The organism is Nocardioides sp. SRI_004 (assembly GCF_057586415.1).
In genome coordinates this window covers 111,507-225,312 of the sequence record NZ_JBYCZV010000006.1, presented here as the reverse complement: position 1 = coordinate 225,312, position 113,806 = coordinate 111,507, and the positions used below count along the sequence as shown (strand labels likewise).

The 113,806-nt window shown below is 71.7% G+C and carries 100 protein-coding genes (2 of these 100 only partly in view); 43 read left to right on the top strand and 57 right to left on the bottom strand.

Translation table 11 applies throughout. The features are described 5' to 3' along the window. Positions 1-70, bottom strand: the start of a protein-coding gene (locus tag AC2YHB_RS10575; RefSeq protein ID WP_487353841.1) for a hypothetical protein. The gene continues 404 nt to the left of window position 1, outside the view; 70 of the gene's 474 nt are visible here — the first part of the coding sequence; the start codon lies at positions 68-70; its stop codon lies off the left edge, out of view. A gap of 178 nt (positions 71-248) precedes the next feature. Between AC2YHB_RS10575 and AC2YHB_RS10570 the strand changes: the two genes are divergently transcribed. Then, entirely contained in the window at positions 249-512 is a 264-nt protein-coding gene (locus AC2YHB_RS10570) for a putative antibiotic biosynthesis monooxygenase (RefSeq protein WP_036544787.1), read from the top strand. Here the strand turns inward: AC2YHB_RS10570 and AC2YHB_RS10565 are convergent, their stop codons facing one another. Next, positions 513-977: an Lrp/AsnC family transcriptional regulator gene (locus tag AC2YHB_RS10565; protein WP_036544785.1), complete on the bottom strand. Its 465-nt coding sequence runs from the start codon at positions 975-977 to the stop codon at positions 513-515. Positions 978-1,123: 146 nt separating this feature from the next. On the opposite strand from AC2YHB_RS10565, the gene AC2YHB_RS10560 reads away from it, so the two are divergent. The 4 genes from AC2YHB_RS10560 to AC2YHB_RS10545 are packed head-to-tail and all read left to right on the top strand — an operon-like array spanning position 1,124 to position 5,103. Beyond that, positions 1,124-2,293 (top strand): polyamine ABC transporter substrate-binding protein, encoded by a 1,170-nt coding sequence (locus tag AC2YHB_RS10560; RefSeq protein WP_036544783.1) that lies wholly within the window; start codon positions 1,124-1,126, stop codon positions 2,291-2,293. Then, a complete protein-coding gene (locus AC2YHB_RS10555; protein WP_051932180.1) occupies positions 2,277-3,443 on the top strand; it encodes an ABC transporter ATP-binding protein in 1,167 nt (388 codons plus the stop codon). Before AC2YHB_RS10560 ends, AC2YHB_RS10555 begins: the two co-directional genes overlap by 17 nt. Beyond that, entirely contained in the window at positions 3,443-4,291 is an 849-nt protein-coding gene (locus AC2YHB_RS10550) for an ABC transporter permease (RefSeq protein WP_051932179.1), read from the top strand. The genes AC2YHB_RS10555 and AC2YHB_RS10550 overlap by 1 nt, the downstream gene beginning before the upstream one ends. Next, positions 4,288-5,103 carry an ABC transporter permease gene (locus AC2YHB_RS10545; protein WP_308645426.1) on the top strand — a complete coding sequence of 272 codons (816 nt, stop codon included), beginning with the start codon at positions 4,288-4,290 and terminating at the stop codon, positions 5,101-5,103. Before AC2YHB_RS10550 ends, AC2YHB_RS10545 begins: the two co-directional genes overlap by 4 nt. Before the next feature lie 271 nt (positions 5,104-5,374). On the opposite strand, the gene AC2YHB_RS10540 is transcribed toward AC2YHB_RS10545, so the two are convergent. Next, positions 5,375-6,778: an aspartate aminotransferase family protein gene (locus AC2YHB_RS10540; RefSeq protein WP_179647282.1), complete on the bottom strand. Its 1,404-nt coding sequence runs from the start codon at positions 6,776-6,778 to the stop codon at positions 5,375-5,377. A 114-nt stretch (positions 6,779-6,892) separates the two neighbouring features. Here AC2YHB_RS10540 and AC2YHB_RS10535 point away from each other — a divergent pair, with 114 nt between their 5' ends. The 3 genes from AC2YHB_RS10535 to AC2YHB_RS10525 are packed head-to-tail and all read left to right on the top strand — an operon-like array spanning position 6,893 to position 10,975. Continuing rightward, positions 6,893-8,344, top strand: a complete 1,452-nt coding sequence (locus AC2YHB_RS10535) for a gamma-aminobutyraldehyde dehydrogenase (RefSeq protein WP_179647283.1) — start codon at positions 6,893-6,895, stop codon at positions 8,342-8,344. Between the two features lie 40 nt (positions 8,345-8,384). Then, entirely contained in the window at positions 8,385-9,596 is a 1,212-nt protein-coding gene (locus AC2YHB_RS10530) for a saccharopine dehydrogenase family protein (protein WP_179647284.1), read from the top strand. After that, complete coding sequence (locus AC2YHB_RS10525) at positions 9,593-10,975, top strand: NAD(P)/FAD-dependent oxidoreductase (protein ID WP_308645427.1); 1,383 nt, start codon at positions 9,593-9,595, stop codon at positions 10,973-10,975. The genes AC2YHB_RS10530 and AC2YHB_RS10525 overlap by 4 nt, the downstream gene beginning before the upstream one ends. A gap of 86 nt (positions 10,976-11,061) precedes the next feature. Here AC2YHB_RS10525 and AC2YHB_RS10520 read toward each other — a convergent pair whose 3' ends face one another. Together AC2YHB_RS10520 and AC2YHB_RS10515 are read right to left on the bottom strand one after the other, a co-directional pair. Further along, positions 11,062-12,444, bottom strand: a complete 1,383-nt coding sequence (locus tag AC2YHB_RS10520; protein WP_179647286.1) for an aspartate aminotransferase family protein — start codon at positions 12,442-12,444, stop codon at positions 11,062-11,064. Between the two features lie 10 nt (positions 12,445-12,454). Then, positions 12,455-13,945, bottom strand: a complete 1,491-nt coding sequence (locus AC2YHB_RS10515) for a CoA-acylating methylmalonate-semialdehyde dehydrogenase (protein WP_179647287.1) — start codon at positions 13,943-13,945, stop codon at positions 12,455-12,457. A 60-nt stretch (positions 13,946-14,005) separates the two neighbouring features. Between AC2YHB_RS10515 and AC2YHB_RS10510 the strand changes: the two genes are divergently transcribed. After that, on the top strand, positions 14,006-15,364 hold the full coding sequence (locus AC2YHB_RS10510) for an aminotransferase-like domain-containing protein (protein WP_179647288.1): 1,359 nt from the start codon (positions 14,006-14,008) through the stop codon (positions 15,362-15,364). A 36-nt stretch (positions 15,365-15,400) separates the two neighbouring features. Here AC2YHB_RS10510 and AC2YHB_RS10505 read toward each other — a convergent pair whose 3' ends face one another. Both AC2YHB_RS10505 and AC2YHB_RS10500 read right to left on the bottom strand, forming a co-directional pair. Then, on the bottom strand, positions 15,401-16,156 hold the full coding sequence (locus AC2YHB_RS10505; RefSeq protein ID WP_207006041.1) for a ZIP family metal transporter: 756 nt from the start codon (positions 16,154-16,156) through the stop codon (positions 15,401-15,403). A gap of 148 nt (positions 16,157-16,304) precedes the next feature. Continuing rightward, positions 16,305-17,378: an NADH:flavin oxidoreductase gene (locus AC2YHB_RS10500; RefSeq protein WP_308645428.1), complete on the bottom strand. Its 1,074-nt coding sequence runs from the start codon at positions 17,376-17,378 to the stop codon at positions 16,305-16,307. Positions 17,379-17,760: 382 nt separating this feature from the next. On the opposite strand from AC2YHB_RS10500, the gene AC2YHB_RS10495 reads away from it, so the two are divergent. After that, positions 17,761-18,429, top strand: coding sequence for a lysophospholipid acyltransferase family protein (locus AC2YHB_RS10495; RefSeq protein WP_308645429.1), 669 nt, complete (start codon positions 17,761-17,763; stop codon positions 18,427-18,429). 4 nt (positions 18,430-18,433) lie between these two features. Here AC2YHB_RS10495 and AC2YHB_RS10490 read toward each other — a convergent pair whose 3' ends face one another. Next, the gene (locus tag AC2YHB_RS10490) at positions 18,434-18,799 is read right to left on the bottom strand and encodes a YciI family protein (protein WP_036544761.1); all 366 of its coding nucleotides are present in this window, start codon (positions 18,797-18,799) and stop codon (positions 18,434-18,436) included. 163 nt (positions 18,800-18,962) lie between these two features. Here AC2YHB_RS10490 and AC2YHB_RS10485 point away from each other — a divergent pair, with 163 nt between their 5' ends. Both AC2YHB_RS10485 and AC2YHB_RS10480 read left to right on the top strand, forming a co-directional pair. Continuing rightward, a complete protein-coding gene (locus AC2YHB_RS10485; protein ID WP_207006044.1) occupies positions 18,963-19,310 on the top strand; it encodes a hypothetical protein in 348 nt (115 codons plus the stop codon). 86 nt (positions 19,311-19,396) lie between these two features. Beyond that, positions 19,397-19,999 (top strand): hypothetical protein, encoded by a 603-nt coding sequence (locus AC2YHB_RS10480; RefSeq protein ID WP_179647291.1) that lies wholly within the window; start codon positions 19,397-19,399, stop codon positions 19,997-19,999. A gap of 21 nt (positions 20,000-20,020) precedes the next feature. Here the strand turns inward: AC2YHB_RS10480 and AC2YHB_RS10475 are convergent, their stop codons facing one another. Further along, positions 20,021-20,443 (bottom strand): SRPBCC family protein, encoded by a 423-nt coding sequence (locus AC2YHB_RS10475; protein WP_179647292.1) that lies wholly within the window; start codon positions 20,441-20,443, stop codon positions 20,021-20,023. 72 nt (positions 20,444-20,515) lie between these two features. Here AC2YHB_RS10475 and AC2YHB_RS10470 point away from each other — a divergent pair, with 72 nt between their 5' ends. Next, positions 20,516-21,304: an MBL fold metallo-hydrolase gene (locus AC2YHB_RS10470; RefSeq protein ID WP_179647293.1), complete on the top strand. Its 789-nt coding sequence runs from the start codon at positions 20,516-20,518 to the stop codon at positions 21,302-21,304. A 27-nt stretch (positions 21,305-21,331) separates the two neighbouring features. Here the strand turns inward: AC2YHB_RS10470 and treZ are convergent, their stop codons facing one another. The 9 genes from treZ to AC2YHB_RS10425 form a co-directional block, all read right to left on the bottom strand. Then, positions 21,332-23,059 carry a malto-oligosyltrehalose trehalohydrolase gene (gene treZ, locus AC2YHB_RS10465; protein WP_179647294.1) on the bottom strand — a complete coding sequence of 576 codons (1,728 nt, stop codon included), beginning with the start codon at positions 23,057-23,059 and terminating at the stop codon, positions 21,332-21,334. Beyond that, on the bottom strand, positions 23,056-25,404 hold the full coding sequence (gene treY, locus AC2YHB_RS10460) for a malto-oligosyltrehalose synthase (RefSeq protein ID WP_487353840.1): 2,349 nt from the start codon (positions 25,402-25,404) through the stop codon (positions 23,056-23,058). The genes treZ and treY overlap by 4 nt, the downstream gene beginning before the upstream one ends. Beyond that, on the bottom strand, positions 25,401-27,593 hold the full coding sequence (gene glgX / locus AC2YHB_RS10455; protein ID WP_179647296.1) for a glycogen debranching protein GlgX: 2,193 nt from the start codon (positions 27,591-27,593) through the stop codon (positions 25,401-25,403). Before glgX ends, treY begins: the two co-directional genes overlap by 4 nt. An 88-nt stretch (positions 27,594-27,681) precedes the next feature. After that, the gene (locus AC2YHB_RS10450) at positions 27,682-28,005 is read right to left on the bottom strand and encodes a hypothetical protein (protein ID WP_036544748.1); all 324 of its coding nucleotides are present in this window, start codon (positions 28,003-28,005) and stop codon (positions 27,682-27,684) included. Between the two features lie 8 nt (positions 28,006-28,013). After that, positions 28,014-29,234, bottom strand: coding sequence for a fatty acid desaturase family protein (locus AC2YHB_RS10445; RefSeq protein ID WP_179647297.1), 1,221 nt, complete (start codon positions 29,232-29,234; stop codon positions 28,014-28,016). A gap of 46 nt (positions 29,235-29,280) precedes the next feature. Further along, a complete protein-coding gene (locus tag AC2YHB_RS10440; protein WP_242530248.1) occupies positions 29,281-30,393 on the bottom strand; it encodes a ferredoxin reductase in 1,113 nt (370 codons plus the stop codon). Positions 30,394-30,406: 13 nt separating this feature from the next. Next, a complete protein-coding gene (locus tag AC2YHB_RS10435) occupies positions 30,407-31,027 on the bottom strand; it encodes a type 1 glutamine amidotransferase domain-containing protein (RefSeq protein WP_179647298.1) in 621 nt (206 codons plus the stop codon). A gap of 78 nt (positions 31,028-31,105) precedes the next feature. Further along, positions 31,106-32,884 (bottom strand): DUF429 domain-containing protein, encoded by a 1,779-nt coding sequence (locus tag AC2YHB_RS10430; protein ID WP_306457077.1) that lies wholly within the window; start codon positions 32,882-32,884, stop codon positions 31,106-31,108. A 1-nt stretch (position 32,885) separates the two neighbouring features. Next, entirely contained in the window at positions 32,886-33,227 is a 342-nt protein-coding gene (locus AC2YHB_RS10425; protein ID WP_179647299.1) for a DUF1801 domain-containing protein, read from the bottom strand. Positions 33,228-33,316: 89 nt separating this feature from the next. Between AC2YHB_RS10425 and AC2YHB_RS10420 the strand changes: the two genes are divergently transcribed. The 4 genes from AC2YHB_RS10420 to AC2YHB_RS10405 all read left to right on the top strand — a co-directional run bounded on the left by AC2YHB_RS10420 (position 33,317) and on the right by AC2YHB_RS10405 (position 39,056). Next, entirely contained in the window at positions 33,317-34,261 is a 945-nt protein-coding gene (locus AC2YHB_RS10420; RefSeq protein WP_487353839.1) for a TIGR03557 family F420-dependent LLM class oxidoreductase, read from the top strand. A 115-nt stretch (positions 34,262-34,376) separates the two neighbouring features. Beyond that, complete coding sequence (locus AC2YHB_RS10415) at positions 34,377-35,771, top strand: purine-cytosine permease family protein (protein ID WP_036544739.1); 1,395 nt, start codon at positions 34,377-34,379, stop codon at positions 35,769-35,771. A 205-nt stretch (positions 35,772-35,976) separates the two neighbouring features. After that, positions 35,977-37,392, top strand: a complete 1,416-nt coding sequence (locus tag AC2YHB_RS10410; protein WP_179647301.1) for a purine-cytosine permease family protein — start codon at positions 35,977-35,979, stop codon at positions 37,390-37,392. Beyond that, positions 37,389-39,056: an amidohydrolase gene (locus tag AC2YHB_RS10405; protein ID WP_179647302.1), complete on the top strand. Its 1,668-nt coding sequence runs from the start codon at positions 37,389-37,391 to the stop codon at positions 39,054-39,056. Before AC2YHB_RS10410 ends, AC2YHB_RS10405 begins: the two co-directional genes overlap by 4 nt. Positions 39,057-39,069: 13 nt before the next feature. On the opposite strand, the gene AC2YHB_RS10400 is transcribed toward AC2YHB_RS10405, so the two are convergent. The 5 genes from AC2YHB_RS10400 to AC2YHB_RS10380 all read right to left on the bottom strand — a co-directional run bounded on the left by AC2YHB_RS10400 (position 39,070) and on the right by AC2YHB_RS10380 (position 43,908). Further along, entirely contained in the window at positions 39,070-39,984 is a 915-nt protein-coding gene (locus AC2YHB_RS10400) for a LysR family transcriptional regulator (protein WP_036544732.1), read from the bottom strand. 183 nt (positions 39,985-40,167) lie between these two features. Continuing rightward, a complete protein-coding gene (locus AC2YHB_RS10395; RefSeq protein WP_179647303.1) occupies positions 40,168-41,619 on the bottom strand; it encodes an aspartate ammonia-lyase in 1,452 nt (483 codons plus the stop codon). Continuing rightward, positions 41,616-42,791: a M20 family metallopeptidase gene (locus tag AC2YHB_RS10390; protein WP_308645430.1), complete on the bottom strand. Its 1,176-nt coding sequence runs from the start codon at positions 42,789-42,791 to the stop codon at positions 41,616-41,618. The genes AC2YHB_RS10395 and AC2YHB_RS10390 overlap by 4 nt, the downstream gene beginning before the upstream one ends. Positions 42,792-42,796: 5 nt before the next feature. After that, positions 42,797-43,465, bottom strand: a complete 669-nt coding sequence (locus tag AC2YHB_RS10385) for a DUF1028 domain-containing protein (RefSeq protein ID WP_036544730.1) — start codon at positions 43,463-43,465, stop codon at positions 42,797-42,799. Then, positions 43,462-43,908, bottom strand: a complete 447-nt coding sequence (locus AC2YHB_RS10380) for a RidA family protein (RefSeq protein ID WP_179647304.1) — start codon at positions 43,906-43,908, stop codon at positions 43,462-43,464. The genes AC2YHB_RS10385 and AC2YHB_RS10380 overlap by 4 nt, the downstream gene beginning before the upstream one ends. Before the next feature lie 167 nt (positions 43,909-44,075). On the opposite strand from AC2YHB_RS10380, the gene AC2YHB_RS10375 reads away from it, so the two are divergent. Continuing rightward, on the top strand, positions 44,076-45,323 hold the full coding sequence (locus AC2YHB_RS10375; protein ID WP_036544728.1) for a flavin-containing monooxygenase: 1,248 nt from the start codon (positions 44,076-44,078) through the stop codon (positions 45,321-45,323). A gap of 300 nt (positions 45,324-45,623) precedes the next feature. Here the strand turns inward: AC2YHB_RS10375 and AC2YHB_RS10370 are convergent, their stop codons facing one another. The 3 genes from AC2YHB_RS10370 to AC2YHB_RS10360 are packed head-to-tail and all read right to left on the bottom strand — an operon-like array spanning position 45,624 to position 50,748. After that, positions 45,624-47,678 (bottom strand): oxidoreductase, encoded by a 2,055-nt coding sequence (locus AC2YHB_RS10370; protein ID WP_179647305.1) that lies wholly within the window; start codon positions 47,676-47,678, stop codon positions 45,624-45,626. Next, a complete protein-coding gene (locus tag AC2YHB_RS10365) occupies positions 47,675-49,249 on the bottom strand; it encodes an APC family permease (protein ID WP_179647306.1) in 1,575 nt (524 codons plus the stop codon). The genes AC2YHB_RS10370 and AC2YHB_RS10365 overlap by 4 nt, the downstream gene beginning before the upstream one ends. 14 nt (positions 49,250-49,263) lie before the next feature. Next, positions 49,264-50,748, bottom strand: a complete 1,485-nt coding sequence (locus AC2YHB_RS10360) for an aldehyde dehydrogenase family protein (RefSeq protein WP_308645431.1) — start codon at positions 50,746-50,748, stop codon at positions 49,264-49,266. Positions 50,749-50,847: 99 nt separating this feature from the next. Between AC2YHB_RS10360 and AC2YHB_RS10355 the strand changes: the two genes are divergently transcribed. Further along, entirely contained in the window at positions 50,848-51,492 is a 645-nt protein-coding gene (locus tag AC2YHB_RS10355) for a TetR/AcrR family transcriptional regulator (protein ID WP_051932174.1), read from the top strand. A gap of 37 nt (positions 51,493-51,529) precedes the next feature. Here the strand turns inward: AC2YHB_RS10355 and AC2YHB_RS10350 are convergent, their stop codons facing one another. From AC2YHB_RS10350 to AC2YHB_RS10325, 6 genes are all read right to left on the bottom strand, one after another. Continuing rightward, a complete protein-coding gene (locus AC2YHB_RS10350; RefSeq protein ID WP_179647308.1) occupies positions 51,530-52,744 on the bottom strand; it encodes a cytochrome P450 in 1,215 nt (404 codons plus the stop codon). A gap of 9 nt (positions 52,745-52,753) precedes the next feature. After that, complete coding sequence (locus tag AC2YHB_RS10345) at positions 52,754-54,007, bottom strand: NAD(P)/FAD-dependent oxidoreductase (RefSeq protein WP_179647309.1); 1,254 nt, start codon at positions 54,005-54,007, stop codon at positions 52,754-52,756. A 3-nt stretch (positions 54,008-54,010) separates the two neighbouring features. Continuing rightward, complete coding sequence (locus AC2YHB_RS10340) at positions 54,011-54,223, bottom strand: hypervirulence associated TUDOR domain-containing protein (RefSeq protein WP_179647310.1); 213 nt, start codon at positions 54,221-54,223, stop codon at positions 54,011-54,013. Positions 54,224-54,332: 109 nt separating this feature from the next. Beyond that, on the bottom strand, positions 54,333-57,833 hold the full coding sequence (locus AC2YHB_RS10335) for an ATP-binding protein (protein WP_308645432.1): 3,501 nt from the start codon (positions 57,831-57,833) through the stop codon (positions 54,333-54,335). After that, positions 57,830-58,558: a DUF4194 domain-containing protein gene (locus AC2YHB_RS10330; protein ID WP_179647311.1), complete on the bottom strand. Its 729-nt coding sequence runs from the start codon at positions 58,556-58,558 to the stop codon at positions 57,830-57,832. The genes AC2YHB_RS10335 and AC2YHB_RS10330 overlap by 4 nt, the downstream gene beginning before the upstream one ends. Then, on the bottom strand, positions 58,555-60,045 hold the full coding sequence (locus AC2YHB_RS10325; protein ID WP_036544712.1) for a DUF3375 domain-containing protein: 1,491 nt from the start codon (positions 60,043-60,045) through the stop codon (positions 58,555-58,557). The genes AC2YHB_RS10330 and AC2YHB_RS10325 overlap by 4 nt, the downstream gene beginning before the upstream one ends. Positions 60,046-60,417: 372 nt before the next feature. Between AC2YHB_RS10325 and AC2YHB_RS10320 the strand changes: the two genes are divergently transcribed. The 4 genes from AC2YHB_RS10320 (at position 60,418) to AC2YHB_RS10305 (ending at position 64,990) form a co-directional block, all read left to right on the top strand. Beyond that, the gene (locus AC2YHB_RS10320) at positions 60,418-60,891 is read left to right on the top strand and encodes a VOC family protein (RefSeq protein WP_179647312.1); all 474 of its coding nucleotides are present in this window, start codon (positions 60,418-60,420) and stop codon (positions 60,889-60,891) included. 8 nt (positions 60,892-60,899) lie between these two features. Then, on the top strand, positions 60,900-61,460 hold the full coding sequence (locus tag AC2YHB_RS10315) for an SMI1/KNR4 family protein (RefSeq protein WP_179647313.1): 561 nt from the start codon (positions 60,900-60,902) through the stop codon (positions 61,458-61,460). A gap of 292 nt (positions 61,461-61,752) precedes the next feature. Next, positions 61,753-62,988 carry a Fic family protein gene (locus AC2YHB_RS10310; RefSeq protein ID WP_179647314.1) on the top strand — a complete coding sequence of 412 codons (1,236 nt, stop codon included), beginning with the start codon at positions 61,753-61,755 and terminating at the stop codon, positions 62,986-62,988. A gap of 151 nt (positions 62,989-63,139) precedes the next feature. Next, complete coding sequence (locus AC2YHB_RS10305) at positions 63,140-64,990, top strand: hypothetical protein (protein WP_487353838.1); 1,851 nt, start codon at positions 63,140-63,142, stop codon at positions 64,988-64,990. Between the two features lie 218 nt (positions 64,991-65,208). Here AC2YHB_RS10305 and AC2YHB_RS10300 read toward each other — a convergent pair whose 3' ends face one another. From AC2YHB_RS10300 to AC2YHB_RS10290, 3 genes are all read right to left on the bottom strand, one after another. Then, positions 65,209-66,549, bottom strand: a complete 1,341-nt coding sequence (locus AC2YHB_RS10300; protein WP_179647316.1) for an AlbA family DNA-binding domain-containing protein — start codon at positions 66,547-66,549, stop codon at positions 65,209-65,211. Between the two features lie 179 nt (positions 66,550-66,728). Then, positions 66,729-67,832, bottom strand: coding sequence for a PDDEXK family nuclease (locus AC2YHB_RS10295; protein WP_179647317.1), 1,104 nt, complete (start codon positions 67,830-67,832; stop codon positions 66,729-66,731). A 463-nt stretch (positions 67,833-68,295) separates the two neighbouring features. Then, on the bottom strand, positions 68,296-69,069 hold the full coding sequence (locus AC2YHB_RS10290) for a DUF7669 domain-containing protein (RefSeq protein ID WP_179647318.1): 774 nt from the start codon (positions 69,067-69,069) through the stop codon (positions 68,296-68,298). A gap of 128 nt (positions 69,070-69,197) precedes the next feature. Here AC2YHB_RS10290 and AC2YHB_RS10285 point away from each other — a divergent pair, with 128 nt between their 5' ends. Further along, on the top strand, positions 69,198-70,097 hold the full coding sequence (locus AC2YHB_RS10285) for a nuclease-related domain-containing protein (protein ID WP_179647319.1): 900 nt from the start codon (positions 69,198-69,200) through the stop codon (positions 70,095-70,097). Between the two features lie 21 nt (positions 70,098-70,118). Here AC2YHB_RS10285 and AC2YHB_RS10280 read toward each other — a convergent pair whose 3' ends face one another. Beyond that, entirely contained in the window at positions 70,119-71,063 is a 945-nt protein-coding gene (locus AC2YHB_RS10280) for an ADP-ribosylglycohydrolase family protein (RefSeq protein WP_487353837.1), read from the bottom strand. 79 nt (positions 71,064-71,142) lie between these two features. On the opposite strand from AC2YHB_RS10280, the gene AC2YHB_RS10275 reads away from it, so the two are divergent. Both AC2YHB_RS10275 and AC2YHB_RS10270 read left to right on the top strand, forming a co-directional pair. After that, positions 71,143-72,561, top strand: coding sequence for an HNH endonuclease signature motif containing protein (locus AC2YHB_RS10275; protein WP_179647321.1), 1,419 nt, complete (start codon positions 71,143-71,145; stop codon positions 72,559-72,561). A 56-nt stretch (positions 72,562-72,617) separates the two neighbouring features. Beyond that, positions 72,618-73,187, top strand: coding sequence for a hypothetical protein (locus tag AC2YHB_RS10270; RefSeq protein WP_179647322.1), 570 nt, complete (start codon positions 72,618-72,620; stop codon positions 73,185-73,187). Between the two features lie 106 nt (positions 73,188-73,293). On the opposite strand, the gene AC2YHB_RS10265 is transcribed toward AC2YHB_RS10270, so the two are convergent. The 4 genes from AC2YHB_RS10265 to AC2YHB_RS10250 all read right to left on the bottom strand — a co-directional run bounded on the left by AC2YHB_RS10265 (position 73,294) and on the right by AC2YHB_RS10250 (position 76,612). Next, the gene (locus AC2YHB_RS10265) at positions 73,294-74,034 is read right to left on the bottom strand and encodes an AIM24 family protein (RefSeq protein ID WP_036544689.1); all 741 of its coding nucleotides are present in this window, start codon (positions 74,032-74,034) and stop codon (positions 73,294-73,296) included. An 11-nt stretch (positions 74,035-74,045) separates the two neighbouring features. Next, complete coding sequence (locus AC2YHB_RS10260; protein ID WP_036544686.1) at positions 74,046-74,690, bottom strand: AIM24 family protein; 645 nt, start codon at positions 74,688-74,690, stop codon at positions 74,046-74,048. Between the two features lie 5 nt (positions 74,691-74,695). Beyond that, positions 74,696-75,313, bottom strand: coding sequence for an AIM24 family protein (locus tag AC2YHB_RS10255; RefSeq protein ID WP_179647323.1), 618 nt, complete (start codon positions 75,311-75,313; stop codon positions 74,696-74,698). Positions 75,314-75,430: 117 nt separating this feature from the next. Further along, positions 75,431-76,612 (bottom strand): esterase-like activity of phytase family protein, encoded by a 1,182-nt coding sequence (locus AC2YHB_RS10250; RefSeq protein WP_179647324.1) that lies wholly within the window; start codon positions 76,610-76,612, stop codon positions 75,431-75,433. A gap of 164 nt (positions 76,613-76,776) precedes the next feature. Between AC2YHB_RS10250 and AC2YHB_RS10245 the strand changes: the two genes are divergently transcribed. After that, the gene (locus tag AC2YHB_RS10245) at positions 76,777-77,712 is read left to right on the top strand and encodes a glutathione S-transferase family protein (RefSeq protein WP_487353889.1); all 936 of its coding nucleotides are present in this window, start codon (positions 76,777-76,779) and stop codon (positions 77,710-77,712) included. Positions 77,713-77,796: 84 nt separating this feature from the next. After that, on the top strand, positions 77,797-79,149 hold the full coding sequence (gene hemA, locus AC2YHB_RS10240) for a glutamyl-tRNA reductase (protein WP_179647325.1): 1,353 nt from the start codon (positions 77,797-77,799) through the stop codon (positions 79,147-79,149). On the opposite strand, the gene AC2YHB_RS10235 is transcribed toward hemA, so the two are convergent. Continuing rightward, positions 79,050-80,852: an acyl-CoA dehydrogenase gene (locus tag AC2YHB_RS10235; protein WP_179647326.1), complete on the bottom strand. Its 1,803-nt coding sequence runs from the start codon at positions 80,850-80,852 to the stop codon at positions 79,050-79,052. The two genes, hemA and AC2YHB_RS10235, sit on opposite strands and share 100 nt — an antisense overlap. Continuing rightward, positions 80,849-81,265: a hypothetical protein gene (locus tag AC2YHB_RS10230; protein WP_179647327.1), complete on the bottom strand. Its 417-nt coding sequence runs from the start codon at positions 81,263-81,265 to the stop codon at positions 80,849-80,851. The genes AC2YHB_RS10235 and AC2YHB_RS10230 overlap by 4 nt, the downstream gene beginning before the upstream one ends. A 105-nt stretch (positions 81,266-81,370) precedes the next feature. On the opposite strand from AC2YHB_RS10230, the gene AC2YHB_RS10225 reads away from it, so the two are divergent. Next, entirely contained in the window at positions 81,371-83,476 is a 2,106-nt protein-coding gene (locus AC2YHB_RS10225; RefSeq protein ID WP_179647328.1) for a fibronectin type III domain-containing protein, read from the top strand. A 16-nt stretch (positions 83,477-83,492) separates the two neighbouring features. Here the strand turns inward: AC2YHB_RS10225 and AC2YHB_RS10220 are convergent, their stop codons facing one another. The 4 genes from AC2YHB_RS10220 to AC2YHB_RS10205 form a co-directional block, all read right to left on the bottom strand. Continuing rightward, positions 83,493-84,215 (bottom strand): lysophospholipid acyltransferase family protein, encoded by a 723-nt coding sequence (locus AC2YHB_RS10220; protein WP_179647329.1) that lies wholly within the window; start codon positions 84,213-84,215, stop codon positions 83,493-83,495. Between the two features lie 7 nt (positions 84,216-84,222). Then, the gene (locus AC2YHB_RS10215; protein WP_179647330.1) at positions 84,223-85,104 is read right to left on the bottom strand and encodes a hypothetical protein; all 882 of its coding nucleotides are present in this window, start codon (positions 85,102-85,104) and stop codon (positions 84,223-84,225) included. Positions 85,105-85,241: 137 nt separating this feature from the next. Further along, entirely contained in the window at positions 85,242-85,589 is a 348-nt protein-coding gene (locus AC2YHB_RS10210) for a UBP-type zinc finger domain-containing protein (protein WP_179647331.1), read from the bottom strand. A 189-nt stretch (positions 85,590-85,778) separates the two neighbouring features. Then, complete coding sequence (locus tag AC2YHB_RS10205; RefSeq protein ID WP_218864569.1) at positions 85,779-86,519, bottom strand: endo alpha-1,4 polygalactosaminidase; 741 nt, start codon at positions 86,517-86,519, stop codon at positions 85,779-85,781. Positions 86,520-86,554: 35 nt separating this feature from the next. Between AC2YHB_RS10205 and AC2YHB_RS10200 the strand changes: the two genes are divergently transcribed. Both AC2YHB_RS10200 and AC2YHB_RS10195 read left to right on the top strand, forming a co-directional pair. Continuing rightward, the gene (locus AC2YHB_RS10200) at positions 86,555-87,469 is read left to right on the top strand and encodes a metallophosphoesterase (protein WP_487353836.1); all 915 of its coding nucleotides are present in this window, start codon (positions 86,555-86,557) and stop codon (positions 87,467-87,469) included. Between the two features lie 10 nt (positions 87,470-87,479). Then, positions 87,480-88,484 carry a 5'-3' exonuclease gene (locus tag AC2YHB_RS10195; protein WP_218864570.1) on the top strand — a complete coding sequence of 335 codons (1,005 nt, stop codon included), beginning with the start codon at positions 87,480-87,482 and terminating at the stop codon, positions 88,482-88,484. Here the strand turns inward: AC2YHB_RS10195 and AC2YHB_RS10190 are convergent. The 3 genes from AC2YHB_RS10190 to AC2YHB_RS10180 all read right to left on the bottom strand — a co-directional run bounded on the left by AC2YHB_RS10190 (position 88,450) and on the right by AC2YHB_RS10180 (position 92,035). After that, positions 88,450-88,884 carry a hypothetical protein gene (locus AC2YHB_RS10190; protein ID WP_179647334.1) on the bottom strand — a complete coding sequence of 145 codons (435 nt, stop codon included), beginning with the start codon at positions 88,882-88,884 and terminating at the stop codon, positions 88,450-88,452. The genes AC2YHB_RS10195 and AC2YHB_RS10190 overlap by 35 nt on opposite strands. 65 nt (positions 88,885-88,949) lie before the next feature. Further along, complete coding sequence (locus AC2YHB_RS10185) at positions 88,950-91,601, bottom strand: bifunctional acetate--CoA ligase family protein/GNAT family N-acetyltransferase (protein ID WP_179647335.1); 2,652 nt, start codon at positions 91,599-91,601, stop codon at positions 88,950-88,952. Then, the gene (locus tag AC2YHB_RS10180; protein ID WP_179647336.1) at positions 91,598-92,035 is read right to left on the bottom strand and encodes a pyridoxamine 5'-phosphate oxidase family protein; all 438 of its coding nucleotides are present in this window, start codon (positions 92,033-92,035) and stop codon (positions 91,598-91,600) included. The genes AC2YHB_RS10185 and AC2YHB_RS10180 overlap by 4 nt, the downstream gene beginning before the upstream one ends. Before the next feature lie 321 nt (positions 92,036-92,356). On the opposite strand from AC2YHB_RS10180, the gene AC2YHB_RS10175 reads away from it, so the two are divergent. The 3 genes from AC2YHB_RS10175 to AC2YHB_RS10165 are packed head-to-tail and all read left to right on the top strand — an operon-like array spanning position 92,357 to position 95,204. After that, on the top strand, positions 92,357-92,593 hold the full coding sequence (locus AC2YHB_RS10175) for a hypothetical protein (protein WP_179647337.1): 237 nt from the start codon (positions 92,357-92,359) through the stop codon (positions 92,591-92,593). Positions 92,594-92,628: 35 nt separating this feature from the next. Beyond that, on the top strand, positions 92,629-93,645 hold the full coding sequence (adhP, locus tag AC2YHB_RS10170; RefSeq protein ID WP_179647338.1) for an alcohol dehydrogenase AdhP: 1,017 nt from the start codon (positions 92,629-92,631) through the stop codon (positions 93,643-93,645). Between the two features lie 41 nt (positions 93,646-93,686). Beyond that, complete coding sequence (locus AC2YHB_RS10165; RefSeq protein ID WP_487353835.1) at positions 93,687-95,204, top strand: acyl-CoA carboxylase subunit beta; 1,518 nt, start codon at positions 93,687-93,689, stop codon at positions 95,202-95,204. A gap of 10 nt (positions 95,205-95,214) precedes the next feature. Here the strand turns inward: AC2YHB_RS10165 and AC2YHB_RS10160 are convergent, their stop codons facing one another. The 6 genes from AC2YHB_RS10160 to AC2YHB_RS10135 form a co-directional block, all read right to left on the bottom strand. Further along, on the bottom strand, positions 95,215-96,288 hold the full coding sequence (locus tag AC2YHB_RS10160; RefSeq protein ID WP_218864571.1) for a YeiH family protein: 1,074 nt from the start codon (positions 96,286-96,288) through the stop codon (positions 95,215-95,217). A gap of 43 nt (positions 96,289-96,331) precedes the next feature. Beyond that, positions 96,332-96,943 carry an RBBP9/YdeN family alpha/beta hydrolase gene (locus AC2YHB_RS10155; RefSeq protein WP_179647340.1) on the bottom strand — a complete coding sequence of 204 codons (612 nt, stop codon included), beginning with the start codon at positions 96,941-96,943 and terminating at the stop codon, positions 96,332-96,334. Then, a complete protein-coding gene (locus AC2YHB_RS10150; protein WP_179647341.1) occupies positions 96,940-98,232 on the bottom strand; it encodes an MFS transporter in 1,293 nt (430 codons plus the stop codon). The genes AC2YHB_RS10155 and AC2YHB_RS10150 overlap by 4 nt, the downstream gene beginning before the upstream one ends. An 11-nt stretch (positions 98,233-98,243) precedes the next feature. Then, positions 98,244-99,296: a beta-keto acid cleavage family enzyme gene (locus AC2YHB_RS10145; protein WP_179647342.1), complete on the bottom strand. Its 1,053-nt coding sequence runs from the start codon at positions 99,294-99,296 to the stop codon at positions 98,244-98,246. Positions 99,297-99,358: 62 nt separating this feature from the next. Beyond that, on the bottom strand, positions 99,359-100,261 hold the full coding sequence (locus tag AC2YHB_RS10140) for a TauD/TfdA dioxygenase family protein (RefSeq protein ID WP_179647343.1): 903 nt from the start codon (positions 100,259-100,261) through the stop codon (positions 99,359-99,361). A gap of 36 nt (positions 100,262-100,297) precedes the next feature. Next, complete coding sequence (locus tag AC2YHB_RS10135; protein ID WP_179647344.1) at positions 100,298-101,281, bottom strand: quinone oxidoreductase family protein; 984 nt, start codon at positions 101,279-101,281, stop codon at positions 100,298-100,300. A 121-nt stretch (positions 101,282-101,402) separates the two neighbouring features. Between AC2YHB_RS10135 and AC2YHB_RS10130 the strand changes: the two genes are divergently transcribed. Both AC2YHB_RS10130 and AC2YHB_RS10125 read left to right on the top strand, forming a co-directional pair. Beyond that, positions 101,403-102,392, top strand: a complete 990-nt coding sequence (locus AC2YHB_RS10130) for an AraC family transcriptional regulator (protein ID WP_179647345.1) — start codon at positions 101,403-101,405, stop codon at positions 102,390-102,392. 72 nt (positions 102,393-102,464) lie between these two features. Then, entirely contained in the window at positions 102,465-102,908 is a 444-nt protein-coding gene (locus AC2YHB_RS10125; protein WP_179647346.1) for a DUF1003 domain-containing protein, read from the top strand. Here the strand turns inward: AC2YHB_RS10125 and AC2YHB_RS10120 are convergent. Continuing rightward, a complete protein-coding gene (locus AC2YHB_RS10120; RefSeq protein WP_179647347.1) occupies positions 102,879-104,462 on the bottom strand; it encodes a GAF domain-containing sensor histidine kinase in 1,584 nt (527 codons plus the stop codon). The two genes, AC2YHB_RS10125 and AC2YHB_RS10120, sit on opposite strands and share 30 nt — an antisense overlap. Before the next feature lie 157 nt (positions 104,463-104,619). On the opposite strand from AC2YHB_RS10120, the gene AC2YHB_RS10115 reads away from it, so the two are divergent. Next, entirely contained in the window at positions 104,620-105,087 is a 468-nt protein-coding gene (locus AC2YHB_RS10115) for a pyridoxamine 5'-phosphate oxidase family protein (RefSeq protein WP_179647348.1), read from the top strand. On the opposite strand, the gene AC2YHB_RS10110 is transcribed toward AC2YHB_RS10115, so the two are convergent. Then, positions 105,054-105,719: a response regulator gene (locus AC2YHB_RS10110; protein WP_179647349.1), complete on the bottom strand. Its 666-nt coding sequence runs from the start codon at positions 105,717-105,719 to the stop codon at positions 105,054-105,056. The two genes, AC2YHB_RS10115 and AC2YHB_RS10110, sit on opposite strands and share 34 nt — an antisense overlap. Before the next feature lie 125 nt (positions 105,720-105,844). On the opposite strand from AC2YHB_RS10110, the gene AC2YHB_RS10105 reads away from it, so the two are divergent. The 6 genes from AC2YHB_RS10105 to AC2YHB_RS10080 form a co-directional block, all read left to right on the top strand. Next, positions 105,845-106,837, top strand: a complete 993-nt coding sequence (locus AC2YHB_RS10105) for an Acg family FMN-binding oxidoreductase (protein ID WP_179647350.1) — start codon at positions 105,845-105,847, stop codon at positions 106,835-106,837. A 129-nt stretch (positions 106,838-106,966) separates the two neighbouring features. Further along, positions 106,967-108,400: a cytochrome ubiquinol oxidase subunit I gene (locus AC2YHB_RS10100; protein WP_179647351.1), complete on the top strand. Its 1,434-nt coding sequence runs from the start codon at positions 106,967-106,969 to the stop codon at positions 108,398-108,400. A 22-nt stretch (positions 108,401-108,422) separates the two neighbouring features. After that, a complete protein-coding gene (gene cydB / locus AC2YHB_RS10095) occupies positions 108,423-109,445 on the top strand; it encodes a cytochrome d ubiquinol oxidase subunit II (RefSeq protein ID WP_179647352.1) in 1,023 nt (340 codons plus the stop codon). Further along, positions 109,442-112,795, top strand: a complete 3,354-nt coding sequence (cydD, locus tag AC2YHB_RS10090) for a thiol reductant ABC exporter subunit CydD (protein ID WP_179647353.1) — start codon at positions 109,442-109,444, stop codon at positions 112,793-112,795. Before cydB ends, cydD begins: the two co-directional genes overlap by 4 nt. Then, on the top strand, positions 112,792-113,712 hold the full coding sequence (locus tag AC2YHB_RS10085; protein WP_036544651.1) for a universal stress protein: 921 nt from the start codon (positions 112,792-112,794) through the stop codon (positions 113,710-113,712). The genes cydD and AC2YHB_RS10085 overlap by 4 nt, the downstream gene beginning before the upstream one ends. A 10-nt stretch (positions 113,713-113,722) precedes the next feature. Continuing rightward, a protein-coding gene (locus AC2YHB_RS10080; RefSeq protein WP_179647354.1) for a universal stress protein crosses the window boundary here: on the top strand, positions 113,723-113,806 show its 5' portion. 762 nt of this gene lie beyond the right edge of the window; 84 of the gene's 846 nt are visible here — the first part of the coding sequence; the start codon lies at positions 113,723-113,725; its stop codon lies off the right edge, out of view.

The window sequence follows — 113,806 nt, the reverse complement described above, 5'->3', positions numbered from 1 at the left end:
CGACCACGAATGCGATGACGCCGACAGCGATGCCGCGCGCCAACCAGATCCTGCTCAAGCGCATGCCCATGTGATCACCAGCCCCAAGTCCGATGCAGCGATCGTAGGGGGTGGACACGCTCGGCGCACAGGCCGGGAATGCTCGAGGCGGCCGGACGGGGCCGGGAATCAGCGACGGCTCCCCGCGCTTGTACCCGGAGCCTCCGCCCGGCGATCCCGTGGCGGACCCCCAGCCCGAGGAGACCTCGATGTCGACCACCCCCACCGCTGCCGCCACGACGCAACCCGTCGCCGCCCCCAGCCGCCACCAGCTCGCCCTGATGATCTGGCTCGCCGTGTTCCCGACGCTCACCGTGCTGAACCTGACCGTCGGCTCCCTGCTGAAGGACGCCAACACGGTGCTGCGCACCCTGGTGATGGCGAGCATCGCCGTCCCGATCGTGGTCTACCTGCTGCTCCCCCGGCTGCACCGGGTCCGCGCGCGCCTGCTCAGCCGCGGCGCTGTCCGCTAGTCAGCGCACGCCCCACGAGTAGGTCTGCTTGCGCAGCCGCAGGTAGACCAGCGCCTCGGTCGACAGCACCCCGGGGATGCGCCGGATCCCGCTGGAGATGATCTGCAGCAGGTGCTCGTCGCTCTCGCACACCACCTCGGCCAGCAGGTCGAAGGTGCCGGCCGTGATCACGACGTAGTCCACCTCGTCGAGCTCGGCGAGGGCATCGGCGATCGGCTCGAGCTCACCGGTGGCCTTGATGCCGATCATGGCCTGGCGGGCGAAGCCCAGCTCGAGCGGGTCGGTGACGGCCACGACCTGCATGACGCCGCTGTCGGTGAGCCGCTGCACGCGCTGCCGCACGGCGGCCTCCGACAGGCCGACCGCCTTCCCGATCGCCGCGTAGGACCGTCGTCCGTCCTCCTGGAGCTCGGCGATGATCGCCTTGGAGACGTCGTCCAGCGGGGCGGGCTTGGGCTTGGTCACCCCCGAATCCTCACAGGTCCGGACGACTCCGCGCAACGTGCATGTTCGGATTCCGTTGCAATCACATCAACTGACCACGGAATCCCTTGTCATGTGACCTGTGCCATGTCACGATGCGCAGACCAGTCCACAGGGGAGGTGGGAGCTTGGCCGGCTCGTCCGGAATCAGTCGCAGGGCAGCCCTGCGCGGTGGGGCCGGCGTCGCGCTCGGCGCCGCGAGCCTCGGCGTACTGCCGTTGTTCGGCACGCCCGACCGCAAGCAGGACCCCGCGACGTGTACGACGCGCGACCTGTCGGAGTCCGACCGGCGCCTCGTCGTGTCCAACTGGCCGGGCTACATGGACGAGGACGACGAGGGCTACGTCTCGACGCTGACCGAGTTCCAGAAGCGCACCGGCATCGAGGTGGCCTACACCGCCGACGTCAACGACAACCTCGAGTTCTTCGCGAAGGTCGTCAACCAGCTCGGCTCGTGCCAGACCTCGAAGCGCGACCTGTTCATGCTGACCGACTGGATGGCGGCGCGGATGATCCAGGTCGGCTGGATCCAGCCGCTGGACGCGGCCAAGGTGCCCAACCTGCACGCCAACCTGATCGACTCCCTCGCCGACGTCGGTTGGGACCCGGAGCGGAAGTACTCGGCACCCTGGCAGAGCGGTCTCACCGGGATCGCCTACAACAAGGCGAAGGTCAAGGAGGTGCGCTCCTTCGAGGAGCTGCTCTCCCGCAAGGACCTCAAGGGCCGGGTCACCCTGCTGACCGAGATGCGCGACACGATGGGCCTCGCGCTGCTCGCCCAGGGCGACGACCCGGCCGAGTTCACCGACGACCAGTGGGACAACGCGGTCGACCGGATCAAGAAGGCCCGCAGCGACGGACAGATCCGCGCCTTCACCGGCAACGAGTACATCCAGGACCTCGCCGCCGGGAACGTCCTCGCCTGCGAGGCGTGGTCCGGTGACGTAGCCGCGGCCGAGGACGAGAACCTCGTCTTCGTCGCGCCCGAGGAGGGCCAGATGATCTGGTCCGACAACATGCTCGTGCCCAACCTCGCGACGCACCAGACCAGTGCCGAGGAGTGGATCAACTACTACTACGAGCCCGAGGTGGCCGCGAAGCTCGCCGCCTACGTCTGGTACATCTGCCCGGTCAAGGGCGCCCAGGAGGCGATGGAGAAGGTCGACCCGAGCCTCGTCGACAACCCGCTGATCTTCCCGACTGCCGAGTCGCTGGCCACGACGCACACGTTCATGGCCCTCGAGGAGTTCCAGGTCCGCGCCTACGAGAAGGATTTCGCTGATGTCACTGGCGGCTGACCGCACCGACGCCCCTGCCCACCGCTCGTCCGGCGAGCCCCGCAACCTCCGGCTGAGCGCGCTGACGAAGGAGTTCGCGACCTTCACCGCCGTACGCTCGCTCGACCTGGAGGTGCCGGCCGGCACCTTCTTCGCCCTGCTCGGCCCGTCCGGGTGCGGCAAGACGACGACCCTGCGCATGGTCGCCGGCCTGGAGTCGCCGACCTCGGGCACGATCCACCTCGGCACCGACGAGATCACCTGGGAGAAGCCGTACCGGCGCCCGGTCAACACCGTCTTCCAGAACTACGCGCTCTTCCCGCACCTCGACATCCACGAGAACGTCGCCTTCGGCCTGCGCCGGCGCGGCGCCAAGGACGTGGACCGCCAGGTGCAGGAGATGCTCGAGCTCGTCGAGCTCGAGGCGCAGGCGCGCAAGAAGCCGCCGCAGATGTCGGGCGGCCAGCAGCAGCGCGTCGCCCTCGCCCGGGCGCTCATCAACCGGCCCGAGGTGCTGCTGCTCGACGAGCCGCTCGGCGCGCTCGACCTCAAGCTGCGCCGCGCGATGCAGATCGAGATCAAGCGGATCCAGACCGAGGTCGGCCTCACCTTCGTGCACGTCACGCACGACCAGGAGGAGGCGATGACCATGGCCGACACGATCGCGGTCATGAACGGCGGCGTGATCGAGCAGATGGGCTCGCCGACCGAGCTCTACGAGAACCCGCGGACCACCTTCGTCGCCAACTTCCTCGGCCAGTCCAACCTGGTGGCGGGCACGGTCAGCAGCGCGGACGGCGACGTCGTACGCGTCGACATGCACGGCACCCAGGTCTCCATCCCCGCCGAGCGCGCCCACGTGCGCAGCGGCAACGGGTGGATCGGGATCCGTCCGGAGAAGGTGCTCGTCGCCCCGGAGGGCGAGCCGATCGACGCCCCCGGCAACCACCTGCCCGGCGGCGTGATCACCGACGTCAGCTTCGTCGGCGTCAGCACGCAGTACCTCGTGATGATGCCGTGGGGCCAGGAGCTGATGGCCTTCGAGCAGAACACCGGCCGCCGCGGGATCCTCGACCAGGGCACCCGCGTGGACGTGTCGTGGCGTCCCGAGTTCGCCTTCCTGCTGCCCGCCGACCAGGACGTCAACGCCGGCGCCCTGGAGGAGGACTGATGCGCAGGGGCCGCTTCACCGGCTACTGGTTGATGCTGCCAGCGGCCCTCTGGCTCGGTGTCTTCTTCGTCATCCCGTTCTACTCGCTGCTCGCGACCAGCCTCTACGACCCCCAGGGCTCGGTCCTGACCGGGTACGACGTCACCTACCACGTCGCGAACTTCTGGGACGCGCTGCGTGAGCACTGGGACGAGCTGTGGCGCTCGCTCTGGTACGCCGGCGTCGCCACCGTGATCTGCGCGGTGATCGGCTACGTGCTGGCCTACGCGATCGCGTTCAAGGCGGGCCGGTGGCGCAACTTCCTGCTGGTGCTGGTGATCGCGCCCTTCTTCACCAGCTTCCTCGTGCGCACCCTGTCGTGGAAGCTGATCCTCGCCGACGACGGCTTCATCGTCGACGCCCTGCAGACGGTGCACCTGATGGGCGACGACGACCGGCTGCTGGCGACGCCCATCGCCGTGATCGCCGGCCTGGTCTACAACTTCCTCCCGTTCATGGTGCTGCCGCTCTACGCCAGCCTCGAGAAGATCGACGTACGGCTCATCGAGGCCGCGAGCGACCTCTACGCCTCCCCGTCGCGGGGATTCCTCAAGGTCACGCTCCCCCTGTCGATGCCCGGCGTGGTGGCCGGCACGCTGCTGACCTTCATCCCGGCGGCCGGCGACTACATCAACGCCCAGCTGCTCGGCAGCACCAACCAGCGGATGGTCGGCAACGTCATCCAGGACCTGTTCACCGACACCGGCGACTACGCCGCCGCGGGCGCCCTCTCGGTCACCCTGATGGCGATCATCGTGGCGCTCGTCGTCATCTACATCCGCAAGGCGGGGACGGAGGAGCTCCTGTGACCGGACTGCAACGCGTCGGACGGTGGATCGGCGAGCACCTCGTCCTCGCGGCGGGCCTGCTCGTGCTCGTCTACATGTTCGTGCCGATCGCCGTCGTGATGCTGATGAGCTTCAACGACAACAGCGCGTCGCGCAACGTCTACGCCTTCAAGGGCTTCACGTTCGACAACTGGGCGAACGTCTGCCAGCCCGACGGCATGTGCGAGGCGGTGCTGCGCAGCGTCGGGATCGGCCTGGCGGCCACGCTGGTCGCCACCATCCTCGGCACCCTTGCCGCGTTCGCCCTCGTGCGCCACGACTTCCGCGGCCGCTCGGCGATGAACACGATCATCTTCCTGCCGATGGCCTCGCCCGAGATCGTGATGGGCTCCTCGCTCCTCGCGCTCTTCGTGTCGGCCGGCTTCGGGGGCAAGCTCGGCCTGGTCACGATCTTCATCGCGCACGTGATGTTCTGCCTGTCGTTCGTCATCGTGACGGTCAAGGCCCGGCTCGCCGGCCTCGACGGCAACCTCGAGGAGGCCGCGATGGACCTCTACGCCAGCGAGGCCACCACCTTCTGGCGGATCACCTTCCCGCTGGTCTTCCCCGGCATCGCCGCCGCGGCCCTGCTGAGCTTCTCGCTGTCCTTCGACGACTTCATCATCACCAACCTCAACGCCGGCCAGACCGTCACCTTCCCGATGTACGTCTGGGGCGTGAGCCAGCGCGGTGTGCCGATGCAGGTCAACGTCATCGGCACGATCATGTTCCTGATCTCGCTGACCATCGTCATCGGCAACATGCTGGCCGCCAGGAGGAAGCAGCCCGCCTGACCGCCTCCGGTGGTCGAGGAGGGCGCCCCGGCGCCCGTCTCGAGGCCGCTGGCCTCGGTGCAGCGGCTGTGCTCGTCACGGTTCCAGCACCGCGGCCAGAGGTCTCGAGACGGTTGCTGCGCAACCTCCTCGACCAGCGGGGACGGCCAGAGGTCTCGAGACGGTTGCTGCGCAACCTCCTCGGCCAGCGGCGAACGAAACGGGCCCCTGTCGCGCTCACCCCACTCGGTGGCACGACAGGGGCCCGTCCGGTCCCCGGCTGTGGTGTCCCTCAGAGGAGGGAGGCGGCCTCCGTGAGCACGGAGCGCAGCTTCTGCTCCATCTCGTCGAAGTGCGACTGCTCGCAGATCAGCGGCGGCGAGAGCTGGATGACCGGGTCGCCGCGGTCGTCGGCGCGGCAGTAGAGGCCGGCGTCGTACAGGGCCTTGGAGAGGAAGCCGCGCAGCAGGCGCTCCGACTCGTCCTCGTCGAAGGTCTCCTTGGTGGCCTTGTCCTTGACCAGCTCGATGCCGTAGAAGAAGCCGTCGCCGCGGACGTCGCCGACGATCGGCAGGTCGAGCAGCTTCTCCAGGGTGCCGCGGAAGGCGCCCTCGCGTTCGCGCACGCCCTCGTTGATCTTCTCGTTCTCGAAGATCTCGAAGTTCTTCAGCGCGACCGCCGTGGAGACCGGGTGGCCGCCGAAGGTGTAGCCGTGCAGGAAGGTCTCGGTGCCGTGGGCGAAGGGCTCGTAGATCCGGTCGCTGGCGATCATCGCGCCGAGCGGGGCGTAGCCGGACGTGATGCCCTTGGCGGAGGTGATGATGTCGGGCTGGTAGCCGTAGCGCTCCGCGCCGAACATGTGGCCGAGCCGGCCGTAGGCGCAGATCACCTCGTCGGAGACCAGCAGGACGTCGTACTCGTCGCAGATCTCGCGGACCCGGTCGAAGTAGCCCGGCGGCGGCGGGAAGCAGCCGCCCGCGTTCTGCACCGGCTCGAGGAAGACGGCGGCGACGGTGTCGGGGCCCTCGTTCTCGATCGCGACGGCGATCTGGTCGGCGGCCCAGCGGCCGAAGGCCTTGGGGTCGGAGCCGTCGAGGAAGCCGCCCGTCATCTCCGACGCGCGGTAGGCGTTGGTGTTGGGCACCCGGAAGGTCGAGGGCACCAGCGGCTCGAAAGGGGCCTTGAGACCGGGCAGGCCGGTGATCGAGAGCGCGCCGTGGGTGGTGCCGTGGTAGGCGATGGCCCGGCTGATGACCTTGTGCTTCAGCGGCTTGCCGGTGAGCTTGAAGTAGTTCTTGGCGAGCTTCCAGGCGGACTCGACCGCCTCACCGCCGCCCGAGGTGAAGAAGACGCGGTTGAGGTCGCCCGGCGCGTAGCCGGCGATCTTCTCCGCGAGCTCGATGGCGGTCGGGTGCGCGTAGGACCACAGCGGGAAGAACGCGAGCTCGGAGGCCTGCTTGGCAGCGGCCTCGGCGAGGTCGGTCCGGCCGTGGCCGAGCTGGCTGACGAAGAGCCCGCCGAGCGCGTCGAGGTACTTGCGACCCTGTGCGTCCCAGACGTAGGCCCCCTCCCCCCGCACGATCACCGGGACATCGGCGGTGTCGTAGGACGACATGCGGGTGAAGTGCATCCACAGGTGGTCCCGGGCGGACTGTTGCAGGGCGCTGTGCGCGGTCTCGTCGTACACGCTCGCCATCCTCCCCCTGACGGGCGAGTTCGGCAAGCGATTTCGTTGCAACAGCGCAAAATGACCACGGATTTCGTCGCCAATGCCTTTCGTGCCACGGGGATCCTGACTAGGCTCCGCCGCATGACCACCCTCCGCAACGTGATCGACGGCGCCTCCGTCGACGCCGCCTCGGGCGCCACGTACGACGTCGTCAACCCCGCCACCGGCCAGGCCTACGCCACCGCGCCCGCCAGCGGCGCCGAGGACGTCGACCGGGCGATGCGCGCCGCGGAGCGGGCCTTCGACGGCGGCTGGGCCGACACGACGCCGAAGGAGCGCCAGGAGGCGCTGCTGCGGATGGCGCAGGCGCTGGAGGACCGCGCCGAGGAGTTCGTGCAGGCGGAGTGCGAGAACACCGGCAAGCCGATCGGCATCACCCGCGACGAGGAGCTGCCGCCGAGCGTGGACGAGCTCCGCTTCTTCGCCGGCGCCGCGCGGGTGCTCGAGGGACGCAGCGCCGGGGAGTACCTCAAGGACCACACGTCGTGGATCCGCCGGGAGCCGATCGGCGTCGTCGCCCAGGTGACGCCGTGGAACTACCCGCTGATGATGGCGATCTGGAAGATCGCGCCGGCGCTGGCCGCAGGCAACACGATCGTGCTCAAGCCGAGCGACACCACCCCCGCGAGCACCGTGCTCCTGGGCGAGCTCGCCAACGAGTTCCTGCCGCCGGGCGTGCTCAACGTCGTCTGCGGCGACCGGACGACCGGGCGCGCGCTCGTCGAGCACCCGACGCCGCAGATGGTGGCGATCACCGGGTCGGTCCGGGCCGGGATGGAGGTCGCCGGCTCCGCGGCCGCCGACCTCAAGCGGGTCCACCTCGAGCTGGGCGGCAAGGCACCCGTCGTGGTCTTCGACGACGCCGACGTCGCCGCGGCGGCGGAGGCGATCGCCGTCGCCGGCTACTTCAACGCCGGCCAGGACTGCACCGCCGCCACCCGGGTCCTCGCCGCCGAGGGCGTGTACGACGACCTGGTGGCCGCCCTCGCCGAGCAGGCCCGCAGCACCCGCACCGGCATGCCCGACGACCCCGACGTCCTCTTCGGCGCGCTCAACAACCCCGACCAGCTGGCGCGCGTCGCCGGCATGGTCGACCGGCTGCCCGACCACGCGAGCATCGACGCCGGCGGCACCCGTCCCACGATCGCCGGCGGCGGGGGCGGCTACTTCTTCGACCCGACCGTCGTCTCCGGGCTGCGCCAGGACGACGAGGCGATCCAGCAGGAGATCTTCGGCCCGGTCATCACGGTGCAGAGGTTCGGCGACGAGGCCGAGGCGCTGCGCTTCGCCAACGGCGTGCAGTACGGCCTCTCCTCCAGCGTCTGGACGAAGGACCACGGCCGGGCGATGCGGATGTCGCGCAAGCTCGACTTCGGCGTGGTCTGGATCAACACGCACATCCCGTTCGTGTCGGAGATGCCGCACGGCGGCTTCAAGCACTCCGGCTACGGCAAGGACCTGTCGATGTACGGACTCGAGGACTACACGCGCATCAAGCACGTCATGTCCTTCACCGGGGAGGGCGTCTCGTGACGGTCGCAGCGCGACCTCCTCGACGACCGGAGGAAGGCCGATGAGGATCCTGCTGGTCGGCGCGGGCGGTGTCGGCGGCGCCTTCGCCGCGATCGCGGCCCGCCGCGACTTCTTCGAGCAGGTCGTGGTCGCCGACCACGACCTCGCGAAGGCCGAGAGGGCCGCGGCCGGCGACGAGCGGTTCGTCGCCGCGCGGGTCGACGCCTCCTCGGCGGAGGCCGTGACCGCGCTCTGCCGCGAGCACGGGATCACCCACGTGATGAACGCGGTGGATCCCGTGTTCGACATGCCGGTCTTCGAGGGCGCGTTCGCCGCGGGCGCCGACTACCTGGACATGGCGATGTCGCTCTCGCGGCCGCACCCCGAGGCGCCGTACGAGAGAACGGGCGTGAAGCTCGGCGACGAGCAGTTCGCCGCGGCCGCCGAGTGGGAGGAGGCCGGGCGGCTCGCCCTCGTCGGGATCGGCGTCGAGCCCGGGCTCTCCGACGTCTTCGCCCGCTACGCGGCCGACCACCTGTTCAGCGAGATCGACGAGCTGGCCACCCGCGACGGCGCCAACCTGGTCGTGACCGACGACGACGGCAACGAGGTCTTCGCGCCGTCGTTCTCGATGTGGACCACGATCGAGGAGTGCCTCAACCCGCCCGTGGTGTGGGAGAGGGACCGTGGCTGGTTCACCACTCCCCCGTTCAGCGAGCCGGAGGTCTTCGACTTCCCCGAGGGCATCGGCCCGGTCGAGTGCGTCAACGTCGAGCACGAGGAGGTGCTCCTCATGCCGCGCTGGGTCGACTGCCGGCGGGTCACCTTCAAGTACGGCCTCGGCGAGGAGTTCATCACCATCCTCAAGGTGCTCCACACCCTCGGGCTCGACCGCACGGAGAAGGTCACGGTCAAGGGCGTCGAGGTGTCGCCGCGCGACGTCGTCGCGGCCGTGCTGCCCGACCCGGCGACGGTCGGCCCGCGGATGACCGGCAAGACCTGCGCCGGGCTGTGGGTGACGGGGACCGGCAAGGACGGCAACCCCCGGTCGACGTACCTCTACCACGTGGTCGACAACGAGTGGTCGATGCGCGAGTACGGCCACCAGTGCGTGGTCTGGCAGACCGCGGTCAACCCCGTCGTCGCGCTCGAGCTGCTCGCCACCGGGGTGTGGCAGGGTGCGGGCGTGCTCGGTCCGGAGGCGTTCGACGCGGTGCCCTTCCTCGACCTGCTGACGGCGTACGGCGCCCCGTGGGGTCAGCGCGAGCAGTGAGCCCGTCCGACGCCCATGCCCGCGCCGACGCCGCCGCACCCCGCGTGCTGTGGCTCGACACCCCCGACCGTCCGGCACCACGTCCGGCCGTGACGACGGCGACCGACGTCGACCTGCTCGTCGTCGGCGGCGGCTTCACCGGCCTCTGGACCGCCCTCTGCGCGCTCGAGCGGGAGCCCGGGCGCTCCGTCCTGGTCGTCGAGCGGGACCGGATCGCCGAGCAGGCCACCGGTCGCAACGGCGGCTTCTGCGAGGCCAGCCTCACCCACGGCGAGGACAACGGGCGCGAGCGCTGGCCCGACGAGTACGACGAGCTGGAGCGCCTCGGGCTCGAGAACCTCGACGCCATCGAGGCGGCCGTGCAGCACTACGGCATCGACTGCGACCTCCGCCGCACGGGGCAGCTCTCCGTGGCCACCCGGCCGCACGAGGTGGAGGGGCTCGCCCCCGACGAGGACGGCTTCCTCGACGCCGGCGCCGTCCGCGCGCTGGTCGACTCCCCCACCTATCTCGCCGGCCGGCTCGACGCCGAGGGCTGCGCGATGGTCGACCCGGCGCGCCTGGCGTGGGGACTGGCCGCCGCGGTCGAGTCGCTCGGCGGGGTGGTCGCCGAGGGGACGTCGGTCTCCCGGCTCCGCGGCCGCGGACCCGGCGGTGCGGTCGAGGCGACGACCGCCTCCGGCGCGACGATCCGCGCCCGCCACGTCGCGATGGCGACCAACGCCTTCCCGGGCCTGCTGCGCCGGGTCTCGACGCGCGTCGTACCGGTCTACGACCACGTGCTCGCCACCGAGCCGCTCAGCGCCGACCAGCTGGCTGCCGTCGGCTGGGACAGCCGCTGCGGGGTCGCCGACTCCGGCAACCTCTTCCACTACTACCGGCTGACCGCGGACGACCGCATCCTCTGGGGCGGGTACGACGCCGTCTACCACTTCGGCAAGGGCATCGCGCCGGGACACGAGCAGCGCCCCGCGACCCACCGGGTCCTGGCGGAGCACTTCTACGAGACCTTCCCGCAGCTGGCCGGTGTCGGGTTCAGCCACCGCTGGGGAGGCGTCATCGACACCTGCACCCGCTTCTGTGCCTTCTTCGGCACCGCCAGGCGCGGCCGGGTCGCCTATGCCGCCGGCTTCACCGGCCTCGGCGTCGGCGCGTCCCGGTTCGCGGCCGAGGTGATGCTCGACCTGCTCGCGGGCGAGGAGACCCCGCGGACCCGGCTCGCGATGGTGCGCGAGAAGCCGTTGCCCTTCCCGCCCGAGCCGCTGGCGTGGACCGGCATCCAGCTGACCCGGTGGGCGTCCGCCCGAGCGGACGCCACCGGGCGCCGGAACCTGTGGCTGCGCACCCTGGACCGGCTGGGCCTGGGCTTCGACTCCTGACATCCTCCGGTGGTTGAGGTGCGAGGCGCCCCCGGGGTTTCGAGGCTCCTCGCTGGCGCTCGTCGCACCTCAACCACCGGGACGGTTCAGGCGCCGGTGTAGTGCTTGTCGGCCTCGTCGAGCGCCTTGTCCAGCACCGCGATGCCGGCCAGCACGTCCTCGTCGCTGGTCGTGCACGGCGGGACGACGTGCGTGCGGTTGAAGTGCACGAACGGCCACACCCCGCCGGCCTTGCACGCCGCCGCGAACGCCGCCATCGGGGCCGCGTCGGCGCCGGAGGCGTTGAAGGGCACGAGCGGCTCGCGCGTCGTACGGTCGCGGACCAGCTCGAGGGCCCAGAAGACACCGAGGCCGCGGACCTCGCCGACGCTCGGGTGCTTGTCCGCGAGGGCGCGCAGGGCCGGGCCGATCACGTCGTCGCCGAGGCGACGGGCGTTCTCGACGACCTTCTCCTCGCGCATCACGTTGATCGACGCGACGGCCGAGGCGCAGGCCAGCGGGTGGCCGGAGTAGGTCAGCCCGCCGGGGAACGGACGGTCGGCGAAGGTCGCCGCGATCCGCTCCGAGATGACCACGCCGCCGAGCGGGACGTAGCCGGAGTTGACGCCCTTGGCGAACGTGATCAGGTCGGGTACGACGCCCCACCGGTCGACCGCGAACCACTCGCCGCAGCGGGCGAAGCCGGCCATCACCTCGTCGGCGATCATCACGATGCCGAACTCGTCGCACAGCGCCCGGACCCCGGCGAGGTAGCCCTCCGGCGGCACCAGGATGCCGTTCGTGCCGACCACCGTCTCGAGGATGATCGCCGCGATCGTCTGCGGGCCCTCGACAGCGACCAGGTCGCGCAGGTGCGCCAGGGCGCGCTCGCACTCCTCGGCCTCGGTGGTGGCGTGGAACGCCGAGCGGTAGGGGTAGGGACCCCAGTAGCGGACGATCCCGGAGATGCCGGGCTCGGAGGCCCAGCGCCGCGGGTCGCCGGTCAGCGCGATCGCGCCGGCCGTGGCGCCGTGGTAGCTCCGGTAGGCCGAGAGCACCTTGTGCCGGCCGGTGTGCACGCGCGCCATCCGGATGGCGTTCTCGTTGGCCTCGGCGCCGCCGTTGGTGAAGAACACCTTGTCCAGGTCGCCGGGAGCGACCTCCGCGATCAGCCGGGCGGCCTCGGCCCGCACGTCGTTGCCGAAGCCGGGGGCGAGGGTGGCCAGCCGGCCGGCCTGCTCCTGGATCGCGGCCACCACGGCCGGGTGCTGGTGGCCGATGTTGACGTTGACCAGCTGCGAGGAGAAGTCGAGGAAGCGGTTGCCGTCGCCGTCCCAGAAGAAGCTGCCCTCCGCCCGCGTGACCGACAGGGGCGCGATCTGCGCCTGGGCCGACCAGGAGTGGAAGACGTGGGCCTTGTCGAGGCGCCGGATCGTCTCGGCGTCGTACGACGGCAGGAGACTCGCGCTGCCGGAGGTGGAGTCACTCATCGCGGGCTCCTCAGCGGGTGCGCGGGAAGCCGAGGTCGACGCTCGAGGTGGCCGGGTCGGGCCAGCGCGAGGTGACGACCTTGCCGCGGGTGTAGAAGTTGATGCCCTCGGGCCCGTACATGTGGGTGTCGCCGAAGAGGGAGTCCTTCCAGCCGCCGAAGGAGTAGTAGGCGACCGGCACCGGGATCGGCACGTTGATGCCGACCATGCCGACCTCGACGTCGAACTGGAACTGCCGGGCCGCGCCGCCGTCACGGGTGAAGATCGCGGTGCCGTTGGCGAACTGGTTGGAGTTGATCAGCTCGAGGCCCTCCTCGTAGGTCTCCACCCGGACCACGCCGAGCACCGGGCCGAAGATCTCGTCGCGGTAGCAGGTCATGTCGGGCGTGACGTGGTCGAGCAGGGTCGTGCCGAGGAAGAAGCCGTCGGTGGGGACGTCGGCCGCGCGACCGTCGACGACCACGCTCGCCCCCTGGGCCTCGCCGGAGTCGACGTACGACGCCACCTTGTCGCGGTGCTCGCGGGTGATGAGCGGGCCCATGTCGGTGCCCGGCTCCGCGCCGTCGCCGACGACGAGCTTGGGCAGGCGCACGGCGATCGCCTCGACCAGCGGGTCGGCGATGTCGCCGACCGCGACCGCGACGGACAGCGCCATGCAGCGCTCGCCGGCGGCACCGTAGGCGGCCGAGACGATGGCGTCGGCGGCGACGTCGAGGTCGGCGTCGGGCAGCACGAGGGCGTGGTTCTTCGCGCCGCCGAGGGCCTGGACGCGCTTGCCGTGGGCCGTGCCGGTCTCGTAGATGTACTGCGCGATCGGGGTCGAGCCGACGAAGCTGACGGCCGCGATGTCGGGGTGGGTCAGCAGCGCGTCGACCGCCTCCTTGTCGCCGTGGACGACGGTGAAGACGCCGTCCGGCAGGCCGGCCTCCTTCCACAGCTGCGCCAGGAAGAGAGCGGCCGAGGGGTCCTTCTCGCTCGGCTTGAGGACGAACGCGTTGCCGCAGGCGATGGCGTTGGCGCACATCCAGAGCGGGACCATCGCCGGGAAGTTGAAGGGCGTGATGCCGGCGACGACGCCGAGCGGCTGGCGGATGTTGTAGACGTCGACGCCGGTCGCGGCCTGCTCGGAGAAGCCGCCCTTGAGCAGCTGCGGGACACCGGCGGCGAACTCGACGTTCTCCAGGCCGCGGGCGATCTCGCCGAGGGCGTCGGCGTGCACCTTGCCGTGCTCGGCGGTGATGATCCGGGCCAGCTCGTCGGAGCGGTCGTGGAGCAGCTGGCGGAAGGCGAAGACGACGCCGGAGCGCTGCGAGAGCGACGAGCTGCGCCACTGCTTCGCGGCCTCGACCGCGGTCGCGACCGCTGCGGAGACCTCGGCGGTCGAGGCGAGGTCGACCTGCCCCGAGACGGCGCCGGTGGCCGGGTTGAAGACGTCAGCGGTGCGACCCGAGGTGCCCGCGACGACGCGGCCCTCGATCCAGTGCGAGATGCGGGTGCTCATGCACCACAGATTATGTTCCATCTCTAGCCACAGCAAAGAGCGTATTGCTATGTTGCAAAGGTGCCGACGCCGTCGAAGGAGCTCATCTCCGGGATCGAGACCCGGCTCGCCGAGCCCACCTCCAAGGGCCTCGCCGCCGCTGTCGGCCGGGCGATCCGCGACGGCGTGCTGGCCCCGGGCGACCGCCTGCCGCCGATCCGCGAGCTCGCGCACGAGCTGGCCCTCTCCCCCACGACCGTCAGCGCCGCCTGGGCCCTGCTGACCCGCGCCGGGACCCTGCGGACCGCCGGACGTCGCGGCACGGTCGTCGCCGACACCTCCGCCCCGCGCACCGGCCGCTACCAGCAGGCGCTGGAGAAGCCGGCCGCCTTCCCGCTCGACCTGTCCACCGGCGTGCCCGACGAGGAGCTGCTGCCCGCCCTCGGTGGCGCCCTGCAGGCACTCACCACCGCCGGCACACCGCACTCCTACCTCGACGACCCCGTCCTGCCCGAGCTGCGCGAGGTCCTGCTCGCCTCCTGGCCCTACGAGCCGGAGGCGCTGACGGTCGTCGACGGAGCGATGGACGGGCTGGAGCTCGTGCTCCGCAGCCGGCTGCAGTACGGCGACCGCGTGGTCGTCGAGCACCCCGGCTTCCCTCCCCTGCTGGACCTGCTCGAGGCCCTGGGCGCCGTGGTCGTCGGGGTGCCGCTCGACAGCGAGGGCATCGAGCCGGGACCACTCGAGGACGCCCTGGCAGAGCCGATCGCCGCCGTGGTCCTGCAGCCGCGCGCGCAGAACCCCACGGGGGCCTCGACGAGCCCGGCCCGGGCCTCGGTGCTGGCGGACCTGCTCCGCGACCACGACGTGCTCGTCGTCGAGGACGACTCCGCGAGCGCCCTCGGCGGCCCCGCCCCGGTCACCCTCGCCACCCACCTCCCCGACCAGACCGTCCACCTGCGCAGCTACTCCAAGTCGCACGGCCCCGACCTGCGCCTCGCCGCCCTCAGCGGCCCGGCACCGGTCGTCGACGGCGTGCGCCACCTGCGCCAGCTCGGCCAGGGCTGGAGCAGCCGCCTGCTCCAGCGGATCCTGCTCCACCTGCTCACCGACCCCGGCTCGCGCGCGGAGGTCGAGGCCGCCCGCGTCGAGTACGCCGCCCGTCGTACCGCCTTCGTCGACGCGCTCGCCGCCGAGGGTGTCGAGGTGGGTGGCGTCGAGGGGCTCAACGTGTGGGTCCCCGTCCACGACCAGGAGGCCGCGCTCGTCCGGCTCGCCAGCCAGGGCATCGGCGTGGCCGCGGGCTCGCCCTTCCAGCTGCTCCCCGACGACCCGCACGTCCGGGTCACGTGCGGGTTGGTGCGGGAGGACCTGCCTGCCGTTGCGGCCGCTGTCGCTGCGGCGGCGCGGACGGGAGGGTGGGGCAACCGGGCGCGGTGAGCGTCAGGGACAGCCGGGACACGCCGACGGCCGAGGTCAGCCGCGCTCGAGCGCGAAGGCCAGGGCGAAGCCGACGGCGGCGATGAGGCCCACGTAGAGATGGGTGCGCTCGAAGGCCTCCGGGATCATGGTGTCCGCGATCATCGTCAGGATCGCTCCCGCCGCGAGTGCGGTGATCACGGCGACTCCTTCGGGCGAGGCGTCCCGGAGCAGCAGGCACCCGAGCATGCCGGCGATACCGCTGGCCAGGGCAATGCCTCCCCAGGTCGTGAAGACGAAGCGAGCGCTCCGGCCCGCTCGCTTCATGCCAGCCGCGCTGGAAAGGCCCTCCGGGAGGTTGGAGATGAAGATCGCAGCCAGGACGGGCACTCCGACCCCGCCGCCGCCCAGCAGGGAGAGCCCCAGGACCACCGACTCCGGGACGCCGTCCAGCAGTGCTCCCACGGCGATGGCGCTGCCGCTGCCCGGGTGGTCGTCCTCGGTGGCTTGCTGGTCCTCGGAGCGCTTGCGGTGCCGTGCCCCGCGTCTCGCGAGCACGAGGTTTGCCCCAACGTAGGCCGTCGCACCGACCAGGAACCCCAGCAACGTGGGCCCCAGGCCCCCGGTGGCCTCGGCCTCGTCGACCAGGTCGAACGCCAACGCCGAGATGAGGACCCCCGCCCCGAAGGCCATGATCGAAGCGACCACGGACCGCGGCACGGGGACGAACCACGCGATCGCCGCCCCGACCACCAGTGCGCTTCCGGCGAGCAGCCCCCATAGACCTGCGTCCAGCCAGACCGGCGTGTTCACGATTACTCCGTCCTCCGGGGCGTGGGCTCGCGATACCCCGGCCCTCCCCGGGCATCCTGTCGCGTCGAGGAGAGGCCCCGTCTCGGTGGTCCACGCAGTCGACCACGCTGCCTTGCGACAGGACGCAGCAACCGAGGAACGGCGCCGTTCAGGCGATGAGGTCGTCCCACCCGGCGGCGAGGTAGTCGATGAAGAGCGGGCCGACGTGCTCGGCGCGGAGGTCCGCCGCCGGCACCGGACGCTCGCGGGCCCGGAAGCCGGGGTCGGCCAACGACCGGGCGGCGAAGTCGTGGTGCAGGATCGCGCCGATCCCGACGGTGACGAAGTCGGCGCCCTGTTCCAGGCACCAGCGCGCCTCCTCCGCGGACGTCACTCCCCCGGCGACGCCGAGGAGGGCGCCGTGGCGAGGGAGGTCCGTGAAGTGCTCGACGAGCCGCCCGTCGACCGTCGTGTCGCGCGGGCACATCGTCACGTCCCACAGCGACATGTCGAGGAAGTCCAACAGCTCCGTCGCCAGCAGCGACCGGGCGGTCTCGCGCGCCTCGGCGACCGTGACGCCGTATCCCTCGGGCGTGAGGCGGAGGCCGACCTGGAAGTCGGGCCCGGTGGCGGCACGGATCCCGGTCAGCACCTCGTGCAGCACCCGCATCCGGTCCTCGAGGCTCCCGCCGTAGCCGTCGGTCCGGTGGTTCGAGCGGCCGTCGAGGAACTGCGCCAACAGGTAGCCGTGGGCGCCGTGCACCTGGACCCCGTCGAAGCCCGCGCGCTCGGCCCGGACCGCGGCGTCGACGAACGCGGCGATGACCCGGTCGACGCCCTCCGGCGTCAGTGCGACGGCATCCTTGCGGGGCTCGTCCCACGGGGCGACATTCGGTACGCCGTTGAGGGCCGCGTCGGCGCGCATCCCGGCGTGGTGCAGCTGCACCGCCGAGCGGGTTCCGGTGGCGCGCAGGCTCTGGGCCAGCCGGGTCAGTCCCGGAAGGTGCTCGTCGCTCGCGATGCCGAGCTGTCCGCGCCACGCCCGGCCCTCGGGGGCGACGTACGCCGCGCACGTCACGGTCAGCCCGAAGCCGCCGCGACCGCGCGCCACCAGCCAGTCGTGCTCGTCGTCGGACAAGGTGCCGTCGTCGTTGCTCTGGGTGTTGGTCAGCGGGGCGAGCGCGAGCCGGTTGCGCCAGAGCGGTCCGTGCGCAGGTCGGAGCGTGTCGGTGAGGGCGGCCACCCTCGCATTCTGGCAGGGGCCTGCTCGCCTCCCGCCGGCGCGCCGTACGACGGTGTCGAGTCGCGACCTGCTGAAGGACCTGCCCATCGCCATGAATGACCACGAACCCAGCACCCGGCCGTTGCCACTTCTGGGCCACCGGACGGGCACTTCATGCACATGTCAGGCGTTGCAACGCCTGACATGTGCATGAATCCCCGGTCGACCGGGGATTCATGCAGCGACCGACCACCGCACCCACCCCACCCAGCCGCCGCCAGCCCCGCTGCGCCCACACCGACACCGGCCGCTACCAGCCCATCGCCTGATGCAGGGCACGCACGCAATCCCACGGTCGTCGTCCCGTCACGCCGCCGCCATCGTCACGCCCTAGGGTGGACCCGTGCTGTACGAGGTCCTCCACTCCGTGGTTCCTCCGCTCGCGCGCGCCATCTGGCGCCCCACCATCGAGGGCGTCGACAACGTGCCGCTGACGGGGCCGGTCCTGTTCGCGAGCAACCACCTGAGCTTCGCGGACAGCGTGGTGATCCCGATCGTGGCGCCGCGCAAGGTGGTGTTCCTGGCGAAGGCGGAGTACTTCACGGGCTCCGGGGTCAAGGGCCGGATCAGCAAGGCGTGGTTCGAGGGGCTCGGCATGGTGCCGGTCGACCGCGACGACACCCGCGCGGCCCTGAACTCGCTGGACGTCGCGCTCGAGGTGCTCGGCCGGGGCGAGGCGTTCGGCATCTACCCCGAGGGCACCCGCTCGCGCGACGGACGGCTCTACCGCGGGCGGACCGGCGTGGCGCAGCTGGCGCTCACCGCCGGCGTACCCGTCGTACCCGTCGGCCTCGTCGGCACCGACCACCTCCAGCCGGTCGACTCGAGCTGGCCGCGGCGGGCCAAGGTGACGGTCCGCTTCGGCAAGCCGCTCGACTTCACCGGCCGCTTCGACGGCGTGGCGCCGGGCAAGGCGCGTCGCGAGGCGACCGACGAGATCATGGACGCGATCCACGCGCTGACCGGCCAGGAGCTCGCCGGCGCCTACAACGAGCGCCCGGTCGACGCCTGACCCGTCACGCGAGGCCGTCGAACGGCCGCACCTCGACCTTGCCGCGGCACGCCTTCGACGCGGCGGCGGCGAGCTTGATCGCGACGTCGAGGTCGGGCGCGTCGATCACCCAGAAGCCGGCCATCGCCTCCTTGGTCTCCAGGTAGGGACCGTCGGTCACGACCGGCGTGGCCCCTTGGCCGTCGACGACGGTCGCGTTCGCGGGCGACTGCAGCCCTCCCGCGAACACCCAGTAGCCGTCCGCCTTGAGCTGGTCGTTGAAGGCGCCCGTCTCGGCGAACGACTGCTCCATCTCCTCCTTCGAGCCGTAGCCGAAGAACTCGTCGTCGTACTCGACCGGACCGACCACGGACATCAGGTAGTGCGTCATCGCTGCTCTCCTCGGTTGCGGGCGGTGCCGATCACCGCCTTCACCCCCACCACGAACAGCATCACGTCAGTACGACGACCCGCCAGCGGAAATCTGTCGGCACGGATCCGCCGTGACCCACGTCCCGCGGGTGGAGGCCGCGGGTCGGGGTACCGCCCATCGCATGAACCCGATCTCCACCCTCAAGGGCATCGCCCACGACGTACTGAAGGCACCGTTCACCCTCGCGGGCACGGCGACCCGGCTCGCCCGGAGTGTGATCGGCACGAACAAGGCCGAGTCCGTCCCGCCCGGTCCGGAGGTCGAGATCTCCCCGGACCGTCCGGTCAACGTGACCGAGGAGCTCGGCCTCGATCCCTCCCCGGTCGCGAAGCCGAAGCGCCCGCGCAAGCAGCCGGCGAAGCCGGTGACGAGCATCGACGCGGAGGCCGACCCGAGCGAGGTCGACGTGACCCCGGCCGACGTCGCCGACGCCGTCTCGCACCGCCCGCCCCGACCTACGGACGGGTAGGGATGGCGCCCGCGGGCGCGGAGGAGTATGCAGGGAGGACCGGCGATGCCGGTCGGGCGTCGCCCTGTCCCTGAGAGGAGTGGGCCGTGTACGCACGCTCGAGCACGTTCCACGGCAGGCCCGAGAACATCGACGCGGGCATCAAGTTCGTCGAGGCCGAGGCAGGCCCGATGCTCGCCCACACCGACGGCTGTCGCGGCCTGTCGCTGCTGGTCGACCGCGACACCGGCTACTGCATCGCCACCAGCTCCTGGGAGACCGAGGAGGCGATGACGGCCAGCGACGCGACATTGCGGTCGATGCGCGAGCGCGGTCGCGACATCCTCGGCGCGTCGATGCAGGTCGACTCGTGGGAGATCGTCGCGATGCACCGCAGCCACCACGGCGAGTGCTGCCGGGTGAGCTGGCTGGAGGGCGACGTCGACACGATGGCCGAGACCTTCCGGACGGTGCTGCTCTCCCAGCTCGAGGAGATGGACGGCTTCTGCAGCGCCAGCCTCCTCGTGGACCGCGCGTCCGGCCTGTGCTGCGCGACCACCACGTGGGAGACGCGGGAGACGATGGAGGCGAGCCGGTCGGCTGCCGACGAGATGCGGACCCGGACCGCGACCGAGGCCTCCGGCCAGGTGGTCGAGGTGCACGAGTTCGAGCTCGCCTACGCCCACCTGCACGTGCCCGAGATGGCCTGAGCCGGGCCGTCCGGCGGAGCGTCAGCCCTTCTTCACCGAACGGACCAGGAGCTGCAGCAGCGTCGTCACGACCGCCTTCAGCGCGACCTGCTCGACCACCGGCAGCCTCTGGTCCGCGGTGAGGGTCCACTCGATGCGGGTGCCCCCGCCGGTCGCGGAGAGCACGACCTCGCCGCTGTAGTTGCGGAACGGCACGCCGCCCAGCGCCTTGTAGCCGAGCACCCGGCCGGCCTCGAAGCGGGTGATCTCCTCGACGATCGCCGGCGCCGGGCCGGGCGCCTTGATCCGTCGTACGGCGCCGACGCCGTTGCGCTCCGGCGCGCCCTCCTCGTCCAGCGACACCTTCATCCCGGGCCCCCACGAGGCCATGCCCTCGTGGTGGGACAGTGAGGCCCACACCTGGTCGACGGGAGCCTGGACGGTGGCAGTTGCGGTGGCGCGCACGGGGAGCCCTTTCGGCGGACGGCAGGAACGGAAAGCGATGCTACGGTCTCGCACCTTCCCTAGAGTCGGCTCATGTCCGAGACGAGGATCACGCACATCGGCGGCCCGACGACGCTGATCGAGGTCGGCGGGTGGCGGATCCTGACCGATCCGACCTTCGACCCGCCGGGCCGGCGTTACTTCTTCGGCTGGGGTACGACGTCGCGCAAGCTCGTGGGCCCCTCGATCCAGCCCGGGGAGCTCGGCCCGGTCGATGCCGTGCTGGTCAGCCACCACCACCACGGGGACAACCTCGACCCGTCGGCCCGCGACCTGCTGCCCACCTGGGGCACGACCGTCACCACCACGAAGGGCGCCGCGAAGCTCGGCAACGGCGCGATCGGGCTCGCGCCCTGGGAGACCACGACGCTCGAGGCGCCGGGCAAGGAGACGATCACCGTCACCGCGACGCCCTGCCGGCACGGACCGGTCGGCAGCGACCCGATCACGGGTCCGGTGATCGGGTTCTCCCTCGCCTGGGCCGGCCAGGAGAACGGGGAGCTCTGGGTCACCGGCGACACCGTGCTGTACCCCGCGCTGCGGGAGGTCCCGTCGCGGCTGCGGATCGGCACCGTGCTGCTGCACCTCGGGTCGGTCCGGTTCCGCTACCTGTCGGGCTGGCTGCGCTACACGATGGACGCCCGCGAGGGTGCCGAGCTGATCGAGCTGGTCGACCCGGCCCACGTGGTGCCGGTGCACTACGAGGGCTGGTCGCACTTCCAGCAGGGTCGCGCCCCCGCCGAGGCCGTGCTCGCGCGGTCGCCGCTCGCCGACCGGATCACGTGGCTCGACCCGGGCGAGGACGTCACCCTGCCGGTCTGATGTCCGGCAGGGGGCGCCGGTCGCGGCTCAGCGTCGTACCAGCACGCCGTTGCCGGGCGGGACCACGACCTCCGCGGCCACGAAGGCGGGGTCGCCGGGCCGGGCGGTGCTGAACAGGACCTCGCCGCTCCCGACCTCCCAGGCGTCCCCACCGAGGTTGACGTGCACCGCGAGCGCCCCGCGCTCCAGGGTCAGCTGTCGGCTCGCCTCGTCGGCCCGGGCCGTCCCGAAGCGGGGGTCGGTGATCCCGGGGAGCTCCCTGCGCAGCGCCGCCAGGCGGCGGTAGCCGGCCAGCACCCGGGCGTGGCGGCCCTCGTCGGCCTCGTCCCAGTCGAGCCGGCTGCGCGCGAAGGTCGCCGGGTCCTGCGGGTCGGGCACCTCGTCGGGGTCCCACCCCATCCGCTCGAACTCGGCGAGGCGGCCCTCCGCGGTCGCCCGCGCCAGCTCCGGCTCGGGGTGGGAGGTGAAGAACGCGAAGGGCGTGCTGGCCGCCCACTCCTCCCCCTGGAAGAGCATCGGGGTGAAGGGCGAGCACAGCGTCAGCAGGGCGGCGCACAGGAGGCGCCCCTCGTCGAGGTGCTCGGCGGTGCGGTCACCGCGCGCACGGTTGCCGACCTGGTCGTGGTTCTGGGCGCACACGACGAGCCGCCACGCGGGCATGTGCTCGGTGTCGACGGGCCGGCCGTGGTCACGGTCGCGGAAGCTCGAGAAGGTGCCGTCGTGGAAGAAGCCGCGATCGAGCACCTTCGCCAGCGCGCCGAGCGGCGCGAAGTCGGCGTAGTAGCCGTCGGTCTCGCCCGTGAGGGCGACGTGGACGGCGTGGTGGAAGTCGTCGCTCCACTGGGCGTCGAGGCCGTAGCCGCCGCCCTCGCGCGGGGTGACCAGGCGGGTGTCGTTGAGGTCGGACTCCGCGATGAGCGTCAGCGGCCGGTTCTGGTGCGCCGACAGCGCGGCGACCTCGACCGCCAGCTCCTCCAGCAGGTGCACGTCGGAGTCGTCGGACAGGGCGTGGACGGCGTCGAGGCGCAGGCCGTCGACGTGGTGGTCGCGCAGCCACATGAGGGCGCTGTCGATGATGTACCGGCGCACCTCGACCGAGCCCTCGCCGTCGAGGTTGACCAGGTCGCCCCACGTGTTGCGACCGTCCTTCAGGTAGGGACCGAAGCGGGGCAGGTAGTTGCCGGACGGTCCGAGGTGGTTGTGGACCACGTCCTGGATGACCCCGATGCCCGCCTGGTGGCAGGCGTCCACGAAGCGCTGGTACGCCGCCGGGCCGCCGTAGGGCTCGTGCACGGCCGACCACAGCACGCCGTCGTATCCCCAGTTGTGCACCCCGTTGAAGGCGTTGACCGGCATCAGCTCCACGAAACCGACGCCGAGGCCGACGAGGTGGTCGAGCCGGTCTGCCGCCGCGTCGAGCGTGCCCTCCGGGGTGAACGTGCCGACGTGCATCTCGTAGATCGTGGCCCCGGCGAGCTGGCGTCCGGTCCACCCACGGTCCCCCCAGGTGTGCGCCGCGGCGTCGAAGGTGGCCGAGAGCCCGTGCACGCCGTCGGGCTGCCGTCGCGAGCGGGGGTCCGGGAGGGCCTGCTCGTCGTCGTCCAGGAGGTAGCCGTAGCGGGTGCCGTCGGGCACGAGGCCCGGGTCGGCCGCGGGCGCCCACCAGCCACCCGCGACCGACGTCATCGGGTGGACGGCGCCGTCGAGCGCCAGTCGCACGCGCCGCGCACGCGGCGCCCAGACCTCGAACGTCATCGGTCCTCCCGCACGAGGAGGGCGACGGGCAGGTCCGCGAGCAGCGAGCCGACCTCGGCCGCCGCCGGGCGCCCGGTGAGCAGGTCGCGCCACTCCCCCGGCGGTAGGTGCAGGGGGGTCTGCCGCCAGCCGCCGCTGCGTTCGAGCCCGATCGGCATCCGGGTCACGATCGTGAGCGCACCGCCGCGGTCGAAGGCGAGCACGTGCCGCGCAGCGTGCCCGGTCGCCACGACCGGGTCGTACCGGGTGAACAGGTCGGGCCGGTCGCGCCGCAGCCGGAGCGCCGTGCGCACCACGTGCAGCTTGCTGCAGCCGTCGTCGTCCGGCCCGCTGGCCGCGCCGACCGGCGTCCCGGCGGCGAGCGCGGACAGCAGCTTGCGGCGCAGGTCGAAGTCCACGGCCCGGCGGTTGTCGGGGTCGACGAGGCTCTGCTCCCACAGCTCGCTGCCCTGGTAGACGTCGGGGACGCCCGGCACGGTGAGGCTGAGCAGCTTCGCGGCGAGCGCGTTGCTCCAGCCCGGCGTGGCCAGCCGGGCCACGGCCCGCTCCACGAGGGCGGTCACGGCGGGATCGTCGTACAGCGCGTCGACGAGGGTGTGCACCGAGGTCTCGTACGACGGGTCGGGTGCGGTCCAGGTGGTGTGCTCCCCCGCCTCGCGCATCGCCTTCTCGGCGTAGGCGTGGAGGCGCTCGCGCGAGATCGGCCAGGCGCCGACGGCCGCCTGCAGCAGCAGGTGGGGGAAGCCGCCGGGCGGTGCCGGTGCGGCCGCGAGGAGCGCGGCGAGGGTCTCCTCCCACCAGTGCGGCACCTCGGCGAGCACGCTGATCCGCGCGCGGACGTCCTCGCCGCGCTTGGTGTCGTGGGTGCTGAGGGTGGTCATCGCCTCGGGGCTGGTGGCCTGGCGGCGGGCCATGGCGGCGTGGAAGGCGTCGGACCGGATCGAGAACTCCGACGGGTCGCCCCCGACCTCGTTGAGCGAGGTCAGCTGGCTGCGCCGGTAGAAGGCCCGGTCCTCGACCCCCTTCGCCATGATCATCCCGCTCGTCTGCTGGAAGCGCAGCGAGGGCGCCCGGACACGGTCCGCGAGGACCGGCAGGACGAGGTCGAGCGCGTCGGCGAGGTCCGGGCGCTCGGCGCGGACGGCGTCGGCCGCCTGCTGCAGGTGGCGGCGGCCCGCGGGCAGGTAGCTGCGGTAGACGGGGAAGGCGGCGAGCAGCTCGACCAGGACCTCCTCGACGGGCTCGCGCCACGAGCGGTCGGGGTCCACCTCGAGCTCGACGGCGATCTCGCGGGCGATGCGTCGTACCTCCGCGTGCAGGATCGTCTCCGCGACGTGACGTTTGCTTGTGCGCACGAGCTCCGGCCAGGGCCGGCCGTCCTCGCGGAGCCGGTCGTCGAGGGCCGCGAGCACCTGGCCGCCGGACGGCTCGACCAGGACCCGGTCGATCAGGGCGAGCGCGTCGTAGCCGGTGGTCCCGGCCGTGCGCCAGCGGGCGGGCAGGCCCTCACCGGGCTCGAGGATCTTCTCCACGACCACCCAGGCGTCGCCGGTGAGGTCCGCCAGGTCGTCGAGGTACGCCGCCGGGTGCCGCAGCCCGTCCGGGTGGTCCACGCGCAGGCCGTCGACCAGCCGCTCGCGGAACCAGCGGGCGATCTCCACGTGGCTCGCCTCGAAGACGTCGCGGTCCTCGACCCGCACGCCGGCGAGCGTGTTGACGGCGAAGAAGCGCCGGTAGTCGAGGTCGTCGTCGGCCGCCCGCCAGCTGACCAGCCGGTAGTGCTGGCGCTCGTGCACCAGCTGCGGGTCGTCCGTCCCCTCGTCCGTGCCGGGGGCGATCGGGAAGCGGTGGTCGTGGTAGCCGAGCATGCCGTCGACCAGCCTGAGGTTGGCGATCGGGCCCTCCGGGTCGGGCCGGTCCTCGTCGCCGACGACCGGCAGCAGCACCCGGCCACGACCGGCCACCCAGTCGACGTCGAAGAAGCGTGCGAAGCGCGAGTCGCGGCCGTGCTTGAGCACGTCCCACCACCAGCCGTTGGTCGCCGGGCTCTCCACCCCGACGTGGTTGGGGACGATGTCGACGACGACGCCCATCCCCCGGCGGTGCGCCTCGGCCGAGAGGCGGGCGAGGGCCTCCGGCCCGCCGCGGGCCGGGTCGACGCGGGTGGGGTCGACGACGTCGTACCCGTGGTCGCTGCCGGGATGGGCCTCGAGGATCGGGGAGAGGTACACCCAGCCGACCCCGAGCTCGTCCAGATAGGGCAGCAGCTCGCGGGCGGCGTCGAGGTCGAAGGACTCGCGGACCTGCAGGCGGTAGGTGCTGCTCGGCACCCGGCCGGCGCTCACTGGTCCTCCGCCAGGGAGGCCACGGACGCCGCCGGGCTGACGTCGGCGACCGGCTCCGGCTCGTGCCACTGGCGCAGCACGACGACGCAGCGGTGCGGCAGGGCGAGGATCCCCCCGGCGTCGAGGCGCTGGTCCGTCGCGCAGGTCCCGCTCGTGTCGAGGACCACCTGCCAGGACGCGGCGTACTCCTCGTCGGGGAGGGTCACGTCCCGCGCGTCGTCGCCGTTGAGGAGGAGCAGGAGGTGGTCGTCGCGGATCGCCCGTCCCTGGCGGTCGCGGCCGGCGATGCCGTCGCCGTTGAGGTACATCCCCAGCGTGCGCAGGTCTCCCCAGTCCTCGTCCTCCATCGGACGGCCCTCCGGGTGGAGCCAGACGATGTCGTTGAGCCGCTCCCCCTCCCCTGCGCGCACCGTCGTCCCGGTGAAGAAGCGCTGGCGGCGCAGCGACGGGTGCTTCCGGCGCAGGCGGGTCAGCTCGGCGACGAACTCGCACAGCGGACGGTCGACCCGCTCCCAGTCGACCCAGCTCAGCGCGGAGTCCTGGGCGTAGGTGTTGTTGTTGCCCTGCTGGGTGCGCCCCAGCTCGTCGCCGTGCAGCACCATCGGCACGCCCTGGCTGAGCAGCAACGTCGCGAGCAGGTTGCGCTGGTCGCGGGCGCGCGCCTCGTTGATGCCGGGGTCGTCGGTCGGCCCCTCGACACCGTGGTTCCACGAGCGGTTGTCGTCGGCGCCGTCACGCCCGTCCTCGCCGTTGGCGTCGTTGTGCTTGCTCTCGTAGGACACCAGGTCGCGCAGCGTGAACCCGTCGTGCGCGGTCACGAAGTTGATGCTCGCGACCGGCCGCCGCCCGGTGTGCTCGTAGAGGTCGGCCGAACCCGCGAGGCGGCTGGCGAGCTCGCCGAGGTTGTGCTCGCCGCGCCAGAAGTCGCGGACCGTGTCGCGGTAGGCGCCGTTCCACTCCGTCCACTGCGGCGGGAACCCGCCGACCTGGTAGCCGCCGGGACCGACGTCCCACGGCTCGGCGATCAGCTTCACCTGGCTGACCACCGGGTCCTGCTGCACCAGCTCGAAGAAGGTGGCGAGCCGGTCGACGTCGTAGAACTCGCGGGCGAGGGCCGAGGCGAGGTCGAAGCGGAAGCCGTCGACGTGCATCTCGGTGACCCAGTAGCGCAGCGAGTCCATGATCAGCTGCAGGGAGTGTGGGTTGCCGGCGTTGAGCGAGTTCCCCGTGCCGGTGTAGTCCATGTAGTACTGCCGGTCGTCGTCCACGAGCCGGTAGTAGGCGGGGTTGTCGATGCCCTTGAAGCTCAGGGTCGGGCCGAGGTGGTTGCCCTCCGCGGTGTGGTTGTAGACCACGTCGAGGATGACCTCGATGCCGGCGTCGTGCAGCGCCTTGACCATCGCCTTGAACTCCTGGACCTGGTGGCCCGGGTCCGGGCTGGCCGCGTAGCCCCCGTGCGGGGCGAAGAAGCCGAGCGTGTTGTAGCCCCAGTAGTTGCGCAGTCCCCGCTGGAGCAGGACGTCGTCGTGCACGAACTGGTGCACCGGCATCAGCTCCAGCGCGGTGACGCCGAGGCCCTGGAGGTGCTCGACGACGGCCGGGTGGGCCAGCCCGCCGTACGTCCCGCGCAGGTCCTCCGGCACCTCCGGGTGGGTCGCCGTGAGGCCCTTGACGTGGGCCTCGTAGATCACGGTCTCGGCGTACGGCGTGCGCGGGGGCCGGTCGCCCTCCCAGTCGAACCACGGGTTGGTGACGACCCCGAGCACCATCTGCTGGAGCGAGTCGTCGTCGTTGCGCGAGTCCGGGTCGCCGAAGTCGTAGCCGAAGAGGCTCTGGCCCCAGTCGACCTCGCCCACCGTCGCCTTCGCGTAGGGGTCGAGCAGCAGCTTCGCCGGGTTGCAGCGCAGCCCCTGCGCCGGGTCCCACGGGCCGTGCACCCGGTAGCCGTAGAGCTGGCCGGGCTGGACCTGCGGCAGGTAGGCGTGCCAGACGTAGCCGTCGACCTCGGTGAGCTCGACCCGCGTCTCCTGGCGGGACCCGTCGGCGTCGACGTCGACCAGGCAGAGCTCGACCCGGTCCGCGACCTCGCTGAAGAGCGCGAAGTTGGTCCCGCTTCCGTCGAAGGTCGCGCCGAGGGGGTACGCCGCCCCGGGCCAGGTCTCGACGGTACGGCGGGGCTGCGTCTGCATCGCCGCGCAGTACCCGCACCGCCCCAGCCCACCCTCGGATTCGTGGTGGCGCGGGTCACGTCCGCGCCCGGCGACGGGTGCGTGGGGCTCACAGGAGCGAGTTCGGCACGAAGCGCGGCTCCTCGTCGGGGTCGTCGCGTCCGGGCCGGACGAACTCGAAGCCGCCCGTGCGCACCAGCACGTGGCCGGGTCCGGCGGCCCGGAGCAGGTCCTGGCCGCACTCCTCGTGCAGCGGTGGCAGGTGGAAGGAGTTCCGGTCGTGCTCGTCGTGGTCGCCGACGAAGACGACGGGGCGACCGAGGCTTCGCCCGCACCTGCCGCACACCCGGGCGAGCGCGCACCGGACGACGGTACGACGGTCGAGGACGCCGTCGCACCACGCGAACCCGACGAGGGTGGGCGGAGCGGGCACGGCCGTGCTCAGGCGGAGGCCTGGTCGGAGCGGGACCAGCCCCCGAGCTCGCGCCGGCGCTGCTGACGGGCCTCCTGCCGCCGGCGACCGTGCTCGATGGTCACGTCGGTGCCGGTCGGCGGCTTGTCGTCGCTGGTGAGCCGGTTGGGGAGCGACAGCTTCATGATCACGCGCAGGACCTGGCCGTACTGCCGGTGCAGCGGTCCGGTGGTGTACGGGATGTCGTACTTGTCGCACAGCTCGCGGACCCGAGGGGCGATCTGCGCGTACCGGTTGCTGGGCAGGTCCGGGAACAGGTGGTGCTCGATCTGGTAGCCGAGGTTGCCGCTCATCACGTGCAGCAGCCTGCTGCCCTCGAAGTTGGCGGTGCCGAGGATCTGGCGGAGGTACCACTCGGCGCGCGACTCGTCGTCGAGCTCGTCCTCGGTGAAGTGGAGCGCCCCGTCGGGGAAGTGGCCGCAGAAGATGATCAGGTAGGCCCAGAGGTTGCGCATCAGGTTGGCGCTGGCGTTGGCCTTGATGGTCGAGCGCCAGTGCCTGCCGGTGAGCGCCGGGTACAGCACGTAGTCCTTGAGGATCTGGTTGCGTCCCTTCCTCAGGATCTGCCGCAGCTGGCGCTTCATCTCCTTCGGGTCCTTCTTGCCCTTGCGGATCGCCTCGAGGTCGAGGTCGTGGAGCGCCACGCCCCACTGGAACAGACCGGCGAGCAGGGCGTTGTAGACCGGCTGGCCGAGGTTGACCGGGTGCCACTTCTGCTCGCGGGCCATGCGCAGGACGCCGTACCCGATGTCGTTGTCGTAGCCGAGCACGTTGGTGAACTGGTGGTGGATGTAGTTGTGGCTGTGCTTCCACTGCTCGGCGGGCTGGCCGGTGTCCCACTCCCACGTCGAGGAGTGGATCTCGGGGTCGTTCATCCAATCCCACTGGCCGTGCATGACGTTGTGCCCGATCTCCATGTTCTCGAGGATCTTGGCGAGGCCCAGGCTGACCGCGCTGGCGGCCACCACGGGGCGGCGCACCTTGCCGGGCAGCGGCGCGCTCGCGATCATGCCGATGCGGGCCGCGGCCGCCATCCAGCGCTGGGTGCGGATCACCCGGTTGATGTAGGCGGCGTCGGCCGCGCCCCGGGACTCCTCGATCTCCGCCCGGATGGCGTCGAGCTCGCGGCCGATCTCGTCCACCTCCTCGGGGGTCAGGTGGGCATACTCCGCGACGTCGGCGATGGCCATGGTTCCTCCAGGGGTGGCGGGCTGTCGGGTTGTCGGTTGGTGGGGGTCAGATGTCGAGCACGCACGCGCCGACCGGCACGGTGACGCACGTCTGGACCTGCTCGTTGGGCTGGTCGAAGTCGTTGCCGTTGCGCAGGTCGCGGACCGTGCCGGAGATCTTGGTGACGGTGCAGGTGTGGCAGATCCCGACGCGGCAGCCGTAGGGCATGCCGACGCCGGCGGACTCGCCGGCTTCGAGGACGGTGGTCGCACCGTCGGCCTCCGCCTGCCGGCCGGAGTTCTGGAAGGTGATCGTGCCGCCCTCTCCCCCGTCGCCGGACAGCGCCAACGAGAAGCGCTCGAGGTGGAGCCGGTCCGTCAGCCCGGCCCGCTCCCAGTGCTCCTCGATGGCGTCGAGCATGGGCGCGGGTCCGCAGGCCCAGGTCTCGCGGTCGCGCCAGTCGGGGACCACGTCGTCCAGGGAGGCGAGCTCGAGCACGCCCTCGGCGTCGGTGTGCCGCTCGTGCAGCACGAACGACGGATGCTTGTCGTGCAGGGCCAGCAGCTCGTCGCGGAAGATCATCCGCTCGGGGGTCGTCGACGAGTAGTGGAGGACGACGTCGGACATCGTGCCGCGCCGGTCCAGCGTCCGCAGCATCGACATCACCGGGGTGATCCCGCTGCCCCCGACGAGGAACAGCGACCGCGCGGGAGGCGGGTCCGGCAGCACGAAGTCGCCGCTCGGCGTCGCCAGCCGGACGATCGTGCCCGGCTCGAGCCCGTTGACCAGGTGGTCGGACAGGAAGCCCTCCGGCATCGCCCGCACCGTGATGGCCAGCGTGCGCCCGGCCCGGACCGGCGGGGAGCTCACCGAGTAGGAGCGCCAGTGGTACTTGCCCTGCACCTGGACGCCGATCCCGACGAACTGGCCCGGCCGGTGCAGGTAGCGCCATCCCCAGCCGGGCCGGATGACGAGCGTCGCGGCGTCGTCCGTCTCGCGGATGACCTCCTCCACCCGGCCGCGGAGCTCACGCGAGCTCCACAGCGGGTTGAGGAGGGTCAGGTAGTCGTCGGGGAGGAGCGGCGTGGTCAGCTTGTCCGCCGCCTTGCGGACCCGCTCCCACGACAGCGTGGGTCGGTCCGCCGGCCGCTCGGCGTCCTCGACGGTCGTCACGTCCACGTGCGCCTCCGGCTCACACGTCGGCGGACCGTGCCGAGTCGACGCCGTGCTCGACGGCCTCGACGAGCGCCGCGACGAAGGCGGGCAGGTCGTCCGGCTTGCGGCTCGTGATCAGGTTGCCGTCGGTGACGACCCGCTCGTCCACCCAGTCCGCCCCCGCATTGCGCAGGTCGGTCTGCAGGCTGGGCCAGGAGGTCAGCCGCCGGTCCCGGACGACGTCCGCCTCGATGAGCGTCCACGGGGCGTGGCAGATCGCGGCGACCGTCTTGCCGGACTCCATGAACGTCTTCACGAGCGCCACCGCGCCGGCGTCCGTGCGCAGGGCGTCCGGGTTGGCGACACCGCCGGGGAGCACGAGCGCGTCGAACTCGTCGGCGTCGGCATCGGCGACCGTCACGTCGACGTCGCGCGTCGCCGCCTTGTCGAGGTGGTCGAAGGTCTGCACCTGGCCGCCCTCGGGGCTGACCAGCACTGCGTCGTGGCCGGCATCGACGACTGCCTTCCAGGGATCGTCGAGCTCCACCCGCTCGATCCCCTCGGCGGCCACCAGGAAGGCGATCCGCTTGTGCTCCTGCGGCGCTCCGGCCTCGGTGTCGGTGACGCCGTCCGCGCCGGTCGTCAGGGAGCTGCCCATCGTGGTCCTCCTCGGTGTCGTGGTCACTGACCCGCACCGGTACCCCGACCTCGCGTCCGGAGACGGCGGAGCAGCCCGTTACGTCGGAAGTCCCCCGCGCATCCTCGCGAGCCGGGACCGCAGGGCGCCGACCCGGTCGGCGTTGGCGCGGAGCTCGACGTACTCCTCGCCGTAGGTCCACAGCAGCGCGTCGTCGAGCCGTCGTACGGCGCCGGGCGGGTAGCGGTAGCCCATCCGCTCCCGCAGCAGGTCGGCGTCGACCTGGCGCAGCACCTCGCCGAGCGCCGACAGCGAGGTGATGCCGAGCTCCAGGACGATGGTGGCCATCCAGACGTAGTGGTCGGTGCGCGACCAGCCGGCGTCGGCGTACTGGCCGGCCAGGAAGGCCGCGAGCTCGCGCGGCGGGATCCGCGGGTCGTCGTCCGGACCGCCCACCGGCTCGCCTTCGTCGGCGAAGCCGGGCTGGATCCGCTCGCGGATGATGGAGAACTCGCGGTCGGCGAGCTCGAGCAGCCCCGCGGCCAGGGTGAACCGACGGTCGAAGTCGGGGACGTGCTCGTCGGGGATGGTCCCCTTGTAGCGGATGTCGTGCTCGAACTCCGCCCACGCGTGCTGCAGCACGGTGCGGATCTGCACCTGCGCGACCCCGTTCGTGGCGGCCATGTCGTCCACCTTCACCAGGAGGTGGCGGCTGGCGTAGCCGAACCGGCCCTCGCTCGCCGTCTCCCGCCCCATGTCGCGGTCGTCGAGGAGGGTGACCTGGTCGGCGAGCAGGTCGGCGACGGCCTGCACGTCGCTGTGGACGTAGGTGATGACGCGGACGCCGACCTGGTCGGTGACCTCGCGCAGCGGATCGGCGTAGACGGGGTGTCCGCCGGCCGTCCGGGCCGCCTTCGCGGCGAACGACGTGACCGACTTGGCCCGTCCGGTGACGGTCAGGTAGTTGATGCCGGCCTCGTCGAGCACCGAGGTGACCAGGGCGACGAAGCGGTCCGTCGCGTCGCGGACGGCGGGCCAGCCCTCGGCGTACTCACGAACGGCGGCGCCGATGTCCGGCGCCGCGACGACCGCCGGGGTGGCCGCCGCGAGCGCCACCTGCTTCTGCCGCGGCGTCGGGACCAGGTCGTCGGGCAGTGCCGGGGTCACGATGTAGCCGGAGTCGAGGTCGCCGTAGACGACCGTGTCCTCCCGCCGCAGGTCGGCGAAGCGGGCGATGTAGGCGCACACCACGGCGTCGACCTGGTCCTCCACGACGCGCAGCTCGCTCTTGCGCGCCGCCGCGACCACCGCAGCGTGCAACGCACGCCAGGCCGGGCCCTCCACCCGCAGCGACGGCTCGGCGCTGGCGAGGCCCTCCACCAGGCGCATCAGCACCAGCAGCTCGGCCCGCAGGTGCTCGAGGTCGCGCCCCGGCTTGTCCTTGTACTTCAGCGTGCGCCCGAGCCGGAACAGCGCGACCGTCGCCGGGTGCGGGTAGACCTCGATCCCCCTCCGCGGCCTCCGCGACCACGGGTTGATGTCGAGGCCGAGCCGGGCAGCCACGCGCGCGGCGCGCGGCTGCTCGCTGAACTCGGGCTTGCCGGTGTTGGAGGGGTGCGCGCCGGCGTCGAAGCGCGCGAAGTCCTTGTTGAGCTGCTTCTCCGCGGGCCGGTTGCCGGTGGCGTTGCGCACGATCAGCGGCGCGTCGATCGCGACCAGGCACTCCCCCTCGACGTACGACGCCAGGGCGGCCTCGATCTCCTCGTCGGTCCGCACCGCGGACACCGCCAGCAGCACCCCGTCCGCGTCGAGGACCGCGAGGCCGGTGGGCCTGCGCTCTCCCCAGGCGAGGTCGATCCCGACGTAGTGCATGGACATGTCAGGAGCGGTTGAGCGCGACGGCCTCGCGGACGAGTGCGACCAGCGCGTCGCCGTCGAGCTCCTCGCCCTCGAAGACGTCGATGGCGCGGCGGGTGCCCGCGTCGAGGCTGGCGTTGAACAGGCCGGCGGGGTCGGCGAGGGAGGCGCCCTTGGCGAAGGTCAGCTTCACCTTGTCCTTGTAGGTCTCGACCGTGCAGATCAGCCCGTCGGCCGAGAAGGTGGGGACGCCGTCGGGGTTGGAGGCCTTCCTCCACTTGGCCTCCTCGACGACGGCGGGCTCCGCCGTCTCGATGAGGGAGCGGACCCGCTCGACCAGGTCGCTGCGCCAGTCAGTGCTCATGGCGCGACCCTACTGGCAGGCGCGGATGCCGTGCTGTGGTCCGGGTAGCGCCCGGGAGGACGCACCCGACCCCCCACGAAGGGCTTCCCATGAAGATCGGCTACTTCCTCTCGTGCGAGGAGCACACCCCCGACCAGCTCGTCGGACAGGCGGTCGCCGCCGAGGAGGCCGGCTTCGCCGGCCTGTGGATCAGCGACCACATCAACCCGTGGAACTCCGAGCAGGGGCAGAGCCCGATGGTGTGGCCGGTGATCGGTGCCGTCGCGCAGGCCACGAGCCTGCCGGTGATGACCGCCGTGACCTGTCCCATCGGCCGCACCGGTCCGCTCGTCGTCGCCCACGCTGCGGCGACCTGTGCCGTCATGAACCCGGGCTTCCGCCTCGGCGTGGGCACGGGCGAGGCGCTCAACGAGCACCTCACCGGTGAGGTCTGGCCGTCCTTCGACGTCCGCATCGAGATGCTGCGCGAGGCCGTCGCCCTGATCCGGGAGCTGTGCACCGGGAAGACGGTCGACCACCGCGGGACCTACTTCACCGTCGACGACGCCCAGCTCTGGACCGTGCCCGAGGAGCCCCTCCCGATCTGGATGTCGGCCTTCGGGGAGAAGGCGACGCGGGTCGCCGCCGCCATCGCCGACGGCTTCGTGAGCACCAGCCCCGACCGCGAGCTGCGCAGCCTGTTCGGCGACCTCTCCGGCGGGAAGCCGGCGGCCGCCGGCCTCAAGGTCGCGTGGGCGCCGACCGCGGAGGAGGGCGTCGAGCACGCGCACCGCCTGTGGGCCAACGCCGGCCTCCCGGGCGAGCTGGCGCAGGTGCTGCCCTCGCCCCGTCACTTCGAGCAGGCCTCGCAGCTGGTGACGAAGGAGAGCACCGCTCAGGGCGTCGTCGCCGGGCGCGACGTCGAGGAGCACGTGCAGGCCGTGCAGGAGTACGCCGACGCGGGCTTCGACGAGCTCTACGTGAGCAACATCGGACCGCACTGGCGGGAGATGATCGCCTTCTACGGCGAGCAGGTGCTGCCGCGCCTGGCGTAGCGCACCGGGCAGTCATCTGCACAACAGATGACTAGCGCCAAAAGGATTCGTTTGCCAGAGGACTGGGACCGTCACGACCATGGTGGTGCGCCTCACAACCTTTGGAGAATGAACCATGTCTGACCAGTCCGTCGTCGAGAAGCACACCATCGGCTACGTCCCACCGGAGGACCGCCACGGCAAGGTGCGCGACCTCTTCACCCTGTGGTTCGGGACGAATATCGCTCCCCTGCCCGTCGTCACCGGCGCCGCCGGTGTCACCGTCTTCGGGCTCGACCTCTTCTGGTGCCTCGTCGCCATCGTGGTCGGCCACCTCGTCGGCGGCGTCTTCATGGCCCTGCACTCGGCCCAGGGGCCGCAGATGGGCATCCCGCAGATGATCCAGAGCCGCGGCCAGTTCGGCTCGTACGGCGCCCTGATCGTCGTCGTGATCGCCGCGGTCATGTACCTCGCGTTCTTCGCGTCCAACATCGTGCTCGCCGGCCAGTCGCTGCACGGGATCGCCGACCCGATCCCGGTCGAGGCCGGCATCGTCCTCGGCGCGCTCGGCTCCGGCCTGATCGCCGTGATCGGCTACAAGGTCATCCACGCGCTCAACAAGGTCGCCACCTGGGTCCTCGGCATCGGCATCGTGCTCGGCACGGCCGCGATCTTCGTCGCCGGCGTGCCCGCGGGCTTCTGGACGCAGGGCGGCTACAGCACGGCCGGCTTCCTCGCGACCGTCTCGCTCGGTGCGCTCTGGCAGATCGCCTTCGCGCCGTACGTCTCCGACTACTCGCGCTACCTGCCCGCCGACGTCGGCGTGCGGGCGACCTTCAACGCCACCTACCTGGGCTGCACCCTCGGCTCCATCCTGCCCTTCGCGTTCGGCGCGATCGTCGCCCTGGCCATGAAGCCCGGCGTCGAGGTCATGACCGGCGTGCGCGACACCACCGGCGCCTTCGGCACCCCGCTGCTCGTGCTCTTCCTGCTGTCCGTGATCAGCCACAACGCGCTCAACCTCTACGGCACGGTGCTCTCGATCATCACCTGCGTGCAGACCTTCGTCGCCCGCTGGATCCCGACGGCGCGCACCCGCCTGGTGCTGTCGCTGGTCGTGATGGCCGCGTCGACCTACTTCGCCATCGGCGTCTCCGGCGACTTCATCGGGCACTTCGTCGACATCGTGCTCGCCCTGCTCGTCGTGCTGGTGCCGTGGACCGCGATCAACCTGATCGACTTCTACCTGATCCACCGCGGCAACTACGACATGGACTCGATCTTCGCGGCGGACGGCGGGATCTACGGCCGCTTCAACGGCCAGGCGATCCTCGCCTACGTCATCGGCATCCTGGTCCAGATCCCGTTCATGGCCACGCCGCTCTACACCGGCCCGATCGCCGACCGGCTGGACGGCGCCGACCTGAGCTGGATCATCGGCCTGGTCGCCACCGCGCCGGTCTACTACCTGCTGGCACGCGGGCGCAGGCTCGCCCCCAGCGAGCTGCACCCGGTGGCCACGCCGGCCTGACCACCCACGGTCCCGAACGACGGGCCGGTCGCTCCCCGGAGCGGCCGGCCCGTCGTCGTACCGGCCTTGTCCTGAACCGATGCAGGGCATCGGCAACCGCGATGCATGGATCCCTTGCGGAGGGTGACCTGCGCCACCATTGTTTGCTTTGCGCAGCAAAGAATGGCTCTTGGCTGCTTCCCTCAGCGAGGACAGGACACATCCGATGGACTCAGTCGACGTGGTCAGCCCGAAGCTCTTCGAGATCGAGCAGCAGACCATCGCACCCATTCCCGCCTCGGAGCGCCACGGCCGCCCGCGCGAGCTCGCCGCCATCTGGTTCGGGATGAACATGACTCCCCTGACCGTGGTGACGGGTGCGCTGGCCACCACCCTGTTCGGGCTGTCCCTGTGGTGGGCGCTGGTCGCCATCGTGGTCGGCAACGTGATCGGCGGCATCGGGATGGCGCTGCACGCCGCGCAGGGCCCGACCATGGGCGTACCCCAGATGATCCAGGCCCGCGGCCAGTTCGGGGTGCGCGGATCGGCGCTGATCGTCGTCGTCGCGATGGTGATGTTCGTCGGCTTCTTCGCCTCCAACCTCGTCGTGGCGGGCGACGCGCTGGTCGCCGTCGACGACGGGACCGACCCGACCCTCGTCACCTGGGTGGCCACCTTCGCCAGCCTCGTGACGGCCCTGTGCGGCTACCGGCTGGTCCGCTTCGTCACCGGCATCAGCGCCTACATCGTCGGCGTCCCGCTGGTGCTGTGCCTCCTGGTGCTGGTCGCCCGGCACCCCGACACGATCACCTGGGGTGCGGGCGGGTTCAGCACCGCGGGCTTCTTCTCGATGACGGCCGTCGGGGCGGTCTGGCAGCTCGCCTACGCGCCGTACGTCTCCGACTACTCGCGCTACATGCCCGCGGAGTCCGGCGGCAAGGGCGCGTTCTGGGGCACCTACCTGGGCTGCGTGAGCAGCACCGCGCTGCTGTTCACCACCGGCGCGATCCTGGGCCTGTCCGCCGGCGGCGACAACGTGATGGTCGCCTTCGTCGACCTGTTCGGAGGGTTCGGGAAGGTCGTCCTGGTCGCCTTCGCCGTCGCCGCGATCACCGGCAACTCCGTCAACGCCTACTGCAGCATGCTGTGCGCGCTGACGCTGGCCGAGAACACCCGCCCCGGCTGGATCCCCGGCGTGCGCGCCCGGATGGTCACCACCGTCGTGCTGCACGTCGTCGGTGCCGCCATCGCGATCGGCGCCTCCGCCGACTTCCTGGCCAACTACTACAACTTCGTCTCGGTGCTGCTCTACGTACTGATCCCCTGGTCGGCGATCAACCTCGTCGACTACTACCTCGTGCACCACGGCAGCTACGAGGTCGACGACTTCTACCGGGCCGACGGTGGCCGGTACGGACGGTGGAACCTGCCCGCGCTGGGGGTCTATGTCATCGCGATCCTGGCGCAGCTGCCGTTCATGGTCACCACGATGTACACGGGTCCGTTCGCCGAGGGGCTCGGCTACACCGACATCGCCTGGGTGGTCGGGCTCGTCGTCGCCGGCGGCCTCTACTACCCGTTCGCCCGACGTGCGGCCGGGGCCGCCACCGCGAGCGCCGTACGGTCCGGAGCCGCCCGATGAGCGCCGCGTCGTCCGCGACCGTCTTCGTCGGTGGGCGCGTGCTCACCATGGACGCCACCCCCTGCGCCGAGGCGGTCGCGGTCCGCGACGGCAGGATCGTCGCCGTGGGGACGGCCGCTGAGGCGACCGCCGCGGCAGGCGCCGGCGCCACCGTGGTCGACCTCGCCGGCGGCACCCTGCTCCCCGGCTTCCAGGACGCCCACGTCCACCCGCTCGAGGGCGGCATGTCGCTGGAGCGCTGCGACCTGACCGCGGTGCACGCCCTGCCCGACTACCTCGCCGCCGTCCGGGCGTGGGCCGACGCCCACCCGACGGCAGCGTGGGTCGTCGGGGGCGGCTGGTACCGCGACGCCTTCCCGGGCAACCGCCCGCACCGACGCGACCTCGACCGCGTGGTCGCCGACCGGCCGGCGTACCTCAACGGCCACGACGGGCACACCGCCTGGGTCAACTCCGCCGCGCTGCGTGCCGCGGGCATCGACCGGGACACGGTGGACCCGCCCAACGGCGTGATCGAGCGCGATGCCGACGGCGAGCCCACCGGCGTGCTGGTCGAGGACGCCGCGGCGATGGTGTCGGCCCTGCTGCCCCGCACCTCGCCCGCCGAGCTTCGCCAGGCGATGCTGACCGCCCAGGCCTACCTGCACTCGCTCGGCATCACCGCCTGGCAGGACGCCATCGTCGGGGACTACCTCGGCATGCCCGACCCCTTCGAGACCTACCGGGCGCTGGAGGCCGAGGGCCTGCTGACCGCCCGCGTCCGTGGTGCCCTCTGGTGGGAGCTGGACCGGGGCACGGAGCAGGTGCCCGAGCTGGTCGAGCGACGCCGCCTGACCGCCGGCGGCCGCTTCCACGCGGGGACGGTCAAGATCATGCAGGACGGCATCTGCGAGAACTGCACCGGCGCGATGCTGGCCCCCTATCTCGACCACGCCGGCGCACCGACGGGTGGGACCGGCCTGTCCTTCATCCCGCCCGACGAGCTCGCGGAGATCACGACCCGCCTCGACGCCCTCGGCTTCCAGGTGCACTTCCACGGGGTCGGCGACCGCGCCGTGCGTGAGTGCCTCGACGCGGTCGCCGCGGCCCGCGCCGCCAACGGTCCCAACGACCTCCGCCACCAGATCGCCCACCTCGACGTGGTGGACCCGCAGGACGTCCCGCGCTTCGCGGACCTGGGCGTGACGGCGAACCTCCAGCCCCTGTGGGCCCGGCGGGACCTGGAGATCGAGGAGACCAAGCTGCCGTTGCTCGGGCCGGAGCGAGAGCCGCACCACTTCCCGTTCGGCGCCCTGGCGGATGCGAAGGCCGACATCGCGATGGGCAGCGACTGGCCGGTCACCAGCCCCGATCCCCTCTGGGGGCTGCACACCGCGATCCATCGGACCGCGCCCGTCGGCGACCCCCACGGCAACGAGCGCGCCCGGACCGAGGCCCTCGTCGCCGAGCAACGGCTCGCCGCGGACGTCGCCCTGCGCGGCTACACGCGCGGCTCGGCGCGGGCCAACCACCTCGACGCCGAGACCGGGCGAATCGCGCCGGGAGCGCTCGCCGACCTGGTCGTCGTCGACGGCGACCTGACGGACCCGTCGGCGTTCGAGACGGCGCGGGTGCGGTCGACGTGGGTCGACGGGGTCGCGGTGTACGACGCCGACCGCGCCTAGGTGCGGGACCGGGTCAGCGGGCGCCGGCCCGGCGGGCCCGGCCCGCCGAGCGGACGAAGGCCTGGGCGCGCGCGGTGAGCCGCACGCCCTTCATCGACGACAGCACGATCTCCAGGGGCTCCACGGGATCGGTGATCTCCAGGATGACGACCTCCGCGCCGTCGTACGTCGTGCGGCTCGCCGGGCGCTGGTTGAGCACCGACCAGCCCTGGCCGTTGGCGACCATCGCGCGGACGGTCTCGAAGCCGGCGGTGCGGTGCCTGATCTCCGGCCGGAAGCCGGCGGATTCGACGATCCGCTCGAGGTACTGGCCGCTGTGCGGCAGGTCGAGCAGGACCATCGGCTCCCCCTCGAGCTCGGCGAGCGCGACCTTCTTGCGACGGGCCAGCGCGTGGTCCTTGCCGACGAGGACGTAGGGCGCCGCGACGCCGACCCGGACGTGGTCGATGTCGTCGTCGAGGTCGTAGCCGTACATCAGCGCGAGCTCGCAGCGGCCCGAGCGCAGGGCGTGCTTGAGCGCGGCGTGCTCGTCCTCGACCACGGACACGCGGATGCCGGGGTGGTCGGCCTCGCAGGCGGCGAGCAGCCGCGGCAGCTCGAACGGCCCGAGGGTGGTGAAGCAGCCGACCGTGAGCTCGCCGACGAGGGCCTGGCCCGCCGAGCGCGCGACCTCCACCAGCTCGCTCGTGTGCACGAGATAGCTGCGCAGCTCGCGGTGGAACTCCTCACCGGCGGCCGTCAGGGTCAGGCCGCGGGCGTGGTGGCGCAGCAGCAGCTGGACGCCGAGCTCCTTCTCCAGCTGTGCGACCGCCGTCGAGACGGCGGACTGCGACACCATGAGCTGCTTCGAGGCAGCGGTCATGCTCCCCAGCTCCGCGGCGGCGGCGAAGTACCGCAGCTGCGTGAGGGTGAAGGCGGGGTCAGCCATGCATCCGCCTCCTTCCGTCGTCGCGAGCGGCGTCAGACGGTCGTGGTCGCAAGGCGCGGGCGCGATGGCGGTCTGGTTGCACCATCGAGCGTCCGCAACGCCGCGAGCGCGGCCGTATGGCGCCGCGCAGCAGGCGGAAGGAGGCGGATGCAGGCTGAGGCATGACTGCCATCCTGCCGGAACTCAGCTCTCGCCGGCGCCGGACGCGTCGAGGTTCGCGAGCGCCTCGGGCCGCAGCAGTGCGTCGAGCACGGCCGGGTCGAGGCCGCCGGTGGCGAGCGCGAGGTCGCGGACGGCGCCGGCGCCGCTGAGCGCGGCCTTGGCGATCTCCGCGGAGCGGGCGTAGCCGAGCAGCGGGGTGAGTGCGGTGGCGAGGCCGGCGTTGGCGGCCGCCGACGCGGCCAGCTTGGCCGGGTCGACCGTGATGCCGTCGACGCACAGCTCGCGCAGCGAGTCGAAGGCGGCGGCGGTCCAGGTGAAGCCCTGGAGCAGGCCGTGGCCCATGACCGGCTCGAACGCGTTGAGCTGCAGCTGGCCGGCCTCGGCCGCCATCGTGACGGTGAGGTCGTTGCCGATCACCCAGAACGCGACCTGGTTGACCATCTCGGGGATGACCGGGTTGACCTTGCCGGGCATGATGCTCGACCCGGCCTGGCGGGCCGGGAGCTGCAGCTCGGCGAGACCGGCCTGCGGGCCGGAGCCCAGCAGCCGCAGGTCGTTGCAGATCTTCGACGCCTTGACGACGATCCGCTTCAGCACGCTGGAGACCTGGACGAAGGCACCGGTGTCGCTGGTGGCCTCGACGAGGTCGCCGGCGCCCACGACGGGCAGGCCGGTGATGTCGGCGAGGTGCTGCACGGCGCGCCGCCGGTAGTCGGGGTGGGCGGTGATGCCGGTGCCGATCGCCGTCGCGCCGAGGTTGATCTCGCAGAGCAGCGCGCGCGAGTCGGCCAGCCGCGCGAGCTCCTCGCGCAGCGTCGTCGCGAACGCGCCGAGCTCCTGGCCGACCGTCATCGGGACCGCGTCCTGCAGCTGCGTGCGCCCGATCTTCGGGATGGCGCGGAACTCGGTCGCCTTGCGCGCGAAGGAGTCGGCCAGCGCCTCGGTCGCCACCGCGAGCCCGTCGATCGCGGCCACGAGCGCGAGCCGTACGGCGGTCGGGTAGACGTCGTTCGTCGACTGGCAGCGGTTCACGTGGTCGAGCGGGTGGACCTCGTCGTAGCTGCCGAACGGCAGGCCGAGGATCTCCAGGGCCCGGTTGGCGACGACCTCGTTGGCGTTCATGTTGGTCGACGTGCCGGCGCCGCCCTGGATGACGTCGACGACGAACTGGTCGTCGAGCGCCCCATCGCGGACCTCCTGCGCGGCGGCCGCGATGGCGTCGTACCGACGGTCGTCGAGGAGGCCGAGCTCGTGGTTGGCGCGGGCGGCGGCGAGCTTCACCGCGCCGAGGGCGGCGACGAGCTGGCGGTGCGCTCCGACGGGCGTGCCGCTGATCGGGAAGTTCCGCACGGCGCGGGCGGTGTGCACGCCCCAGTACGCGGTCGCGGGCACCTCGAAGGGGCCGAGCGAGTCCTGCTCGGTGCGAGTCAGCGGAGCGTCGGCGTTGGTCAGCGGAGCGTCGAGTGCGGTCATCGTGCGGTCGCCTCCCCGGCGACGTCGAGCGCGGTCCAGGCCAGCGCGGTGGCGGCGTCGAGGATCGCCTTCTCGGCGTCCCCGCCGACACAGTGCGCGGCGAACTCGGGCTGGTGGTTGAGGGCGGTCCCCGAGTTGATGCCGACGTAGGGGTGGATCGCGTTCACGACCTGGGACACGTTGCCCATGTCGGTCGACGCGCGGTTCATCCGGCGGGCGGGCGAGTGGTCGTCGAAGACGCGGCCCAGCTCCTCCGCGTTGCGCCGGTACGACGCCAGCGCGGGCGCGAACGTGCGGAACTCGGCGTACGGCTTGCTCTCGGGCTCGACCGTGAGCGTCGCGCCGGTCGCGAGGGCACCGGCCTCGAAGCAGCGCCAGACCTTCTCCTCGGTCTCGGCGAGCTGGGCGAGGCTCTCGGCACGGACGTACCAGCGGCCCTCGGTCAGGGCGGGGATCGCGTTGGGCGCCTCTCCCCCGTTGGTCATCACGCCGTGCACCCGCACGGTCGGCGGCAGCTGCTGGCGGAGCAGGCCGATTGCGACCTGGGCGATGGTGAACGCGTCGGCGGCGTTGACGCCCTGCTCGGGGTAGGCCGCCGCGTGGGCCGCCTTGCCGCGGAACTCGACGTGCGAGTGCGACACGGCGAAGGGCTCGGCCTCCGCCACGTCGACGGGTGCGGGGTGCGCCATCATCGCGAGGTCGAGCCCGGCGAAGGCACCGCGCTCGAGGAGCTCGATCTTGCCGCCGCCACCCTCCTCGGCGGGGGTGCCGTAGACCTCGATCGTCAACCCCGCGGCATCGGCCAGCGGGGCCAGCGCGCGGGCGGCGCCGACCGTGATGGCGGAGATCAGGTTGTGGCCGCAGGCGTGGCCCAGGCCCGGCAGGGCGTCGTACTCGGCGCAGAGACCGAGGCGGAAGGGGCCGCTGCCGAAGGTCGCCAGGAAGGCGGTGTCCAGCCCGAGGTAGGCCGGGGTGACGGTGAACCCGGCCTCCTCGAGGGACTCCGCGACCCAGCGTGAGGAGTTGTGCTCCTGCCAGCCGGTCTCGGGGTTCGCGTGCAGCTGCTCGGAGAGGCGGATCAGCCGCTCCGCGTCGCCGGTGACGGTGGTCGCGGCGCGCTGCCTCATGGTGGTCGAGGCGGTGGTCGAGGCGGTGGTCGAGGTGGTGGTCACCTGGGTCACTCGTCCCCGGGCACGCCGTACGACGGCGCGGAGGTGGGGTCGATGCCGCGGGTGACGTAGTCGTCACGCTGCGGCAGCCAGACCTTCACGAGGTCGCGCAGATCCTCGATGGGCCGGTCGCTCCAGTCGACCCGCAGGTCGGTGACGCGCCACGCGACGTCGCGGACGACGGACAGCCCGGCCGAGCGGACCGGCCCCGCCTCGCCGCCCGCGGCCAGTCCGGCCTCGAGCGCGGCCAGCAGCCGCTCCTCGAGCTCGCCGGTCGCGGTCGTGAACGCCGCGGCGACGGCGTCCACGACCGCCGTACCGGCCAGCAGGTTGCCGGCCGCCACCACGTCGGGCGCAACGACGTGGTGGTGGACCCCGAGCGAGCCGCTGCCGCTGAACGCGGCGCCCGCTCCGTCGAGGCCGAGCACCGTCAGCTGACGGTGCTCGATGTGCTCGCGGTCCTGGGTGACCGCCGCGAGGGCGGCCCGGGCGTCGAGCCCGCTGGCGAGGGCGTCGAGGAGCTCGGTGCCCAGGCGCGGGTCGGTGATGTTCTGCGAGGAGGCGCCCCCGACCCCGGGACGCAGGTGGATGCACCGCGCGGCGACCGCCGGGCTGGACGAGGTCACGGCGATGCCGACGGCGCCCTTGCCGTCGGTGCCGAGGACGGAGAAGGTCACTTGGTCCCCTCGGGGATGACGGCGATCGCGTCGACCTCGACGAGCCACTCCGGGCGGGCCAGGGCGGAGATCACCAGGCCGGTGGAGATCGGGTGGACGCCCTTCGTCCAGCGACCGATCGTCCGGTAGACGACCTCGCGGTAGCGCGGGTCGACGATGTAGATGGTGAGCTTGACCAGGTGCTCCATCTCGGCGCCGGCCTCCTCGAGCAGCATCTTGATGTTCGCCATCGCCTGCTCGGTCTGCGCCTCGACGTCGCCGATGCCGACGGACTCGCTGGTGTCGAGGTCCTGGCCGATCTGGCCGCGCACGTAGACGGTGTTGCCCGCGCGGACGGCCTGGCACAGGTCGTTGTCGAGGTTCTGCTCCGGGTAGGTCACGCTGGTGTTGAACGGGCGGATGCGGGTGTGTCCGCCGACGACGATGCTCTTGTTGGTCTCCACGGGGTCCAGTCCACTCCTCCCGGAGCCATGTGTCCAACAGATGTTTCCGACGACCTCCATCATCAGATTCGATGCAACTCCGGCGTCGGCGCTGCATCTGTTCAGCCGATGCTCAAGGCCAACAACATCTGTTGGACACAGGGAAGGCGGCGGCTCAGGATTTCGGCATGACCAACGAACAGATCGAGGTCCTCGTCGTCGGCGCCGGCCAGGCCGGTGTGGCGATGAGCGAGCACCTGAGTGACAACGGCGTACCGCACCTCGTGCTCGAGCGCGACCGGATCGCCGAGCGCTGGCGCACCATGCGCTGGGACTCCCTCGTCGCCAACGGTCCCGCCTGGCACGACCGCTTCCCCGGCATGGAGTTCCAGGACGTCGCCGGCGACGAGTTCGCGACCAAGGACCAGGTCGCCGGCTACTTCGAGGCCTACGCCGAGAAGATCAACGCCCCGATCCGGACCGGCGTCGAGGTCACCTCCGTCACCCGGCACGAGGGCCGCCCCGGCTTCCGCGTGGAGACCTCCGACGGCGTCATCGACGCCCGGTACGTCGTCGCCGCCACCGGGCCGTTCCAGCGCCCCGTGATCCCGCCGATCGTCCCGGAGTCCGCCGACGTCGTCCAGATCCACTCCAGCGACTACCGCAACCCGGCGCAGCTGCCCGAGGGCAACGTCCTCGTCGTCGGCGCCGGCTCCTCCGGCGTGCAGATCGCCGACGAGCTGCAGCGCTCGGGCCGGCAGGTCCACCTCTCCGTGGGCCCGCACGACCGTCCGCCGCGCAGCTACCGCGGCCGCGACTTCTGCTGGTGGCTCGGCGTCCTCAACCTCTGGGACCTCGAGACCCCGCCGGCCGGCGCCGAGCACGTGACCATCGCGGTCAGCGGCGCCCGCGGCGGCCACACCGTCGACTTCCGCGCCCTCGCCGGGATCGGCATCCAGCTCGTCGGCCTGACCGATGCGTACGACGACGGCGTGCTCACCTTCCGCGACGACCTCGCCGCCAACATCACCGCCGGCGACGCCAACTACCTCGCGCTGCTCCAGGCCGCCGACGCCTACGTCGAGCGCAACGGCCTCGACCTCCCCGAGGAGCCGCAGGCCCACATCCTCGGCCCGGACCCCGAGGCCGCGCTGGACCCGCTGCTCGCCGTGGACCTCGCCGAGGCCGGCATCACCTCGATCGTGTGGGCCACCGGCTTCGCGCTCGACTACGGCTGGCTGCAGGTCGACGCCTTCGACGAGACCGGCAGGCCCGCCCACCGGCGCGGCGTCTCCTCGGAGCCCGGCGTGTACTTCCTCGGCCTGCCCTGGCTCTCCCGCCGCGGCTCGAGCTTCATCTGGGGCGTGTGGCACGACGCGAAGCACATCGCCGGCCACATCGCCACGCAGCGCAGCTATCTCACCTACGACAGCTGACACCGCGGCGGCCGGCAGGCCGTCGTACACACAGGCCGAAGGCCCGGGCTCCGGAGGAGTCCGGGCCTTTGCGTTGACTCGCCACCTCGGTGGGTCGAGTTGCCGGTTTGCTGGGTTGACTTGCCACTTCAGCGGCTTGAGTTGCCACTTGTCTCGGCAACGGGCGCAAGACCTGGCAAGTCAACGCGCCAAACCGGCAAGTCAACGCGCCAAACCGGCAAGTCGCCGAAACGCACCGCACCCCGGCCTCCGTGAGGAGACCGGGGTGCGGCTCTGTGCCCCAGCTGGCACGGTTGCGCCTCACGCCAGCTGGGTGACCTCTCGCCGGAAGGGTACGACGTCGTTGGACGGCAGCTGCGCGTCGAACTCCTCCGCGGCGCGACGACCGGACCAGACGGCGGCGGCGATGGTGCCGGGGGCCCAGGCGTCGCCGATGCCGCGGACCGAGAGCAGCTCACCGGCGTCGCGACGCCCGACGAGCTCGAGGTAGAGCTCCTCCTTGGGCAGGCGGGCGGTGACCATGACGACGGCGTCGCAGTCGAGCTCGCGCTCGGCGCCGGCGTACACGTCGCGGACCGTCACCCCGCCGACTCCCACCGAGACGACCGCGTGGTCGGTCACCCGGGTGACGCCGTTCTCGATGAGGCGGCGCTGGATGCGGTTGACCTCGAAGGTGTTGTTGGTCCACGCCGAGACCTGCGAGCCCGGGGTGACGATCGAGACCTCGTGGCCCTGCTGGGCGAGCAGCTCGGCGATGACGCCGCCCAGGTAGTAGTGGTCGTCGTCGTACACGACGACCTTCCGCCCGGACGGCAGCCGCCCGGCGAAGATGTCGTCGGGGCCGAGCACCTGTGCGCCCTCGGCGATCGGGAGCGGCGTGGTGTGGAAGCGGGCGACGCCGTCGGTGCGCCACGTGGAGCCGGTGGCGACCAGCACGTGCTGGAAGCCGAACTCCGCGATGTCGTCGGCGCTCATCGGGCTCTCGCGGTAGATCTCCACGTTGGGGAGCTCGGCGAGGGCGGCCTCGCGGTACTCCTTGACCCGGCCCCAGGCGGACAGGCCCGGCAGGGCCGACTCCTGGCCGACGCGGCCGCCGAGCTCGCGGCGGGCCTCGACCAGCGCGACGTCGTACCCGCGGACGCCGAGGGCACGCGCGGCCTCGAGACCGGCGGGGCCGGCGCCGACGACGAGCACCTGGCTGTCGCTCTCCTTCGCGCGGATCCGCTCGGGGTGCCAGCCGCGGCGCCACTCCTCCCCCATGCTCGGGTTCTGGGTGCAGCGGATCGGCGACATCGTCAGGTCGCCGGAGACGCAGATGTTGCAGCCGATGCACTCGCGGATCAGGTTGAGCCGGCCGTCGCGGATCTTGTTCGGCAGGAACGGGTCGGCGATCGACGGGCGCGCGGCACCGATCAGGTCGAGGATGCCGGCCTTGACCTGGCGCACCATCGCGTCCGGCGAGGTGAAGCGCCCGACGCCGACGACCGGCTTGGTCGTCAGCTTCTTCAGGCCTGCGACGAACTCCTCCTGGCGCCCCTCGGGAGCGAACCGCGAGGTGACCGAGTCGCCCTCCCAGCTGCCCATCGCGAAGTCCCACAGGTCGGGGAGCTCGCCGAGCTCACGCAGCACGCCCTCGATGTCCTCGCGGGTGATGCCGCCGTCGATCTCCTCCTCGACCGTGATCCGGCAGGCCACGGCGGCGCGGCCGGCGCACTCCTCGAGGGTGTCCTCGATGAGCTCCTTGAGCAGCCGCATGCGGTTCTCGAGGGAGCCGCCGTACTCGTCGGTGCGGTTGTTGTAGCGCCGCGAGAGGAAGTGGTGCGGGGCGCCGTAGCCGTGGGCGCCGTACACGTAGACGATGTCGTAGCCCGCCTCCAGCGACCGGCGTACGGCGTTGCGGTGCCAGCGCCGCAGGTCGGCGATGTCCTGCGTGGTCATCGCACGGGCCTGGACGGGCGCGATCGTGTCGGGGGCGACGGGCAGGTGCTGCGGCCCGAGCGGGGTCTCGCGGCTGAGCTGGTTCGGCGCGTTCATGCCGTTGTGCGCCAGCTCGATGCCGGCCAGTCCCCCGCCCTCGTGGATCGCGTCGGCGATCCGCTTCAGGGCAGGCAGGTCCTGGTCGTCCCAGATCCGCAGCTCGATGAAGGGCGCGATGTCAGAGGTCGCGTGGATCTCGACCTGCTCGGTGCAGACGACCGACCAGCCGCCCTCGGCCTTGATCCTGCGCATCGAGGCCTGCGCGCTGGGGTCGCGGTAGCCCATGCCGTTGCAGTGGGGCACCTGGTAGAAGCGGTTCTTCGCGGTGACCGGCCCGATCTGGACCGGCTCGAAGAGGATGTCGTAGGGCGAGGTCATCGGACGGGTTCCTTGATGCGGTCGTCGGGGCTGTCGGGGTTGCTGTCGGGGTTGCTGTCGGGGTTGCTGTCGGGGTTGCTGTCGGGGTTGCTGCTGGGGGTGCCGCCGGCGCGGACCGGGCGGCCGCACACGTAGCCGATGGCGCCGAGGGCGCCGATCACGGCGAGGGTGCCGAGGGTGAAGGCCTCGAAGGTCCCCTGGGACACGCCCCAGTAGTCCTCGAACGAGTAGTCGAGGCCGAAGACCCACTCGAGGGTGCCGGGGAAGACGGCGACCCAGGAGCCGAGGACGATCCAGGCGAACGCGATCCAGCCGAGCAGCGCGAACCCGCGGTCGGACAGCGGCACCCGGAAGGGCCGCTCCACGTCGGGGTACATCGTGCGCAACCGGATCGCCGCCGGGATGACGAAGAGGTAGGCGAGCAGGAACGTGGAGATCGAGATCGTCAGCACCACGCCGAAGATCGCGCCGCCCGTGCCGGAGACCTGCATCGCCACGAGCATGAACACCGTCGCCGTGACGCCGGACAGCATGTTGACGCGCACCGGGGTGCCGAGGCCGGGGTGGAAGCGGCCGAAGAAGCCGCCGAAGAACGACCCGTCGGCGGCGGTCATCGCCTGCATGCGGTCGGAGATGATCATCCACGCCGAGCCCTGGCTCATCAGCACGTAGACGACCACGATCGCGGTGACCTTGAGCAGCGGGTCCGCCGCGTCGCCGTACACGGAGAACACGGTCTTCACCGCGTCGAGGAAGCCGCCGATGCCGGTGATCTCGTCCTGGGGCACCACGATCAGGATCGCGAGGATCGGCACCAGGTAGCAGAAGGCCGCCGTGGCGCAGGACCGCAGGATCGAGACGGGTACGTCGCGGGCGGGGTTCTCCATCTCGCCGGCCGCGCTGTTGCCGGACTCGAAGCCGAGGTAGGCGAACAGGAGCAGCGGGACCGAGCCGAAGAGCCCGAGCAGGGTCGGGCTGAAGTCGCCCAGGCCCAGTCCGCCGACGCCGTGCTGGGCGGCATAGATCACCGTGGTCAGCACGAAGAAGACGAGCACCGCGATCTTGAGGACCGCGCCGCTGGTCGGCAGCCACTTGCCCTTCTGGAGGCTGACGACGGCGGCGAGCACGGTGATCCAGATGAACACGAGCTTGAAGGCGTAGTCGGCGAACGAGCCGGGCGTCATCGGCGTGATGTAGGTGCTGACGGTCTCGGCCGCGAGGAAGGACATCGAGCCGCCGACCCACACGGGCTGGGTGACCCAGTTGAGCAGGGACGCGACCGCGGCGGCCGGGCGCCCGAAGGCGTCACGGACCCAGGTGTAGGCGCCGCCCTCCTCGCTGAAGGCAGCACCGGTCTCGGCGAAGATCAGCCCGTAGGGCACCAGGAAGAACACGGCGAGGACGAGGGCCCAGGTGAACGCCTCGGCGCCGTACGTGGAGACCTGGCCGAGCGTCTCGAGGCCGACGACGGCCGCGATGAGCAGGAAGATGATGTCGAAGCGGCCGAGGGTGCGATGCAGGAGGGCCTGCTGCTCGGCGGCGAGCTCCGTGGGACGGACGGTGTCGGACATGGGTGCTCCCGGATTCAGTGGTTGATCCAGACGGTCTTGAGACCGACGTACTTGTCGAGGGCGTGGAGGGACAGGTCGCGACCGAAGCCGGAGCCCTTGAACCCTCCGAAGGGCGTCCACGCGCTGAAGGCGTCGACGCCGTTGACGGTGACCGTGCCGGCGTGGATCCGGTCGGCGAGGCGGTGCGCGCGACGCAGGCTGCCGGTGGCGACCGAGGCGGCGAGGCCGTAGGCGGTGCCGTTGGCGAGCGCGACCGCCTCGTCCTCGCTGTCGAACGGGGTGATCGCGAGGACCGGGCCGAAGACCTCCTCGCGCGCGAGCTCGGAGGCCGGGTCGACGCCGTCGAAGACGGTGGGCTGGACGTAGCAGTCGCTGCCGTCGCGGGTGATCCGCTCCCCGCCCGTCACCAGGCGCGAGCCCGCGGCACGGGCGCCGTCGATGAAGCGCATGATGCCGTCGGTCTGCTCCGGCGAGACGACCGCGCCCATGCCGGCGGCCGGGTCCAGCGGGTCCCCCGGCGTGTACGCCGCAGCCTCGGCGGCGACCAACGCGACGAACTCCTCGTGCACCTCGCGCTGGACGAGGACGCGCGAGTGGGCGGAGCACACGGCGCCCTGGTTGAACCAGATGCCGAAGGCGGTCGCCTTCGCGGCGGCTGCCAGGTCGTCGGCGTCGGCGAAGACGAGGTGCGGGCTCTTGCCGCCGCACTCGAGCCAGACCTGCTTGAGGTTCGACTGGCCGGCGTACTGCAGGAAGTAGCGGCCGACCTCGGTGGAGCCGGTGAAGGCGAGCACGTCGACGTCGGGGTGCAGGCCCAGTGCCCGGCCCGTGGTCTCGCCGAGCCCGGGGACCACGTTGAGGACACCGTCGGGGATGCCGGCCTCGGCGGCGAGCTCGGCGATCCGCAGCGCCGACGACGGCGACTGCTCGGCGGGCTTGAGCACGACGCTGTTGCCGGCGGCCATCGCCGGGGCGACCTTCCAGGCGAGCATGTCGACGGGGTAGTTCCACGGCACGACCGCGCCGACGACGCCGAGCGGGACGCGGCGGATCAGCGCGGTGGTGCCCGGCGGGGTGGGCGCGACCTCGTCGTTGACCTTGTCGATCGCCTCGGCGTAGTAGCGGAACAGGTTGACCGAGAACGGAAGGTCGAGGTCGTGCGCGTCGACGACCCGCTTGCCCATGTCGAGCGAGTCGAGCACCGCGAGCTCGGCGGCGTGCTCGGCCAGCAGGTCGGCGAAGCGCAGCATCTTCGCGCGGCGCTCAGCGACCCCGGCGCGGCTCCAGGTCCCGGCCTCGAAGGTGGCGCGGGCGGCGCGGACGGCCCGGTCGACACCGGCCTCCCCGGCGTCGGCGACCTGGGCCAGCAGCGCGCCGTTGGCCGGGTTGCGGTTCTCGAAGGTCTCCTCCCCTGCCTCGACGAAGCCGCCGCCGATGAACGGGCGGGTGTGGAGCGTGGCCTTGGCGGCCTCCGCGATCCAGTCCTGGTGAGTGCGCACGAGTGATCCTTTCTTTGCGCTGCACCGCAAATATGACCCAGCGCACATCGCGTGTCAATGACCGGGCGCCGGAATTCACACAGGCGTTACGGTGGGCGCATGGCACGACGCAAGGACCAGGCCGCCCGGCGCGAGCACCTCATCTCGGCGACCCTCGAGACGATCGCGACGCACGGCCTGGCCGGGGCGACGATGAAGAACATCGCCGAGACCGCGGGCATCTCCCCCCGCCTGGTCGCCTACTACTACCCCGAGTTCGAGGGGCTCATCGAGGCCGCACACCAGGCCGCGACCGACCGCTACTACTGGTCCCGGCAGCGCGACATCGAGGGCGACCTCGCCCCCGCCGAGAAGCTCGCCCGCCTCATGCACTCCGGCCTCCCCCGCGGGAAGGACCTGCTGCTCAGCCAGGTCCTCGACGAGATCTCGGTCAGCGCGAGCCGCAGCCCGATGCACGCCACGCTGATGACCCTGCTCTTCGACCGCGAGGTCTCGCTCTACACCTCCGTCCTCGAGGTGGGCGCGGCGCTCGGCGAGTTCACCCTCACCGACTCCGCCGACGTGATCGCCCGCAACTTCGTCACCCTCGAGGACGCGCTCGGCCTGCACCTGCTCGCGCACAACTCGTCGATCACCCTCGAGCGCGCCGAGCAGCAGCTGGCCAGCTACGCCTTCTCCGCGACCGGCGCCCGCATCACCCCGAAGGCACCCGCCGACGCGCCGACATCCCCTCCGAAGAGCTGACCTTTGTTGCGCCTGAGCGCAAATCCACCGGCTCGGGTCAGACGGCGACCGGCAGGCTCAGGTAGCCCCGCAGCGTGAGTCCCTCGCGACGCTGCGGCGTACCGTCGAGGCGGAGGTGGGGGTGGCGCGCCAGCAGCCGCGGCAGGGCCAGCTGCACCTCGAGGCGCGCGAGCGGGGCGCCGAGGCAGTAGTGGATGCCACCGCCGAAGGACAGCGGTCCACCCTCGTTGCGGGTGACGTCGAGGCGGTCCGGGTCGGTGAACTTGTCGGGGTCGCGGTTGGCCGCGCCGAGGTAGCAGACGAGACGGTCCCCGGCCGCGACGGGGACGCCGGCGACCTCGGTGTCCGCGAGGGCGACCCGGTTGGTGATCTGGACGGAGCTGTCGAAGCGGACCAGCTCCTCCGCGGCCGTGGCGACGACGGCGGGGTCCTCGCGCACCAGCGCGGCCTGGTCCGGGTGCTCGAGCAGCGCGACCAGCCCGTTGCCGAGCAGGTGGGTCGTGGTCTCGAAGCCCGCGGAGAAGAGGAGCGCTGCCATGGTCACGGCCTCCTCCCGGTCGAGCACCTCGCCGTCACCACCGGGCTCCGTGACGAGCGCGCTGAGCAGGTCGTCCTGCGGGGCACGGCGGCGCTCGTCGACGAGATCGCCGAGATAGGCCCGCAGCGACGTGGCGGCCTCGTTGGCCAGGGCGAGCGCGTCCAGGTCGAAGACGTCGAGGATCCGCGTCCAGTCGCGCACGAGCGGCTGGAAGCCGGGCCGGTCCGCCTCGGGCACACCCAGGAGCTCGCCGATGACCGCGACGGGCAGCGGGAACGCGAGCTTCTCGACGAAGTCACCACCGTCCGCGAGCCCCTCGACGAGGTCGTCGACGAGCGCGGCGACCGACTCCTTGAGCGCCTGCACCCGTCGCGCCGTGAACGACCGGCTGACCAGCCGCCGCAGGCGGGTGTGCCGCGGCGGGTTCGCCAGCAGCATGCTGCTGTTGAGCGTCCACAGCGCCGGCAGGTCCTTCCAATTGCCGAGGCCGAGGGCGGTGAAGAACTCCTCGTTGTCCGGCCGTCCGAGGCTGTGGTCGTGCAGCACGGCGTGGCACTCGGCGTACCGGGTGAGCACGAGGGCGCCGTCCTCGGCCAGCACCACCGGGGCGGTGCGCCGCAGCGCGTCGAAGCGCGGGTAGGGGTTCTCGCGGCCCTCGGGCTGGGTGAGCTCGTGCAGGAGCTGGTCGACCTCGGGCGTGCGGACGGCTCTCACAGGACATCCCTACCGCGTCGGAGCCGCTCCTGTCAGGTCGGCCAGGACCGCCCGCGCGGCACGCCCACCCGAGACGAGGGCACCCTGGATCGAGCTGGTGTCGCGGTGGTCGCCGCAGACGTAGAGCCCGTCGACGCGGACCGGCTTGCGGAAGCGGTGCGGCGCCGGCATCGCGGGCAGGGACCGCGGGACGTCGTACGTCGCGAGGTGCTCCCATCCGGTCGTGGAGGTGTCGTAGAGGACGCCGAGGTGGGCACGCACGGACGCCTCGTCGAACGAGTCGCGGCCGCTGTGCACCAGCGAGGTGGCCACCAGCGCCCGCCCCTCGGGTGCGTACGACGGCGCGGCGGCCGAGACCACGACGGTGTTGTTGACCGGGCTGTCGCCCGGGTCGAGCAGGAGCGTCGGCTTGTCCAGCGGTGCCTCCGGCACCGCGTGGTAGATCGTGGTGACGCCCTTCCAGGCCGTCGGCCCCAGCGTGCCGCCGAGGAGGCGGTCGGCCGCGTCGGCGTCCGTCGCGACCACCACTGCGCGCGCCGCCACCGGGCCGGCGGTCGTCGTCACGCCGTCGGCGCGGACCTCCGTGACCTCGACGCCGAGGTGGACGCTGCCCGTCGTCAACCGGCCGGCGAGCTGCTCGGGGACCTGCTGCATCCCCCCGGCCGGCACCGTCGAGTCGCCCCGGGCGAACATCCGCAGCATGAGGTCGACGAAGCGGGACGAGGTCGTCATCTCCTGCTCGAGGAGGACACCGCTGAAGAAGGGCCGCAGCACCCGCTCCACCGCGGTGTCGTCGAGGCCCATCGCCGCCCAGTGCTCGGCCGCCGTGCGGTCCTCCCGGCCCTTGAGCCTGGCGGCGGGGGCAAGGGTGACGACGCCCGCGTAGCCCGCCAGCGCCGCCTTGGCCCGGATCCCGCCGACCGGCGCGGTCAGCGCCTTGGGCAGGGCCATCAGCTCGCGGCGCGGGTCGCCGATCCGGTGGTTCGCCCCGTCCACGTGGACAAGCGCGGCACGGTCGAAGCACCGGAGGTCGAGCGCGTCGAGGTCGAGCAGGCGTCGTACCGCCGGATAGGCGGTGTTGAGCACCTGGAAGCCGCGGTCGAGGAGGAACCCGTCGACGCGGTCGGTGCGCATCCGGCCGCCGACGCCGTCGCTCGCCTCGAGCACCACGACGTCGAGCCCCGCGTCGCTGAGCCGCGTCGCCGCGGCGAGGCCGGCGAGGCCCGCGCCGACGACGACCACGTCGGACCCGGTGGGGACCACGCCTCAGCCCTTCCGCTTCAAGGCCGACGGCTTGTGCACGGCCTCGCCACCGCTCTCGGTGCTGCGCACCAGGTACTGCGGCGCGTCCCTGCTCGCCCGCACCGTTCGGCCCGCCAGCTCGGTGTCCTCGGTGATCTTGCGCAGGACCTTGCCCTCCGCCGTGCCGCCGTGGCTCTGCCAGGTCACCCGGTCGCCCTTGTGGAACTCCGTGGTCATCACCGCTCCGTCCCGATTCGGTCCCGTGCCGTCGAGGGGGCGGTACCCCGGACATGCCGGAGCCACCCGCCGTCACCTGTGGTTCGGCGCGGGCGGTGGTCCGGATGGGTCAGGAGGCGGTGCTCTCCTGCGCCGGCTCGGCGTCGGTGATCGGCGTGATCCACGCCTGGTGGGTCTGGGCGTTCTTGGTGATCGCGAGCAGCTCGTCCATGTGCGGCTCGAGGCCGGTCACCTTGTCGAGCGGGACGCCGATGATCAGCTGGAACCCGAGGCCCCGCCACGCCTGCACGGCCCGGCCGGCGAACTCCGAGTCGGCCTTGACGAAGCCCTCGTCGAGGAAGACCGGCGCGAACCGGGGCCGCGAGCGCATCTCGTCGCCGAGCCGGAAGCGCAGCGCGGAGCCGACGATGAACGCCACCAGCTCCTGGCTCTCGCCACCGGACTTCTCCCCCAGCGTCCGGTACGTCGCGCGCACCTCGCCGCTGAGGTAGTCGTAGCGCTCGGCGCTGATCTCGACGTGGCGGCGTACGTCGAGCAGGCGGTCGCGTTCGGTCGGCCCGTCGCCCGCGTGGTCGGCGCGGCGCAGCTGCCTCATGAACCGGCTGAGCTCGGTGAACCGCTTCTCGAGGTCCTCCTCCTTCAGCTCGGTCGTCGTGCCGGAGGACAGCGCGCGCAGGTCCTTCAGGAACACCTGGACGTGGGCGGGCGCGAGCCGGCGCAGCCGGATCCGCAGCCGGTCGCCGGACGCACCGAACTCCAGGCGCCGCAGGATCGCGTTGATCGGCTCGAGGCGGTCCTCGATCTCCTCCACCGACGCGGACATCGCCTGCAGCAGCGGCACCAGGTCCTGGCCGCTCCACTCGGTCAGCCGGCGGCGCCACTCGGAGTGGCGGTCGGCGAGGCCCTTGCCGCGGATGTCGTCGAGGATCCGGGCGTAGTCGGGGTAGGAGTCCGCGGTCGCGCCGAGGTTGGGCGAGTCCCAGGCGAACTTGTAGCTGCGGAAGATGTGCGCGAGGTCCTCGTCGCAGCGCTTGATCTCCGCGTCGGCGTCGGCGAGGGCGGTGCGCAGCCGCTCGCCGAGGCGCTGGGAGTTCTCCAGGAAGCGGTCGAGGTCCTCGGGGTCCGCCGGCGCGGCCGCGGCGGCGAAGTCCGCGCCCAGCGCGGCGTCCTGCTCCTCGCTGAGGACCACGACACCGGCGTCCTCGACGGCCCAGACGCGGTCCTTGACGATGTCCTCGGCGTCGGTCAGCTCGCCGTGGTCGGCGTTGAGCTGGTCGCGGCGCTGCTCGAGCGAGAACCGCTCCTTGCGGGCCTGGCCGAGCTGCTCCTGCAGGTCGTCGATCTGCGCCTGCAGCACCTGCAGGCGGTCGTCGGACGCGAGGATCGCCGACCGGCGCTCCTCCAGGCCGGCGATCCGCCGGTCGCTGCCGGCCACGTCGACGTCGTCGAAGCGCACCATCACGATCGCCTCGTAGGCCTTGCGCTGCAGCTCGATCAGGCTGCTGCGGCGCTTGAGTTCCTCGAGCCTGCCGTCGATCTCGCCGAGCCGGCGCTCCAGCCCGGCCAGCTGGGCGTCGATCTCCGCGATCGCGTCCTCGCTGGAGAAGCCGATGATGTTGCGCTGGTCGCTGCGTCCGTGCGCGCCCCGACGGCCATTGCGGGTCTGGCCGGCGACGCTCACCCGGAAGCCGGGTCCGTCGAGGTCGGCGGCGCTGTCCACGCAGAGCGCGTTGCGCGACGGCTCCTCGACGTGCTGCTGCACCCAGCCGGCGAAGGGCGAGTCCTTGAAGAGCAGCTTGCCGGCGATCCGCTCGGGGTCCGACGGACCGGTCTCCGGCAGGTCCAGCTCGACGCCCTGGAAGGTCAGCCGCGCGGGCAGCCGCAGCTCGTCGATCGCCGTGGAGAAGTCGTGGAGCCGCTCCAGCGGCACCAGCATCATCCGCGCGCTGCCGCCGAGGACGGTCTCGATGGCCGTGCGCCAGCGCGCCTCCTCGGGCGCGACGTCGATCAGCTCGGCGACGAAGGGCAGCTCCTCGACGGACATGCCACTGGCCCGGGCGACGGCCGTGCGCAGGTCGTGGAGGTACGACGGCACGCGGCCCGCGCGGCTCTCGAGCGAGGCCCGCTCCTGCCGGAGCACCCCCTGCTCCTGCGTCAGCGGGAACTGCTGCTCGCGCAGCACCTTCTCCCGCTCGGCGGCGATCCGGTCGCGCTCCTTCTCGCCCGACCGGAGCCGCTCGCGGGCCTGCTCCTGCAGCACCGTGAACGCACCGGCGTCCTCGAGCGCCGACTCCAGGTCGGGGGCGTCGGCGTCGGTCAGCCCGACGAGCGGGTAGACCCGCTCCTCGAGCTCGGCCAGCCGGCTCGCCCGCTCCTCGCGGAGGTTGCGCTCGGCCTCGGCCAGCGAGGCCAGCGCCTGCAGGTCGCCACCACCGGCGGCGCGGTGGGCGTCCTTCGCGGCGTCCAGGTCGCCGGCGAGCTGCAGCTCCGCGGCCTGGGCGGAGGCCAGCGCCTGCACGGTCGCCGCGCGCGCGTCGCGGTTGGCCGCCACCGCGGACTCGATCAGGCGCAGGTGCGTGCGCAACAGCCAGTAGCGCAGCGGGGTCTCGTCGCCGGACTGCGTGATGCCGTAGGAGTCCAGCTCCTCGAGACGCCGCGCGGCCGTCGTACGGCGCTCGTGCATGTCGGTGATCGGCTCGAGCAGCTCCAGCTTCTGCTGCTCGGTGCGCATCGCCGCGTGCGCGGCGTCGAGGTCGTCGAAGTGCTCGATCGCGCGGTCGGCGGCGGCATAGGTCGCCGGACGCTCCAGGACCATGTCCTTGTAGAGCTCGTCGACGCTGCGGACCTGGTTGCCCGCCTGGATCCGCGCCAGCAGGCGCAGCGCCTTGCCGCCGTCGCCGTTGGCGCCGATGCCGAGCCGGGCGTGGAGGACGGCCGAGAACTCGGCGTAGGTGCGGTGCACGCGCACGCCCGGGAAGAGCTTCTTGAGGGTGTTGGCGTGGAACTTCTCCGGTACGGCGGCCTCGAGCTTCTCCAGCGGGAGGGTGCCCTCGTGGGTCCACATCTGCATGAGCACGTCGCTGGAGCGCGCGGCCCGGCGCGGGACGTAGTAGGTGCGCAGCGCCGTGAACCGGCCGCCCTGGTCACTGACGAAGGTCATCGCGACCGCGCCCCACGTGTCGGCGCCCTTGCCGCGCAGCAGCTTCTCGACCGGCCGGCCGGTCTTCGGGTCGTCGACGACGTCGACGGCGCCGCGCAGGTAGGACAGCAGGTTGCGCTGCCCGATGCTGCGCGCGCGGCCGGCGACGGCGTCGTTGGAGGCGCCGTTGAACTTGGTGTCGGACGGCATCATCAGCGCCGTGTAGGCGTCGAGGATGGTGCTCTTGCCGACGCCGGAGGCGCCGGAGATCATCGTCGCGTCGCCCGCGAGCGGGACCGTCGTCAGGCCGCCGAAGCCGCCCCAGTTGACCAGCTGCAGCAGCGAGGCGCGCCACTGGACCGTGTCGTCGGCGGGGGTCGCGACGACCTGCTTCTCGAAGAGGCCGTCCGTCTCGTCCTGGTGGTCGACGAGGTCGTCCACCGTCGTCTCGAGGCCTTCGTCGATGCTCACTCGGCGTCCTCCTGGGTGTCGGCCTCGAACAGGTCGGCGTCGGGGGCCGCGTCGGCCGCCTCCGGCTCCGTCCCGTTGGCCTTCTGCAGCGCCTCGAGCAGCTCCTGCAGCAGCTCCAGCGGCAGCAGCGGCTCGACGGCCTCGCTGATCTCGAACCGGTCCTCGGCCGCGGTGGCGATCAGCAGGCCGGCCTTGGCCACGCTGACGACCGCGTTGCGGGCGCGCTTCTCGTCACCCGACTCGTCGGTGGCGTGGGTGGGGCGGTAGCTGGCGACGTAGTCGAGCAGGTCGTCCCGGTCGACGTACACACGGGCGTCGCCGCCGGCGAGGCCGGCCCGCAGCCGGTCGCGCAGGTGGACGAGCACGAGGGTCTCCTCGCGCGACCACGCGGTGTCGTGGAGCAGGGTCGGGAAGCGGCCGCCGCCCTCGGCCTGCGCCTGCCGCTTCCACGCGACCTCGCGGGCGCGGTCGACCTGGAGGTCGAGGAAGAGGTCGTTGAGGCGGGAGCGGAAGACCCGCTCGTTCTCGACCAGCACCTGCCAGTCGCGCGGGTGCGTGCGGGCGCTGATGAAGCGCTGCTTGAGCAAGGAGACCAGGGCCTGGCGCTGGGCGTACTCCAGGCCGCCCTCGTCGCCCTCGAAGAGCGAGACCGAGTCGGCCTCGAAGTCCTCCACGTCGTCGTACCCGGTGTCGACGACCTCGTCGACGTCGGTGTCGATGCTCACGAGCGAGCCTCCTCGCGGTCCAGGTCGGGGTCGGGCAGCGGCATGCGCGGTACGGCGAAGGTGCGCTCCGTGCCGTCGGGGCGTACGGCGACGAAGGACTCGAGCGCGTCCTCGGTCCGCAGGTCGCGGTTGGCCGCCAGGTGCAGCAGGCCGAAGATCTCCACCGGCCGGCGCAGGGACGGCTCGAGGGAGTCGAAGAGCTCGCCGAGGGAGGCCGCGGGCAGCAGGTCGCGCAGCGCGTCGTCGAGCCGCTGGCGCAGCGACCCGAGCTGCGGCCCACCCTGCGCCATCAGCGCGGCCAGCGACAGCCCGGGCGCGTCGGCGGGGTCGGCGGCGCTGATCCGGTCGGGCAGCACGTCGTCGGCGGGGTCGTGGAAGCGCTCGCGGAGATGGTCGACGCCGACCCGGCTCGGGAGCAGCGGGACGTCGTGGGTGGCGCGTGGTCCGGTCTCGGCCATCCAGGTCATCAGCTCGGACTCCACCTGCCGCAGCGTCTGCTCCAGCTCGCGGTCGCGGGCGGCGTCGTGGGAGACGATGTACTCCTTCAGCGTCGCCGTCACCCGGCTGCGCTGGGCGAGCACCCGGTCGAGGCCGTCGCGCACCAGCCGCACGGTCCCCCGCAGCTCCGCACGGTCGGCGTCGCCGAGGATGCCGTCGGCCAGCGGGTGCTCCAGCAGCGCGGTGAGGTCCTCGCGCAGCTGGGTCACGAGCGCGTCGTCACGCAACAGCGCGAAGGCGCCCTCGAACGCCCGCCCCTCGTGGGTGGCGGTCATCAGGGCGTCGGCGCGCGCGAGGTACTCGTCGATCACCTCGCCGGCCGGCCGGTCCTCGGCCCGGAAGGCCGCGAGGATCTCGGCCCGGATCGTGGCGAAGCGCTCCTCGACCCGCGCGAAGTCACTGGGCAGGGCGGAGATCAGGGAGAGCAGCTCGGTGAAGCCCTCGACCATGTAGTCCTCGGTGGCGCTGACCATGTCGGCGCCGTCGACGAGCCGGTCGCGCTCGGCCTTGAGCCGCGCGATCTCGTCGTTGAGCAGGGTCACCCGGGCGCCGCGGTCGGGGTTGGCCTCGGAGTTGAAGCGCCGGACCGTCCCGAGGATCGTGGCGATCCGGTGCTCGCTGAGCGTGGCCCGGTCGCGGGCGAGGTTCTTGACCAGCTCGAGCGCCTGCTGCGCGTGCGAGGTCAGTGAGTAGACCTCGTTGCCCTGCTCGTCGAGCGAGCGCACCAGCCACTGCCCGCGCATCCAGCGCTGGCAGATGTCCTTGCCGCTGCCGTTGGGGACCTCGGTCTCCCCCGCCTCCCGGATGGCGGCGAGATGCTGCTCGACCTGCGTGTGCAGCCGGGCGGTCGCGATCGGCTTGTTGTTGCGCCCGAACGCCGCCCGGAAGATCGTGATCACCACCGCCGCCTGGCGCTGGTGGAGCAGGGTGAGCGTGGGCTGCGCGAAGGCGCCCTTCACCCGGGCGAGCTCCCCGGCGATCTCGCTCACGACTCCTCCTCCCCCGTGGGGCCGAAATGAGGAGCCAGTGTCCCAGAGGGGTGGGGCGTGAGCTGCACCGAGGGGCGCGCCGGAGTGTCACGGTGCCGGACGACGCGCGCTCGGGGCAGCGCAGAACGCGGCGGAGCCCGTCGGCAACGCACCACGAGTCGAGCTCGGATGCCGACGAGCTCCGCCCGTCATCCGGTCACTGACCGCGCATCAGTGCCGAGGACTGCTCCCCTCCGCCTCGCGCGGTTCCCAACCGCTGGCGACGCTAGTTCGCTGCCCACGGCGGCTGCGTCGCCATTTCAGGTGAAGATCCGCCCCGCCAGACCCCGCTCCCACCGATGACTCCGGCACCTGCCACCGGTCAGCCCGGGCATGACTTCCGTACGCACCCACCTCTGGTTCGGCAACGACAAGGCCGTCGAGGCCGCCCACTTCTACGCCGAGCACATCCCCGGCTCCACCGTCACCCGCGTGGTCACCGCCCGCACCTCCCCCGACGACCGCGTCGCCGACGTCGTCGAGTTCATCGTCGCCGGCCACCCCGTCATCGGCCTCAACGCCGGCCCGGTCTTCCACCTCAACGAGGCCTTCTCCTTCTACCTCTCCGTCGAGGGCCAGGAGGAGGTCGACCACTACTGGGACCTCCTCACCGCCGACGGCGGCGAACCCGGCGCCTGCGGCTGGTGCAAGGACAAGTACGGCGTCTCCTGGCAGTTGATCCCACGCGAGCTCGAGGAGCTGTCCGGCGACTACTCGACCGAGGCCAACTTCCGCGTCGCCCAGGCCATGCTGAAGATGGGCAAGATCGACGTGGCCGAGATCCAGGCGGCGTACGACGGGGCATGATCCTGCCCATGAGCTCGTCCCTGGCGGCGCGCCTGGAGGTGCTGGCCGATGCCTACGCCCTGCGTGGGTACGACGTCCGGCCCAACCTCCTCCCGGGCGCCACCTCTGGTGAGCTGGACGAGGTCGAGGCCGCGCTGGGCGTGGTGCTGCCGGCGTCGTACCGGGAGCTGTACGGGTGGAGCGCCGGCGTCATCGACGAGTTCGGCACTGCCCCTCGTATGCGCTTCCGCGACGAGTCGCTCCTCCCGCTCGCGCGGGTCGTCGAGGAGCGGGACCGGTTGCTGGAGGTCTACGACTGGTGCGAGTCCGTCGACGGCCGGGTCGTGGCGCCGTTCGCGTCCTTCGAGGGGTCGGTCCTCGTGGTTGCCTGCGGGCCGCAGCGGCTGACGTCCGCCGTACCGCACCCGGTGATCTCGTACTTCCAGGGGATCGACGTCTACTACGACTCGATCGAGGCGATGGTCGAGACGTGTATCGCCTGGGCGTCGCAGGAGGGGTGGGGGCCGTACGAGGCGGCGCCCAATGAGATGGAGGTCTGGCGGCGGTTCAATGGTTCGGTCGAGTTCTGAGGGTCGCTTGTCGCCGGCGCCGCGTCACTCCGCCAAGAAGGACGCGGGCTAGGCGGGGTACGAGCGACCGACTTGTGCAAAGTCGCAAACACGCCCGAAGCACACAACTAGGCTGCCACAATCGCCGACCGGTCCCGTATGCGCCGGGGCTCTGACTGCAGGGAGCATCGCAATGACAGAGTGGGGCTTCTTGGACGGGTCTCCCTACTCGGTTCAGCCTGACGACACAACTGTCGCACGCCTTCAAGCGTTAGGCCCGAAGCTTGCTGGCCTTGAAGAACGATGTTTGGTCGTGCGCAAGGCCATCGCTCAGCACCTCGCCGGAAGTCTCAACCGAGCAAGTCGCGCGCAAGAGATCTACGAAAGCAACGCGATCGAGGGAAAGCTTGCGACCCTAGAGGAGACATTCGGCATTCTCAACGACCGGCATTTGTTCGACGCCGACGCCGCAATTGCTCGCTACACGCTACACGAAAGCCTCACAGACGATCCTAAGGTGCAAGATGTCGTCGGATTGGCGGCCGCGCGTATCTTGGTGGACCAGTACATTCAAGAGCCCGACAGGCCACTTGCAGAAGCGGACGTCAGGGACATGCATGGCTTGATCCTCGCTGGCCACCACTCCGCCGGGCGCTACAAAGTTCATTTGAACAGCATCGAGGGTTCAACGCACGTCCCCACTCCTCCGGTGGACGTTCCTGGCGCAATGAACATGCTCGTTGAATGGTTCCGATACTCCGATGCCCCGCTTGTCTGGCGCGCCGCCGTCACACACGCCTGGTTCACTCATATTCATCCCTTCGACGACGGAAATGGGCGAATCGCGCGACTGTTGGCGAACTACACCCTCGGATTTGGTTCGTACCCTCCGCTTATTGTTAAGTCCTCCTCGGATCGCGGCAAGTACCTTTCAGCGTTATCGGCAAGCGACGACGCCGGCGACATCGTCCCTTTAATGCAAGTATTTGCGAGGGCGCTCGATCGACAACTGAAGATCATGGAGAAGCCAAACTTCGGTTGGGAGTTGTTTCAAAAGGATCTTCGAATTCGCGAAGACAGTATTCACAAGCGCTGGTCGACGACCTTGGATCGCTTCCTCCACGAAGTATCCGCGCACCTGCGAATATCGCGGATAAAATTCGAAGTGATTGGCTCAGTAGGACCAAGTGACTTCGAATTTTTGCGCGGTAGAAGTAGTAGTGGCAATGGGTGGATTGCGCGCGTGTCAAATGGTGACGCACGGCGAGACCTCCTTGTCTGGACGGGCCACGTAACGGATCGCATGTATGGGCGACTCGAGAAGGACCAGGTCTTTCCGGCTCTTTTCCTCTCCGAGCGCGATCCTGATCCGAAGGCCCCGAAGCCCTTTCGCAGGCGCGTTCATGGACTTCCCGAATTCCACGACGAGATCTGCATCATCGCGGACGAGGATCGGGCGATGCTTCGTCGCGGGAGCAATATTCAGCGGGTTTCCCTTCGAGACGCCTCGGAGCTCTGGGCTGGCCTCCTCAGCGGGTACCTGAGATAGGTCGCCACCCGCCGCAGTCCCTGCGTGTCGTGGAACGAAGTGGGTCACGACATGTCACCGCGCGCCAAACCCTTCGGAAGAAAGAATCGTGCGAGAGATACGTAGGTGTTGCTCAGCGAGACGCGGCAAACTGTGACGGGAAGGATGGGCTGTGGTCTGCCAGACGGCCGCTGAACTGTGGAAGGCTTGGCTTAACGCTGGCGTCGTACGCCCGGAGGACTACGACCGGGATCTCGCGGACGCCATCCGTCAGCACCTCGGACCGTCTCGGACCAGAGACCTGGCTCGCGCAATGCATAGAGTCGAGTGGACGCCCCGGGATCTTCTTCGTGCGATCTTTCCGGAGCTTCAGTCGTTCAGCGGCATGCTTCGAGACTTGCTTGGTTTGTACGCGAAGGTCGAAGCACAATCGGCAAGTGACGAGAATCTACGGATTGTGTACGAGTTCGACGAGCACGACCCGTTCGACCTCCTCTTGTCCAGTTTCCGTGAACAAGCGGAGTCGGCCTCCCGAGTCGTGACATCGGGAGGCGGCGTTGGATTTCCCGCCGACCACGCGTTTGACAGTCCCGCCCGGAAGTTCGGAGATTGGGACAGGGTCGCGGCGATCTTCGGGGAGAGGCCCGACGACTGGCCGTTCAACAAAGGCGCTCCACGTTGCGCCTCCACTGGAAATCCCGACGCTGACGCCGTGATTGCGCGTGGCTTGCGCGTCGTTGACAGTGTGATGGCGGTCCTTGCACGATTCGGAGCCACCCGCGGCGCCGTGACAGCGTGGCGCGACGTGCAAGGCGTGGAGCGCACAATCGCCGCCGATATGGCCCAGGCGGCACATGATTACTGGCCGTTAATGACAACGGCGAGCCTGCATGGGCTGGCCGATGCGGTACGCCGAGGTTCGGCGGAGCTAGGTGTGTTAACGGAGTTGGACCGCTGGCTCGACTGGTTCGAATCCGCCGCCGAGATGGAGCAGGCGGTGACGGAAGTGACCGATCTGCTCTCGTTGCCAACCTGGGGAAAGCGGCACGAACTGTATTCCGCCTGGGTGTCGACGCAGATTGACGCCGCGTTGGCCGTCGATCGCGCTACCTTCCACGTGAAGGACGGCGTCCTAGCGTTCCCGTTCAAGGCGACCCTTCTCGCGGACGTGATGGCGACAGGAGGGCCGTACGAACTGTGGTGCGAGATGCGCACAGATCTCGTTGACCAGATCTCGCTTGAGCGGGTCGGTGGAATTCAGCCGGACTATAGGATCGTCAGGCGGGACCCGGGCGGCAGAATGACCACCGTCCTTGCCATTGAAGTGAAGCAGTACCGCCGAGGTGCCGCTGGGCGTCATGGAGCTGTCCTGGCGAAGTATGCGGCTGGCCTTCCCGAAGCGACCGTCCTGCTAGTCGGGCACGGGCCCCTTGGAAGGACTGTGCGTGACAGGGTGCCATCGGCAGACCGATCTCGGACATCAGTTTTCGAGAATGTACGCCCAGATCGCCCGAACGAGGCCAGATCCTTCCGTGCAGAGATCGAACGATTGCTTCCGGAAGATTCAACTCAGACCGATATCCCATCCGAGATCGAGTTGCGTTGGGATCCGCGAGTGTACGATCTTGACCTTCATGTCCGATTCTCGTCTGGCGCTATTGTGTCGTGGCAGAACCTCGCCACTCCTCACGGGTTCCTGGAAGGCGACGCGTATAGCGGGGGGCCGGAGGTGGTTAGACTATTCCCAGAATCGCTGCCCCCGATCGAGGTCGTCGCGAAGTTGTATTCGAATGATGTCGCCACGATCACTGAAGCCAAACCTGAAGTAATCGCTAGGTGGTCCGACGGCAGGGCCGAAACATACCGCCCGCGTGGCCGTACCGCCGAAGAGCGCGAGTGGCGCGTGTGCCGATTCGAAGTTGGTGGCGTCGTATCCGCCTTGGAACCAGCATCGACTCCGGGCGATTGGAGATACCGCCATCGCCACCTCCCAGGGCAGGCTGACCGTCCGCCTGACGCCTGATGGCTAACAACCGATGCGTCAGGTCCGCGACGCGGCCACGTCGGACGTCGCGAAGCCGCAGCGTCCCATTGCGCCGCGACTCGGCGCCCGGTTTGATGCGAATTCGGGCGAGCCCGCGGCCTCAACTCCACTCAGGTGGACGTACCGGCGGGACAGCTAGGCCGTCGCCCGCGAAGCGCCCGTAGGGCCGCACGTTAAAGAGGTCGCGCAACTCGACCCTAGAGCGTTTCGGTCGTCACCGTGACGTCGCACCGATCAGCCCATGCCTTGATGGCGTCCGCCCACGTGCGCCCCCAATAGCGGATGCGGATCTGGCCGTCACGGCTGATCTGGCCCATCTCAGGAAAGCCGAAGCTCTGCCCAAGTTCGTCGACCAGCCTAGCTGCGGACTGGACTAGCTCGGGGCCTTCGACACTGGCCTCGGCCAGTGCCACGACGGTCTCCGCGATGGCGACAGACCCGAGTGGTGCGCTACTTCTCGAGTCGCCAAGGCCAAAGCTTCGGTTGTGGCCAATCTCGTAGGCATGGTCATTCGTGGGCACGACGGACGCGCGAACCATGGCATTTCCGCCAGCTCCTGCGCGCACAGCGTGTTGCGCAGTCCGCAAGAGACCCGTGAGGACGCCGGCCACAACGGCTTCATCAAGGACGAGTTGAGGTTTCCCGTCAGTGTCCGGCTCTCGGCGGGTGTTCCAGTCGAGGACTTCAACCGCGGCAACAGCGCAGCCGTCCGAATGGCACTCCAAGAGGCAGTACGTCGCCCTGTCCTCGCCGTGGACTCCGCCGTCGGCGATTAGGCGTCGCCGTCCGGTTCGAATCCGGTGGTAGCTGACACCCATTCGGAGGAACATCCCAGCGTCCTTGCTTTGGTGTCGTTGGCTGAACTCCTGGTGGGCAGCGCTTGTCACCTCGAGCGCACCGGGTAGGTCGGGTACCAGCGATACGACGAGCCACGGTCCTTGGGCCTGGTTGAGCTTGTTCCTTGCCTCCAGATCCACGACGTCCAGCCGCTCGTCTCGTTCGACTTCGCCCGTGTGCCTCGCGCGGTACGCCGCAGCAATCTCTGGCTCACTCAAATACCTCGTCGTCGCACCATTGCGCACCGGGAATCGGTATCCATCGTTCACGATCACTGCGTGCGGTGCCCGCGTCGAGCGGGACACCACAATGGTGAAGTACCCCGGCCCCTTCGATCCCGGGCCGACGATCGCTCGGATGTCGAGTGGTGGCATCGGGGCAACACCAGCGGCAACGACCTGCAACATTCGTGCCCGCTCGTCGTCGGACACATCGACGCCCGGGGCGGCACTGGCTCGCGCGTGGTCGTCTTCATCAACCCCGATAAGGATCACTCCACCGGCCGTGTTCGCGAGAGCTGCCACGTCACCGGCGAGTTCACGCTTCGCCGCATCGGATCGACCGTAAAGGTCACGCTTGAAGTCCAGGTCGAACTCCTCGCTGACACCGTTAGTCACCAGTCCGTGTATGTGGTTGACCTCCACTTGGTCGATGCGCACGCCGAAGACGGACTCGAGCCGTGACGAAAAGGCTGCAGGCATGCATCGATAGTGGCGCACACCCCCGACATTGCACAGCGGTCCGGCACGGCCGGCGTCGACTACCCGTTCTGAATCACGGCCCCAACGACTCCGCCATCAGATCCAGCGTGACCCGCACGGGACGAACTGGTAAGTGTCACCTCCCTGGTGCTGCGCCGGGTGCGTTTATCCGCCGCGGTCTAGCTGACGCTGGCCGGAAGGCGAGGGTGCTGCCGGACCTCGTCGATCACGTTGAGGAACGCTCGTCGCACCGCTTCATCGTCCAACACCCCTGTGACCGGGATGCTTGGGAAGCGGTTGAGTTCCTCTGGGGTTACGTGAGCGACGTGCGCTTCGATTTCCGGTATTGCCTTGAGCAGTTCGAGCATCTGCAGGGCTGTGGGTCGGCCGAGGCCCGTCGCTCCGAACAGACCACCAACACTGGCCGCGACGACAGCGCCGGTGGGGCGTAGGTAGATCTGGAAGAGGCTGACCTTTGCTGGCCCCACCTGGTAGTACCACGACATGCCAGGCGTCTGGCCGACGCCCCACCACGGATGAACACCATGTGCCTCTCCGTGAGCCATCAGATCGGCCACAGCGGTTCTGGCCTTCTCACCGAGATCCTCGACTGCGGCTGCGAAGGTGCCGGCATTCCACTTCGCGCCGGACGCGGACGGTGAAGAGCGCTTTGCGCTTGCGAGTGCATCTCCATAGAGGCGCGGCACCAAGATCTCTGTGTTCCCTTCCTTCAGGTACTGCAGCTCCAAGGCAAGGACGGACACCTCTGTCTTGGTCATGACGTTGAGCCACTCGATGATCCGCTTGAGTTCGCTTGTGATCTCATCCACGACGATCACCAAGGTGAACTCCCCGGATCGCAGATTCGCCTCAACGCCGGCTCGCACCTGGTCCGCGTCAGCGGCGCCAGCCTTGTCAGCAACATGGGCAGTGAGCGGGCGACCGGCACGGGCGGCCCACGTGCTCGCGAAGTCGTCATAACTCATCTGCCAGAGCCCGCCTGCGTATGCCAAGACCTGACCGACGACCTCGCGTCTGATCTCTGGGTTTGCTCGCAGCTTGCACTCGACCACGGTTATCGATCCATCGGCACCGACTCCAACGATGTCGATGTAACCGATTTCCGGGATCCAGAATTCATCGACCGTCGCGAGGTCTTGCCCCGTCAGCAGGTCAGGCGACTCGGCGACTAGCTGCTGCAAAGCGGCCTCGTTCGCATAGGCGGTCACCTCAGGCTCGCGCCAGCGAGTGTTGTCGTTGCGGACCAGGATGGGCCTGCCCATGGCGTTTCCCTTCAGACGTGCGACGCGCGATCGGTCTTTACTCAACCCGAAGATGAGCCGTCGAGTGAGCCCTTCGTGACCATCCTGTGCGAGTAAGTGCGCGGTCCGTTTGTGTCGGAGGACTCTGAAAGCCTGTCAGTTCATCGCGTAAGGAGGCCACCTGGGCTGGCAATCGTGGGTCTGGCGACTCAGTGCACGCCGACATGCACGGAAGTCCGTGCTTGCAACTATCGGCTTTCTGCTTATCTGGAGCATCGGTTGGGGGCCACTGATCGAATGGCGGCAGCAGGTGTTGCTCGATCGAATGCAGTCCTTCCTTGACGGGATGTCGGACGGCGCCACCTCTTCTCCGGATCAGGACGCACCTAGCCCGGACACCGGGCCCTAACCCTCGTGTCTCGTTCGGAGATGGCCCCCGACCTGGCGCGGGAGCCGGAGCGTCCTTTCGCCACATGCGCCAGATCTAGCCGAGAACCTCAACAGACCCTTGCGGACCGACTACCCAGACCTCGATGCCGGCGGCGGTGATTGATGGGGCCGTCTCAGACCACAACCTCCGGTACGTCTGAAAGTCCGGAAAGCACATCACCGACCTCGTCGCGGGCTCTCGAGTACGCAACTTCATCGCAGGCACCAGGGCGTGAGCAAACCACTTGGGAGCCTGGTTCGCCGGGGTAGTGGACTTCAGCCGGCCCTTCCTCGGGCCGGTCACGTAGAACCGTGACGGGTAGCCCTTGACCTCAACCCCGAGCCGCTCACCGGCTCTCTCAGCGACAACATCCACTCCGTGTTCGCGTGCGGTCGTGTCTGCGGCACGAAGGATCGTCCAGCCCTGAACTGTCAGCCATTCGACGAGCAGATGCTGGGTATGCGCCTCGGTGTACCACTCGAACTCCGGGCCAGCCGCCGTCGCGGCTTCTGAATACTCCGGAGTCCGACTGTCCGGCTGAGGTGCCAGTCGGCTTGCCCCCGACTCAGCAATCTCCTCTGAAGTTGCTCGCCTGAAGACGCCGTGACCGACGCGCGTGAGAAACGGATCGCGAGTTGCGAACTGGGACCTGTTCTCCACGTTCCAGCACGCCCCACGAATGTGGGCGCGAATAGTGCCGTCGACCGCCTGACCAGGGGCATACCGTCGGAACCACGAAATCGCCTCCCGAGAGCTGAATGTCCCGGACTGAGTGTCGGCGTATTCACGGAGGCGGTCCCACACGCTCAACTTGGTTGCATCGTCCACCTTCGCAGCCTCGCACGACTCCCCGACAGACGTCTCTTGAAGTTGCCCAGGTGCGGCACCCTTCCGCTGTCTTTGACCACCTCGCTCGATCCCCAGCGATGGCGCTGTTCGCGGGCTAACGTCTCTGCATGCTGGAACACCCCGACGAGAAGCGGATGCGACTCCGCTACGCCGGGACATGCCGAGTCTGTGGCAGTGCGCTGGACGCTGGCTCCGCCGCCATCTACGAACGTGCGACCAGAACCGTTCGTTGCCTCGGCTGCGCAACCGCCGAGCCGCTGGGTGAGATCCGCCGCACGGCGGCAGCCCATGGAGCTGGGCCCAGCCCGGCCGGGACTGCGCTGCCTGAGCGACAGGACACTGGATCGACGGACAACGCCGTTGATCCAGGCACGGCTGGCGCGTCGGCCCGGCGCGTGCACCAACGACGCCGGGCGACGCGACAGGAGCGGATCCGTGCCAAGCATCCCAAACTCGGCGGCCTCATCCTGGCACTGAGCGACGACCCGCAGTCCACCGCCGCTTGGGACACCGGGGCGCTCGGCGAGGAGCGATTGGGGCGTCGGCTGAATGAGCTCGCCTCTCCCACGCTTCGAGTACTCCACGACCGGCGTATCCCCGGCTCCCGCGCCAACCTCGACCACGTGGCGGTCACACCGACGGGCGTCTACGTCGTCGACGCCAAGCGGTACGTCGACAAGCGCCCGTCCCTGCGCGCGGAGGGCGGGATCCTCCGGCCGCGCGTCGAGCGATTGATGGTCGGGTCCCGTGACCAGACCAAGCTGGTCGACGGAGTCCTGAAGCAGGTCAACCTCATACGGCGCCTCGTGGACGACGACCTCCCGGTCACCGGCGTCCTGTGCTTCATCGAGGCCGACTGGCCGCTGATCGGCGGCAGCTTCACGATCCGTGGAGTCGACGTGCTGTGGCCGAAGAAGCTCTACCCGCGCCTCGCGGCCGATGGCCCCCACGAGGCGAGGGTCGCCGAGGTCCACGCTCGCCTCGCCGACGCCCTTCCGCCCGCCTAGAGACCTAGAGAGGCGGGGCGCTCAGTTCGTCGTTCCGCAGCCAACCGCCGCTGCTGCCAGCTCGACCAGCCGCTCGCCGGTGATCCCCGGGTACCCGTGCAGCATCCCCCGCCACTCGGCCGGCACCGCAGACGCGCCCCACCGCGCTTCGAGCAGCGCACCGGCGATCGCCGCCACCGTGTCGGTGTCGTCCCCGATGGCGATAGCGGCACCGATACCCGCCACCAGCCCGTCGGTGTGTGCGATCGCCGACCAAGCCGCCTGGAAGGCAGCGACCACCCAGCCGTTCGGGCGGAACCGCCCGGGGTCGGAGGCCTCCGCCTCCTCGATCCGCGCGGACCAGAAGGAAGCAGCCTCGGCCGACAGCAGGTCGAGGCCGGCCCGGACGTCGAGCTCGCCCTCGACGATCGCGTGCCGGATCACGAGCGACCACAGCACGCACGCCTCCCCCGCCCGCGGGTCGTAGTGGGTCAGGCGGCTGACGGCGAGCGCGGCCTCGGCGACCGCCGACGGCGAGTCGAGGTACGGAAGAGCGACCGGCGCCGTACGCATCAGTGAGCCGTTGCCGGCCGTGTGGCCGGTCCGCTCGTGCAGGTCGTACGACGTCGCGAGCAACGCGCTCCCGGAGGGCGACGGACCCACCTCGTCCAGCAGCCGGCGGGTGTGGATGCCGATGTCGGCGGGCCCGGTCTCGAACCAGGTCCGGAACCGCTGCGCGATCCCCGTCAGACCCTCCTCCGACCGCAGGTCCAGCCCCGACGCCGCGACGTCGGCGATGCACCAGGCCATCGTGGTGTCGTCGGTCCACTCCCCCGGCGCGAAGTCGCCGAGGCCGCCGCCGATCATCGCGGGCCCCTCCGGTCCGAGCGGGGCGCTGCCGAACTCGTAGCCGGCGCCGAGGGCGTCCCCGACCGCCGAGCCGAGGAGGGCACCGCAGGCACGGTCGAGCTGCGCGTCGTCGAGCATGAGGGCAGGGTACGAGGCGGTTCCTCCACAACACGCCGCCATGGCTTGCATTCGAACACGTGTTCGATAGACTGAGCGCATGATTTCTCCCGGAGCGCTCGACACGGCCACCGCCGTGGTCCAGCGCGCCCAGGAGCTGGCCCAGACCCGGTGGGACGAGGTCGACGGGCCGGAGGCCGTCGCGGTCGCCGAGACCGTCGCCGCAGCCAAGGGCCTCCTCGACGCCGCCATGCTGCGTACGGCGGAGCGGATCACCGACACCAACGCGGTCGCCGAGCTCGGCTGGGCCTCGGTCAAGGACTTCCTCACCCACGTCCTCGGCGGCCACCACGGCACCGGCGGCGGGCTGGTCCGCGCCGCCGCCCAGCTCCGCGAGCTCCCGCAGCTCCAGGCAGCCCTCGAGGACGGCCGCCTCACCCTCCCCCAGGCCCGCGCCATCGCCGGCCAGGTCCACACCCTGCCTCGCGTCCACGAGTTCCGCACCGCCGTCGCCGACCGGATGCTCGAGCTCGCCACCCACGACGCCCTCAACGCCTCCGCCCTGCAGGGCTCGTTCGCCGAGGTCGTCCGCGAGCTCGACCCCGACGCCGCGATCCTCGACACCGAGAAGCAGCGCAGCAAGGACGAGCGCGGCGCCCACCACCAGCGCCACCTCACGATCACCGACGACGGCCGCGGCGGCGTCTGGTTCAAGGGCTACGGCAGCAGCGAGGACGGCGAGCATCTCAAGGCCACCCTGCTCCCGCTCTCCGCGCCCGTGACCACCGAGCCCGGCGCCTGCGGCGGCCACGCCTCCGACCCCCACGGCCCGCTGTTCGATGCCGACGGCAACCGCACCCAGGTCCCCTGCCCCACCCCCGGCTGCGCCCACGACGGCAGCGACCCGCGCGACGCCGGAGCCCGGCTCTGGGACGCCCTCGTCGACGCCTGCGTCCGGCTCCGCAACGCCGACGAGCTGCCCCGCGACCACGGATCAGCCGTCAAGGTCGTCGTCACCACCGACCACGACTCCCTCCGCCAGCAGGTGATCGACGCCGGCCTCGCCCGCGAGGGCCGCACCGACACCGGCACCCGCCTCTCGGCCACCGCCGTACGACGCCTCGCCTGCGACGCCCACATCCTCCCGGCCGTCCTCGGCACCGACGGGCAGGTCCTCGACGTCGGCCGCGCCCACCGGCTCGTCACCCCGGCGATCTGGGCAGCGCTCGTGCTGCGCGACCGTCACTGCGCCTTCCCCGGCTGCACGCGCCTACCGCTCGCCTGCGACGCCCACCACGTCGTCCACTGGGCCGACGGCGGCGCCACCAGCCTCGACAACCTCATCCTGCTCTGCCGCCACCACCACACGCTGACCCACCACTCCCCCTGGCAGGTCCACATCGACCCCCACACCCGACAACCCGTCTGGACCGGACCACCACGCCTCACCCTCACGGCCCTCGAGGGCCGGATGACCTACCACGACGGCCGTCCACGCGGTGCACCACTCGTGGCGTGAGAGCCGCTCGTCGTGTCAGCCGGACACCACGATCCGGATGGAGCAGGATCCGGTCCATGCCCATCCGTCGTGCCATCGCGCTGCTCGCCGGCGCCTCGCTCGCCGTTGCCCTCACCGGATGCGACAAGGACGACGCCGAGCCGCCCGCATCCGCCACCGGCTCGACGGTGCCCACGGCAACGCCGGCGCCGACAACACTGCCGACGTCCTCGATCACCTGCTCCTCCCCCAAGCCGGAGGGGCCGTTCACCTACAGCACCGACCGCGAGGAGCTCGAGGCTCTCGCTCCGCTCATCGGCGACCCCGTGGTCTTCGACAGCACCTTCGACGACGTCGATGCCGACGAGCTCGGGCTGCTGATCGAGCGCGGGTTCGTGGACCCGGACGGCGACACCAACGGGTCGCCGAGCATGTGGGAGTTCCACGAGTTCCTCTGCGAGCACCCCGAGGTGCGCGCCATCGGCTTCATCCCCGGCGCCCTGCCCGGCGACGAGCAGGCCATCGCCTCCCTGCAGACCGTGTACGCCGACGTCCTCAGCGACACGCTGCGCAAGGACGCGCGGGCCTTCTGCCGCAGTACGCCCGACCGGACGCTGCGCGGCCACCTCGAGTGCTTCTGGGACTGAGAACGCGGCCGGCCGCGCCCTCCGGCGAGGAGGACGCGGCCGACTGCCTGCGTTCCGGGCGTCTCGTGACGGTCGCTGCGCGACCTCCTCGACGACCGGCTGAGGGCTACTGCTGCTGCGCCCGCGCCACCAGCCGCTGACCGAGGATGCCCGCCTGCTGCGTGGACAGCAGGCTGGTCTGCGACTCGATGAGCCGCATCAGGGCCGGGTCCTCGCGCAGGGTCTCGGACGACTGCATGAGGATCGTGCCCTCGCCGGTGAAGTCGAACTGGCGCTCCTCACCGGACTCGCGGCCGAACATGCCCTGCAGCATCGCGCCGAGCGAGGCGGACATCCACTGGGCGTCGTAGTGGTGCGAGGGCGAGGGGCAGTCGGCCCAGCCGAGCAGCGCCTCGGGGTCGGCGCGGAACGGCGGCTCGACGAAGATCACCGGTCCGTTGGAGGACGCGAGGAACTTGCCCGTGCCGATCAGCGTGACGAAGCCCGGGACGATCGACTGCTTGAGCTCGAGGCCGGTCTCGAAGCCGAGCAGGTTGTTGGCCCGCAGGGTGAGGTTGCCCGCCTCGAGGTCGAAGGACTGTACGTCGAAGCCGCGGTCGGCGACGATCACCTTGCCCTGGCCCTCGGCGACCACCCAGTCCTGGATGTAGATCGGCGAGGAGAAGCGGCTGGCGATGAAGCCGTCGCGGCTGGCCCAGGCGGCGACGCCGTCGAAGTTGACGTTGCCGTAGTAGGCGATCATCGCCCCCTTGGAGACGAACCAGCGGCCGGCGAGCTCGATCGAGAACGCGTAGGCGTTGACGTTGTCGTTGGACGGAAGGGTGTGGACGTCGTAGGTCTGCATCATCTGTCTCCCATTCAGAACTTCTGCTCGCTGGCCTGGATGTAGACCGTGCCCTGGCCCGACATCTTCAGCTGGAAGGCCTCACCCGAGCCGCGGCCGACGGCGTCGCGCCAGCCGACCTTCGCGGACAGGTCGACCTGGATGTTGCCGACGTGGCCGACATAGGCCTGCGGGTCGACCGCGACCCCGCCCCCGTCGACCGGGATGGCGTAGGTGCCACCGTGGGAGAGCAGCGCGACCGCGCCGGCGCCGGACACCTTCGTGGTGAACAGGCCCTGGCCCGTCATCGCACCGCGTACGGCGGCGCGGATGCCGCCCTGGCCGATGAACTCCACACCCGTCTGCAGGTTGGCGTCGTGGGCGAGCAGCCGGTCGGCCTCGCAGGTGAGCGAGCCCGAGCCGTCGAGCTGGACCACGGTCACGTGGAGCCCACGGAAGCCGTAGAGCACGCTCCCGGTGCCCTCGGTCGCCATCATCGGGTTCGACTCGCCGGAGAGCGCGGCGCCGACGAAGCCGCCGACTCCCCCGCCCTGGCCGGCGACCGGGCGGAAGGTCACCTGGCCGTCGTACCCGAGCATCGCGCCGCGGCGCGCGAGCACCGGCGTCGCCGGGGAGACGTGCGCCCGGACGACCTTGCTGTTGACCTCTTCGAAAGCCATGCCCGTCACCTCTCCGCCGGCTGCACGAGGACCGTGCCGGCACCCTCGAAGCGGAGGCTGAACGGCTCGCCCGAGCCCTCACCCACCAGCGACTTCCACGAGACCCCGGAGACGAGGTTCATCGACATCTGCCCGAAGGAGGCGACGAACGCGTCGGGGTCGACGACGACCGGGATGCCCTGCTGCACGGCGAGCGCGATCAGCGGCCCGTCCGACACGATCGCCACCTGGCCCTGGCCGGTGACGGTCGTCGTGGCGAGGCCCTGGCCGCTCGTCATGCCCTGCAGGCCGGCGAACTTCACGTCGAGGGTCAGCCCGCCGGAGACGGCGAGGATGTGCTCGGACTCGACGGCGAGGGTGTCGCCGGTGAGGTCGATGACGGTGACGTCCATCGCGTCCTGCGCGAAGGTCACCCGACCGGAGCCGGAGCACTCCATCAGCTTGATCGACTCACCGCTCACCTTCTGCTTGAGCGCAGCCTTGAAGCCACCGCCGCCGCCCATGCCGGCGTGCTTGAACTCGACATTGCCGGTGTAGGCGACCATCGAGCCGGAGGCGGCCCGGATCGTCTCCCCGGCGAGATCTGCGTGGAGCAGCCGCTTGTCTGCGGTCAGCGTCACCATGCGTGGGTCCTGTCTCGAGAATCGGACGTACAAATGCGTTGCAGCAACCTACCGAGGTCGCGCGGTCCTTACACCTGCAACGCCGCGAGAGATGGCCCGATCCGACGACAGCGTGCCCTACGGCAGCTTGACCTCGGCGAGGACGGTCCGCACGCCCGACGGGTCGACGTCCTCGTCGAGACCGTAGGCCCGCGGCACGAAGCCGAAGTCGTTGTCGCTGATGACCACGAGCGTCGAGGCGTTCTTGAGGGCGGCGCCCTCGACCTTGCCCGGTACGCCGGCCACGCCGGCCAGGTTCACGAGGAGGGTCTTGTCCGCCTCGGTCACGAGCGGGTCCGCCGGGTCGAGCTCGATCGTGTGGAAGCGGGCCTCGGTGTCCGTTCGCTCCTCGACGATCACGTGGGTCTGGTCGACCGGCACCAGCGCCGAGATCTTCAGGTCGCGGCCCCGGGTGCCGGCGGCGAAGGTCGAGGGGGCGTCGAAGCGGTAGCCGTACTCGTGCACGGTCGTGCCGGTCGTCGTGTCGAACGCGACGAGCTCGGTGATGATCCGGTCGCGGTCGCCGGGGACCACGACCGAGCTCTGCAGGGCGGCGACGACCGTGTGCCCGTCGGGCAGCAGCGCGATGTCCTCGAAGCCGCGGTTGCCACGGCGCGCGGAGAGGCCGGCGGGGAGCGAGCCGCTGATCGGGTAGTCGGCACCGGCGGTGACGTAGTCGTCCTCGAGGCCGGCGGGCACGTGCCGGGCGACGACGTGGCCGGCGGCGTCCACCTCGACGATCGAGGGCCCGTACTCGTCGACCAGCCAGAAGTGGCCGTCGGCGGTGCGGACCACGCCCTCGGTGTCGAGGCCGTTGCCGTTGTAGGCGACCGGGGTCGTTCCGTCCGCCAGGACCGGTGCCGGGTCGCCGGCAACGGCGAAGTTCGGGAGCCCGGTGACCGGCTCGCCCGCGGGGGTGGTCAGCGGGATGGTCTCGAGGACCTGCAGCGTGTTGCCGCGGGCGCGCACCTTGACGAGCGTCGGGGTGAACTCGGGGACGATGAAGGTGCGCGCGTCACCCACCTCCCCGTTGGGGCCGCGGTCCGTGACCGTCCAGTACTCGTTCCTGCCCAACGCGAAGAGCCCGCTGCCGATGCCACCCAGCTCGACGCCGTGGTCGTCGAGCACGGTCGACTGCACGTCCTCGAGCGCGATCGCGGGGAGCGTGACCCGCTTGTCGACGTACGACGTGTCGGCGGCGACGGCGGGAGTGGCGAGGACGGTGACAGCCAGCAGGCTGACGGCAGGAAGCAGGCGCATGGCGCGCGAGCGTAGGGCGGCCCCGCATCGTGAGCGTGACGCCGCGGTGAACGGCAGGTCGGGAGTGTGCGTCGGGCCGGACTGCGTACCGCTCGGGAGTCGTCGACCCCCAGGAGGACCGCGTGCCGTCGTACACGAAGCAGGGCAGCTCGTACGAGCGCGACATGGACTACATCCCCGACCGCATCACCAAGGATCCGGGCCGCTCGCAGGACCCGTACGACGACGCCCGGCTCGACGTGCGGACCTGGCCGGTCGAGCCGGGCCGCTACCGCCTGGTGGCGGCGCGGGCGTGCCCGTGGGCCAACCGCTCGATCATCGTGCGCCGCCTGCTCGGCCTCGAGGACGTCATCTCGATGGGCCTGGCCGGCCCGACCCACGACGAGCGCAGCTGGACCTTCGACCTCGACCCGGGCGGCCGGGACCCCGTGCTCGGCTACGAGCGGCTCCAGGAGGCCTATCTCGCGCGCTACCCCGACTACGACAAGGGCACCACGGTGCCGGCGGTGGTCGAGGTGGCGAGCGGACAGGTCGTCACCAACGACTTCCCGTGGATCACCCACGACCTCTTCTTCGAGTGGCGCGACCACCACCGGCCCGACGCGCCCGACCTGTGGCCCGACGACTGCCGGGCGGAGATGGAGGAGGTGATGGAGCGCGTCTTCACCGAGGTCAACAACGGCGTCTACCGATGCGGCTTCGCCGGCACGCAGGACGCGTACGACGAGGCCTACGACCGGCTCTGGACGGCGATGGACTGGTTGGAGGAGCGCCTCACGGACCGGCGCTACCTCATGGGCGACCACATCACGGAGGCCGACGTGCGGCTCTTCACGACCCTCGCGCGGTTCGACGCCGTCTACCACGGCCACTTCAAGTGCAACCGCAACAAGCTGACCGAGATGCCAGCACTCTGGGGCTATGCCCGTGACCTGTTCCAGACGCCCGGCTTCGGCGACACCATCGACTTCGACCAGATCAAGCGGCACTACTACGTGGTCCACGAGGACATCAATCCCAGCGGCATCGTGCCGAAGGGGCCCGAGCGGGAGAGCTGGCTCAGCCCGCACTCCAGGGCGCGGCTGGGTCCGCCTCGCTGACGGGCTGGTCGCGGACGCGCGGGAGCGGCCACCGCGGCGGACTGCGCAACCTTTTCCCAAGGTCCGCACCGGCATCGTGGTGTCGTGGTCATCAGCGACGCACAGCCGCTCGTGGTGGGGCTGTGCCACCAGGAGGCGAGCCTCGCCGAGCTCGGCCGCGCGACCCTGCGGCGCGAGGCGCTCGCGGGGGCGTTGGGCCGCCTGCGCGACGCGGGCCTCGAGGAGGCGGTGGTGCTGTCGACCTGCAGCCGGATCGAGGTGTGTACGACGACCACGGGCAGCGCGGACCAGCGCGCAGGAGCGGTCCTCGACGCGATGTCCGAGTGGTCGGGCCTCCCCCGCGACCGGATCGGCTCGCTGGCGAGGGTCCTCGTCGGCCGGGAGGCGGTCGACCACCTGTTCCGCGTCACGGCCGGCCTCGAGTCGCGGCTGGTGGGCGACACCGACGTGCTGGCCCAGGTCCGCGGCGCGTGGCGAGCCGCGGGCGAGGCCGGGACCGCCGGGCCGCTGACCAGCCGGCTGCTGCCCGCGAGCATCCGGTGCGCCCAGCAGGTGCACACCCGCACACCGCTCGGCCGGCAGCGCCGCTCGCTCGCCCGGCGGGCAGTGGACGTAGGGGTGACGCTGGCGGCGCCCGACGGCACCCGCGGGCTGAGGGTGCTCGTGGTCGGCTCCGGCCAGATGGCGCAGGTCGCCTGCGAGCACCTCGCCACCCACGGCCTGGCATGCCGGGTCGTGGCGCGCGACCCGTCGTACGCCGCGAGGCTGGTCGGTCCTGCCCGCGCGTGCGCCTGGGAGCGGCTGGCCGACGAGGTGGCCCGCGCCGACCTCTTGCTGTGCGCCACCTCGGCCCCCCACCACGTGCTCACGCGCGACCAGGTGTCGGCAGCGATGGCCGCACGGCACGTCCCACTGACGATCGTCGACCTCGCCGTGCCCGGGAATGTCGATCCCGGGGCCTGCGGCGTCGAGGGTGTCCGGCTCGTCGACCTGACCACGCTGGGCGACGACGCGCGCCACGACCCGGCGGTCGCGGCCGCTGTCCGCGACGCGACACTGCTGGTCGAGGAGGCGGCCCGCCGGTTCTGCGACGACCTCGCCGCGGCGCACGCGGGCCCGGTCATCCGGGCCGTGCGGGAGCAGGTGGAGCGGACCTGCCGCGAGGAGCTGCGGCGGCACGGAGGTCCCTCCGACCCGGCGGCCCTCGCCGAGGCCGTCCACGCCATCGTCGGCAAGGTCATGCACCGCCCGGCCCTGCTGGCCCGGGCCGCGGCGGCCGCCGGCGACGAGGGCGCGCTGCACCTGCTGTGCGAGGCGTTCGGCGTGGCGCCGCCCGGTCAGAGGGACGCGGGGTCGACCTCGTTGAACAGCTGGTCGCCGCCGGCGAGCAGGTCGAGCAGCGGGCCGACCTTCGGGAGCTCGTGGGTGAGGAAGTAGCGCCCCGCGGCCCGCTTGCCGTCGTAGAACGCGCCCTGCTTGCCGTGCGCGGCGAGCAGTTGGTCGAGCCAGATCCACGCGACGACCACGTGCCCGGCGGCCTCCAGCGCGTAGGTCGCGTTGGCGAGCGCGACCTGCGGGTCGCCGGACTGCCAGGCCTGGCCGACGCTGCGGACCAGCGACTCGAGGCCCCCGGCGAGGCGGAAGGCGTGCTCCTGCAGCTGCCGGTCGCCCGCGTCGCCGGCGCGCCCGATGGTGTCGTCGATCGCGTCCTTGAGCAGGAGGAGACCGCTGCCGCCGTCCATCACCAGCTTGCGGCCGAGCAGGTCGAGAGCCTGGATGCCGTGGGTGCCCTCGTGGATCGGGTTGAGCCGGTTGTCGCGGTAGAGCTGCTCGACGCCGTACTCGCGCGTGTAGCCGTAGCCACCGTGGACCTGGATCGCCAGGTCGTTGGCCGCCAGGCACCACTGGGAGGGCCAGCTCTTCACGATGGGCGTGAGTACGTCGAGCAGCCGGCCCGCCCGCTCCCGCCCGTCCTGGTCGGGGTGGGTGTGCTGGTCGTCCAGCAGGCGCGCGGCCTTCAGGACGAGCGCGAGCCCGCCCTCGACGTACGACTTCGAGGCGAGCAGCATCCGCCGCACGTCGGCGTGGGCGGTGATCGGCACCGGCGGCGCGGCCGGGTCCTTCCCGTCCAGCGGCCGGCCCTGGACCCGCTCGCGGGCGTAGTCGAGGGCCCGCAGGTAGCCGGTGTAACCGAGGGCGGCAGCGCCGGCGCCGACACCGATCCGGGCCTCGTTCATCATGTGGAACATCACGGCCAGGCCGCGGCTCTCCTCGCCGACGAGCTCGCCCACGGCACCGGGCGCGCCACCGGGCAGGTGCGCACCCTCACCGAAGTTGAGGACCGTGTTGACCGTGCCGCGGAAGCCCATCTTGTGGTTGAGCCCGGCCAGCGTGACGTCGTTGCGCTCGCCGAGCACACCGTCCGGGCCGACGACGAACTTCGGCGTCGCGAAGAGGGAGAGGCCCTTCACCCCCGGCGGCGCGCCCTCGACCCGGGCGAGGACGAGGTGGACGATGTTGTCGCCGAGCTCGTGCTCGCCCCCGGAGATCCACATCTTGTTGCCGAAGAGCCGGAAGGTGCCGTCGTCCTGGCGGACCGCGCGCGTGGCGACGTCGGCCAGCGACGAGCCGGCCTGCGGCTCGGAGAGGCACATCGTGCCGAACCAGCGACCCTCGACCATCGGCGGGACGAAGCGCGCCACCTGCTCCGGCGAGGCGTGGGCGAGCAGGAGGTTGGCGTTGGCCATGGTCAGCATCGGGTAGCCCGAGGTCGACACGTTGGCCGCCTGGAACCAGGCGAAGCAGGCCTGCTGGACCACGTGCGGCAGCTGGCCGCCGCCGACCTCCGCGTCCATCGCCGCCGACACCAGACCGGCGTCGGCGAACGCCCGGACCGCCTTCGCGACCTCCGGGATGATCGTCACCGTCTCGCCGTCGAACTGCGGCTCGTTGGCGTCGCTGAGCGCGTTGTGCGGCGCGAAGTGCTCCGCGGCCAGCTCGGCCGACAGGGCGAGGACGGCGTCGAAGGACTCCCGGTCGTGCTCGGCGTACCGCTCCCGTGTCGTCAGCTCCGCGACGTCCAGCCACTCGTGCAGCAGGAACGCGAGGTCGCGGCGGGACAGCAGGAGGTCGGGGCTCATGGGCCCGAGGGTACGACGGCCGGCATCCCCTCCAACGGGGCGGCGGCGACCGTCACCACACCGACGGTGCGGGCCGTGGAGCCCAGCAGCACGGACCCGTGGTCGGTGCGCAGGGCCGAGCGGCCGTACTGGACCTCGAGGACACCGATCCTCAACCGGCCACCCTCCTTCACCAGCGCCACTTCCCCGCGGCGCGGGCGTCGGTCGGTCGCGACGACGAGCTCGGTGCCGGCCGGCCAGCCCCGGGACGCGAGCGCATCGTTGCGCAGCCGGATCCGCAGGTCGCCGTCCTCCCGGACCCGGGACGACGCCGGGCCGGGCGCGGGCCGCTCCCGCGCCGACACCTCCGGAGGTGGGGGCAGGTCGAGCGGCAGGCACTCCTGGCCCTCCATCGACCGTCGTACCGAACGCATGTTCGAAAGCGTAGGGCATCGGTCCGGGCGACGCCGTAAAGGTTGGCCCGATCCCCCACGGCGTGCCGCGCACTCCACTAGGTTCCGGCGAGAAGGAGGCCTGCGATGAGGTTGCTCTCCCGTGTCCTGGCTGCCGTCCTGCTGGCGACCGTGCTGCTCCACTCCGCTCCCGTGGAGGCCGCGACGAAGCCGGCGGCGCCACGGTCGGTGAAGGCGACCCCGCTCAACAAGGCGGTGAAGGTCACCTGGGCGGCTCCGTCCTCCCCCGGCACCTCGGCGATCAACGCCTACGCGGTCCAGCGCCGCAACACCACCTCGTCGCCGTGGGTGACGGTCAAGTACACCGGCGCGACCGCGCGCGCCTGGACCGAGACCGGCCTGGTCAACGGTGCGCGCTTCTACTACCGGGTGATGGCGCGCAACGGCTCGGGCTGGGGCACCGCGAGCGCGCAGGTGAGCGCGGTGCCGCGGACGGTGCCTGCGGCGCCGAGGTATCCCGCAGCCGACGCCTACAACGCAGCGCTGGGCGCATACTGGCAGATCCCGACCACCAACGGCGGCGCAACCATCGACCGGTACCAGGTCCAGTGGTCGGCGGACGGCGCGACCTGGACCGGGTCGGTCACGTCACCGACCGCGTCCACCCAGGCGGCCCCCGCGGCGGTGCCGCTGACGCCGGGCACCCGCTACTGGCTGCGGGTGCGCGCCCACAACGCCGCCGGCTACGGGCCGACGACGGGCTTCGGGCCCTACACGGTCCGGACCGCCCCCGGCCCGGTCACCGACCTCGCCGCCACGCCCGGCGTCGGTCAGGTGGCCCTCACCTGGACCGCCCCGGTCGTGGGCACACCGGTGGGCAGCACCGCGGTGGCGTCGTACAAGGTCGAGAGCAGTGCCGACGGCGGCACGACCTGGACGACGGAGCCGTCGACCACGGAGACCTCCACCATCGTCACCGGGCTGACCGGCGGGGTCTCCTACCAGTTCCGGGTCAGCGCGAGGTCGGTCATCGACAACGTCGGCTACGGACCGGCGACGGTCATCGCGCCCGATGCGCCGACCGGCGTTCCGAGCGCACCGCAGAACGTCACCCTCGGCTGGGAGGAGGCCGTCGGCCAGTTCCGGCTGGCCTGGCAGCCTCCGGCCAGCGACGGCGGCCGGGACCTGACCCGCTACGAGGTGGCGTGGTCGGGCCCGAACCCCGGCTCCTTCTCGTACCCGGCGGACGTGACCCACGCCGACCTGCCGACCGTCCCCCTCGACCACCAGCTCCACGTCCGCGCCTGCAACGGCCCGGACGCCGCGGACTGCGGTCCGTGGAGCGACGACCTCGGGCCGGTCACCGACCGGGTCGTCGACCTGCAGGCGGCGCAGTCGATGGCGGGCACGGCGCGCACCGTGCACGTCGACTGGGGCGAGCCCGCCAACGGCCTCGCGACGTCCTACGACGTGTTGCGCAGCGACGACGGCGGCACCACGTTCAGCCCGCTGGCGACGGTCCTCCAGCCCGCGACCGAGTACGACGACACGACCACGCTCGCGTCGACGCAGTACATCTACAAGGTGGTCCCCCACGGCGGCGGCACGGGCGAGCCCCGGATCACGTCGATCACGACGAGCGTCGACCAGACGCTGTCGATCAGCCCGACGACGATCAACGTCACCGAGGGCTCGTCCACGGGCGCCCAGGTGGTCCTGGGCGTGGCGACCTCCGTCGCGACGGAGGTGACGGTGACGGTCGCCGACCCCGCGCTGGCGACGACCACGACCGCCACGGTGCAGGTGGCCGCCGGGGAGACGAGCGCCGCGGTGACCCTGAGCGGCACCCAGGACGACGACCTCGTCGGCGGCTCCACCACGTTGACCGCCACCTTGGGCGCGCTCGAGGCCAGCGCGACGGTCGCGGTGGCCGACAACGACACGCAGGCGATCATCGCGCCCGCGGCGGTCGAGGTCGCCGACGGGGCGACGGCGGGTGTCGACGTGCGGCTGCTCCACCAGCCGACCGGTCCGGTCACGATGAGCGTCGGCATCACCCAGAACGGCAACAGGGTCGACATCGTCGGCGACATCACCGAGCTGCAGTTCACCGCCGCGAACTGGAACCAGCCGCAGACCCTGCAGGTCCACCGGAACAACCCCGGGGCCGCGACGCTGAACCTGACCGCCCCCGGTGCGACCTCGGCGAACGTCGCCGTGACCGAGCCCTAGGCAGCGGCCCCGCCGATCAGTGCCCGCGGCGCTTGCGGATCACCCACGCGCCGAGACCGACGGCGGCCAGCCCGGCGGCGACGACACCGGGCCGGTTCTGCCAGCGCGTGTACTCCTCGGTGACCTGCGGCCAGGCCTCGCCGATGACCGCCGCGGCGTCCTCCGGGGTCGCCTCGAGGCCCTCGACGGAGACCGGGGTGCCGAACACGATGCGCACCCGGCGCGGCAGCGGCCAGCGCCGCTTCTCGGTGCCGGTGATCGTCGCGGGCACGATCGGCGCACCGGCCTCGATCGCGAGCCGGGCGGCGCCGCGCTTCGGGGCACCGAGGCCCTCCTCGCGCACGCGGGTGCCCTCGGGGAAGAGCGCGAGCGCGTCGCCGCGACGCAGGATCGCCCGGGCGGTCTCCAGCGCGTCGGCGTCGGACTCGCCACGTCGTACGGGGAAGGCGCCCAGGCGCAGGAACACCTTGGCCATCGGGCCGTCGAAGTGCTCGGCCTTGCCCATGAAGTGCACCGGCCGGCGCAGCACGATCGCGACGAAGAACGGGTCCCAGAAGCTCTTGTGGTTGGGGACGATGACGACCGGCCCCTTCTTCGGGACGTTCTCCTTGCCCGAGGCGGTGAAGCCGCAGACGATGCGGAAGATCACCGCGGCGGCGTACTTCACCAGCAGGTAGAGCGGACCGCTGACGCCCTGCTCGCGCGCGATGCGGTGGGCCTCCTCGTTCGTTGTCGCCATCGCGCCATCATGACGCCGCACGTCGACCGGTTCCAGCGACGCGCTCACGGAACTCGGACAGGCAGGCCAGCACCCAGTCCGAGTCGTGCATGACCTGCCACCAGGTGAAGCGCAGCACGGTCCAACCGTCGAGCGTCAGGAGGGTGTACCGGTGGCAGTCACGCTCGAAGGCCTTCCTCGACGTGTGGAACTCCCATGACTCGGCCTCGATCGCCAGCCGGCGCCCGCGATCGACCACGTCGGGATGCACGACGAAGTCCTGTCGGTCGGAGCGCCCGCGGACCTGGATCTCACCCTGCGGCAGGACATCCAGCCCCGCGCGGATCGCGAGCGCGCGCAGCTTGCTCTCGAACGGATTCGCTGCGAAAGGTGAGGCCAGCCGTGCGACTTCCCGAGCCTGCGCCGAGCCCTTGCCCCGCAGGCGGGCTGCATCGGCGATGAAAGTCTCGTGGTCGACGCCGTGGCGGAGTGCCGAGTCCGCCACGCTGAGCGCGATGTCGAACGGCAGCCGGCGGGCGCAGTCGAGCACCGTCCGACGTTCCGACAGCACCAGTCCGCGCTCGTCCGACAGGTCGCCCCAGACGACCTCGACTCCGGCTGCTCCAGCTGCGCTGGCGTGGTGGTCGAACATGATCCACGGTCGGATCGGAGCAGAGGGGACCTCCCAGCCGTGACTCACGGCGGCGCTGAGGACGGCGACCCGCCCACCCAGCGCGAGGGCACGCTGCGCGGCGCGGTCCAGGTCCGGTAGCCGGTAGGTGGAGCGGTCCCCACGCGCAATGGCGCCCGAACGCGCGGCGCGATCCACCTGTCGGCGCGACGACATCGCGATCAGGTGACGTCGCTTCGCGACACCGCCTGCCATCGCGAGCGCGTCGACCGGGTCCACGCACGACAGCCTCGCTGATCTCACGTCCTCCCGGCGAAGCGCATCCACAGGCGTACCCGAACGAAGGGAAACGCCGGCGTTGGGGCGTCGCCTGGCCCTCTTCGGCTTCCGTTTCCCTTCTTTCGGGCACGGCAGCGCTAGTGGATGAGGTCCTGCCAGTTCGCGGGCACGCGCTCGGCCGGTCCGGGCACGGACTGGCCCTCGGGGTGGCCGGTCGGCGCGGCGAGCTCGGGCCCGTTGTAGTAGTCCTGCGCCTCGTAGTCCCAGAACCAGTCCTCGCCGGGCTCGTAGCTCTGGATCAGCCGGTGTCCGGTCTCCTTGAAGTGCGCGGTCGCGTGCTGGGCCGGCGAGGTGTCGCAGCAGCCGACGTGGCCGCACGCGGCACACCGCCGCAGGTGGACCCACCAGCCGCCGGCCGCATCGCACTCGGCACAGCCGGGGCCGCTCGCAGGGACGTCGACGTCGATCTGGGGTGCGTCGGTCATGTCCCGAAACTAGGCCGTGTCTCCCAACCGGCGGTGGATGGACACGCCGTCCAGCGCGTGCGATGGCAAGGCGCCGGTGCGCGGGCAGACTGGGCGTCTTCCAAGCATCGGCAACGCCGCCAGGCGTGCGTGATGGGCGGCGTGGCCGCCGCCGAGGGTTGGGAGACACGGCCTCGTGCGCCGGAGGCCTCAGCACCACGACCGCACGCCGGTGCGCGACAGCGCGCGGTCACGCAGCACGATCCCGAGGCGCGCGCCCCAGCGCGCGCAGGCGCGGTCGAAGTCGGCGCGGCGGTACTCGACGGCCAGCACGCGGCTGCCGTACGACGCCACGTAGTCGCCGCACTCGGCGTACCGTCCGCACTCCTCGGCCACGGCGAAGTCGAAGCCGAGCACGGTGCCGTCGAGCTCCGCCCAGTTCTTCTGCCCGGCGGCCAGGCCGTCGGCGTGCGCCCGCGCCACCAGGGTCCGCGCGAACGCCTTCGCCTGCGCGCGCGTGATGAGCCCGCGGCTGCGCGACCACGAGTCGAGGTTGTCGAACTCGACGGCGTCGAAGCCGTCGCGGGCGCACCCGTCGATCCAGCGGCCGACGATCCGCGCGAGCGCGGCGCGCTTCGTCGTCGTACGGATGTCCAGGAGCCACTCGCCCCACGCCTCGTCGACGACCGCGCGGCCGTCCTCCTTCAGCACCAGGCTCCACCGGTCGCGCCAGAAGGACGCCTCGTCGGGCTGGGTCTGGAAGCCGTTGACGTAGCAGACGTTGTAGCGGCCGGGCGACGGCGGCGCGTTGCGGTCGCGGACCACGATCTCGACGCGCGGGTCGGGCCGCACCGCGCCGCCGAGCTGGTAGTCGAGGTCTCCCCCGCCGGGCGGCGGGGTCACGACCGGGGCCAGCGTGAGGGCGACGGAGAGGACGAGGGCCGAGAACACCGGACCAGTGTCCCCCGCGGTCCTAGGCTCTGGGCGTGGAACCGCTCGGCCAGTACCCCGACCCGACACACGTCGTCGCCCACCTCAGCGACCCCCACCTGCTCGCCGGCAGCCTGCAGTACGACGCCGTCGACACCGTCGCCCACCTCGAGGCCGCGCTCGAGCGGCTCGGCCGGGTGCCCACGCCACCGCAGGCGCTCGTGTTCACGGGCGACCTGGCCGACAAGGGCGAGCCGGCGGCGTACCGGCGGCTGCGCGAGGTGGTCGAGCCGGCGGCGGCCGCGTTCGGCGCCGAGGTGGTCTGGGTGATGGGCAACCACGACGACCGGGCGGCGTACTCGCGCGAGCTCTTCGGTGCGGAGAGCGAGGAGCCGCAGGACCGCGTGCACGACGTCGCCGGCCTGAGGATCGTCGCGCTCGACACCAGTGTCCCGGGCTGGCACCACGGGGAGCTGTCGGACGAGCAGCTGCGGTGGCTCGCGGAGGTGCTGGCCGAGCCGGCACCGCACGGCACCCTGCTGGCGCTGCACCACGCGCCGATCCCGGTGCCGATGCTGCGCCTGGCGGAGCTGATCGAGCTGCACGACCAGCCGCGGCTGGCGGCGGTGGTCGAGGGCAGCGACGTGCGCGGCATCCTCGGCGGGCACTTCCACTTCACGTCGTGGTCCACGTTCGCCGGCGTCCCGGTCTCGGTGGCGTCGGCGACCTGCTACACCTCCGAGCTCGCCCCCGACCAGCGGCTGCTCTCCGGCGTCGACGGGCACCAGGCCTTCACCAGGCTCCACCTGTACGACGACCGGGTGGTCCACTCCGTCGTACCGGCCACCGACGCGGTCGAGGTCAGCGGCTACGGTCTGGAGATGCTGGAGCCCTTCCGCACGCTCACCCCGGAGCAGCGCTTCGACATGGTCTCCCGCAAGGACTCGCCCCTCAACGCTCCCCTGGACTGACGACCGCCCGATGCACGCGATCCCCGACCGGCCCCGCAAGCTCCTGCTCGCGGTCGACGCGCCGTCCCTGCTGCACCGCAACCACCACGCGCGGGCGCACACCCGGCACCTGGACCGCGGCGGCCGGCCGGCGTGGGCGCTGCACGGGATGCTGCGCCAGATCATCGAGTCGATCGACGCGTTCGCGCCCGACGCGGTGATCTTCGGGCTGGACGACCGGACGGCGTCGTACCGCCGCGACATGTACCCGGACTACAAGGCGGGCCGGGCCGAGAAGGACCCCGAGCTCGTCGACCAGCTCGACCGCGCCGGCGCCCTGCTGGACGCCCTCGGCCTCGCGACCCTGACGCCGCCCGGCCTGGAGGCCGACGACGTCAACGCGTCGGCCGCCACCTGGGCCGGCGAGAACGGCTGGGACTGCGTCGTGATCACCTCCGACCGCGACTCCTTCGCCCACATCAGCGAGCACACCCGCGTGCTGCGGCTGATCGACGGCGGCATCAACGGCTCGCCGCTGCTGACCCCCAGGGCGCTGCAGATCATGTACGGCGTCCCGGCCGAGCGCTACCTCGAGTTCGCGGCCGTACGCGGCGACTCCAGCGACAACCTGCCCGGCGTGAAGGGCATCGGCGAGAAGACCGCGGCGGTCCTGCTCAACCACATGGGGTCGATGCAGGCGGTCTGGGCGGACGTCGAGCACAACGACGGCGCGGCGCTGGTCGCGGCGCTCGACTCGTGGAGCGACGAGACCGGCGCGCGCCGGATCAGCGCGTCGACGCTGACCCGCCTGCAGGCGCCGGAGGCCCGCGAGCGCTACGAGTTCAACCTGCGGCTGATGGCCGGACGCACCGACCTCGACCTCGGGCTCACCCCCGACGTGCCCGGCACCCCGGGCCTGCTGCCGCTGGACATCGCACGCGTCGAGCGCGTGGTCGGCCACCTGGGCATGGAGGCGACCACCACCCTGGCCCTGCGGGTGCTCACGGGTGAGCCGGCGTCGTACGGGCGCCCCTGAGCCGGCGGCGTACCCAGGTGAACGGCAGGACCAGCAGCGGCAGGCCGAGCCCGAGCAGCACCAGCGGCAGCGTCAGGGACCGGCTGTAGAGCTCACCGTCGCGCAGGGTCGCGTCGACCGTCCTGCCGACCTCCTGGTCGCCGGAGCCCTGGATCGGGCCGGTGTGCTCGACGCCGTCGACCGTCCAGCGGGCGGTGCAGTGCTGGCTCGACGTCTTGTAGCCGACGTCGAGGTCGCAGCCGATCACCTCGGCCTCGACCCGCTCGCCCGTCTGGCGCTGGACGATCAGCCAGGCGCCCGCCCCGACGAGGACGAAGGGCACCAGCATGATCGCCGCCACGACGAGGTTGACGACGATCCGCATCGGGAGCGACTCGGGTGGTCGCTGCGGCTCGGCCATGCGCCAGCGTCCCACCGCGCAGCGTCGTCCGGAATGGTCCGATCGGGCCACTGCCCCGAAACGGGCTAGCTAGGGCGCAGCTGACGAGGCTGGTCGACCGGTACGCCGTGGGCGAGCCGGAGCTTGAGGTCGACGACCGCGACGTCGTCGGGGCCGACCACGACCGGGTTGAGGTCCAGCTCGGCCACCTCGGGCACCTCGACGGCGAGCGTGCCCAGGGCAACGGCCGTGGCAGCCAGGTCACCAGCGGCCGCTGGTGGAGCGCCACGGAACCCGGCCAGTCGGGGCCACAGCCGCATCCGCCGGAGCGCGGCCATCGCCTCGCCCACCGAGAAGGGTGGCACCAGCAGGATCCTGTCGTCGGACAGCTCGGTCGCGACGCCGCCGTCCGCGATCATCACGAGGGGCCCGAGGGTGGCGTCCCGGACGACCCCGAGCGCGATCTCCACGCCCGCGACCATCGGCTGCACCAGCACTGGTGCGGTCCGCGCGGTGCCGAAGCCGGCGACCGCGGCAGCGACCTCGTCCCGGTTCCCCAGTCCGGTCGCCACGAGGCCCCGTTCGGTCCGGTGGACGATGTCGGCTCCGGCGGCCTTGACCGCGACGGGGAAGCCGATCCGGGCAGCGGTGCCGGCCGCCCGGTCGGCCGGCACCACCTCACCGAGCAGCCGGACCCCGAAGCGGTCGAGCATCCGACTCGCCGCCGCGGTGCCGATCCAGCCGTCCGGGCCGGCGTCGCGCAGCAGCGCGGCCGCCTCCTCGCGGGCCAGGTGGGCGCGGGCCGGGTCGCCCGGGGACATCGGGTCCCGCGGCCGGCGCCGCCACTCGGCGTACGCGGCGGCTCTTCCCAGCGCCGCCGCGGCGGCCCTGCCCGAGCACATGACCGTGAGCGCTCCGCTGGTCCGGGCTTCGCGACCGGCCTCCTCCGCGCCCACCGGTACGACGACGAGCGGCCGTCCCGGGTGGGCGGAGCGGATCGCCGCGAGCTCGTCGAGGGCAGCGGCGACGTCGTTGGTGTCGGTCGCGACGAGGACGACCAGCAGCGCATCGACCTCGCCCGACGCGAGCACCGTGTGCGCGATGCCGGCGAGCCCGGCCGCGTCGACGCCCGCTCCGGCGTCGACGGGGTTGGCCCAGCCGGTCGTGCGGGACACCCGACCGGCCAGCTCCCTCTGGAGTGCCGGCGAGAACGCGACCACGTCGAGACCGGCGTCGTCGGCCGCGTCCGCGGCCAGCACCCCCAGCCCACCGGCGTTGCTGACGACAGCGAGCCGGCGCCCCTGCGGCAGCGGCTCGCCGACGAGCACCGTGACCGTCTCGGCCAGCTCCTCGGCATCCTGGCAGGCGATCACACCCGCCTGGGCGAACAGGGCCTCGACCCCGAGGGCGGGCGTCGCGGAGGCCGCCGTGTGCGACGCCCCGGCGCGCTGGCCGCCGGCCGAGCGACCGCCGACGACGGCGACCACGGGCTTGCGCTCACCGAAGGCGCGCGCGAAGCGCAGGAACTTGCGGGCATTGCCGAACGACTCGAGGTACAGCGCGGCGCAGGTGATGTCCGGGTCGTCGTACCACGCGGCGAGCAGGTCGTTGCCGGACACGTCGACCTTGTTGCCGAGCGACACGAACGTGTGCAGGCCGACGCCTGCCCGGTCCAGCAGGTCCACCAAGGCGATGCCGACGCCGCCCGACTGGCTGGCGAGCGCGAGCCCGCCCGAGGAGGGGGCAGCCAGGCCGAAGGTCGCGTTCAACCGCACGTCCGGGGCGTTGTCGAGGACGCCGAGACAGTTCGGTCCGACGAGGCGGACGCCGTTGCGGCGCGCCAGCCGGCCGATCTCCTGCTGGAGGACGACGCCCTCCGGCCCCATCTCGCCGAAGCCCGACGAGACGACGACAGCCGCGCCGGCGCCGCCGGCGATCGCGTCCTCGAGGGCCGCCCGGACCCTTCCCACCGGGACCGCGAGCACGGCGAGGTCGACCGGTGGTCCGTCCCCGAGCCGCCGCCGGGCCGGCAGGTCGCCGACCGGTGCGCCGTCCGGGCGCACGACGACGACCTGCCCGGCGAACCCGTCGCGCCGGATCGCGGCGAGGACGGCCCCGCCGATGCCGGACCCGTCCCGGCGCGCGCCGTACACGGCGACCGAGCGCGGGGCCAGCAGCGGACGCAGGGAGCGCCGCTCGGCGGCGAACTCCCGGAGGTCGGCGGCCGCCTGCGCCCGGGATCCGTCGACGATGTCCAGGTGGACCTGGCACTCACCGCCCCCACCCGTCCGGACGACCTCGAACCCGGCTCCGGTGAACACCTCGAGCATCCGGTGGTTGTCGGCGAGCACCTCCGCCGTGAAGCCGGTCGCGCCGCGGCTGCGCGCGAGGTCCGCGAGGTGCTCGAGCAGCAGGGTCCCGACCCCGTGGCCGCGCCGGTCGTCCGCCACCAGGAAGGCCACCTCGTAGGTGTCGGTCGCCGTCGGCTCCGCCGTGGCGAGGCCGACCAGGCGCTCACCCTCGCAGGCGACGAGCGACAGCGTCTCGCGCGACGCGAGGACGTGCTCGACGTACGCGTGGGCCGCGCGCCGGCCGGTGCCGAAGAAGCGCAGGAAGAAGGAGTCGTCGGACACCGACGCGTGCAGGTCGTGCAGGGCCGGGCCGTCGCCGGGCGCGACCGGACGAACGACGGCGACGCTGCCGTCGCTCAGCAGCACGTCGGCGGGACGGGGGCTCATCCGCCGGCTCCTCTCCAGGGCTGGTCATCGGGTACCGGGCCCAGGCGGCGGCCGGTGAGCTCGTGCCACGGCACGCGGAACCAGACGTCGTCCGCGTGCCGGACCCAGGGTGGCGGGCCCGGTGCGGGCCTGCCGGTCGACGTCCGTGGGCCCGCGAGTGCGCGGACCGCGGATCCGCGCGCGACCACGGACCACCCGACGCCGCGTGACGGATCGACCTGGTCGACCTCCAGCACCACCTCGGCGCCGTCGGCGCATCGGTCCAGGAGGGTTCCCGGTCCCGTGCGCAGCCAGAACTCCTCGTCCGTGGCGACGTAGTTGACCGGGAAGAGCTCTGCGCGCCCGGAGTCGTCCACGAGCGCGAGGCGGCCGAACGCGGTCGAACGCAGGAGTCGCCGGCAGCCGGCGACCGGGATCTCGGTGAGCGCGAGCACGGCGCCCTCAGCCCGCGTGGACGGCGTTGACGCCGGGGGGCGCGGACACCAGCTCGAGGACCGTCGTCAGGTCGGCGACCCGCATCGTCCTCACCTCGCCCCGACCAGCAGGTCCACGGCGTCGCGACTGAACGATGGGATGTAGGTGGTCACGGGACGAGCATCGGTGTGCCGGGGAGGCAGGCGGCAGGGTCCCGAGCCCGTCCTCACCGGGACGAAGGACCTGCGGGCCCGCCGAGGTTCCTCCCGGCTCGGGACCTTTGGCCCTCCGAACGAGACCTCCGCGGGGAAAGGGTGGACCGGGAAGCGAAGGAGGCCCCGATGCCCGACTCCCGAACCTGGCGGCAGGCCCGCCAGGACCTGGCCGACCGGCTGATCCTCGAGTACGCCGGTGCCGTACCCGCCGGGCAGGTGCTGGCCGCCGTCCTGCGGGTCGAGCGGCTGCTCCAGGGCTGCCAGCCGGACCCGCTCCGGCGCATCGCCCTGTGCGAGGACCTGATCCGGCACCGCCTCCTCGAGCACACGGCCGGTCGGCACCTCACCCCGGTCGCCTCGTGACCCCACCACCCACCCGTCCGCACCCGGAGACCCCCATGAGAGCAGCAGTCGTCCACCAGTTCACCGAGCCGCTGTCCGTCGAGGAGCGCCCCGTGCCCGACCCCGGACCGGGGCAGGTCCTGGTCCGGATCGAGGCCAGCGGCCTGTGCCACACCGACATCCACGCGGCCCACGGCGACTGGCCGGTGAAGCCGGTCCCGCCGTTCGTCCCCGGCCACGAGGGCGTGGGCACGATCGAGGCCGTCGGTCCCGGCGTCACGGTCCGTTCCGTCGGCGAGCGCGTCGCGCTGCCGTGGCTCGGCCACGCCTGTGGCCGGTGCGACCACTGCGTCGGCGGCTGGGAGACGCTGTGCGAGCAGCAGCAGAACACCGGCTACTCGATCGACGGTTGCTTCGCCGAGTACGCCGTCGCCGACGCCGCGTACGTCGTCCCCGTGCCCGACGCCGTACCCAGCATCGATGCCGCGCCGCTGACCTGCGCAGGCGTGACCACCTACAAGGCGGTGAAGGTCGCCGGCGTCACCCCCGGCGAACGCGTCGCCGTCTACGGCATCGGCGGGCTCGGCCACCTCGCCGTGCAGTACGCGCGCCTCGTCGGCGCCGTCGTGATCGCCGTCGACGTGGACGACGCGAAGCTGGAGATGGCCCGCGAGCTCGGCGCGGACCATGTGGTGAACGCCCGCACCAGCGACCCGGTCGCGGCGGTGGAGGCCCTCGGCGGCGCGGACGTCGCGATCGTCCTCGCCGTGTTCCCGACCGTCTTCGAGCAGGCGATGGCCTCGTTGCGCCGGCGCGGCCGCCTCGTGTGCGTGGGCCTGCCGCCCGAGACCGAGGGCCCGATGGCGCTCCCGATCTTCCCGACCGTGCTCAAGGGCATCTCGGTGATCGGATCCATCGTCGGCACCCGCCAGGACCTCGCCGAGGTCTTCGACCTGCACGCCCGCGGCCGGACCCGGGTGATCACCGAGACCCGCAAGCTCGACGAGGTCAACGAGGCGGTGACGGACGTGCTGGCCGGACGGACCCCGGCGCGGATCGTGCTCGCGCCCTGATCCGCGTCCGGCCGTGCGCGGCCATGGGTGAGGATGGGCCCGTGACCGACGACAGCCCCACCGAGACCCCCGCCCACGGCCTCACCGAGGTGCTCGCCCGCCGTTTCCTCACCACCGACGAGGCGCGTGCGGACAAGGTCGCGCGGTGGCACGCGAAGGGACGCCGGACGGCACGGGAGAACATCGCCGACCTCGTCGACGCGGGCTCCTTCGTGGAGTACGGACGCTTCGTCACCGCCGCCCAGGAGCAGCGCCGGCCGCTCGCCGAGCTCGTCGTCGAGGCTCCGGCCGACGGCATCATCGGGGGCACGGCGACCGTCGACGGTGTCCCGTGCGCGGTCCCCTCCTACGACTACCTCGTCATGGCCGGGACGCAGGGCATGCGCGGACACCGCAAGTCCGACCGGCTGATCGAGGTCGTCGGCCGGATGGGGCTGCCGACCGTGTTCTTCACCGAGGGCGGCGGCGGTCGCCCGGGCGACGTCGACCTCCCGCTGGTCTCCGCGCTCGACGTCGGCTCGTTCGCGCTGTGGGGCGAGCTGCAGGGCGTCGTGCCGCGGATCGCCGTCGTCTCCGGCCGCTGCTTCGCCGGCAACGCCGTGATCGCCGGCTGCGCCGACCTGCGGATCGCCACGCCCGACGCCAACCTCGGCATGGCCGGTCCGGCGATGATCGCCGGAGGCGGGCTCGGGCAGTTCGCCGCGGAGGACATCGGCCCGGTCTCCGACCAGGCCGCCAACGGGGTGCTCGACGTGGTGGTCGACGACGAGGCCGCAGCCGTCGACGTCGTACGACGCCTGCTCGGCCTGCTGCACGACCCGGACCTCGGAGCGGGCGGCCCGGGAGCGGATCCCGCCGCGCTGCGGACCATGCTGCCGGAGAACGACCGCGAGGCGTTCGACGTGCGGCCCGTGGTGGAGGCGCTGGCCGATGACGACTCCGTGATCTGGCTCCGCGACGCCTGGGCGCCGGAGCTGGTGACCGCGCTCGCCCGGATCGACGGGCTGGCCGTCGGCGTCGTCGCCAACCAGTCGACGGTGCTGGCCGGCGCGCTGACCGCCGACGCCTCCACCAAGGCGGCCGACTTCCTCGACCTCTGCAAGCGCTGGCGGCTGCCCGTCGTGTCGCTCGTCGACACCCCCGGCTTCATGGTCGGTCCCGACGCCGAGCGCACCGGCCTGGTGCGCGAGGCCTCGCGGATGGTCACCGCCGGCGCCCGGCTGACCACACCGCTCGTCGGCGTCGTGCTGCGCCGCGGCTACGGCCTGGGTGCGCAGGCGATGCTCGGTGGCAGCACCCACCGCCCACTGTTCACGGTCGCCTGGCCCGGCGCCCACCTCGGCGCGATGGGGCTGGAGGGCGCCGTACGCCTGGCCCTCGCGCACGAGCTCGCGGCGCTGCCCGCGGACGAGCGCGAGGCCACCGTCGTCCGGCACACCGCCGAGCTCCGGGAGCACGCGAAGGCCCTCAACGCTGCGCGGGTGTTCGAGATCGACGACGTGGTCGACCCGGCGGAGACGCGCGCACTGGTCGCGGCGACGATCCGCCGGGCCGGCTGAGGCGGGACGGTCAGGGCGCCCCCACGACGAGCACCCCGGCCAGCGAGAGCCCGAGCACGAGCACGGTGCCCAGGCCACCGGCCAGCACCAGCGAGCCGCTCCCCCGCAACAGCGAGCCGATCCGGACGCTGGCGCCCATCCCGAACAGAGCTGCGGCGAGCGCGGCGGTCTGCACCTGGGCGATCGGCTCGAGCAGCGCGTCCGGGACCAGGCCGGCCGTGCGCAGTAGCGCGCACCCGAGGAAGCCCAGCACGAAGAGCGGCACGAGCGGCGGACGTCCCCCGGTCGCCTGTTCCTCCGACCTCATCCGGCGCCCGGCGCTCACCACCGCGACCACCGGGGCGAGCAGGAGAACGCGGGTCAGCTTCACGACGACAGCGACGCCCAGGGCCGCGGCACCGGCCGGTCCGGCGGCGGCCACGACCTGACCGACCTCCTGGATGCCCGCGCCGGCCCAGACGCCGTACTCGGTGGCGGACAGGCCGAGCGGCGCCTGCAGCACCGGCAGTGCCACCATGGCGACGGTCCCCCACAGGGTGACCATGGCGATCGCGGCGGTCACGTCTTCGTCGTCGGCGTCGGCGGTCCGTTCCATTGCGGCGATCGCCGACGCGCCGCAGATCGCGAAGCCCGTCCCCAAGAGGAGGCTGCGGGCCGGACCGATCGCGAGCCGGCGGGCGAGCCAGGTCGTGACGACCAGCGTGCCCACCAGCGTGAAAGCGGTGACGGCGAGGACCGGCAGGCCGAGGTCGGCGACGGCGGCCAGTGAGATCGAGAAGCCCAGCAGAACCACGCCCATCCGCAGCAGGCGCCGCGTCGGGCGCCCGAGCGAGCCGACCACGACCGGAGGCAGGAGCCGTGCGTTGGCCGCCACCACGCCGAGTGCCACCGCCCACGTGAGCACCCCGACCTGCGGCACCAGCCGGTGCACTCCGAAGGCGACGACCACACCGGCGACCAACGCCATCAGCGCGGCCGCGCCGTCCGGAAGGCGCGACCGGTCACCCGCACCGGCCTCCGGAGCGGGTACGACGACGGCGGTCACCGGACGCGCGCCGTGGGTCGCGAGCGCGTGGCGAGCCACGCCATGAACGCCGTGGTGAAGGCGTGCCAGCTGCCGGGGCTCGTCATCGGGCCACCCCCGCGGCACGGTCGACGAGATCGTTGACGAGCTCGTCGAGCAGCTCCTCGGCCCGCGGCCACGGGCCGAAGCCCGAGGCGGGGTTGAGGTGCCCGACGGCGCCGAGCACCTCGAGCCGGCAGCCCCACGCCTCCGCGAGCGTGGTGACCCGGTCGAGGTCGCCGATCGCGTCGGTGGTGCTGGCCGCGACGACACCCGGGAAGGGCAGCGGTCGCGTCGGCACCGGCGCCCAGCCGCGGTCGGCGAGCTCGGCGAGCGAGGGGTACTCCGCACCGAGCGGCGAGACCAGGTCGGGCGGCGTCGCGAGCAGCGCGCCGACGACACGCTCCGCGGTGAGCGGGTGGCGACGGGCCCAGTGGACCGTCGTCACCACACCCGCACTGTGGGCGACGAGCACGACCGGCCCGTCGACCGTCTGGACGGCGGCCTCGAGCGCGGCCACCCGCTCGTCGAGGTCGATGTGCTCGCGCCCCAGCAGCGGCAGGGTCACGGCGGTCTCGCCGCGGTCGGCCAGCCGGTGGCCGAGCCAGGTCTGCCAGTGGGTGGGTGCCGGGCCGCGCAGACCGGGCACGATGACGACGGTCGGGCGCGTGCTCATCGGACGACCTCGATCGCCTGCACCCGGGCCAGGCTCGACGGGTACGACGCCCGGCCGGCCACCAGCAGCACGATCGCGATCGCGCCCGCCACCGGCAGGGCGGTGAACGCCGACGACAGCCCGACCCGGTCGGCGAGGATGCCCATCACGATCGGTCCGGCCGCCAGGCCGAGCAGGTTGTTCGCGAGGGTCAGCGTGCCGAACGCTGTCGCCCGGATCGGCTCCGGCGTCAGGTTCGCCACCATCGCCGTCGCGGGGCCGGCCGTGCCGGCGCAGAAGAAGCTGCCCACACCAATCAGGGCCAGCTGCGCCGCACCGGTGTCCTGCCGGAAGGCCAGCCAGAGGGCGACCAGCGTGACCGCGGCGTACCCGATCGAGGTCGTCCACTTGCGGATCGGCAGCGTGCGGCACAGCCGGTCCGTGAGCGCGCCACACACGATCATCCCGGTGCCCATGACCAGGAAGAACCCGGCCGCGGCGACCGCCGCCTTCTCGATCGACAGGCCGTAGCTGCGGTGGAGGTAGGTCGGCAGCCAGCCGTAGAGCGAACCGGCGACGAACAGTTGGACACCGCTGGCGAGATAGGCCAGCAGCACGGCGGGGGTCGAGAAGAGATGGCGCATCGACGGACGCGGGACGTCGTCCGCCACCGGCTCGGCCGTGGCGTGGCGGTGGGCGGCGAGCCGCTCCTCCGACACCATCACACGGTAGAGCGCGACCAGCACGAAGCCGATGACGGCCATCGCGACGAACGACGCCCGCCAGCCGAGCCGGTCGGCGACGATGCCACCGATCGCGACGCCCAGCACGGCGCCGTACACACCGCCGGCCATGAACGCACCGCTGAGGGCGGAGCGCCGGTGGGCCGGGAAGACGGCGAGCACGACCGCGAGCCCGACGCTGCCGAAGGCGGCCTCGCCGACACCGAGCAGCACTCGCGCGGCCATCAGGTGGCCGTAGCCGGCGGCGACCGCGCACCCGAGGTTGGCCAGGCTCCAGACCAAGCCCATGACCAGGATGCCACGGACCCGGCCGAAGCGATCACCGAGGATCGACAGCGGGACGGCGAGCACGCCGACCGCGATCGCGACGACACCGGTCAGGGTGCCGAACTGGGTGTCGGTCAGGCCCCACTCGGCCTTGAGGAGGGGGAACACGGCCGCCAGCACCTGGCGCGACATGTAGTCGCTCAGCAGCAGGCCGAAGGTCAGCGCGAAGACCACCCACGGGAAGGCCCGGGAGGTCGCGCTCGTCGCGGCAGGAGGACGTTCGGTCGTGATGACAGCCATGATCGTCCCCTTCAGGCGTGGAAGGTGAAGCCGGTCTGGCCCGGCTTGCGGTTGGGGGCGTAGCCGAGCTTCGCGAGCGTCTCGTCGACCGAGCCGTAGGTCTCGCCGAGCTTGTACATCTCACGCGCCTCCTTGCCGGTGGCGACGGGGCGGTCGAGCTCGGCTGCGATGCGGGTGAGCTGTTCGATCTGCTGGACCGAGGTGATCTTCTCCCGGCGGCGGCCCCAGATGGTGTCCTCGTTGCCGACCCGGGTGTGCAGGCCCAGTGCGATCGCGACCGTGCTGACCGGCAGCACGCTACGCATCAGCGTCTCCAGGGTGAGGTTCGCGCCGTCGGGCACCCGGCGGACGAACTCCAGCATGTTGTAGGGGTTCGGGCCGTCGAAGCCGCCGCCGATGCCGACCCAGGTGACGTTGAGCGGGCCCTGGTAGACCCCACGCCGGATCAGGCGCTCGACCGTCTCGAGCTGGGCGATGTTGGCGAGCTGGAAGTGCGGCTGGATGCCGTTGGCGGTCAAGCGGCGCAGGTGCTCGGCGACCCACTCGGGGCCGGCCGGGACCACCATCTCGCGGTAGGCGTCGGCGAGCTCGGGACGCGACAGCGACGTCCCCCGGACGTCGTCGTCGGTCATCAGCTCCATGATGTTCATCTGGTTGGTGTTGATGGCGATGGTGACCTGGTCGGGCGCCGGATCGAGGGTGGCGAGCATGTGCCGGGCCTCGTCCTCGAGCCACTTGGCGTCGGCGCCCTCGCCCTCCGGGGCGAAGGAGATCGAGCCGCCGACCTGCAGGATCATCTCCGGCACCGCCTCGCGCAGCCGGCCGAGCAGCTCGTTGAACTTCGAGAGCCGCTTGGAGCCCTTGCCGTCGAGCTCGCGCACGTGGATGTGCAGCACGGTGGCGCCGGCGTTCCAGCAGTCCACGGCCTGCTGGACGTGCTGGTCCATCGTCAGCGGCAGGTCCTCGGGGAAGTCGGCCGGCTCCCACTCGGGGCCGTAGGGGGCAGCGGTGATGACCAGCGGGTCCTGGTTCTCCGGGAAGAGGGCGTCGTCGTGGAAGTACATGGCGGTTCTCCTGACTGGTGGGTGCGGATGCGTGTTGGGGGGAGGGGGACGGGAGGTGGAGGTCAGAAGGTCCGGTCACCGACGATGCCGGCGCGGTCCATCTTGCGGATGGCCGGCCAGTAGTCCTGGACGGCGTAGTGCTGGGTGTTGCGGTTGTCCCAGATCGCCACGCTGTTGCGGGTCCAGCGCCAGCGCACCTGGTACTCCGGGACCGACGCCTGGCGGACCAGGAAGTTGAGCAGCTCGCTGGCGCCGGGGCTGTAGTCGTGGCCGAAGCGAACCCGCTCGGCGGTGTGGAAGTTCACGAAGTGGGTGGTGAAGGCGTTGACGAACAGGACCTTCTCCCCCGTCTCCGGGTGCGTCCGGACGACCGGGTGCTCGGCGTCGGGGAAGCGCTCCTTGAGCGCGAGCCGCTGTCCCAGCGGCATCGCGGCACCGAAGGTCGACTGGATGCTGTGGCTCGCGCGCAGGTCGGCGATCTGCTCCTTGACCTGCGCGGGCAGCCGCTCGTAGGCCTCGACCATGTTCACCCAGATCGTGTCGCCACCGACCTCGGGCGTCTCCACGCAGCGCAGCACGGAGCCCATCGGCGGGCACTCGCGCCAGGTGGCGTCGCAGTGGAAGGCGTTCTCGTACTGCTCGGCCGGGCTGTCGAGGTCCTTGTAGATCCGGACCAGTCCCGGGTACTGCGGGTCGCTGCCCGCGACCGGGTGGTCCTCGAGCGGCCCGAACCGCTCGGCGAGCGCGACGTGCTCGGCGCGGGTCAGGTCCTGGTCGCGGAAGAACAGGACCTTGTACTGCAGCAGCAGGTCCTTGATCTCGGCGAACAGCTCGGGGTCCCGTGAGGCCCGCGCGAGGCTGAGGTTGCGCAGCTCGGCCCCGATGCTCGCGGTCATCGGCAGGACCTCGATGGATCCGTGCGCCAGGCGGCCGACGGTCGCCTTGCGTTCTGCGGTGATGGTCATGGTGCTGTTCCTCTCTGTGTACGACGACCGGGTCGGTCAGCTCTCGAGCACGAAGACGGACGAGCCGACGCTCCGGCCGGACTCGAGCTCGATGTGCGCGTTGACGGCGTCCTCGAGCGCGTAGCGCTGGTTGATCTCGACGGTGATCCGGCCCGAGCCGACGAGGTCGAAGAGCTCGCCGGCCAGCTCGGCCCGCTCGGCGGGGTCGAGGATGTAGTCGGCGAGGGCCGGGCGGGTGACGAAGAGCGAGCCCTTCATCGCCAGCTGCAGGGCGTCGATGGGCGGGATCGGCCCCGACGCGGTGCCGAAGCAGACCAGCAGCCCGCGGCGGGCCAGCGAGTCGAGCGACTGCTCGTAGGTCGTCGCGCCGATGCTGTCGAAGACGACCGGGACGCCGGCGCCGTCGGTGATCTCACGGACCCGGGCGGCGACGTCCTCGCGGGTGTAGACGATGGTGTGGGCGCACCCGTGGGCGCGGGCGACGGCAGCCTTCTCGTCGGTCGACACCGAGCCGATCACGTGGATGCCGAGCTCGCGGGCCCACTGGCTGAGGATCAGCCCGACGCCACCGGCGGCGGCGTGCAGGAGCACGGTGTCACCGGCCTCGAGGCCCGGCGCGATCCGGCGCAGCAGGTAGGCGGAGGTGAGGCCCCGCATGGTCATCGCGGCCGCGGTCTCGAACGAGATCGTGTCGGGCAGCTTGATGAGCGGGACGGTGTCCATGACCCGCTCGGTGCTGTAGGCACCCAGCGGGCTGCCGGTGTAGGTCACCCGGTCGCCGACGGCGAACTCGCAGACACCGGCGCCGACGGCCTCGATCACACCGGCCGCCTCGACGCCCATGCCGGCGGGCAGCGCGGCCGGGTAGTAGCCGGTGCGGAAGTAGGTGTCGGCGAAGTTGAGGCCGACGGCGTGGTGCCGGACGCGGACCTGGCCGGGGCCGGGCTCGCCGACCTCGATCTCCTCCCACTGGAGGACCTCCGGACCGCCGGTCTGGTGGAAGCGGATGCCCTTGGCCATCGCTGCGTCTCCTTCGTTCGGGAATGTGACGCAGGCAACGCTAGGGACGAGAATCGGCGATTGCTTTACGGATCGGGACAGATGCCTTACCTTTTCGGGACATTCAGGAGAGGCAGGTCACATGCAGCCGGAGGTCCGTGCCGCGTCCCTCCATGGGTACGTCGACTTGGCCACCGGTCTCGGCGCCGACGCCGCGGCGCTGGTGGCCGACGCCGGGCTCGACATCGCGTCCCTCGCGACGCCCGACCGATGGATTCCTGCCGCCGGGGCCGCGCGGCTGCTCGCCACGACGGCGGAGGCCACCGGGCGCGCGGACTTCGGGTTGTTGATGTCGCAGCGGCGTCGCCTCTCGACGCTGGGCCCGCTGTCCGTCGTACTCAGGGAGGAGCCGGACGTCCGCTCCGCCCTCGGGCTGCTCCTGCGCTACGAGCGCAGCTACAACGAGGCGCTGCACCTGGAGGTCGCCGAGGCGGGTGGCCTGGCGACCATCCGGCTGCGCTTCGACGCCGGGCAGCCGGTCCCGACCGAGCAGACCCTCGACCTCGCCACCGCCGCGGTCGTGGGCATCCTGCGCACCTTCCTCGGCGACGACTGGCAGCCGCTGTCGACCTGCTTCGCGCACCCCGCGCCCGCGGACCTCACCACGCACCTCGGGCTCTTCGGCGAGCGGCTCCGCTTCGACCACGAGTTCGCCGGGTTGGTGGTCGGCTCCGCGGACCTCGACCGTCCCAACGCCTCGTCGGACCCGGCCCTGCGCCCCTATACCCAGCAACTGCTGTCGACGCTGCCGTCGGCGCGCGCCGAGTCAGCCGTCGACCAGGTCCGCGAGCTCGTCGAGCTGCTGCTCCCGATGGGCCGGGCCTCCGTCGATCAGGTCGCTCGCAGCCTGGGCGTCGACCGTCGTACCCTCCACCGGCACCTGGCCGGCCACGGCGAGACCTACACGTCCGTGCTGCACGCCGTGCGGCGCCGGCTCGCGGAGCGCTACCTCGCGCAGGGGCGCCAGTCACTCACCGACATCTCGGGCCTGCTCGGGTTCACGGCCCCGAGTTCCTTCTCGCGCTGGTTCCGTGAGCAGTACGGCGTCGCGCCGCGCGACTGGGCGGGCTGAGGGCCGAAGGTCCCCCGTGCCGGGGCCCGTGGCCCGTGCCGCAGCCCGCCGGGCCGTCCTAGCGTGACGGCCATGCCCGAGTCGTCGCCCACGCGTCGCACGCACCCCGGCGTCGAGCGCTACTTCGCCCAGCGGTCGGAGGACTGGCAGGCGCGTCTCGCCGACGCCATCACCGCGTTCGCCGGGTCCATGCCCTTCGTGTGGCTCCACGCGGGCGCGTTCCTGCTCTGGATGCTCGTGGCCGAGCGGACCCCGTGGCCGACGCTGACCCTCGTCGTGTCGCTGGAGGCGATCTTCCTGTCGACCTTCGTGATGATCGGCCAGAACCGTCAGGCGGAGGTGCAGCGGGCGAAGGCCGACCACGACTTCGTGGAGCAGGAGCTGGAGCTCAAGGACAACACCGAGCTGACCCGCGAGATCCACCGGCTGATCGCGGAGCTGCACCGGAGGGTGGTGCTGGAGGAGACCAGCCTGGTCGACCAGGGTTCAGCCGCGTGGCACGTCCCAGACCAGTGAGGTTCCCTTGCCGGGCGCGGACTCGACGACGAGCCTCCCCCCACGCTTCTCGGCACGGGTGCGGATGTTGGCCAGCCCGCTCTCGGCGACCGAGCCGTCCATGCCGCGGCCGTCGTCACGCACCGTGAGCACGATCCGCTCGCCGGCCTCGAGGACCACCTCGACCGCCGACGCCTCGGCGTGCCGGCTGGCGTTGGACAGTCCCTCCGCCAGCACCGCGAGCAGGTCGGGCGCGAGCTCGGCGGACACGAGGGTGCGGACCGGTCCGTCGAAGCGGAGCGACGGGCGGAACTTCAGCGTCGCCGCCGCCCGCTCCACCAGCCGGGTCACCTCGGCCTGGACGTCGCCGGCCGTCTCCAGCGAGCTGAGGCCGAAGATCGCGCGCCGGATGTCCTTGATGGTGGCGTCGAGGTCGTCGACGGCCTGCTCGAGCCGGGCCGCTACCTCGGGCTTGTCGACCATCCGGGTGGTGCCCTGGAGGCCGAGGCCGACCGCGAAGAGCCGCTGGATGACCAGGTCGTGCAGGTCGCGCCCGATCCGGTCGCGGTCCTCGAAGACCTCCAGCCGGCGCTGGTCCTCGCGCGCCTCGGCGAGCTGGAGCGCCAGGGCGGCCTGCTCGGCGTAGGCCGCCACGAGCTGGGTGTCGAGGGTGTGGAAGACGTCCTCACGGTCGCGCGTCCACGCCAGCGACAGCGTGCCGCTGGCACCTGCCGCGGGGGCGAAGGCGACCTCGAGGACCGGACCCCGCTGGTCCTCGGCGAGCCGGACGCCGTCGTACCCGAGCGTCGTCTCCTCGCCCGGCTCCCCCAGGGTCACCCAGGCCGCGTCGGCCTCGGCCACCTCGCGGGCACGTCTCGCGACGGCCGCGCACGCGTCGGCCTGCGTACCGGGGTCGGCGAGCTCGGCGGCGATGCCGGCGGTCGCCCTCGCCCAGGCCTCGCGGCGCGCCGCCTCCTCGTAGAGCCGGGCGTTCTCGATCGCGACGCCGGCGGCCGCGGCCAGCGCGACCACGACCTCCTCGTCCTCGGCGGTGAAGTCGCCGCCCCCGGCCTTCTCCGTCAGGTAGAGGTTGCCGAAGACGCGGTCCCGGATCCGGACGGGGACCCCGAGGAAGGAGCTCATCGGCGGGTGGTTCGCCGGGAAGCCGTACGACGCCGGGTGCTCCGCGATGTCGTGCAGCCGCAACGGCTCGGGGCGGTCGATGATCAGGCCCAGGAGGCCGTGACCGGTCGGCAGGTCCCCGATCTCGGCGGCGAGGTCGTCGGAGACGCCGTGGTGCACGAACGTGCGCAGCCGGCGCTGTCGTCCGGCGCTCAGCACGCCCAGGGCGGCGTACTGGGCGTCGACCAGCCGGCTGGCGATCGCGACGATGCGGGACAGCACGCCGTCGAGGCTCAGGTCGGCCGAGATCGTGACGACCGCGTCCAGCAGCAGCTGCAGCCGGGCCTGCTGGTCGAGCGCACCGTGCATCCTGTCGAGGACGGCACGGACCAGGTCCTCGAACTCCACGTCGTCGAGGCTGCCGCCGGAACGTCCGTCGTCCGTGCTCTCCATGCGTCGCGCTCCTGTCCCGTAAGCCCGTTCGCGCACGCTAGCAGCGCCGTGCGGCGGAGGGGGCCGAAAGGCCTGCTCCGGCGGGACCCACGGACCTGCCGCGAGCCGCACCCCGCGGACGACGATGGGAGCGTCCCCACAGCAGGAGGTGGTCCCGGTGCGAGAGCCCGACATCCAGCAGCACGACATCCAGCCCGGTCGCCTGGCCGTCCTCGACGGCCCCGAGTGCTGGGACCTCCTCCGCTCCCAGCCCGTCGGGCGCATCGCGTGGTCCGGCAGCCAGGGCATGTCGGTCGTCCCGGTCAACTACGCCGTCGCCGAGGACGAGGCCATCGTGCTCCGCACGACGCCCTACTCGCTGCTGGCGCGCGACGTCGCGGACCGCGACGTCGCCTTCGAGGTCGACCACGTCGACGCCGCCCACCACGAGGGCTGGAGCGTCCTGGTGCGCGGTCGGTGCGTCCGCCAGCGGCACACCCCCGAGCACCCCGAGCCCTGGGTCACGGGCCCGCGGTTCCTCGGCCTCCGGATCGAGGCCCGCTCGGTGTCCGGACGACGCGTGCTGCCGGCGACCGGATCGGCCGCGGCCGCTCAGTCGGCCGTCGACGCGTTCTTCACCGCGTAGATCGCGGCCTGGGTACGGCTCGACATCCCGAGCTTCGCCAGCATGGACGACACGTAGTTCTTCACGGTCTTCTCCGCGAGGTGGATCTCGCGGGCGATCTGGCGGTTCGTCATCCCCTCGCCGATCAGCTCGAGGACCTTGAGCTCCTGGTCGGTGAGCGTGGCCAGCTCCTTGTTGACCGGCGGCCCGGAGCGGATCCGGTCCAGCACCTGGGCGGTGACCGAGGGGTCGAGGGTGGACTGGCCGGCGGCGACGCGGCGCACGATGTCGAGCAGGTCGTTGCCGCGCACCTGCTTGAGCACGTAGCCGGCCGCGCCGGCCATGATCGCGGAGAAGAGCGCGTCGTCGTCGTCGTACGACGTCAGGATGAGCGCCTTGATCGACGGGTCCTGCGACCGCACGTCGCGGCACACGTCGATGCCCGAGCCGTCGGGCAGCCGGCCGTCGAGGATCGCGACGTCGGGCCGGAGGGCCGGGATCCGGCGCGCGGCCTCCTGCGCCGAGTCGGACTCGCCGACCACGACGATGTCGCCCTCGGACTCGAGGAGGTCACGGATGCCGCGCCGGATCATCTCGTGGTCGTCGAGGAGGTAGACGCTGATGCGCTCACCGGGTGCCTGGGAATCACTCACGGCTCCCACCGTAGTCCCGATCGGACCGCGGCGGACCGGGTCCGACGACTGCGAGGAAGGGACCTTTGGCCCCTGCACAAGACAGGGACCAGCCGCACAGTTGGGTGCAGAAGGAGGGGAGGACGATGCCGATGCGTCACCAGCCGTTGGTGGAGAAGGCGCCCGCCGAGGTCGTCGAGCGCCTCGTGGACCTCGCCTGCCTCGCACCGAGCGTCCACAACACCCAGCCCTGGCGGTGGCGGTACGACGACGCACGGCTCGTCCTCGAGGCCGACCTGACCCGGCGCCTGCCCGCCGAGGATCCTCGCGGGCGCAATCTCACCCTCAGCTGTGGCGCGGCCCTGCACCACCTGGCGTTCGCCGCCCGGGCGATGGGGTGGGAGACCAACGTGCTCATGCTGCCCGCCGACCGCGACCCCGCCGTCCTCGCCGAGGTCCTGGTGAGCCGGGTCCGCCAGCGGGCCGCGGTGCGGTCCGACCTCGACCTGCTCCGCACCCGGTGCACGGACCGTCGCCGCTTCACGGCCTGGCCCGTCCCGGACGACCGGCTGCAGGAGCTCTGCCGGGTGGCCGAGCAGTGGGGCAGCCGGGCCGAGGCAGTGACGAGCGACGCCGCACGGATCCGGCTCGAGCTCTTGGCGAACCGCGCGCTGACCTTCCTCGAGATCGACGGTCGCCGGATGTTGGAGCAGGAGCGGTGGATCGACCGCGCGGGGACCGACGGCATCCCGCTCGGCCTGCTCCCCGCGGACCCGGAGCCCCTGCAGGCGCGGTCGCGGTTCCGGCCGGGGCTGCTGGAGGACACCCGCATGGTGATCCACGGCGGGGACCGGGTCATCGCGATCGGCGGTGCGTCCGACGACGTCGGGGGTTGGTTGCGCAGCGGCCAGGCCATGAGCGCGGTCTGGCTCGAGGCCACCCGCTCCGGCATGTCGCTGATCCCGATGAGCCAGCCGATCGAGGTGGAGAGCGTCCGCCACGAGGTCGCGCGGAGCGTGCTCCGCGACGTCCCGGAGCCCCACATCCTGCTACGCATCGGCTGGCAGGCGATCGGCAGGAGCGGGCTGCCGCGCACGCCGCGGCGCCCCCTGCACGAGGTGTTCGTGCGCCACGCCTGACGGAGCGTCCAAGGTCCGCGACCACGGGGGCCGAAGGTCCCGCCCGACGGGGAAGTCCGGCCGTGGGAGCAGGGACTCGCCCGTTCCTAGCGTGGTCGCGTCAGCCCCCGACCCATGCCAGGAGCCCTCGTGGACCCGACCGACATCGCGCGGTGGCAGTTCGCCATCACGACCGTCTACCACTTCCTCTTCGTCCCGATCACGATCGGCCTGTCCGCGGTCATCGCGGGGTACGAGATCGCCTGGCTGCGGACCGGCAACGAGCGCTGGCTGCGCCTGACGAAGTTCCTCGGCAAGCTCTTCCTGATCAACTTCGCCATCGGCGTCGTGACCGGGATCGTGCAGGAGTTCCAGTTCGGCATGAACTGGAGCGACTACTCCCGCTTCGTCGGCGACGTGTTCGGCGCGCCGCTCGCGGTCGAGGGGCTGCTCGCCTTCTTCCTCGAGTCCACCTTCCTCGGCCTGTGGATCTTCGGCTGGGACCGGCTGCCAGCGAAGCTGCACGCCGCGTGCATCGTCCTGGTCCACGTCGCGACCCTGTTCTCGTCGTACTTCATCCTCGCGGCGAACTCCTGGATGCAGCACCCGGTCGGCTACGAGTACAACCCCGACACCGGACGCGCGGAGATGAACGACTTCGCGGCGGTGATGTTCAACAAGGTGCAGCTGGTGACCTTCCCGCACGTCGTGCTGTCCGCGTACATGACTGGCGCCGCGTTCGTCGTCGGGGTCGCCCTGTGGCACCTGCGCCGGGCCCGCACCGACGCCGACCGCGCGCTCTACCGGCCGGCCGTGCGCACCGGTGCGTGGATCGTGCTCGTGGCGGCGCTCGGCGTCGTCGTCAGCGGCGACGTGCAGGGCAAGATCATGACCGAGGTCCAGCCGATGAAGATGGGCGCGGCGGAGGGGCTCTACGAGACCGAGGCGCCCGCCGACTTCTCGGTCTTCCAGCTCGGCACCCTCGACGGCGACGAGGAGACCTTCTCGGTCAAGGTGCCGGGCCTGCTGTCCTTCCTCGCCACCGGCACGCCGAACGGCGAGGTCGAGGGCATCAACGAGCTGCGCGAGCGCTACCAGGAGGAGTACGGCGCCGACCCGGGCGCCGCCTACTACTCCCCCGGCGACTACACCCCGGTGATCCCGCTGACCTACTGGACCTTCCGGCTGATGATCGGCCTGGGCATGGCCGGCGCCGCCATCGCGGTCTGGGTGCTGTGGGCCACCCGCGCCGGACGCACGCCGCAGGGCAGGGCCGTGCTCGCCGCGGCGGTCGGGTTGCCCCTCCTGCCGCTGCTCGCGAACACCTCCGGCTGGATCTTCACCGAGATGGGCCGCCAGCCGTGGGCGGTGTTCGGCCTGATGACGACCGAGCACGCGGTCTCGCCCGGGCTCACCACCGCGGAGGCATGGATCTCGCTGCTCACCCTGACCGCGGTGTACGGCGTCCTGGCCGTCGTCGAGGTCCGGCTGATGCTGACCTGGATCCGCCGCGGCGCCGACGAGCTGCCCCCCGAGGTGCCGGACGACGCGGGCGACGACCGCCCCCTGGCCTTCGCCTACTGACCACCGGAACGAGGACAACACCATGGAGCTCACGACCGTCTGGTTCAGCCTGATCGCCGTCCTGTGGATCGGCTACTTCACCCTCGAGGGGTTCGACTTCGGCGTCGGCATGCTGCTGCCGGTGCTCGCCCGTGACGACACCGAGCGCCGGGTCATGATCAACACCATCGGCCCGGTCTGGGACGGCAACGAGGTGTGGCTGCTCGTCGCCGGCGGCGCGACCTTCGCGGCGTTCCCCGAGTGGTACGCGACGCTGTTCAGCGGGTTCTACCTGCCCCTGCTGCTCATCCTGGTCGCGCTGATCGTGCGCGGCCTGGCCTTCGAGTACCGCGCCAAGCGCGACGACGACCGCTGGCGACGCCGCTGGGACCTGGCGATCATCGTCGGCTCCTTCGTCCCCGCGCTGCTGTGGGGCGTCGCCTTCGCCAACATCCTGCGGGGCGTGCCGATCGACGCCGACCTGGAGTACGCCGGCGGCTTCTTCGAGCTGCTCAACCCCTACGCGCTGCTGGGCGGCCTGACCACGCTGGGGCTGTTCGTCACCCACGGGGCGCTCTTCGTCGCCCTCAAGACCGACGGTGAGATCCGGCACCGTGCGCGCGGCCTGGCCCTCCCGGCCGTCGGCGTGACCGCGGTCCTCGCCGTGGCCTTCCTCGCCTGGACCCAGCAGCAGACCGGCACTGTCGGCTCCGCGGTCGCCTTCGTCGCTGCGGCCCTGGCCCTGGTCGGCGCCGGCCTCGCCGCACGCGCCGCGCGCGAGGGCTGGGCCTTCCTCGGCACCTTCGTCACGATCGCGCTCGCGGTGGCCGGGCTGTTCCTCGCCCTCTTCCCCGACGTGATGCCGACGACGCTCGCCGGGGGCACGAGCCTCACGACGACCAACGCCGCCGCGACGTCGTACACGCTGGGGATCATGACGGTGGTGGCCGTCGTGTTCACGCCGCTGGTCCTGGCCTACCAGGCATGGACGTACTGGGTGTTCCGCAAGCGGATCGCCGTCCACCACATCCCGGCCGCCCCGGCGCCGGCCACCGCCGCCCGATGAGGCCGTCCGACCCGAGGCTGCGCGCGCTGCTGGTGCCGGCGCGCGCAGCCCTGGCCGGGGTGGTCGGCACCGGCGTGGTCGGCGGCCTCCTGGTCATCACCCAGGCGTGGGTCGTCACCGGCCTGGTCGTCGCCGTGCTCGACGGGACCGGCATCGCCCGTTGGTGCCTCGCCGTCATCGGCCTGCTCGCGGTGCGGGGCCTGGTCGGCGGGATCGGCGACCTGTTCGCCGCCCGCGCCGCGGCATCGGTCGGCACCGTGCTGCGGCACCGGCTCGTGCGGTCGGCGATCGAGGCGTCCGCCGGACCGGACCCGGCCGACGACGTCGCGACCCTCGCCACCCGCGGGGTCAGCGCGGCGGAGCCCTACCTGACCCGCTACCTCCCCGCGGTCGTCGTCGCGGCCGTGCTGCCGCCGCTGACCGTCGTGGCGCTGGCCACCCAGGACCTGCTGAGCGCCCTCATCGTCGTCCTCACCCTGCCGCTCGTGCCCGTCTTCGGCGCGCTCGTCGGAATCGCCACCCGCGACCGGGCGGAGGAGCAGTGGCGGGCGATGGCCTCATTGTCGGGACACTTCCTGGACGTGGTGCGGGGCCTGCCGACGCTGGTCGCCCACCGTCGCGCCCGCGCCCAGTCCGCCCGCATCGCCGAGGTCACCGACCGCTACCGCCGGGCCTCGCTGCGGACCCTGCGCATCGCCTTCGCCTCCTCCGCCGTGCTCGAGCTGGTCGCGACGCTGTCCGTCGCGCTGGTGGCCGTGACCGTCGGCGTACGGCTCGCCTCCGGCTCGCTCGACCTGACGACCGCGCTCGTCGTCCTGCTGCTCGCGCCGGAGGCCTACTGGCCGCTGCGGCGGGTGGGCGCGGAGTTCCATGCCGCCGCCGAGGGCGCCGCCACCTTCGAGGCGGCCGACGAGCTCCTCTCCCGTCCGCTGCCCGTCACCGTCGACCGGCCCGCGCCGCCGCACGCGCCGCTCGTCCTCGACCACGTGGGCGTCACCCGTGCGGGACGCAGCGTGCCCGCGGTCCACGACCTCTCCGCGCTGCTCCCGGCGCAGGGCATCACCGCCGTGACCGGTCCGTCCGGCTGCGGCAAGTCCACCCTGCTGGCCGCGATCGCCGGGCTCGTGCCCCACGACGGAGCCGTGCTGTCCGGCGGCGAGCCGGTCGGCGGCCCGCGCTGGCAGGCCCAGGTCGCCTGGCTGCCGCAGCAGCCGCGGTTCGTCGACGGCACCATCGGCGACAACCTGCGCCTCGCCCGGCCGGACGCGACCGGCGACCAGCTGTGGCGGGCCCTGCGCGAGGTCGCCCTCGAGGTCCGGGTGCGTCAGCTCCCCGCCGGTCTGGACACCCCGCTCGGCGAGGACGGCACCACCCTGTCGGCCGGCGAGCGCGCCCGGCTCGCGCTGGCCCGGATCGTGCTCGCCGACCGCCCGTGGGTGCTCCTCGACGAGCCCACCGCCCACCTGGACGACCTGACCGAGCAGGTCATCGCCGACACGATCGTCGCCCTCGGTCGCCGTCGCGGCGTGATCGTGGTCGCGCACCGGCCACGGCTGGTGGAGCTGGCGGACCGGGTGATCGCGCTGCCGGCCCCGGCAGCCGCGCCCCACGCCGTGCCCGCCGCTCCCGGGCCGGGGCACCCGGCAGGCGTCCCGGTCGACGTACCTGCGGCCTCCACCGAGCGCCGCACCCTCGCCGGTGCGGCCGTGATCGGCGCCCTCGCCTCCGCCTCCGGGGTCGCGCTCACGGCGACCGCGGGCTGGCTCATCGTGCAGGCCTCCAGCCGCCCCGCCGTCCTCACCCTGCTCGTCGCCGTCGTCGGGGTGCGTGCCTTCGGACTCGCCCGCCCGGTGCTGCGCTACGTGGAGCGGCTGCGCGCCCACGACGCCGCCCTGCGGCTCCTCGCCCGCCGCCGCGTCGAGGTGTACGACGCCCTGGTGCCCCTCGTGCCGGCCCGACTCGGCAGGCGGCGGGGCGACCTGCTGACCTCGGTCGTCGACGACGTCGACAGCGTGGTCGACCGGCAGCTCCGGGTCCGGCTCCCGCTGGTCCAGCTCGGTCTGGTGATCCTGCTCGCGGCGGGGGTGGCCGCCGTCCTGCAACCGGCCGTCGCCCTCGTCGTCCTGGGCCTCGGCAGCGTCACCGCGGCCGCCCACCTGCTCGCCCGGCACGGCGCCCGCGCCGCGGAACGGCGGTTGGTCGCTCTCCGTGCCGGACTGTCCCGGAGCGTGGTCGACGCGCTGCAGGTCGGCGAGGACCTGCGGATGTGGCAGCGCGCCGTGCCGACCGCCGACCGGGTCGCCGAGGTGAGTGCGCGGCTCGGCGCGGTCACCGTCACCACGGCTGCCTGGCTGGCGCTGGCCCGCGCGCTGGTGCTGACGGCGGGCGGGGCGGCGGTGGCAGTGACCGCGGCGCTGGCCGGAGGCGAGGTCGCCGCGGGAGCGCTGAGCGGTCCGGTGATGGCCCTGCTCGTCCTGCTCCCCCTCGCCCTCACCGACGTCGCCCTGCCCTGCGCGGACGCCGGTGTCGTCGCCGCCCGCACCGAGGCCGCCGAGGACCGGTTGGCCGACCTCGAGCGCACGCCACCCGCCGTCGCCGACGTCCCTGGCCGATCGCAGCCCACGGACAGCGTCGTGGAGCTCGCCGACGTCCGCGCCCGCTGGGAACTCCGCGCACCGGCCACCTCCCCCGTGACGCTCGACCTCGCCCCGGGCGACCGGGTGGCGCTCGTGGGTGCGTCCGGGAGCGGCAAGAGCACCGTCGCCGCCGTCCTGCTCCGCTTCCTCGACGCGTGCGGCGGGTCTGCCCGGATCGGCGGCGCCGAGCTCGAGGACACCGCCCCGGACGACGTACGACGGATGGTCGGCCTGGTCGACGACCAGCCCCACGTGTTCGCGACGACCCTCCTCGAGAACGTCCGCCTCGCCCGGCCCGAGGCCTCGGCCACCGAGGTCGAGGAGGCGCTGCGCGCCGCCTGCCTCGGCCCCTGGCTCGACGGACTGCCGGACGGGCTGGGCACGTGGCTCGGGACCGGCCACGCGGGCGTCTCGGGCGGCGAACGGGCGCGGATCGGCGTCGCCCGCTCGCTCCTCGCCGCCCACCCCGTGCTGGTCCTCGACGAGCCGACGGCCCACCTCGACCACGCCACCGCCGAGCAGCTCGCGCACGAGGTGATGACCGGCCCCCGCGTCAGGTCGGTCCTCTGGATCACCCACGGCACGGCCGGGCGGGACCTGGTCGACCGGACCGTCGAGCTCACGGGACCGGTTGGAGGGGCCGAAGGTCCCACCCATGCGGGGGCCTCGGCCCGTGTCCGCCGGACCTCCTCCGGACGGAGGGTGGAGCCATGACCACCACCATCAACCCCAGCAGTGTCGTCGTCGCCACCGACGGTTCGGAGGACGCCACCCGCGCGGTCCACTGGGCCGCCGAACAGGCCTTCCTCGAGCGGCGTCCCCTCGTCGTCGTCACCGCTACCGGAGCCACGCAGGTCCCGGTCACGGCCTGGGGCGGTGTCGGCGCCGGCTATGCCCCCAGCGTCGACGACCTCGTCGAGCACGGTCGGTCCGTGGCCGAGGACGCCCTGGCCGTCGTACGCCACCTCCGCCCCGGACTCGAGGCGTCCGCCGAGGTGCTCGTGGGCGACCCGCGCCAGGCGCTCGTGGAGCTGTCGCGCCGGGCGCACCTCCTCGTGCTCGGCTCCCGCGGCCGCGGCAGCTTCCGCAGCAAGGCCTTCGGGTCGGTCAGCGCCGCGGTGAGCCGCGACGCGGCCTGCCCGGTCTTCGTGTGTCGGCCGCCCGCCCGGTCCGAGATCCCGACGCGCGGGATCCTCGTCGGTGCCGACGGGACTCCCGAGTCCCTGCCCGTCATCGAGTTCGCCTTCCACCAGGCCTCGCTGCTCGACCTGCCGCTGACCGTCGTGCACTGCGTGTGGGACCAGGTGGCCGCGCTGCTCGGCCCCGGCTTGGTCTCGCCCCAGGAGGACGGGCTCGAGCAGCAGCGGCTGCTGCTCTCCGAGAGCGTCGCCGGGATGTGCTCGAAGTTCCCCGAGGTGAGCACCGACCTGCGGCTGGGGCGCGGGCTGGCCGAGGAGTTCCTCGCCACCGGCACCGCGGAGTGGAACCTCGTCGTCGTGGGTCGGCACCCCGTCGACAGCCTGCTGCGCCTGGTGACCGGTTCGGTGGCGATCTCCGTCATCGAGCACGCCCGGACCACCGTCGCCGTGGTCCCGGAGGCCGACCCCGCCGAGTCCGGCGACGAGGACTGAGGAGGCGGAGATGAACCGCCGCATCCGCCCGGGCAGCATCGTCGTCGGCGCCGACGGGTCCAAGCACGGCGCGCGCGCCCTGCGCTGGGCCGCC

What these genes read in the sequence shown, in the direction of transcription:
- AC2YHB_RS10570 (WP_036544787.1), top strand. Translation starts at nt 249, where the DNA reads ATGTCGACCACCCCCACCGCTGCCGCCACGACGCAACCCGTCGCCGCC.
- AC2YHB_RS10555 (WP_051932180.1), top strand. Translation starts at nt 2,277, where the DNA reads ATGTCACTGGCGGCTGACCGCACCGACGCCCCTGCCCACCGCTCGTCC.
- AC2YHB_RS10550 (WP_051932179.1), top strand. Translation starts at nt 3,443, where the DNA reads ATGCGCAGGGGCCGCTTCACCGGCTACTGGTTGATGCTGCCAGCGGCC.
- AC2YHB_RS10540 (WP_179647282.1), bottom strand. Translation starts at nt 6,778, where the DNA reads ATGGCGAGCGTGTACGACGAGACCGCGCACAGCGCCCTGCAACAGTCC.
- AC2YHB_RS10535 (WP_179647283.1), top strand. Translation starts at nt 6,893, where the DNA reads ATGACCACCCTCCGCAACGTGATCGACGGCGCCTCCGTCGACGCCGCC.
- AC2YHB_RS10530 (WP_179647284.1), top strand. Translation starts at nt 8,385, where the DNA reads ATGAGGATCCTGCTGGTCGGCGCGGGCGGTGTCGGCGGCGCCTTCGCC.
- AC2YHB_RS10520 (WP_179647286.1), bottom strand. Translation starts at nt 12,444, where the DNA reads ATGAGTGACTCCACCTCCGGCAGCGCGAGTCTCCTGCCGTCGTACGAC.
- AC2YHB_RS10515 (WP_179647287.1), bottom strand. Translation starts at nt 13,945, where the DNA reads ATGAGCACCCGCATCTCGCACTGGATCGAGGGCCGCGTCGTCGCGGGC.
- AC2YHB_RS10490 (WP_036544761.1), bottom strand. Translation starts at nt 18,799, where the DNA reads ATGACGCACTACCTGATGTCCGTGGTCGGTCCGGTCGAGTACGACGAC.
- AC2YHB_RS10485 (WP_207006044.1), top strand. Translation starts at nt 18,963, where the DNA reads ATGAACCCGATCTCCACCCTCAAGGGCATCGCCCACGACGTACTGAAG.
- AC2YHB_RS10470 (WP_179647293.1), top strand. Translation starts at nt 20,516, where the DNA reads ATGTCCGAGACGAGGATCACGCACATCGGCGGCCCGACGACGCTGATC.
- treZ (WP_179647294.1), bottom strand. Translation starts at nt 23,059, where the DNA reads ATGACGTTCGAGGTCTGGGCGCCGCGTGCGCGGCGCGTGCGACTGGCG.
- glgX (WP_179647296.1), bottom strand. Translation starts at nt 27,593, where the DNA reads ATGCAGACGCAGCCCCGCCGTACCGTCGAGACCTGGCCCGGGGCGGCG.
- AC2YHB_RS10445 (WP_179647297.1), bottom strand. Translation starts at nt 29,234, where the DNA reads ATGGCCATCGCCGACGTCGCGGAGTATGCCCACCTGACCCCCGAGGAG.
- AC2YHB_RS10435 (WP_179647298.1), bottom strand. Translation starts at nt 31,027, where the DNA reads ATGGGCAGCTCCCTGACGACCGGCGCGGACGGCGTCACCGACACCGAG.
- AC2YHB_RS10430 (WP_306457077.1), bottom strand. Translation starts at nt 32,884, where the DNA reads ATGTCCATGCACTACGTCGGGATCGACCTCGCCTGGGGAGAGCGCAGG.
- AC2YHB_RS10425 (WP_179647299.1), bottom strand. Translation starts at nt 33,227, where the DNA reads ATGAGCACTGACTGGCGCAGCGACCTGGTCGAGCGGGTCCGCTCCCTC.
- AC2YHB_RS10420 (WP_487353839.1), top strand. Translation starts at nt 33,317, where the DNA reads ATGAAGATCGGCTACTTCCTCTCGTGCGAGGAGCACACCCCCGACCAG.
- AC2YHB_RS10415 (WP_036544739.1), top strand. Translation starts at nt 34,377, where the DNA reads ATGTCTGACCAGTCCGTCGTCGAGAAGCACACCATCGGCTACGTCCCA.
- AC2YHB_RS10410 (WP_179647301.1), top strand. Translation starts at nt 35,977, where the DNA reads ATGGACTCAGTCGACGTGGTCAGCCCGAAGCTCTTCGAGATCGAGCAG.
- AC2YHB_RS10405 (WP_179647302.1), top strand. Translation starts at nt 37,389, where the DNA reads ATGAGCGCCGCGTCGTCCGCGACCGTCTTCGTCGGTGGGCGCGTGCTC.
- AC2YHB_RS10400 (WP_036544732.1), bottom strand. Translation starts at nt 39,984, where the DNA reads ATGGCTGACCCCGCCTTCACCCTCACGCAGCTGCGGTACTTCGCCGCC.
- AC2YHB_RS10395 (WP_179647303.1), bottom strand. Translation starts at nt 41,619, where the DNA reads ATGACCGCACTCGACGCTCCGCTGACCAACGCCGACGCTCCGCTGACT.
- AC2YHB_RS10375 (WP_036544728.1), top strand. Translation starts at nt 44,076, where the DNA reads ATGACCAACGAACAGATCGAGGTCCTCGTCGTCGGCGCCGGCCAGGCC.
- AC2YHB_RS10370 (WP_179647305.1), bottom strand. Translation starts at nt 47,678, where the DNA reads ATGACCTCGCCCTACGACATCCTCTTCGAGCCGGTCCAGATCGGGCCG.
- AC2YHB_RS10365 (WP_179647306.1), bottom strand. Translation starts at nt 49,249, where the DNA reads ATGTCCGACACCGTCCGTCCCACGGAGCTCGCCGCCGAGCAGCAGGCC.
- AC2YHB_RS10355 (WP_051932174.1), top strand. Translation starts at nt 50,848, where the DNA reads ATGGCACGACGCAAGGACCAGGCCGCCCGGCGCGAGCACCTCATCTCG.
- AC2YHB_RS10340 (WP_179647310.1), bottom strand. Translation starts at nt 54,223, where the DNA reads ATGACCACGGAGTTCCACAAGGGCGACCGGGTGACCTGGCAGAGCCAC.
- AC2YHB_RS10320 (WP_179647312.1), top strand. Translation starts at nt 60,418, where the DNA reads ATGACTTCCGTACGCACCCACCTCTGGTTCGGCAACGACAAGGCCGTC.
- AC2YHB_RS10315 (WP_179647313.1), top strand. Translation starts at nt 60,900, where the DNA reads ATGAGCTCGTCCCTGGCGGCGCGCCTGGAGGTGCTGGCCGATGCCTAC.
- AC2YHB_RS10300 (WP_179647316.1), bottom strand. Translation starts at nt 66,549, where the DNA reads ATGCCTGCAGCCTTTTCGTCACGGCTCGAGTCCGTCTTCGGCGTGCGC.
- AC2YHB_RS10295 (WP_179647317.1), bottom strand. Translation starts at nt 67,832, where the DNA reads ATGGGCAGGCCCATCCTGGTCCGCAACGACAACACTCGCTGGCGCGAG.
- AC2YHB_RS10285 (WP_179647319.1), top strand. Translation starts at nt 69,198, where the DNA reads ATGCTGGAACACCCCGACGAGAAGCGGATGCGACTCCGCTACGCCGGG.
- AC2YHB_RS10280 (WP_487353837.1), bottom strand. Translation starts at nt 71,063, where the DNA reads ATGCTCGACGACGCGCAGCTCGACCGTGCCTGCGGTGCCCTCCTCGGC.
- AC2YHB_RS10275 (WP_179647321.1), top strand. Translation starts at nt 71,143, where the DNA reads ATGATTTCTCCCGGAGCGCTCGACACGGCCACCGCCGTGGTCCAGCGC.
- AC2YHB_RS10270 (WP_179647322.1), top strand. Translation starts at nt 72,618, where the DNA reads ATGCCCATCCGTCGTGCCATCGCGCTGCTCGCCGGCGCCTCGCTCGCC.
- AC2YHB_RS10265 (WP_036544689.1), bottom strand. Translation starts at nt 74,034, where the DNA reads ATGATGCAGACCTACGACGTCCACACCCTTCCGTCCAACGACAACGTC.
- AC2YHB_RS10260 (WP_036544686.1), bottom strand. Translation starts at nt 74,690, where the DNA reads ATGGCTTTCGAAGAGGTCAACAGCAAGGTCGTCCGGGCGCACGTCTCC.
- AC2YHB_RS10255 (WP_179647323.1), bottom strand. Translation starts at nt 75,313, where the DNA reads ATGGTGACGCTGACCGCAGACAAGCGGCTGCTCCACGCAGATCTCGCC.
- AC2YHB_RS10250 (WP_179647324.1), bottom strand. Translation starts at nt 76,612, where the DNA reads ATGCGCCTGCTTCCTGCCGTCAGCCTGCTGGCTGTCACCGTCCTCGCC.
- AC2YHB_RS10245 (WP_487353889.1), top strand. Translation starts at nt 76,777, where the DNA reads ATGGACTACATCCCCGACCGCATCACCAAGGATCCGGGCCGCTCGCAG.
- AC2YHB_RS10235 (WP_179647326.1), bottom strand. Translation starts at nt 80,852, where the DNA reads ATGAGCCCCGACCTCCTGCTGTCCCGCCGCGACCTCGCGTTCCTGCTG.
- AC2YHB_RS10230 (WP_179647327.1), bottom strand. Translation starts at nt 81,265, where the DNA reads ATGCGTTCGGTACGACGGTCGATGGAGGGCCAGGAGTGCCTGCCGCTC.
- AC2YHB_RS10225 (WP_179647328.1), top strand. Translation starts at nt 81,371, where the DNA reads ATGAGGTTGCTCTCCCGTGTCCTGGCTGCCGTCCTGCTGGCGACCGTG.
- AC2YHB_RS10220 (WP_179647329.1), bottom strand. Translation starts at nt 84,215, where the DNA reads ATGGCGACAACGAACGAGGAGGCCCACCGCATCGCGCGCGAGCAGGGC.
- AC2YHB_RS10210 (WP_179647331.1), bottom strand. Translation starts at nt 85,589, where the DNA reads ATGACCGACGCACCCCAGATCGACGTCGACGTCCCTGCGAGCGGCCCC.
- AC2YHB_RS10195 (WP_218864570.1), top strand. Translation starts at nt 87,480, where the DNA reads ATGCACGCGATCCCCGACCGGCCCCGCAAGCTCCTGCTCGCGGTCGAC.
- AC2YHB_RS10190 (WP_179647334.1), bottom strand. Translation starts at nt 88,884, where the DNA reads ATGGCCGAGCCGCAGCGACCACCCGAGTCGCTCCCGATGCGGATCGTC.
- AC2YHB_RS10185 (WP_179647335.1), bottom strand. Translation starts at nt 91,601, where the DNA reads ATGAGCCCCCGTCCCGCCGACGTGCTGCTGAGCGACGGCAGCGTCGCC.
- AC2YHB_RS10175 (WP_179647337.1), top strand. Translation starts at nt 92,357, where the DNA reads ATGCCCGACTCCCGAACCTGGCGGCAGGCCCGCCAGGACCTGGCCGAC.
- adhP (WP_179647338.1), top strand. Translation starts at nt 92,629, where the DNA reads ATGAGAGCAGCAGTCGTCCACCAGTTCACCGAGCCGCTGTCCGTCGAG.
- AC2YHB_RS10155 (WP_179647340.1), bottom strand. Translation starts at nt 96,943, where the DNA reads ATGAGCACGCGCCCGACCGTCGTCATCGTGCCCGGTCTGCGCGGCCCG.
- AC2YHB_RS10150 (WP_179647341.1), bottom strand. Translation starts at nt 98,232, where the DNA reads ATGGCTGTCATCACGACCGAACGTCCTCCTGCCGCGACGAGCGCGACC.
- AC2YHB_RS10145 (WP_179647342.1), bottom strand. Translation starts at nt 99,296, where the DNA reads ATGTACTTCCACGACGACGCCCTCTTCCCGGAGAACCAGGACCCGCTG.
- AC2YHB_RS10140 (WP_179647343.1), bottom strand. Translation starts at nt 100,261, where the DNA reads ATGACCATCACCGCAGAACGCAAGGCGACCGTCGGCCGCCTGGCGCAC.
- AC2YHB_RS10135 (WP_179647344.1), bottom strand. Translation starts at nt 101,281, where the DNA reads ATGGCCAAGGGCATCCGCTTCCACCAGACCGGCGGTCCGGAGGTCCTC.
- AC2YHB_RS10130 (WP_179647345.1), top strand. Translation starts at nt 101,403, where the DNA reads ATGCAGCCGGAGGTCCGTGCCGCGTCCCTCCATGGGTACGTCGACTTG.
- AC2YHB_RS10125 (WP_179647346.1), top strand. Translation starts at nt 102,465, where the DNA reads ATGCCCGAGTCGTCGCCCACGCGTCGCACGCACCCCGGCGTCGAGCGC.
- AC2YHB_RS10120 (WP_179647347.1), bottom strand. Translation starts at nt 104,462, where the DNA reads ATGGAGAGCACGGACGACGGACGTTCCGGCGGCAGCCTCGACGACGTG.
- AC2YHB_RS10105 (WP_179647350.1), top strand. Translation starts at nt 105,845, where the DNA reads ATGCCGATGCGTCACCAGCCGTTGGTGGAGAAGGCGCCCGCCGAGGTC.
- cydB (WP_179647352.1), top strand. Translation starts at nt 108,423, where the DNA reads ATGGAGCTCACGACCGTCTGGTTCAGCCTGATCGCCGTCCTGTGGATC.
- cydD (WP_179647353.1), top strand. Translation starts at nt 109,442, where the DNA reads ATGAGGCCGTCCGACCCGAGGCTGCGCGCGCTGCTGGTGCCGGCGCGC.
- AC2YHB_RS10085 (WP_036544651.1), top strand. Translation starts at nt 112,792, where the DNA reads ATGACCACCACCATCAACCCCAGCAGTGTCGTCGTCGCCACCGACGGT.